The 115,343-nt window shown below is 53.5% G+C and carries 96 protein-coding genes and 2 CRISPR repeat arrays (2 of these 98 cut by a window edge); of the genes, 69 read left to right on the top strand and 27 right to left on the bottom strand.

Annotation, left to right across the window (positions count from 1 at the left end):
- A protein-coding gene (locus NST37_RS21440) for an ABC transporter ATP-binding protein (protein WP_003390026.1) crosses the window boundary here: on the top strand, positions 1–1,329 show its 3' portion. It extends 399 nt beyond the left edge of the window; the window shows 1,329 of its 1,728 coding nt (coding positions 400–1,728); the start codon falls outside the window, past its left edge; it ends in the stop codon at positions 1,327–1,329.
- Positions 1,326–3,239 carry an ABC transporter ATP-binding protein gene (locus NST37_RS21435; RefSeq protein WP_203421431.1) on the top strand — a complete coding sequence of 638 codons (1,914 nt, stop codon included), beginning with the start codon at positions 1,326–1,328 and terminating at the stop codon, positions 3,237–3,239. Before NST37_RS21440 ends, NST37_RS21435 begins: the two co-directional genes overlap by 4 nt.
- A 114-nt stretch (positions 3,240–3,353) precedes the next feature.
- On the opposite strand, the gene NST37_RS21430 is transcribed toward NST37_RS21435, so the two are convergent.
- Positions 3,354–4,472: a deoxyribonuclease IV gene (locus NST37_RS21430; protein WP_003390023.1), complete on the bottom strand. Its 1,119-nt coding sequence runs from the start codon at positions 4,470–4,472 to the stop codon at positions 3,354–3,356.
- Between the two features lie 538 nt (positions 4,473–5,010).
- On the opposite strand from NST37_RS21430, the gene NST37_RS21425 reads away from it, so the two are divergent.
- The 3 genes from NST37_RS21425 to NST37_RS21415 all read left to right on the top strand — a co-directional run bounded on the left by NST37_RS21425 (position 5,011) and on the right by NST37_RS21415 (position 9,406).
- The gene (locus NST37_RS21425; protein ID WP_339185787.1) at positions 5,011–7,293 is read left to right on the top strand and encodes a DEAD/DEAH box helicase; all 2,283 of its coding nucleotides are present in this window, start codon (positions 5,011–5,013) and stop codon (positions 7,291–7,293) included.
- Positions 7,283–8,731 carry a ribonuclease H-like domain-containing protein gene (locus NST37_RS21420; protein WP_311068046.1) on the top strand — a complete coding sequence of 483 codons (1,449 nt, stop codon included), beginning with the start codon at positions 7,283–7,285 and terminating at the stop codon, positions 8,729–8,731. The genes NST37_RS21425 and NST37_RS21420 overlap by 11 nt, the downstream gene beginning before the upstream one ends.
- A gap of 69 nt (positions 8,732–8,800) precedes the next feature.
- Positions 8,801–9,406, top strand: a complete 606-nt coding sequence (locus NST37_RS21415) for a hypothetical protein (protein WP_031931677.1) — start codon at positions 8,801–8,803, stop codon at positions 9,404–9,406.
- A gap of 131 nt (positions 9,407–9,537) precedes the next feature.
- On the opposite strand, the gene NST37_RS21410 is transcribed toward NST37_RS21415, so the two are convergent.
- From NST37_RS21410 to NST37_RS21390, 5 genes are all read right to left on the bottom strand, one after another.
- Positions 9,538–9,996 carry a GNAT family N-acetyltransferase gene (locus tag NST37_RS21410; protein ID WP_024985461.1) on the bottom strand — a complete coding sequence of 153 codons (459 nt, stop codon included), beginning with the start codon at positions 9,994–9,996 and terminating at the stop codon, positions 9,538–9,540.
- Positions 9,997–10,085: 89 nt separating this feature from the next.
- Positions 10,086–10,577, bottom strand: coding sequence for a hypothetical protein (locus NST37_RS21405; protein WP_339185785.1), 492 nt, complete (start codon positions 10,575–10,577; stop codon positions 10,086–10,088).
- Between the two features lie 67 nt (positions 10,578–10,644).
- The gene (locus tag NST37_RS21400) at positions 10,645–11,238 is read right to left on the bottom strand and encodes a TetR/AcrR family transcriptional regulator (RefSeq protein ID WP_339185783.1); all 594 of its coding nucleotides are present in this window, start codon (positions 11,236–11,238) and stop codon (positions 10,645–10,647) included.
- A 262-nt stretch (positions 11,239–11,500) separates the two neighbouring features.
- A complete protein-coding gene (locus NST37_RS21395) occupies positions 11,501–12,022 on the bottom strand; it encodes an SRPBCC domain-containing protein (RefSeq protein ID WP_339185781.1) in 522 nt (173 codons plus the stop codon).
- The gene (locus tag NST37_RS21390) at positions 12,019–12,366 is read right to left on the bottom strand and encodes a metalloregulator ArsR/SmtB family transcription factor (protein WP_327956475.1); all 348 of its coding nucleotides are present in this window, start codon (positions 12,364–12,366) and stop codon (positions 12,019–12,021) included. The genes NST37_RS21395 and NST37_RS21390 overlap by 4 nt, the downstream gene beginning before the upstream one ends.
- Before the next feature lie 245 nt (positions 12,367–12,611).
- Here NST37_RS21390 and NST37_RS21385 point away from each other — a divergent pair, with 245 nt between their 5' ends.
- Genes NST37_RS21385 through NST37_RS21375 form a run of 3 tightly spaced genes read left to right on the top strand, consistent with a single transcriptional unit; the run spans position 12,612 to position 14,417 of the window.
- Complete coding sequence (locus NST37_RS21385) at positions 12,612–13,418, top strand: MerR family transcriptional regulator (protein ID WP_003390015.1); 807 nt, start codon at positions 12,612–12,614, stop codon at positions 13,416–13,418.
- A complete protein-coding gene (locus NST37_RS21380) occupies positions 13,390–14,103 on the top strand; it encodes a multidrug efflux SMR transporter (RefSeq protein WP_227278035.1) in 714 nt (237 codons plus the stop codon). The genes NST37_RS21385 and NST37_RS21380 overlap by 29 nt, the downstream gene beginning before the upstream one ends.
- A complete protein-coding gene (locus NST37_RS21375; protein ID WP_003390013.1) occupies positions 14,103–14,417 on the top strand; it encodes a multidrug efflux SMR transporter in 315 nt (104 codons plus the stop codon). The genes NST37_RS21380 and NST37_RS21375 overlap by 1 nt, the downstream gene beginning before the upstream one ends.
- Before the next feature lie 242 nt (positions 14,418–14,659).
- Here NST37_RS21375 and NST37_RS21370 read toward each other — a convergent pair whose 3' ends face one another.
- Positions 14,660–15,241 carry a GNAT family protein gene (locus tag NST37_RS21370; protein WP_003390011.1) on the bottom strand — a complete coding sequence of 194 codons (582 nt, stop codon included), beginning with the start codon at positions 15,239–15,241 and terminating at the stop codon, positions 14,660–14,662.
- 99 nt (positions 15,242–15,340) lie between these two features.
- Between NST37_RS21370 and NST37_RS21365 the strand changes: the two genes are divergently transcribed.
- The 4 genes from NST37_RS21365 to NST37_RS21350 all read left to right on the top strand — a co-directional run bounded on the left by NST37_RS21365 (position 15,341) and on the right by NST37_RS21350 (position 17,988).
- Positions 15,341–16,789 (top strand): PLP-dependent aminotransferase family protein, encoded by a 1,449-nt coding sequence (locus tag NST37_RS21365; protein ID WP_024985539.1) that lies wholly within the window; start codon positions 15,341–15,343, stop codon positions 16,787–16,789.
- Positions 16,790–16,880: 91 nt separating this feature from the next.
- Positions 16,881–17,456, top strand: a complete 576-nt coding sequence (locus NST37_RS21360) for a TetR/AcrR family transcriptional regulator (RefSeq protein ID WP_024985540.1) — start codon at positions 16,881–16,883, stop codon at positions 17,454–17,456.
- On the top strand, positions 17,453–17,590 hold the full coding sequence (locus NST37_RS21355) for a hypothetical protein (protein ID WP_155808075.1): 138 nt from the start codon (positions 17,453–17,455) through the stop codon (positions 17,588–17,590). The genes NST37_RS21360 and NST37_RS21355 overlap by 4 nt, the downstream gene beginning before the upstream one ends.
- Positions 17,587–17,988 carry a DUF5360 family protein gene (locus tag NST37_RS21350; RefSeq protein WP_024985541.1) on the top strand — a complete coding sequence of 134 codons (402 nt, stop codon included), beginning with the start codon at positions 17,587–17,589 and terminating at the stop codon, positions 17,986–17,988. Before NST37_RS21355 ends, NST37_RS21350 begins: the two co-directional genes overlap by 4 nt.
- Positions 17,989–18,011: 23 nt before the next feature.
- Here NST37_RS21350 and NST37_RS21345 read toward each other — a convergent pair whose 3' ends face one another.
- The gene (locus tag NST37_RS21345) at positions 18,012–18,302 is read right to left on the bottom strand and encodes a hypothetical protein (protein WP_024985542.1); all 291 of its coding nucleotides are present in this window, start codon (positions 18,300–18,302) and stop codon (positions 18,012–18,014) included.
- Between the two features lie 112 nt (positions 18,303–18,414).
- Between NST37_RS21345 and NST37_RS21340 the strand changes: the two genes are divergently transcribed.
- Positions 18,415–19,128: a hypothetical protein gene (locus NST37_RS21340; RefSeq protein WP_339185779.1), complete on the top strand. Its 714-nt coding sequence runs from the start codon at positions 18,415–18,417 to the stop codon at positions 19,126–19,128.
- A 103-nt stretch (positions 19,129–19,231) separates the two neighbouring features.
- Here the strand turns inward: NST37_RS21340 and NST37_RS21335 are convergent, their stop codons facing one another.
- The 7 genes from NST37_RS21335 to NST37_RS21305 form a co-directional block, all read right to left on the bottom strand.
- On the bottom strand, positions 19,232–20,344 hold the full coding sequence (locus tag NST37_RS21335) for an endospore germination permease (RefSeq protein WP_003390005.1): 1,113 nt from the start codon (positions 20,342–20,344) through the stop codon (positions 19,232–19,234).
- Positions 20,345–20,405: 61 nt separating this feature from the next.
- Positions 20,406–20,642 carry a hypothetical protein gene (locus NST37_RS21330; RefSeq protein WP_003390004.1) on the bottom strand — a complete coding sequence of 79 codons (237 nt, stop codon included), beginning with the start codon at positions 20,640–20,642 and terminating at the stop codon, positions 20,406–20,408.
- 6 nt (positions 20,643–20,648) lie between these two features.
- Positions 20,649–21,848: a Ger(x)C family spore germination protein gene (locus NST37_RS21325; RefSeq protein ID WP_003390003.1), complete on the bottom strand. Its 1,200-nt coding sequence runs from the start codon at positions 21,846–21,848 to the stop codon at positions 20,649–20,651.
- A 17-nt stretch (positions 21,849–21,865) separates the two neighbouring features.
- Positions 21,866–23,431 (bottom strand): spore germination protein, encoded by a 1,566-nt coding sequence (locus NST37_RS21320; RefSeq protein ID WP_339166601.1) that lies wholly within the window; start codon positions 23,429–23,431, stop codon positions 21,866–21,868.
- A gap of 102 nt (positions 23,432–23,533) precedes the next feature.
- Positions 23,534–24,820, bottom strand: coding sequence for a nickel-dependent lactate racemase (gene larA / locus NST37_RS21315; RefSeq protein ID WP_339185778.1), 1,287 nt, complete (start codon positions 24,818–24,820; stop codon positions 23,534–23,536).
- A 108-nt stretch (positions 24,821–24,928) separates the two neighbouring features.
- Positions 24,929–26,035: a 2-keto-3-deoxygluconate permease gene (locus tag NST37_RS21310; RefSeq protein WP_338463224.1), complete on the bottom strand. Its 1,107-nt coding sequence runs from the start codon at positions 26,033–26,035 to the stop codon at positions 24,929–24,931.
- 21 nt (positions 26,036–26,056) lie between these two features.
- Entirely contained in the window at positions 26,057–27,199 is a 1,143-nt protein-coding gene (locus NST37_RS21305) for a glycerate kinase (RefSeq protein WP_003389998.1), read from the bottom strand.
- A 175-nt stretch (positions 27,200–27,374) separates the two neighbouring features.
- Between NST37_RS21305 and NST37_RS21300 the strand changes: the two genes are divergently transcribed.
- The gene (locus tag NST37_RS21300; RefSeq protein WP_339186807.1) at positions 27,375–28,484 is read left to right on the top strand and encodes a sugar diacid recognition domain-containing protein; all 1,110 of its coding nucleotides are present in this window, start codon (positions 27,375–27,377) and stop codon (positions 28,482–28,484) included.
- 386 nt (positions 28,485–28,870) lie between these two features.
- Here the strand turns inward: NST37_RS21300 and NST37_RS21295 are convergent, their stop codons facing one another.
- Positions 28,871–30,484 carry a PLP-dependent aminotransferase family protein gene (locus NST37_RS21295; protein WP_003389996.1) on the bottom strand — a complete coding sequence of 538 codons (1,614 nt, stop codon included), beginning with the start codon at positions 30,482–30,484 and terminating at the stop codon, positions 28,871–28,873.
- A 221-nt stretch (positions 30,485–30,705) separates the two neighbouring features.
- Between NST37_RS21295 and NST37_RS21290 the strand changes: the two genes are divergently transcribed.
- The 8 genes from NST37_RS21290 (at position 30,706) to cas2 (ending at position 39,913) form a co-directional block, all read left to right on the top strand.
- Positions 30,706–31,662, top strand: a complete 957-nt coding sequence (locus NST37_RS21290; RefSeq protein WP_039071589.1) for a proline dehydrogenase family protein — start codon at positions 30,706–30,708, stop codon at positions 31,660–31,662.
- A 261-nt stretch (positions 31,663–31,923) separates the two neighbouring features.
- Positions 31,924–32,547, top strand: coding sequence for a type I-MYXAN CRISPR-associated protein Cas6/Cmx6 (gene cas6, locus NST37_RS21285; RefSeq protein WP_003389994.1), 624 nt, complete (start codon positions 31,924–31,926; stop codon positions 32,545–32,547).
- Complete coding sequence (gene cas3 / locus NST37_RS21280) at positions 32,534–34,840, top strand: CRISPR-associated helicase Cas3' (protein WP_251247040.1); 2,307 nt, start codon at positions 32,534–32,536, stop codon at positions 34,838–34,840. Before cas6 ends, cas3 begins: the two co-directional genes overlap by 14 nt.
- Positions 34,813–36,345, top strand: a complete 1,533-nt coding sequence (gene cas8a1 / locus NST37_RS21275; RefSeq protein WP_031931660.1) for a type I-MYXAN CRISPR-associated Cas8a1/Cmx1 — start codon at positions 34,813–34,815, stop codon at positions 36,343–36,345. The genes cas3 and cas8a1 overlap by 28 nt, the downstream gene beginning before the upstream one ends.
- Before the next feature lie 3 nt (positions 36,346–36,348).
- On the top strand, positions 36,349–37,236 hold the full coding sequence (gene cas7i / locus NST37_RS21270) for a type I-B CRISPR-associated protein Cas7/Cst2/DevR (protein ID WP_003389991.1): 888 nt from the start codon (positions 36,349–36,351) through the stop codon (positions 37,234–37,236).
- Positions 37,233–37,883 (top strand): CRISPR-associated protein Cas5, encoded by a 651-nt coding sequence (gene cas5 / locus NST37_RS21265; protein WP_003389989.1) that lies wholly within the window; start codon positions 37,233–37,235, stop codon positions 37,881–37,883. The genes cas7i and cas5 overlap by 4 nt, the downstream gene beginning before the upstream one ends.
- 84 nt (positions 37,884–37,967) lie before the next feature.
- Positions 37,968–39,614, top strand: a complete 1,647-nt coding sequence (gene cas1, locus NST37_RS21260; protein WP_003389987.1) for a type I-MYXAN CRISPR-associated endonuclease Cas1 — start codon at positions 37,968–37,970, stop codon at positions 39,612–39,614.
- Entirely contained in the window at positions 39,569–39,913 is a 345-nt protein-coding gene (cas2, locus tag NST37_RS21255) for a CRISPR-associated endonuclease Cas2 (protein ID WP_319800726.1), read from the top strand. Before cas1 ends, cas2 begins: the two co-directional genes overlap by 46 nt.
- A gap of 258 nt (positions 39,914–40,171) precedes the next feature.
- Positions 40,172–41,373: a CRISPR direct-repeat array (repeat unit 36 nt; unit sequence CTGAAAGTAGCTGTGATGCTGAAAAGCGTTTAGCAC).
- Between the two features lie 173 nt (positions 41,374–41,546).
- Here cas2 and NST37_RS21250 read toward each other — a convergent pair.
- On the bottom strand, positions 41,547–42,761 hold the full coding sequence (locus NST37_RS21250) for an IS256 family transposase (RefSeq protein ID WP_251247396.1): 1,215 nt from the start codon (positions 42,759–42,761) through the stop codon (positions 41,547–41,549).
- Positions 42,762–43,531: 770 nt separating this feature from the next.
- On the opposite strand from NST37_RS21250, the gene NST37_RS21245 reads away from it, so the two are divergent.
- Positions 43,532–44,044: a hypothetical protein gene (locus tag NST37_RS21245; protein WP_339185775.1), complete on the top strand. Its 513-nt coding sequence runs from the start codon at positions 43,532–43,534 to the stop codon at positions 44,042–44,044.
- An 840-nt stretch (positions 44,045–44,884) separates the two neighbouring features.
- Positions 44,885–45,288: a CRISPR direct-repeat array (repeat unit 36 nt; unit sequence CTGAAAGTAGCTGTGATGCTGAAAAGCGTTTAGCAC).
- Positions 45,289–45,405: 117 nt separating this feature from the next.
- Here NST37_RS21245 and NST37_RS21240 read toward each other — a convergent pair.
- A complete protein-coding gene (locus NST37_RS21240) occupies positions 45,406–46,131 on the bottom strand; it encodes an MOSC domain-containing protein (protein ID WP_031931653.1) in 726 nt (241 codons plus the stop codon).
- A gap of 213 nt (positions 46,132–46,344) precedes the next feature.
- Here NST37_RS21240 and NST37_RS21235 point away from each other — a divergent pair, with 213 nt between their 5' ends.
- From NST37_RS21235 to NST37_RS21195, 9 genes are all read left to right on the top strand, one after another.
- On the top strand, positions 46,345–48,717 hold the full coding sequence (locus NST37_RS21235; RefSeq protein ID WP_172920664.1) for a hypothetical protein: 2,373 nt from the start codon (positions 46,345–46,347) through the stop codon (positions 48,715–48,717).
- Positions 48,714–49,640, top strand: coding sequence for an ABC transporter ATP-binding protein (locus NST37_RS21230; protein ID WP_003391796.1), 927 nt, complete (start codon positions 48,714–48,716; stop codon positions 49,638–49,640). The genes NST37_RS21235 and NST37_RS21230 overlap by 4 nt, the downstream gene beginning before the upstream one ends.
- A complete protein-coding gene (locus NST37_RS21225) occupies positions 49,637–50,527 on the top strand; it encodes an ABC transporter permease (protein WP_003391795.1) in 891 nt (296 codons plus the stop codon). Before NST37_RS21230 ends, NST37_RS21225 begins: the two co-directional genes overlap by 4 nt.
- A complete protein-coding gene (locus NST37_RS21220; protein WP_172920665.1) occupies positions 50,527–52,329 on the top strand; it encodes a hypothetical protein in 1,803 nt (600 codons plus the stop codon). Before NST37_RS21225 ends, NST37_RS21220 begins: the two co-directional genes overlap by 1 nt.
- A 14-nt stretch (positions 52,330–52,343) precedes the next feature.
- Positions 52,344–53,330: a MoxR family ATPase gene (locus NST37_RS21215; RefSeq protein ID WP_039071527.1), complete on the top strand. Its 987-nt coding sequence runs from the start codon at positions 52,344–52,346 to the stop codon at positions 53,328–53,330.
- Positions 53,327–54,208, top strand: coding sequence for a DUF58 domain-containing protein (locus tag NST37_RS21210; protein ID WP_039071526.1), 882 nt, complete (start codon positions 53,327–53,329; stop codon positions 54,206–54,208). Before NST37_RS21215 ends, NST37_RS21210 begins: the two co-directional genes overlap by 4 nt.
- A gap of 15 nt (positions 54,209–54,223) precedes the next feature.
- Entirely contained in the window at positions 54,224–56,140 is a 1,917-nt protein-coding gene (locus NST37_RS21205; RefSeq protein ID WP_172920666.1) for a BatA and WFA domain-containing protein, read from the top strand.
- Positions 56,130–59,222, top strand: coding sequence for a VWA domain-containing protein (locus tag NST37_RS21200; RefSeq protein WP_172920667.1), 3,093 nt, complete (start codon positions 56,130–56,132; stop codon positions 59,220–59,222). Before NST37_RS21205 ends, NST37_RS21200 begins: the two co-directional genes overlap by 11 nt.
- 81 nt (positions 59,223–59,303) lie before the next feature.
- On the top strand, positions 59,304–60,065 hold the full coding sequence (locus NST37_RS21195; protein WP_172920668.1) for a class I SAM-dependent methyltransferase: 762 nt from the start codon (positions 59,304–59,306) through the stop codon (positions 60,063–60,065).
- Between the two features lie 159 nt (positions 60,066–60,224).
- Here the strand turns inward: NST37_RS21195 and NST37_RS21190 are convergent, their stop codons facing one another.
- A complete protein-coding gene (locus NST37_RS21190) occupies positions 60,225–61,082 on the bottom strand; it encodes a DegV family protein (RefSeq protein ID WP_003391784.1) in 858 nt (285 codons plus the stop codon).
- Positions 61,083–61,408: 326 nt separating this feature from the next.
- Between NST37_RS21190 and NST37_RS21185 the strand changes: the two genes are divergently transcribed.
- From NST37_RS21185 to NST37_RS21160, 6 genes are all read left to right on the top strand, one after another.
- Entirely contained in the window at positions 61,409–62,272 is an 864-nt protein-coding gene (locus NST37_RS21185) for a patatin family protein (protein WP_003391782.1), read from the top strand.
- Positions 62,273–62,466: 194 nt separating this feature from the next.
- Complete coding sequence (locus tag NST37_RS21180; RefSeq protein ID WP_003391780.1) at positions 62,467–62,871, top strand: hypothetical protein; 405 nt, start codon at positions 62,467–62,469, stop codon at positions 62,869–62,871.
- 110 nt (positions 62,872–62,981) lie between these two features.
- Positions 62,982–63,731: a SurA N-terminal domain-containing protein gene (locus NST37_RS21175; RefSeq protein WP_081924232.1), complete on the top strand. Its 750-nt coding sequence runs from the start codon at positions 62,982–62,984 to the stop codon at positions 63,729–63,731.
- 166 nt (positions 63,732–63,897) lie between these two features.
- Positions 63,898–65,355 (top strand): MDR family MFS transporter, encoded by a 1,458-nt coding sequence (locus tag NST37_RS21170; protein WP_003391777.1) that lies wholly within the window; start codon positions 63,898–63,900, stop codon positions 65,353–65,355.
- A gap of 142 nt (positions 65,356–65,497) precedes the next feature.
- Positions 65,498–65,848, top strand: a complete 351-nt coding sequence (locus NST37_RS21165; protein ID WP_003391775.1) for a DUF2512 family protein — start codon at positions 65,498–65,500, stop codon at positions 65,846–65,848.
- Positions 65,849–65,967: 119 nt separating this feature from the next.
- Complete coding sequence (locus NST37_RS21160) at positions 65,968–66,909, top strand: multidrug resistance efflux transporter family protein (RefSeq protein WP_003391774.1); 942 nt, start codon at positions 65,968–65,970, stop codon at positions 66,907–66,909.
- Here NST37_RS21160 and NST37_RS21155 read toward each other — a convergent pair.
- The gene (locus NST37_RS21155; RefSeq protein ID WP_081924230.1) at positions 66,904–67,773 is read right to left on the bottom strand and encodes an SDR family oxidoreductase; all 870 of its coding nucleotides are present in this window, start codon (positions 67,771–67,773) and stop codon (positions 66,904–66,906) included. The two genes, NST37_RS21160 and NST37_RS21155, sit on opposite strands and share 6 nt — an antisense overlap.
- A gap of 340 nt (positions 67,774–68,113) precedes the next feature.
- Here NST37_RS21155 and coxB point away from each other — a divergent pair, with 340 nt between their 5' ends.
- From coxB to NST37_RS21105, 10 genes are all read left to right on the top strand, one after another.
- Positions 68,114–69,145 carry a cytochrome c oxidase subunit II gene (gene coxB / locus NST37_RS21150; RefSeq protein ID WP_172920669.1) on the top strand — a complete coding sequence of 344 codons (1,032 nt, stop codon included), beginning with the start codon at positions 68,114–68,116 and terminating at the stop codon, positions 69,143–69,145.
- Positions 69,146–69,198: 53 nt separating this feature from the next.
- Positions 69,199–71,043: a cytochrome c oxidase subunit I gene (gene ctaD, locus NST37_RS21145; protein ID WP_003391768.1), complete on the top strand. Its 1,845-nt coding sequence runs from the start codon at positions 69,199–69,201 to the stop codon at positions 71,041–71,043.
- Entirely contained in the window at positions 71,043–71,669 is a 627-nt protein-coding gene (locus NST37_RS21140) for a cytochrome c oxidase subunit 3 (protein WP_003391767.1), read from the top strand. The genes ctaD and NST37_RS21140 overlap by 1 nt, the downstream gene beginning before the upstream one ends.
- Positions 71,670–71,673: 4 nt before the next feature.
- Entirely contained in the window at positions 71,674–71,988 is a 315-nt protein-coding gene (locus NST37_RS21135; RefSeq protein ID WP_003391766.1) for a cytochrome C oxidase subunit IV family protein, read from the top strand.
- A 260-nt stretch (positions 71,989–72,248) separates the two neighbouring features.
- Positions 72,249–72,788 carry a sigma-70 family RNA polymerase sigma factor gene (locus NST37_RS21130; RefSeq protein ID WP_122958205.1) on the top strand — a complete coding sequence of 180 codons (540 nt, stop codon included), beginning with the start codon at positions 72,249–72,251 and terminating at the stop codon, positions 72,786–72,788.
- A gap of 13 nt (positions 72,789–72,801) precedes the next feature.
- Positions 72,802–74,469, top strand: coding sequence for a DUF4179 domain-containing protein (locus NST37_RS21125; RefSeq protein WP_339185769.1), 1,668 nt, complete (start codon positions 72,802–72,804; stop codon positions 74,467–74,469).
- A gap of 262 nt (positions 74,470–74,731) precedes the next feature.
- A complete protein-coding gene (locus tag NST37_RS21120; RefSeq protein ID WP_051567352.1) occupies positions 74,732–75,631 on the top strand; it encodes a cytochrome c oxidase assembly protein in 900 nt (299 codons plus the stop codon).
- A 41-nt stretch (positions 75,632–75,672) separates the two neighbouring features.
- The gene (locus tag NST37_RS21115; protein WP_003391757.1) at positions 75,673–76,131 is read left to right on the top strand and encodes a DUF420 domain-containing protein; all 459 of its coding nucleotides are present in this window, start codon (positions 75,673–75,675) and stop codon (positions 76,129–76,131) included.
- A gap of 145 nt (positions 76,132–76,276) precedes the next feature.
- Positions 76,277–77,218 (top strand): heme o synthase, encoded by a 942-nt coding sequence (gene cyoE / locus NST37_RS21110; protein ID WP_172920671.1) that lies wholly within the window; start codon positions 76,277–76,279, stop codon positions 77,216–77,218.
- 177 nt (positions 77,219–77,395) lie between these two features.
- Positions 77,396–78,316 carry a heme A synthase gene (locus NST37_RS21105; protein WP_003391752.1) on the top strand — a complete coding sequence of 307 codons (921 nt, stop codon included), beginning with the start codon at positions 77,396–77,398 and terminating at the stop codon, positions 78,314–78,316.
- 99 nt (positions 78,317–78,415) lie between these two features.
- Here NST37_RS21105 and NST37_RS21100 read toward each other — a convergent pair whose 3' ends face one another.
- The gene (locus NST37_RS21100) at positions 78,416–79,294 is read right to left on the bottom strand and encodes a hypothetical protein (RefSeq protein ID WP_122958203.1); all 879 of its coding nucleotides are present in this window, start codon (positions 79,292–79,294) and stop codon (positions 78,416–78,418) included.
- 164 nt (positions 79,295–79,458) lie between these two features.
- On the opposite strand from NST37_RS21100, the gene NST37_RS21095 reads away from it, so the two are divergent.
- The 12 genes from NST37_RS21095 to NST37_RS21040 all read left to right on the top strand — a co-directional run bounded on the left by NST37_RS21095 (position 79,459) and on the right by NST37_RS21040 (position 100,406).
- Positions 79,459–80,706, top strand: a complete 1,248-nt coding sequence (locus NST37_RS21095; RefSeq protein WP_327956867.1) for an exonuclease SbcCD subunit D — start codon at positions 79,459–79,461, stop codon at positions 80,704–80,706.
- Positions 80,703–84,362, top strand: coding sequence for an AAA family ATPase (locus NST37_RS21090; protein ID WP_339185765.1), 3,660 nt, complete (start codon positions 80,703–80,705; stop codon positions 84,360–84,362). The genes NST37_RS21095 and NST37_RS21090 overlap by 4 nt, the downstream gene beginning before the upstream one ends.
- A gap of 25 nt (positions 84,363–84,387) precedes the next feature.
- Complete coding sequence (gene addB / locus NST37_RS21085; protein WP_339185763.1) at positions 84,388–87,909, top strand: helicase-exonuclease AddAB subunit AddB; 3,522 nt, start codon at positions 84,388–84,390, stop codon at positions 87,907–87,909.
- On the top strand, positions 87,872–91,798 hold the full coding sequence (addA, locus tag NST37_RS21080) for a helicase-exonuclease AddAB subunit AddA (RefSeq protein ID WP_339185761.1): 3,927 nt from the start codon (positions 87,872–87,874) through the stop codon (positions 91,796–91,798). Before addB ends, addA begins: the two co-directional genes overlap by 38 nt.
- Positions 91,799–91,902: 104 nt before the next feature.
- The gene (locus NST37_RS21075) at positions 91,903–93,375 is read left to right on the top strand and encodes a PepSY domain-containing protein (protein WP_035990349.1); all 1,473 of its coding nucleotides are present in this window, start codon (positions 91,903–91,905) and stop codon (positions 93,373–93,375) included.
- Positions 93,376–93,474: 99 nt separating this feature from the next.
- Positions 93,475–94,011, top strand: coding sequence for a sigma-70 family RNA polymerase sigma factor (locus tag NST37_RS21070; RefSeq protein WP_003391727.1), 537 nt, complete (start codon positions 93,475–93,477; stop codon positions 94,009–94,011).
- Complete coding sequence (locus tag NST37_RS21065; RefSeq protein WP_339185759.1) at positions 93,995–95,662, top strand: YcdB/YcdC domain-containing protein; 1,668 nt, start codon at positions 93,995–93,997, stop codon at positions 95,660–95,662. Before NST37_RS21070 ends, NST37_RS21065 begins: the two co-directional genes overlap by 17 nt.
- 125 nt (positions 95,663–95,787) lie before the next feature.
- On the top strand, positions 95,788–96,303 hold the full coding sequence (locus NST37_RS21060) for a DUF402 domain-containing protein (protein WP_003391721.1): 516 nt from the start codon (positions 95,788–95,790) through the stop codon (positions 96,301–96,303).
- A gap of 208 nt (positions 96,304–96,511) precedes the next feature.
- Positions 96,512–97,702: an HlyD family efflux transporter periplasmic adaptor subunit gene (locus NST37_RS21055; RefSeq protein ID WP_122958198.1), complete on the top strand. Its 1,191-nt coding sequence runs from the start codon at positions 96,512–96,514 to the stop codon at positions 97,700–97,702.
- Complete coding sequence (locus tag NST37_RS21050; protein WP_003391717.1) at positions 97,699–98,550, top strand: ABC transporter ATP-binding protein; 852 nt, start codon at positions 97,699–97,701, stop codon at positions 98,548–98,550. The genes NST37_RS21055 and NST37_RS21050 overlap by 4 nt, the downstream gene beginning before the upstream one ends.
- Positions 98,547–99,686 carry an ABC transporter permease gene (locus NST37_RS21045; RefSeq protein WP_024983580.1) on the top strand — a complete coding sequence of 380 codons (1,140 nt, stop codon included), beginning with the start codon at positions 98,547–98,549 and terminating at the stop codon, positions 99,684–99,686. Before NST37_RS21050 ends, NST37_RS21045 begins: the two co-directional genes overlap by 4 nt.
- A gap of 42 nt (positions 99,687–99,728) precedes the next feature.
- Positions 99,729–100,406 carry a TetR/AcrR family transcriptional regulator gene (locus NST37_RS21040; protein ID WP_003391715.1) on the top strand — a complete coding sequence of 226 codons (678 nt, stop codon included), beginning with the start codon at positions 99,729–99,731 and terminating at the stop codon, positions 100,404–100,406.
- 11 nt (positions 100,407–100,417) lie between these two features.
- Here NST37_RS21040 and NST37_RS21035 read toward each other — a convergent pair whose 3' ends face one another.
- From NST37_RS21035 to NST37_RS21025, 3 genes are read right to left on the bottom strand one after another with little or no spacing between them, the layout of a single operon-like run.
- Positions 100,418–101,860: a sigma-54 dependent transcriptional regulator gene (locus NST37_RS21035; RefSeq protein ID WP_339185757.1), complete on the bottom strand. Its 1,443-nt coding sequence runs from the start codon at positions 101,858–101,860 to the stop codon at positions 100,418–100,420.
- Positions 101,853–103,142, bottom strand: a complete 1,290-nt coding sequence (locus NST37_RS21030) for an ATP-binding protein (RefSeq protein ID WP_003391713.1) — start codon at positions 103,140–103,142, stop codon at positions 101,853–101,855. The genes NST37_RS21035 and NST37_RS21030 overlap by 8 nt, the downstream gene beginning before the upstream one ends.
- 8 nt (positions 103,143–103,150) lie before the next feature.
- The gene (locus NST37_RS21025; RefSeq protein ID WP_339166574.1) at positions 103,151–104,299 is read right to left on the bottom strand and encodes an iron-containing alcohol dehydrogenase; all 1,149 of its coding nucleotides are present in this window, start codon (positions 104,297–104,299) and stop codon (positions 103,151–103,153) included.
- 233 nt (positions 104,300–104,532) lie between these two features.
- Here NST37_RS21025 and adhP point away from each other — a divergent pair, with 233 nt between their 5' ends.
- From adhP to NST37_RS21010, 3 genes are read left to right on the top strand one after another with little or no spacing between them, the layout of a single operon-like run.
- Positions 104,533–105,546, top strand: coding sequence for an alcohol dehydrogenase AdhP (gene adhP / locus NST37_RS21020; RefSeq protein ID WP_003391711.1), 1,014 nt, complete (start codon positions 104,533–104,535; stop codon positions 105,544–105,546).
- Between the two features lie 29 nt (positions 105,547–105,575).
- On the top strand, positions 105,576–107,096 hold the full coding sequence (adh, locus tag NST37_RS21015) for an aldehyde dehydrogenase (protein WP_003391710.1): 1,521 nt from the start codon (positions 105,576–105,578) through the stop codon (positions 107,094–107,096).
- A gap of 35 nt (positions 107,097–107,131) precedes the next feature.
- A complete protein-coding gene (locus tag NST37_RS21010; protein WP_122958197.1) occupies positions 107,132–107,485 on the top strand; it encodes a DUF779 domain-containing protein in 354 nt (117 codons plus the stop codon).
- 311 nt (positions 107,486–107,796) lie between these two features.
- On the opposite strand, the gene NST37_RS21005 is transcribed toward NST37_RS21010, so the two are convergent.
- On the bottom strand, positions 107,797–108,174 hold the full coding sequence (locus NST37_RS21005; protein ID WP_172920678.1) for a VOC family protein: 378 nt from the start codon (positions 108,172–108,174) through the stop codon (positions 107,797–107,799).
- Positions 108,146–108,298 (bottom strand): hypothetical protein, encoded by a 153-nt coding sequence (locus NST37_RS21000; protein WP_155807957.1) that lies wholly within the window; start codon positions 108,296–108,298, stop codon positions 108,146–108,148. Before NST37_RS21000 ends, NST37_RS21005 begins: the two co-directional genes overlap by 29 nt.
- A gap of 152 nt (positions 108,299–108,450) precedes the next feature.
- Here NST37_RS21000 and purU point away from each other — a divergent pair, with 152 nt between their 5' ends.
- The gene (gene purU / locus NST37_RS20995) at positions 108,451–109,350 is read left to right on the top strand and encodes a formyltetrahydrofolate deformylase (RefSeq protein WP_003391707.1); all 900 of its coding nucleotides are present in this window, start codon (positions 108,451–108,453) and stop codon (positions 109,348–109,350) included.
- A gap of 343 nt (positions 109,351–109,693) precedes the next feature.
- On the opposite strand, the gene NST37_RS20990 is transcribed toward purU, so the two are convergent.
- Positions 109,694–110,317, bottom strand: a complete 624-nt coding sequence (locus tag NST37_RS20990) for a LysE family translocator (RefSeq protein ID WP_031931630.1) — start codon at positions 110,315–110,317, stop codon at positions 109,694–109,696.
- Between the two features lie 382 nt (positions 110,318–110,699).
- Between NST37_RS20990 and NST37_RS20985 the strand changes: the two genes are divergently transcribed.
- The 5 genes from NST37_RS20985 to NST37_RS20965 form a co-directional block, all read left to right on the top strand.
- Complete coding sequence (locus NST37_RS20985) at positions 110,700–113,093, top strand: hypothetical protein (RefSeq protein ID WP_339185753.1); 2,394 nt, start codon at positions 110,700–110,702, stop codon at positions 113,091–113,093.
- A 12-nt stretch (positions 113,094–113,105) separates the two neighbouring features.
- Complete coding sequence (locus NST37_RS20980) at positions 113,106–113,726, top strand: pentapeptide repeat-containing protein (RefSeq protein WP_122957766.1); 621 nt, start codon at positions 113,106–113,108, stop codon at positions 113,724–113,726.
- Between the two features lie 372 nt (positions 113,727–114,098).
- Positions 114,099–114,749, top strand: coding sequence for a polymorphic toxin type 47 domain-containing protein (locus NST37_RS20975; protein ID WP_161785192.1), 651 nt, complete (start codon positions 114,099–114,101; stop codon positions 114,747–114,749).
- Positions 114,750–114,753: 4 nt separating this feature from the next.
- Positions 114,754–115,185 carry a hypothetical protein gene (locus tag NST37_RS20970; RefSeq protein ID WP_024985374.1) on the top strand — a complete coding sequence of 144 codons (432 nt, stop codon included), beginning with the start codon at positions 114,754–114,756 and terminating at the stop codon, positions 115,183–115,185.
- A gap of 139 nt (positions 115,186–115,324) precedes the next feature.
- On the top strand, positions 115,325–115,343 hold the 5' portion of the coding sequence (locus NST37_RS20965) for a hypothetical protein (protein WP_339185751.1). Its footprint extends 755 nt past the window's final position; 19 of the gene's 774 nt are visible here — the first part of the coding sequence; it begins with the start codon at positions 115,325–115,327; the stop codon falls past the right edge of the window.

Below are 115,343 nucleotides of genomic sequence, written 5' to 3'. Positions count from 1 at the left end.
ATGGTTATGGCTCCGATGATGTGTATCGGTGGAATTATCATGGCTGTCTCCAAAGACGCCAAGCTGTCGCTCGTCATCATCGCCGTGATTCCGGTTTTGGCTTTGGCGATTTACCTGATCGGATCAAAAGGAATCCCGTATTTCAAAGCGATGCAGACGAAGATTGACAAACTGAATCTCGTCCTGCGCGAATATTTGACCGGCATTCGCGTCGTCCGCGCTTTCAACCGGACAGACCACGAGCGGGAGAGGTTCGATGCGGCCAACGAGGATCTGACCGCTACCTCGATCAAGGCAGCCCAGATCATGGCAGCCATCATGCCTGTCATGATGCTGCTGATGAATGTCACTTCGATCGCGATCATCTGGTTCGGGGGCTTGCGCATCAGCGAGGGGCATATCCAAGTCGGGGATTTGATGGCGTTTTTGCAGTATGCCATGCAAATCCTGTTCTCGCTCATGATGGCTTCGATGATGTTCAACATGCTGCCGCGTGCTTCCGCTTCGGCGGCCCGCATCCGGGAGGTGCTGCAAACAGAGCCGGTCATTGTGGACCGGGATAGCGCGACAGCGGCGGCTCATGGACCGGCCAGCGTCGTGTTCGATCAGGTGTCGTTTCGTTACCCCGGCGCGGAAAAGTCGGCGCTTTCCGGGATTTCCTTTGAGGCTCTGCCCGGCCAGGTGACAGCGATCATCGGCGGAACCGGATCGGGGAAGACGACACTCGTCAGCCTGATCCCTCGTTTCTACGACGTGGAGAGCGGCAGCGTCCGCATCGGCGGAGTCGATGTCCGGGAGCTGTCCCAGGAGGCGCTCCGGTCCAGAATCGGGTTCGTTCCCCAAAAAGCGCTGCTGTTCAGCGGGACGATCGCGGACAATATCCGCTACGGAAAAGAAGACGCGACCGACGAGGAGCTCTGCCATGCGGCTGAAATCGCCCAGGCTTCCGAGTTTATCGCGGGGATGAAGGACGGCTTCGATTCGGTCATCGCGCAGGGCGGCATGAACGTGTCGGGCGGACAGAAGCAGCGGCTATCCATCGCCAGGGCGCTCATCCGCAAGCCGGACGTATACGTATTTGATGACAGCTTCTCCGCGCTCGACTACAAAACAGATGCCCGACTCCGGGCGGCCTTGAAAGATGAAACGCAGGCTGCGACGGTGATTATCGTTGCGCAGCGGGTCAGCACTGTCATGGATGCCGACCAGATCATCGTGCTGGAGGAAGGCGGTGTAGCAGGCATCGGCACCCATGCAGAGCTGATGGAAACATGCGGTGTCTACCGGGAGATCGTCACATCTCAGCAGACGGAGGAGGAGATCGCATGAGCGAGCAAAAACGCGGCATGTCTCCGGGTGCTCCCGGGGCTGGCCCGGGACCGGGCGGCCACAAAGGCCCGATGGGATTCGGAGGACCCGGCATGCTGTCTATGCCGGGGCAGAAAGCAAAGAATTTTAAAGGGACGCTGCGGCGGCTGCTCGGTTATTTGAAGCCGTACCGCATGAAGCTGACAGCTGTACTTTTGACTGCAGCACTCAGCACCGTTTTTGGCATCGTCAGTCCAAAGCTGCTCGGCGATGCGACGACAAAGCTTTTTGAAGGCTTCATGGCAAAGGTAAACGGCGTCCCTGGCGCTGCGATTGATTTTGCCTACGTCTGGCATATCATTATGGTCTTGATCGGGCTGTATATCGCTTCCTCGGCATTTGCCTATATCCAGCAGTACCTGATGGCAGGCGTGGCCCAGAAGACGGTCTATACGCTTCGCAAGCAAGTAGATGAAAAGCTGGCCCGCCTGCCGCTCAAATACTTCGATGCCCGGTCTCACGGGGAAGTGATGAGCCGCGTCGTAAATGACGTGGATACGATCAGCGGCACGCTGCAGCAGAGCTTGACGCAGATGATCACCTCGATCATTACGCTGATCGGCGTGATTGTGATGATGCTGACCATCAGCCCGCTGATGACGCTCATCCTGATCTTGACGCTGCCCCTCAGCTTCGTCGTGATCAGGGCGATCGCCTCCCGTTCGCGGCCCCACTTCAAAGGGCAGCAGCAGGCGCTCGGGGAATTGAACAGCCATGTGGAGGAAATGTATACCGGACATAAAATCGTAAAGGCGTTTGGCCGGGAGCAAAGCGCTGTCGAGAAGTTTGACACGATCAATGAGCGGCTGCATGAGTCCGCCTGGAAGGCCCAGTTTATCTCCGGCATCATGATGCCGCTGATGATGCTCGTCTCCAATATCGGCTTTGTGCTCGTCTGCGTAGTCGGCGGCGTGCTCGTCACCCGGGGCAGCATCAGGATCGGGGACGTGCAGGCGTTCATTCAATACGCCCAGCAATTCTCCCAGCCGATCACCCAGACGGCGAACATCGCCAACGTCATCCAGTCGACTCTTGCCGCCGCCGAACGGGTCTTCGAAATTCTCGACGAGCCGGAAGAGTCCGCAGAACCTGTTTCTACGGCCGGGACCTTTGCACCTCAAGGCTATGTGCGATTTGAGCATGTCTCCTTTGGCTACAAGGAAGAGGAGCCGCTCATCCGGGATATGAATATCGACGTGAAGCCGGGCATGACGGTCGCGATCGTCGGACCGACCGGGGCGGGCAAGACTACGCTCGTCAACCTGCTCATGCGGTTTTATGAAATCGGCGAAGGCAGGATTACGATTGACGGCAGGGACATCCGGGAGCTGCCGCGGGGCGAACTGCGCAGCTTGTTCGGCATGGTGCTGCAGGATACGTGGCTGTTCAACGGCTCGATCCGCGAAAACATCGCGTACGGCCGCGCCGGGGCGACAGATGAGGAGGTGCTGCAAGCGGCCCAGGCGGCCCACGCCGACCATTTTGTCAGAACGCTTCCGGACGGATACGACACGATTCTGAACGAAGAGGCGTCGAATATCTCGCAAGGCCAGAAGCAGCTTTTGACGATAGCCCGGGCATTCCTGGCCGATCCCGCGATCCTGATTCTCGACGAAGCGACGAGCAGCGTCGACACGAGAACCGAGCTGCTCATCCAGAAAGCGATGAGCGGGCTGATGGAAGGGCGAACGAGCTTTGTCATTGCCCACCGGCTTTCGACGATCCGCGACGCGGACCTGATTCTCGTCATGAACAACGGCAGCGTCATCGAGCAGGGCAACCACGAGGAGCTGCTGCGGGCCGGCGGATTCTACGCCGAATTGTACAACAGTCAGTTTGCCGGAAGCGGTATGGCGCAGCAGGCGGGGTAGGGAACATGTAAAGCAGGGAATACGAGGAAAAAGGAACACGGAAAAATAAAAAGGAAAAGCAAAAAAGAAAAGGGTTCCCTCGACGAAAGGGGACCCTTTTTTCACTTTCAGTTTCTACATAATGTGTTTGCTTGCAAACCAGGCGATCAGCCGGTGGTTGATCTGCTCTTCGCTCAGGTCGGTGAAGAGTCTGGCTTCCGCAACCATATCGTACAAACGCTCCATCGGTTCGCGGCCATCCGCTTTTTTCGCTTTGGCGTCCTCCTTGAGCAGCTTCCACGTATTGTGGACGAAATCGTGGTCGACATCCGCTTGTTTCCGCAAGAAGTAATCCAGACGCTCCACATGATCGAGGAATTCGTCGCCGAACCTGCCTTCCACATCGCCCCGCAAAAGGGCAATCTCCGCTTCGTACATGGGACGTTCCTTGCCTTTTTCCTTTCCGATCCACGGCGTTTCCAACACAAGCGGCAAATGGCGGATCTTCTCGTGATCGACGATGTATTTCATCGCATCAAAGCCGATCATTCCCGCACCTACCGGGGCGTGGCGGTCTTTGCGGGCTCCCCGGAAGTTCTTGCTGTCGTTGAGGTGGACAACCGCCAGACGGTCCAGACCGATGATCCGGTCGAACTCGTCGAGGACACCGTCGAAATCGTTGACGATATCATAGCCGGCATCGTGAATATGGCATGTATCCATGCATACGCTCAGCCTGTAGTTGTCGTCTACCTTGTCGATGATCGCCGCGATTTCCTCAAAGCTGCGGCCGATCTCTGTTCCTTTGCCCGCCATCGTCTCCAGCGCGATTTTCACGTCCGTGTCTTTGACGCCGCTTAATACTTCATTCAGCCCTTCCGCGATGCGCTCAATCCCGTATTCGGCATCCTTGTCGGTGTAAGCGCCCGGGTGAAGCACGATATTTTGTACGCCGAGATAGCTCGTTCGCCGTATTTCTTCCTGCAAAAAGCGGACAGCTAGCTCAAACGTGTCTTCCTTGTACGAACCCAGGTTAATAATGTACGGCGCATGGACGACGATCTCTTCAATGCCGTTTTTGTCCATCACAGCCCTGCCTTCGTCGATAAATTGCTCCTCAATCGGTTTGCGCCGCGTATTTTGCGGGGCTCCTGTATAGATCATGAACGTGCTCGAGCCGTAGGTGGCTGCTTCTTCTGCCGCATTCAGCAGCCCTTTCCCGGAGAATGATACGTGAGATCCTATTTTCATCATCGATTGAATACCTCCTATATGGTGGAAACTGCCGAACCCGGCTCAGGGCCGGTGGTAGTGCTAGTTGCTCGTGCTAGTCTGCGTAACTCTGCTTAATTCTGCCACAATTCCGTGTAATTCTGAGTAAACTCTGATTAACTCTGAGTAAGTCTGATTAACTCTGAGTAACGAGTAACTCTGAGTACCTACCTTGTAACACTACGTAACTTTTTATTATTGCCAAAAGAATCCGCGTCCATGCATTCGATCGCGTCTGTATAAATCCCGTATCATGCTCTGAGCAGGAAAACGCGAGTAAGAACCGGTTTTCAGCGCGAACATGAGAGACGAACGTGTCGCAAAACTGCAAGGGAAAAATCTCGTTGACGAAAGAGATTCATCTCCAGATTACCGATTTTAAAAAGGGTTGTCCACTTAAATGCTCGCGGATGTACAGCAGTTTAACGATCCGGACTGCGGCTTTTATTTTGATTCCAGGACTTCATGCATTTACAACCCGAACATTCATTCGTAAAATAAGTGAAAGAAGGTGAACGAGATGAAAATCAAAATGGATCTGGCGAAGATACTGGAAAACTTGAAACAGGATGAGCGTTTTCGCGCAAACATAGAGCACTGGAAGGTCATACCACCCCGAGAAGCCGCTACCGTTCCTTTTCCTGATGATCTGGACCCGAGAATTCGGGGGGCTCTGGCGGGAAGAGGGATTCCTTCCTTGTACACCCATCAGGAGACGTCTTTTCGTCATGCCCGCGAAGGCAAGCACATCGTAGCTGTGACTCCTACCGCTTCGGGCAAAAGCATGTGCTATCACTTGCCTGTCTTGCAAACACTGACAGAAAACCCGGAGGCACGAGCCCTTTACCTGTTCCCCACGAAGGCGCTGGCCCAGGATCAAAAAAGCGAGCTGCACGAGCTGATCGACGAGATGGGGCTGTCGATCAAGTCGGATACGTATGACGGCGATACCCCGGCGCAGATCAGACAGACGATCCGCAAAGCCGGCAATATCGTAATCACCAATCCCGACATGCTTCATTCTGCCATTTTGCCTCACCACACCAAATGGGTCTCCTTTTTTGAACATCTGAAATACATCGTCATCGACGAGCTGCATACATACCGGGGCGTTTTTGGAAGCCATGTGGCCAACGTAATCCGCCGCCTGAAACGGATTTGCGCCTTTTACGGGAGCAGCCCGCAGTTTATTTGCACGTCTGCCACGATCGCAAACCCTCGCGAGCTGGCAGAGCAGCTAACAGAGGAAAACGTCGTGCTGGTGGACAACAACGGCGCTCCGGCCGGAAAAAAGCACTTCATCTTTTACAATCCCCCTGTCGTAAACAAGCAGTTGAACATCAGGCGCAGCTCGACGCTGGAGGCCAGGGACATCACCGAGCTGTTTCTCACCAATGGCATTCAGACGATCTTGTTTGCCCGCAGCCGGGTCCGCGTCGAAATCCTGCTCAAATACCTGCAGGAGCTGATCAAGCGAAAGCTGGGCGAAAAGACGATTCAGGGCTATCGCGGCGGCTATTTGCCGAGCCAGCGAAGGGCGATTGAGAAGGGGCTTCGCCAGGGAGACATCATCGGTGTAGTCAGTACCAATGCGCTGGAGCTAGGGGTAGATATCGGCCAGCTCCAGGTATGCGTCATCACCGGATATCCCGGCTCGGTTGCGAGCACATGGCAGCAGGCCGGACGGGCAGGCCGCCGTCAGGGGGAATCGGTCGTCGTGCTGGTCGGCAGCTCTACGCCGCTCGACCAGTACGTGATCCAGCACCCGGAGTACTTTTTCGAGCGGAGTCCGGAGTCCGCGCGGATCAATCCGGACAACCTGATTATCCTCGTCGACCATATCAAATGCGCGGCGTACGAGCTTCCCTTTTCCAAAGGGGACCGTTTTGGACGAGCCGAGATTATGGAGATTCTGGAGTTTTTGACCGAGGAGCAGATCCTGCACCATGCCAAAGGAAAGTGGTTCTGGATGAACGATTCTTTCCCGGCCCACAACATCAGTCTGCGCTCGGCTTCCCAAGAAAACGTCGTGATCATTGACATTTCCGAGCGGGGCAACGAAAGGGTAATCGGGGAAATGGACCGCTTCAGCTCGATGACCCTCCTGCATGACGAAGCCATTTACCTGCATCAAGGGACGCAGTACCAGGTGGAAAAGCTGGACTACGAGGAGAAGAAGGCCTATGTCAGGGAAGTCCAGGTCGACTACTACACCGATGCCAACCTGGCTGTCCAACTGAGGGTGCTGGAGGAAGACCAGACGCGGCGGGCGGCCGAGACGGAATTTGCCTACGGAGAAGTCACTGTGAATGCGATGGCGACGATTTTCAAAAAGATCAAATTCGAGACGCATGAAAACATCGGCTCCGGTCCGATTCACCTGCCCGAGGAGGAGCTGCATACGAATGCCGCTTGGCTCAGCTTTTCCGAGCAGGTGTTGGATGTAGTGGGGAAAAGCGAGGTAGAGCGCGGCCTGGTCGGACTCGCGCACGTCCTGCAGCACGTCGCTCCGCTGTTCGTCATGTGCGACCGCATGGACCTCCACGTCATCCCGCAACGCAAGGCCATCCATTCCGGGGCGCCAACGATTTTTCTGTACGACCGTTACCCTGGCGGCATCGGCTTGAGCGAGCAGGTGTACAAAGAGATGGATACGATTCTCGCGAGGGCCGAGGAGCTGATCCTCTCTTGTCCGTGCGAATCAGGCTGCCCGTCCTGTGTGGGCGCGGCGGAGGACGGTGGAAAGGAATTGGCGCGCACGCTCTTGCGGGTGGCGCAGGGAGGAAGTCTGCATGTCTCTTAAAAGCAAGCTGAATCGATTCAAGGACCATTTGACCAAGGAAGCGCCTCAGCAGCAAGGGAGCCGGTTGAAAGATACCGGAAGAGCCGGGGGTATGTTGGAACCGGCGTCTTCCGGTCCGTTCGAGCCAGCACCTTCCGCGGGGCATGAACCGACGCCCTTCAGTGCACCTCAACCAGCCCGCGGTACTGCACAACCTGACTCGGCGCCTGTCAATTCTCAAGCTAATATGGAAGAAATTCCGTTCATGGACAAATGGATGGAGCTGGGAGCCAAGCCGTACTTTTGGGAAGACGAGCATGTCATGGTACGGGAGGTGCGCTACCCGATCAGCCAGAGGCATGGCCATTATGCATTTGCCGGTTTGTACGAGACGATTGCGGCATGGGAGAGGGCCGGGTTTGAACACCCCCTGTCAGCATCCGGGAGATCAGTGGAGGACCTGCTGTTTTTCGATACGGAGACGACGGGGCTGCACGGCGGGACGGGAAACACGGTCTTTCTGCTCGGGCACAGCCGAATGGACGGCGAGAGCGTCATCGTCAGGCAGCATTTTTTGGCCGCTCCTTATTCGGAAGCAGCGCTCTACCGCTCTTTTTTGGAGGATTCGCAGACGGCTACCCACCTTGTGACGTACAACGGGAAGTCATTTGACTGGCCGCAGGTAAAGACCCGGCACACGCTATTGCGTGATCTTGTTCCCCGGCTTCCGGCATTTGGCCATTACGATTTGCTGCACGGAGCGCGGCGGTTGTGGCGGGAGGATCTGGAGTCTTGCCGGCTTTCCCTGATCGAGCGGGAAAAACTGGGCGTGGTGAGGGAAGACGATGTCCCGGGGTATCTGGCTCCTATCCGGTATTTTGACTATTTGACCGACAAAAACCCGGACACGGTGGCAGGGGTTTTGCGGCACAATGAAATCGACGTCCTTTCCCTGATCACGCTCTACATTCATCTGTCAGCACTCTTGCTGTCACACGAGCAGCAGGCCGACATCTCTGAGGAAGAGCGATTCAAGGTAGGGCGATGGTATGAAGCGCTGGGCGATACCGAGCGGGCCATGCAGGCGTACCGGCTCGTTGCCGACAGCGTTCATCCGCTTCGCGACAAGGCTCGTATCGCGATGGGGAGCTGTTACAAGAGGCAAAAGGACTGGCGCCGGGCTTTGCTGGTATGGGAGGGTCTCGGCAATTCCGGGGTCACTCTCCCGGAAGATGTGTTGATCGAGATGGCCAAGCTGTACGAGCATCAGGTAAAGGACTTGGAGAAGGCGCTTCTCTTCGCGGAAGCCGGGTATGACCGGTGGAAGCAGAAAGCGGCGCTGCTGCGCCGCAGGTCCAAAGCAGAGGAGGCAGCGTACCGCAAGCGGATCGAGCGGCTGGAACAGAAGCTGCGAACGCAGGCGGGCCCGGATCTGGATTACGGCGGCGGCCTGGTATAGTTTTCATTTTGGTACAAAAGCATAGCTGCTATTGTATAATGAACACAGAAGACTGGGGGAGTGTTTCGGATGTCTGATTTGGAAAACGTTTTGGACAGGATGTTTGCTGAATTTCAGAAGCTGACGAACCGCTTGGACCGGATGGAAACGAGAATGACGGAATTCCAGAGCAGCGTAGACCGGATGGAAACGAGAATGACGGAATTTCAGAGCACCGTAGACCGGATGGAAACGAAAATGACGGAATTTCAGAGCAGCGTAGATCGGATGGAGTCGAAAATGACGGAATTCCAGAGCACCGTAGACCGGATGGAAACGAAAATGACGGAATTCCAGAGCACCGTAGACCGGATGGAGTCGAAAATGACGGAATTCCAGAGCACGGTAGATCGGATGGAGTCGAAAATAGTGGGGCTCGATACCAGGCTGACAGCGTTTCAAGGCAATGTAGAACCCAAGCTGCAAGATTTTGAAAGCTCTCTGGACCGCGTCGAATCGAGGCTGGACGAACTGCAAAAATCCGTAAACCGGATCGAACACTCCCAGCAGGATGAGGTACTGGGCATGCTCAAGCTTGTTAAAACGAAGACCGAAACACATGAGTCCAAAATCGACGTCCTCAACAAGCGTTTGCTCGAAGCGGAGGCGAAGCTGGAGAGAGTCGCTAATTTATAAATACGCCTTAGGTGGACGATACAAGTTAGCAGGCGAAAATTCGACTCGCTCGCTACTCGCAATTACAAAAAAGGCAGCGGCAAATTCGGGTTCGAAAATACAATCCGAAACAGCTGCTGCCTGTTTTTTATTCACGGTAGCGCTTGTGTATCCGGCGGTTCTCCGCTCAGCAGTTTTTTGAACAGCACCTCGTCATCGACTGCATAGCCGCAGCGCTTATATGTCCGAATCGCAGCGGCGTTTTGTCTGCCGGTCAATACCTTCACTTCCGTGACTCCGCGCTGTATCAGGTGTGATTCCAAGCAAGCAATCAAGGAAGCAGCCGATCCTTTTCCCCGAGCGGACTTCTCCACATACAATTCCGTTATTTCTCCCAGGAGCTCCTCGTAACAGAATGATTGGAAGTGTTGTGCGCAGCCGAATCCGACGATTTTGCCATCGCATTCCGCTACGGCGATCAACTCGCTGCTCGTGCGCATGCTCTCGACGATTTCCGGTACAGGCCTCCTGTCGCCACCGTTGAACAGCTGGTTTAACCTGGCCAGCTCCTGTGCGTCGCTTTCTACTGCCAGTCTCGTTCTTATCTCCAAATCGAATCGCCTCCAAGCGCAATTTTCTGATCGGGTGGGATAGTCTTGCTCCTTTTCGATATGCGAAAAAGAAGAGGGAAATGGAAAGTCTAGTGAGCAGTATGGTTTAAATTGCAAATCAATTGGTTCAACACTTTGATCGCCGTCTTGTATTCTTCTTCCGTGATCCCCTGAAACACCTGTTTATCGAATTCAAAAAGAATCGCATCAAGTCTTGGAAATGCTTCGTTGCCTTCGCCTGTCAGTTCAAGCTCGGTAATGCCGAGCTCCGGCTTCTCTGTACGAATCATCCAGCCTCTTTGCACCAGGGAGTCAATGACTTCGTCCAATGTTTTCAAATCGACAAAGTCGTGAATCAGTTCGTGCAAGTCCTCCCTTGTTTTGACGCGTCCGTGGTATGTGTTGTTGAGGGCCTGCCAATGGGTGCGTGTTAAGCCCATAGGCGCGAACATGTCGTTGACGTTTTGCGTGATCAACTTATCAACCCGTTTCAAATACCAGCCGATCGGCTTTTCGGAATCGTGCGAGAAGTGCTTCCTTCTTTCCACTTTCCTCTGGAGCGGATTGTTTTCCATCATCATAACCTCCTCACTGACGTTGCGAAAGCAAATGATAGTTAGTACTAACTAACAACAACTGTTTTAAAAACTATGGCGTCAAAGCTCTGACAAATAACTGAACACTCGATTCGATAAATTCGTCGATGGAAGTGCTTGTTATCAACTGGCCGCTGGTCAGGCTGCTTACAAATGCGCCGAAGTTCATCCACATGAAGGTCATGGCCTGGACCTCCGGGTCGGTTGTGATCATCAAGCCTCTTTTCTGCATGGCTGCGAAATAGTCCGTCAACAATTCTTTTAGCTGCTGTGGATGTTTGTTCGCCTTTTCCCGAAACCCGGGCAAATAATCGCCGTCTTTTAGCGCGATCATAACGATTTTTCGATTGCGATTCATGATCTGATGGTACGTTTTGCTGACGAGGAACAAGTCCGCTTGCAAGTCCCACACCAGTTCTTCGTTAAAAATCCGTTTCATCTCCACGGTATAGTAAAAGCGGTCGACTGCGGTTTCGAGAACCTTTTGCTTGCTGCCAAAGTGGCGAAACAGCGTCATCTCGCTTAAACCGGCCGCGGCCGAGATTTCTTTTGTGGCAACGCCTTTGTAGCCTTTCTCGGCCATCAAATCGATGGCTGCCAACAAAATTTTGTCTCCGGTACTTAGATGCGGATTGCCCGAGCTCATATTTTCCCCCCTCTATCAATGTTAGCGAATACTAACGTGTTGCATGTTCATCATAAACCATTTTTCAAGAAGAGAAAAGAATCAAAAGAAATTCTGCTTCTGATCACACAGGTGTTTATAACAATACGAGTACGAACCGATGCCGTAGCGCTTTGCTTTGCACAAACAGGCACCCGTAAAAAGGCCGCCCTCCGCTGGCCGGAAAGGCGAGGGGAGGACGACAGGGGGGGAAGCTTTAAACCATGGTTTGGCTATGCAGTACTTACTTTTGCTTCTCCTTCATTTCCCGATGCAGCGAGCCTACGTTTTCCGCAAGCTTGTCGAGCGACTGGTTCATGCCGATTACGGCGTATTCGGCCATTTGACCCGGCGTCCAACCGGATTCGGTAATCGTCAGTTCGGTTTGCTCGCCCAGAGCTTTAAATTCGATCACAAATTCAATTTCCTTCGGGTAGTCCGGGACGCCTGCCTGAGCGGGATCGATGATGTTTCCGTCCTTGTCGGCCATGCTCTGCGTGAATTCGATACGCTCCATCGGCACAATTTTCTTGTAGAAGCCGGCGGAGTACAATTCATGTCCGCCGTGGTCTTCCGGAGCCCGCATGCAAAATACGTATTTCCCGCCTTCACGGAAGTCGATATCGCAGCGTGGCGAAGTGTACTCTGTCGGCCCCCACCAGAGCATAACCAGCTTGGGGTCCGTCCAAGCCTTCCAGACCAGTTCGACCGGGAAGTCGAAGACACGGGTAATGACGAGGTTTTGCCCATTTGTACGCTGATTCATTTGGAATCCTCCTTTTTGTGTTTCGCGCTCTTTTCCATCTCGGCTCTCAAAACAGCATCCAATGCATCAAGGCGTTTGCTCCATCGATCTTTCATGCTCTCGGTCCATTTCTCCAATTCCATCATCGCCTCGGTGTTAATCCGATAAATTCGCTGCTGCGCCTTCTTTTCCACATGTACCAAATTCGCCTCGCGCAGAACCTTCAAATGCTGGGAAACAGCCTGCGGACTGATTTGGAATTGGTCGTGGATCGCCGATGCGGGAACCCCGTCATTGTCAGCGAGCATCTCCAAAATACTGCGCCGCGTCGGATCAGCGAGAGCGGAAAACAGATCGTTCGGCATACATTCCTCCCTCCCAGGTCGTAATCGTGAATACGGTCGGTTGAACCTGATGTTGTAACTGAATAATAAATTCATTTCTTTATAAAGTAAATACTTAAATAACAAAAACAGGAGGATACTTTTTTCAGGGACGGTTGGAGTCTCTTGGATGAGAATGTGCTTTTGAAAAAAATTTGACCCTAACGCATACGTCAGGGTTTATTGTAAATAGCAGGAAGCGGAATTCTTTCGTGGAGGTATCTGCGATGTACAGTGTCGGTGAGCTGCGCAAGAGGACAAATATCTCGGTGAGAACCTTGCATTATTACGATGAATTGGGCTTGCTGAAACCGTCCAGGGTAACCGAGACGGGGTACCGGTATTACTCAAAAGAGGATGTATTGAAACTGCAGCAAATCACGGCTCTCAAAAAGCTCGGATTTCCGTTGTCGCGCATCAAGGACATTCTCAATGCCGAGGATGCGCTCCCGGCCGAAATACGCTGGAAAAAGGCGATCCGGGGACAAATCGGTACGATCAGGGAAGAAATGGAGCGATTGCGGCGCTTGGAGCGATTGCTGTTTCACACCCTGTATTCGATCGAAATCACGGGCGATTTTCGCACCGACGACATTTTTTCGTTTATTCAGGCGATGCAGCCTGAGAAAGAGCCGAGCAACGACGAATCTCGCGAGCAATTTTTCAATGAGCATTTTACGCCGGAGGAAATCGAGGTTATTGACGGATTGCCGACATTCGATACAGACGATCCGAAGGCCGACGAATGGGTCAAGCTGCTGAGGGACATCCGGGACCATATGCACGAGCCTCCGCAATCACCTGTCGCACAGCGCCTGGCAAAGCGGGTTATGGATTGCGCGGAAGCATTTTTCGGAGGCAATACGGAGGTGATGGAAAAGTATTGGGAACTGATCAGGCCTTCGCCTGGCGATGCTCCCGTCGTTTACGGCCTGGATTACAAGCTGATGGCCTATATCGATCAAATCGTTGAGTGGTACGAGAAAGAGAGAGGAAAGGAGAGGGATGAGCAGGATGACCGTCGGCGATCATGAGTACGGGAAACAACAATGGAGATATTGGCGATGGCATTTTGCTGTTTTTGCGGCCGCTCACTTCGGAATGGCCTACATGTTTGGGCTTGCCCCTGCTTCCGGGCCTTCGGGCAATCCCTATATCGAACAGATCGTGAACTGGATCATGTACCGGGAGCCTGATTTGTACCGGGAAGCCCTCGGCAATCAAATCAGCTCCGTCTGGACGACGATCATGACCATCCACACGCTGTGGGCTTTGTGGTTTGCTTTCTTTCCGAAAAAGCGGGCAGTCAATCCTATGCCTGCCCCATCGGCAGGTTTCCAAGCCGCAAATAAAGAGGCATCGAACCAAAGAGCCGCGGAAAAAACGCTATCGCATGGCAGGGCATGGGTATACGTCCTCATGGGAGGCATACTCGAAATCGTATGGGCTGTCAGCTTCAAGACCGGATCGATCGGTCTTCATACGCTGATCGCGATTTTTGCCAGCTTCGATCTGCTCATCCGGGCCGCCAAGGTATTGCCAGTCGGCACCGTTTATGCGGTTTTCGCCGGTATCGGCTCAGTAGGCACAATCCTGGCGGGAGCGCTCTATTTGAAAGAACCGCTTTCTGCGGTCAAGGTGATTTTCGTTCTGCTGCTTGTCGTGTTTATCATCGGTCTGAAAGCTTCTGAAACGCGCAGTGTAAAGGGGGACGGATAATGGCATGGGCTTATTTGATTTTGGCGGGGCTGCTTGAGATTATCGGCGTGATCGGGATCAAAAAAGTCGCCGAGCATAATAGCTGGAGCAATAATCTCCTTCTGTACGGCGGCTTCTTTGCCAGCTTCAGTCTGCTGACGCACGCGATGCAAGAAATCCCGTTATCCGTGGCTTATACCGTTTGGACGGGTATCGGGACACTCGGGTCTGCGGCCATCGGTATGGTGTTTTTCCGCGAACCGCGAAGCCGACTGCGGCTGTTTTGCATGGCGGGAATTATCGTGACTGTTCTTGGACTGAAACTGGCAGATTGAAACTGCTCACGCTTGTAGAGAGGGGCCATGGGCAACTGGCGGTCCATCGGTCGGCAGGACTCGGCGGCAGTTGCCACCTACAGGCCCCACCTTGAAAAATAAAAGGATAACCCCGTACAAGAGAAACGGGTTTATCCTTTAAAAGTAACATATCTGTACAACAGAGCCCCAATTAGCTGAATTGCCACATAAAAGAGCGCTGGATTGCCCGCCATATAATCGTTTCGACAGCTTGAAAAAACTTACGCCTGGGGAGTGGGAGCCCCGTATTTCTCCCGGTATTCGCGGGCCAGCATGCTCATCATGACGGAATCGTGGTACTGGTGATGGTAATAGAGAGCCTCGCGCTGGACGCCTTCCTGTTTAAACCCGATCTTCTCATAGGCGCGGATGGCTCGTTCGTTGTAGGAAAACACGTTGAGCTCGATCCGGTGAAGATTGAGGATGCCAAAGCCGTATCCGAGCAGCAGGCGCATTGCCTCGCTTCCAAAGCCTTTGCTCTGATGCTGCAGTTCGTTGATGGCGATGCGAATATTGCAATTCCGATTGACCGGATCGATCGATTGGAGCGCAATGTCGCCGATCACTTCGTCATTGTCCCGCAGGGCGATGAGCAGCAGCAGGTTGGAAGAATCCTGGGACTTGGCGTCGAGGTAGCGGTGAATCTGTTCGCGGGTAAAGCTGCGCTGTGTACCGGTCAGTCGGCGGGTTTCCGGATGAAAGAGCGTACCAAAGTACAGATCGGTATCTGCCAGCTCGACAGGGCGAAGGTAGACGCGTTCGCCTTCGAGGAACCGGACAGGCTTGTTTGCGGATGTATGCATGATTCGATGCCTCCTTTTGATACCTTACAATAGCGAAAATGTGTATACTTGGAAATGGACAGTTTCGCAAAAAGTAAAAGGACAGATGGAGGTTCACCGATGCTTTTCGCACCGCAGTTGGACGATTCCAGCCGGATTCCCCATTACGTACAAATTTACGAGCAGATAAAGCGGCAGATTATCGCAGGGGCGTTGTCCGAGCATGTCAAGCTGCCTTCTGTCCGCAAGCTGGCTGATCTGCTGGGACTCAGCACGACCCCGGTGGAAACGGCGTACCAGCAGCTAGTCGCGGAAGGCTTTATCGCCAGCAAGCCAAAAAGCGGCTACTACGTTCAGCCACTGGCCGATCAGCAGGTGGAGAGAGCAGAGGAGAGGGAAACAAAATTGACCGTCCCTCGCTTGCAGCATCGGGATGCATCCTCGTACCCCTATGACTTTCACCTCTCGAAAAACGATTTTTCCCACTTCCCCTTTGCCCTGTGGCGGCGGCTGTTCAACAGAGTGCTGCGGCATGAACACCTGGACCTGCTTTTTTACGGAGACCCCCAGGGGGAGTATGGACTGCGAACCGAGCTGGCCCGTTATCTGCGCCAGTTGAGAGGCGTCTCGTGTTCACCTGAGCAGATCGTGATCGGGGCTGACCAGCACGGGCTGCTGACCTTGCTCGCTCTGCTCCTGAAAGCTCGCGTGGCCCGCGTCGGAGTCGAGAATCCGGGTTATCCGTTGATCGCATCGACCTTCCGCCAAAACGGCTATGAGGTGATCCCCGTCTCGCTGGAGGAGGATGGCCTGAATGTAAACGAGCTGGCAGAGAGCGGCGTCGAGCTGGTCGCGGTTTCGCCGTCCCACCAGTATCCGCGGGGAATGATCATGCCGATCGCCAAACGGCTGCGCTTGCTGGAATGGGCCAAGAAGACGGACGCCTACATTATCGAGGACGATTATGACGGCGAGTTCAGGTATCACGGAAGGCCGGTTCCCTCCCTTCAGGGCCTGGTGCAGGGAGCCAATGTGATCTATATGGGCGGCTTCTCGCAGGTGCTGGCCCCGGCCATTTGTACCTATTACATGGTCCTGCCGGAGTCTTTGCTTGAGTCCTACGACCTTTTGCTGAGAGAGCTGCTGCTGGAGCAGTCCTCATCTCCTCTGCACCAGAAAACGCTGGAGCTGTTTATGCGGGAGGGACATTTCGAAAAGCATGTGCGCCGGATGCGCAATGTCTATCGGAAAAAGCACGACACGCTGGTTCAGGCGGTCCGGAAGCACATGGGGGAGCGGACTGTAGTGATCGGAGAGGACGCCGGATTTCATGTACTGCTGAAAGTCCAGCACCAAGTGGAGGAGAGGGAGCTTTCCCGGATGGCGAAGAAGGCCGGAATCAATATCGCCTCAGCAGCCTATACGTGGATGACGCCTCGTACGGAAACGACCGAAAAAGAATTTATCGTAGGCTTTGCCGGCATTGAATTGGAGAAAATCGAGCCGGGTATCCGCAAACTGGCCGATGTTTGGTGGGGGCAGTGTTCCAAGTTTGCTTCCAAATCTTGACGCAGAGCTTGATTTGGGAGTAAACTGCTCCTTGATAGGAAAATATGAAAAACAAAATCGTTTCCTAAATTTCCGAGAGGGGGCAGGAATCGTGCAGGAGAGAATCATTCAGCTGGCCATTCGGGAAATCCACACCAAAGGGCTCAAGTTTACGATGGCGGAGCTTGCACGGCAAGCGGGGATGAGCACGAAAACGCTGTACGGGTACTTTTCCTCCAAAGAAGAACTGATCTCCGTGATCATTGAGCGCGGAGTCAAAGAGCTGCAGCAGAAGGAAGCCGAGATTATCGGGCGTACGGACATCGATCTGACGGAAAAACTGAAGCTTTTGCTGGCACTTGTCCCCAGCGGCTTTGGCAGCACCCATATCCGTCTGTGGTACGAGCTCAAGCGGTACTACCCCGAGCAGTGGGCGCTTGTTGAGGATTGTCTTCAAAACGAGTGGGAGCATGTGCGGAATATTCTTGAGCGGGGAATGGCCGAGGGAACATTCCAGCGGGTGAGCATTCCCGTCTTTATTCATATGTATATCGGATCGCTTGAGCATCTGGTGGATCGCCAGGTCGTAGAGGAGACAAACATGACGATGGCAGATGCCCTGGACGCGATGATTGAGATATTGCTGCACGGGATTGCGGGCGGCGGGAAAAAGGAGGGGCAGCGATGAGGTGGGTGGACTTGTCTGGCGCCATTTGTTTGGAAGTTGCGGGTATCTCCGGGCAAATCGCAGGTACCACCGGGCAAATCGCAGGCACAGCGGAGGGCCTCGCGGATGTCTCCGGGGAGGTATGCGTGAAATGAAAGCGCTAAGACCTTTTTTCTGGTTGACCGACGTCGGCTTTCTCGTTTACTGGAGCATTGTCTTCCTCGAATGGCTCCCTCCCGAGTACCTCTATCCAGATTACGCCAATCCGCTGATGGTGGCCTGGAATCTGTCGTTTTTTCCCCTGGATCTTTTCATTTCCATTACGGGACTGACGAGTCTGTATTTTTATCATGCAAACCGAAACTGGCGTCCCATGGCGCAAGTTTCGCTCGTCCTGACCTTTTGCTCCGGCCTGCAAGCCATCGCCTTTTGGGGGTTCAAAGGGGACTTCGATCCCGCCTGGTGGCTCCCCAATCTGTATTTGCTCTTGTATCCCTTGTTTTTTTACCGTCTGTTTGCGGGGAAACAGCTAGACTCCGCGGCCTCCCAGTAATGCGTTTCCGGGAGATATGGCCGCTATATCTCATCCTGTTTCATATGCTTTTTGATAAACCGGAAGAAACCCACGGCACACATCACGATAATCGCCGCCCAGGTGAACAAAAAGGCGATGCCGAGGCCGATATTGGCTCCGACCATGTCGTTGGAACGCTCATAGAGCAAGGTGAAAACAAGCGGGCAGGCAAGCGCGATATAAAGGATAAAAAAGGAAAGAGACTTTGTCGTCGTTTTCTTCTGAATGGTAAGATAAACAAAGATATGGGAAACAAGCAAGAGGATAAACGTGACAACCGTCAACAGCAGCATGCGGCAGAGCCTCCTCGAGTCTTTCTTTATCTGGGTTGTGCCCTCGAGTACTACCATAGCCAAAAACAAGCGTTCAAGCAAGCGCAAAGGAGAGTGGAGGGGGAGTGAAACGATGAAGCACGGCAGCGATACCCTGCTGATCGTCAGTTTGCTCGGGTACGGAACAACGCTGCTCCTGTTGGCCTTGATCTGGTTCCGTACACCAAAAGAGAGGGAGCCGCTTCTGTTTGTAAAACTGATGGGCTATACCTTGCTTGCGATGTTCCGTTTTTCGTTCAACCAGCTTTCGATGCCGCTCGGACTGATCGCCGCCATTCTTCTGGTGAAGCGAACGAATGGAAACAAGAAGGCGAAGCTTGCGGCCGTCTGGCTGGGGGGAATCATGTTTCTGGCAGGCTTTTTGCCAGTGGCAGACTGGATCGAAAACACGCTGTACCCGCGTACAGAGATGTCTACCTATTTGCATGAGGATTTGACGGGGAAAGGTTTTGCTATGAATGTTGCCAGTTCGGACATGCGACGCTTTTACAGCAAAACCGAAAAAGACGAGAGCGGGCGGAAGCTGTATGCCGCTCTGCGGGAATCCCGCTACATCGAGGGCTTGCCTCTGCGGGAGCGGATGGATGAGGAATACGAGCTAAAATTGTTTCAGGATACAGATAACAGGGACAACCGCTTCAAACAACTGGAGTTTCGGGTCGCCTCTGACGGATCGTATCTGAAGCTTCGATTTGAGGACAGCCAGTATGTTTTTCGGGCGTCACGGGAGTTTCAGCAGTTGTTTCAACAGATGGTGGCGGAAGAGCGTGAAAGCAGCGATGAATAGGGTCGGGAATCAGTACAGAAGCTTTGGGCTTAGGACTGTACTGAGTGGATGGAACATGCATGGACGGAACATCATGGACTCCCAACGAATCGTGCGTTGGTCCTTAGTCCTTCTGCTCCATGGAAAGAGGCGCTTCGGATTTTCCCCGGATCAAGGCCACCAGCAGCAACAATAAAGGGAGCAGCAACAGAAACGTATACGCATAAGAAAACCAAATTTTTGGTACGAACTCAAGGAGTTTGGTAATGTTCGGGTAAGCCAAAACGGATAGTGCGACCATTAAGACGCCCAAAGGCACCGTTAATGGCTTATAGGTCCTCAACTCAAGACTCTGAGCCAGTCCCAACGCCGAAACATAAAAGGTAATCGTCGTTTTGATAAATATGGACAAAAACCAAACGCCAGCCAAAAGCACTTCCACACGCTCCAAAAAGTTGCCTATACTGATTTTCTTGGCCAGCACAAAGGACGGATAAATATTTCTCGCTGTAAAATCCGAGCCAAGAACGAGTATGCATAAAGCCGTTATGATGATCAAAATGACACCACCCGCGGCAGCGCCCAGCAAGAGTGAATGCAGAACTTTTTTCGGGCGATTGACAAACGGGAGCAACATCAGAAAACAGACGAATTCTTGCAGACTTGAAAATTGTATCCCCGCTCCAAGCAGCGGCTTTATTCCGCCTTCCGTAACAGGCTCCAATTGGTTGATCTCGATTTCCGGCAGCAGTGTGAAGGTCAGAAAAAGCAGAGACACAAATATCCAGGGAAAAAATATTTCCGTGGTCCTGGCGATGACCTCAAGCCCGTATCGCGTTGCGATCACAACCACCATACTGAAGGAAATCAGTATAACTTCTACGGGGGTTTCAGGCATCACGTTTGACACGATGAAGTTTCCCAGATCACGAACCATCAGTGCCGAAAGAAAAATGAAAAATGAGAAAAACAACAAGGAGATCAATTTTCCCGGCCATTTTCCCAAAATTTTCTCGCTGTATTGGGCCAAGGTCATGCCTGGAAACAGATTTCCCAAAGCAACATACATAACAATCAACACCAAATCGATAACAATACCGATAATGGCTGCGATCCAGGCGTTTTGTTTCGCTTCCAGCGCCAATGGAGACGGTCCCAGCAAAAAGGAGGTGCCCATCGTAAAGGCAATCACAAGAACCGTCAATTGACGTATGTTGATTTTTCCTTGTTCCAGCATGGTACTCACCTCTCATTTCTGCCATTGTCTTTGCTGGAATGAACAATTGGAGAAAAGGCTGTTACTCTTTAAATAGAGACAGGATCCCGTCACTGACCGGTTTGTAAATAAAGGTAATCATTTCGCTAAGACTCGGAACCGGCACATGCAGCACTTGGAGGACACCGAGCGTGATCCCGGCCGTTAACAAGAGGGAAAATGCCCATGCTTCCTTGACGAACCTGTTTTTGACTAAAGCCGGCACCTCCATGCAGGCAATGATCATTCCCACCGCAATGATGGCTGCAGCTTTCAACATGTTGATCTACTCCTCTTTCGTTTCCAAGTACGAATTGCTGATCGTGCCAAGGCCCCGGATGTTGAAATCTACACGCATGTCAACATCCAAGCCGACAAATTCCTCATCCCAATTCTGTTTTGCCTTCTTCCAAAATCCCGGCTCCGCCCGGTGAACAGCTTCCCCAAACCCGAAAATATCCGCTTTGTACTTATGCTGAGCTTTTGAAATGGCTTGCTGCATAAATCCCTTTATTTTTTCCGCCGCTTTCGCTTCAAGGCCCCGAATCGTTTTGTCCTTGGCCAAATCCATATTGCATTGTACTTCACTGATATTTGCTTCCACGCGGACTTCGATGGCTACTTCCGGTTTTTTTCGCACGACTTTTCCCTTCATCTCGCTGTTGGTGCGGATGATTTCCAGCGCTATATTTCCGCCATTGGGACAAGCAACATATTCTGCTGTGCTTTTTACCTCATTTTGAATGTAATTGTATCCCTTGGATTCTTCCTCATTGAGCCAGCCTACGAGCTTGTCTTTTTTAAACACAGCCAATCCTTCGTACCTCAAGAGAGCGCGCGAGTCTATTCGCTGCATATTTTCTTTGGTCCCGGCAATATCCTTCGCTCCGTCAAGTGTAATGCCAGTCAGGACCGGATGCTTCCCTTCGCTGGTCATGTCCGATATCAACTTGTCGAGGGTCGCTTTTCCTGTTGCTGCCCAGGCAGTATTTGACGACTGCAAAGAATGGAACATTTTATTGGCAGGAATTTTTTCAAGCAAAGTCAGGGTTTTCAAAATTTCTTCGGCGGTTGCATCCTTTGAAACAACGAGAAAAAAATCGGTTCTGAATTCGTGGTCTCTTGAAAGAAAGTCCAACACTTTTGCAATTCCTTCTTCGGCTACCTCTTTGCCCAGCACAATTACTTGCATATGGGACAAGTAAATTTTGCGGGGCGATTTTGTCGTTGTTCTTCGCAATGCTTCAAAAATACTCGTCCCTTGTGTAGAGTAGGTAATTACGGGAGCGGTGTCCGTACCGGCTCTTTGTGCTGCCACCGCGCCGGGATTCACAATTTGGATGGATACCAGATAGTCGTTGTCTTTCTTGTCAACCCCCATGGCAACAGCGATTGCCAGCTCGTTTAATTCCCTTCTGTTCCAACATCCGGTCAAAACAACGAGAAGCAGCAGGAATAGGCATGCCATGGTAATAGGTTTACGCAACCGAATCGCTCCCTCTCTTAAGAATTTTGCTTGGATTCTGGATGTGGATGCTCGTTGTTTTCGCGAATGGTATCGTTTTGACTGATCGCTCTCGGACGTGAAAACAATGCCCATAGCGGCAAGCGGAAAAGCGTATCCTTCTGTTCAGCCAGATGAAAAGGAGCAAATGGACTCATGTACGGAGCTCCAAAGGAGCGCAGGCTGCACAGATGGAGAACGATGACAATGACGCCCAGGATGATGCCATACAGACCAAAGGATGCCGCCAAGGCCATAAGGCCGAAGCGCAACATCCGAATCGAAATTCCCACGCTGAATGCCGGGATGACGAAATTCGCAATGGCTGTAATGGCGACGACAATGACCATTGCCGGAGAGACGATGCCCGCTTCTACCGCGGCTTGACCAATGACCAATGTTCCGACGATCGATATGGACTGACCGATCGCCCGCGGCATTCTGACGCCTGCTTCGCGGAGGATTTCAAAGGTAATTTCCATAAGCAGCGCTTCCACAAAAGCGGGAAAAGGTACACCCTCGCGCTGCGATGCCAAGCTTATGAGCAGGCGGGGTGGGATTATTTCCTGGTGAAAGGTGGTGATAGCAATATACATGGAAGGTACAAGCAGGGATATAAACAGCGATATATAGCGGATCTGGCGGATTAGAGTGGCAAAATCCCAACGTTGATAGTAGTCTTCACTCGCTTGAAGAAATTGTGCAAACAGAGCGGGGACCATGAGGACGAAAGGGGTTCCATCGACTAAGATCACGACCCTGCCCTCCAACAAACCCGCCGCCGCCGCATCGGGCCGCTCAGTATTATGTACAGTGGGAAAAGGAGTGAACGTTTTGTCCTGGATGAGCTCTTCAATGTACCCGCTTTCCAGTATTCCGTCAATGTCGATTCGCTTGAGCCTGTCTCGCACTTCCTGCACGATCTTCTCGTTGGCAATCCCCTTGATGTACATGATGGCTACATCGGTTCTCGTCACTCGGCCGATTTGAATCGTTTCCAGCCAGAGATGAGGGTCTTTGATCCTTCTGCGGATTAAAGCGGTATTGGTCCGAAGTGTTTCGGTAAAAGACTCTCTGGGGCCGCGTACAACTGTCTGTGCGGCGGGCTCTGAAACTCCTCTGTCTTTCCATCCTCTGGAGCTTGCCGCGATCCCGCAGGGAGAACCATCGACCAGGATGACAGCATCTCCCGATAGCAGGAATGCAAACAAGTCATCAAAATCAGAGACTTCGTTGGTGTCGGAGACGGTAAGTGCAAAATCCCGCAAAACACGAGACACATGCGAACGGTCGGATATCTTGAGATCAATCTCCGTTTCTTTGATCGCAAGCATCAAAGATTCCAGAATAAAATCAGTGATCACTTTTTTATCGGCGAGCCCTTCCGTGTAAAGAATGGCCATTTTTATTTCTGATCGGCCAATTCTGACTTCTCGTATGATAATGTCAGTGCTGCCCCCGCTTATTTCCCTGATCCGCTTTAGATTCGCATCAAGGCAAGCCTGCAGCGGCTCTTTGCGAAGAGAACCGCATTGTTCCACGTCCAGCCGCCTCCGTTCTCCCATCAGTCTTGTAGGTAAGCCAAAATACAGCAAACAAAAAAAGGAATAGGGAAATTTCCCCTATCCTTACTATTTCCACTTTTTATTTGTCTAAACAGTCAAAAATCAAAAAACGGTTTGCAGATGATCGTCTTCCTCCACATACGGAATCGTCAACGGCCCGAGCGGGAGCACAGCCACCGTCATACCTTCTCCATACTTCTCCTTCAACTCCTCCAAGGTCTTCTCGATGTCATGGGTCGGGGTGAACATGGCCATCCTCACATCTTCATCGGAGAGCGTGGAGTAGACGTGCACATCGGCCCAGACCTGGATCACCGCCTGCTTTTGCACCTGCCACTGATCGAATATTTTAAACGAAGGATCATTGATCATGTCCAGGATTTCCTGCGGTGTCTTGCGCATTTTCAGGATGTCGGCGTAGTTGCCGTGATTGGGCAGGCCGTCGGAGCATTCCGAGGCACAGATGATCGTGCCGCCCTTCTTGACGATCTTGTGCGCCGCGCTCATCCCTTTTACCGCTTGATACAGGTTTTGATCGAGCGGGTAGCCCGAGTTGGAGGTAATGACGACATCAAACCGGTGGCCGCAGCGGATCATGGCGTGCTCCTTGGCGAAAGCGCAGCCCCGGTCATGCGCTTCGTAGAGCTCGCCAGCAAAGACGGCGGTGATTTCCTTCTCGCGGTTCAGGGTGACGTTGAGCATGAAGTCGGGCTTGCACATGCTGTTGATCTCCCGCGTCATGTCCTGCACCGGATTGTTTACCATGTTGCCCCAGGTGGACAGCGGATCGCCGATCATTCTGGCATTGTGAAACGTGAGGATGGTCTCGATTCCGGCAATGCCCGGCATAATCCCTTTGGGCCCGCCGGAAAAACCGGCGAAGAAATGGGGCTCGATAAAGCCGGTGACGATTTTAAAGTCGGCCTCGACGTACTCCTTGTTCAGGTAGACGTCGCAGCCAAAGCGGCTTTCGCCCACCTTGACGAGTTCATCCTTCTCATGGCAATGGTGGTTGATGACTCGTACATGTTCGACTACCCAGTCGCCCAGCATCTGGACGAATTCGTCTCTCGTCTGGTCCCGGTGGGTGCCCGTGCCGTTGATCACGACGAAATTTTCCAGCGGCACATGGGACAGCTCCTTCAACAGCCAGGGGACGAGCTTGTGATTGGGGGTAGGGCGGGTGATGTCGCTGATTACGATCGCCACTTTGTCTGTGCTTTTAACCAACTCGCGGAGAGGGGCGCTTCCGATCGGATTGCGGAGCGCTTCCAGTACCGCTGCTTCCTCGTCCGCCAGTCCGGGAAGATTTTTTGGCTCCAGGATGAGGGAGTGATCAGGCACTTCTACTTCCAGTCCGTGCTTGCCGTACAACAATGTCGTTTTCATGTTTCTCTCCTTTTCAACACGTATTTGTCATGATTGTCTTGATCCGAAAGGTGAAACTCCCCTGACGTCTGTCAGGGGCAGCACACGCATACATGGATGTACTAGATGTTACGTGTGGATGGTATTTGATATCTCGTGGGTTTCCAGCTTTCCGTTGATACCTCGCTTCTTTTGCCACGTATCGACCAGGATCACGCCGATAGGACAGAGGATCGCCGTAGTCAGTGTGGAGATGGAGATTTGGGCGGTCGCGATTTCCACCAGATTTTGATAGGCCTGTGCATCTGCGGCGGACATCATGCCGGAACCGGCGGCTACGGCTGCGGCTGCCGCGATGGCTGCCGGCGTTCCGACGGCGTTGCCTGCAGTCGATGCTTCCGCTACGGGGGCAATATGGCTTTTTTCGCGGAACAGCTTGAAGACCAGCATGCCTGTAGAACCGGTCAAAATGGTCGTCATGAAGCCGAGCGCCAAGCCGCCGAGCAGCACCTCGATTTTCAGGAAGGTGGCAAAGTCCATCCCGGCACCGAGGGAAAAGGCAAAGAACGGAACGGGCAGCAGCTCGCCCGGCTTCAGGAAGTCGCGCATTTCGGGATCGAGGTTGCCCAGCAGCATGCCGATGCCGATCGGCAGCAGTACAGCGATAAACGCGATGAAGGGGAAGTTCGCACCCATCATGCCCAGCGCCATCAAGGTGAAGAAAGGACCGTCATTCAGCGAAAGGACCGCAACGGCGCCGACGTCAGAGCGATTCCCGTACTGGGACGTAAGGGCGGCATACATCCCGCCGTTTCCGTTGGTCATCGCGGCGATAATCGTCATCGCCGACAGGCCGAGGAAGCCGTTCATCATGTCGCCGGACAGCTTTCCCCACAGAAAGCCGATGATCACGCCGGTAAAATACTTGGAGGCAGTCAGCAGCACGCCTTTTTTCAGCGCCGTTCCGCCGACCTGCAGATTCATCTGGCTGCCGCAGCAGAACAGGAACAGGGCGATCAGAATGATGGAGCTGTTTTTAAAGAGGGCCTCGGAAAATCCGCCGATGCGCAAAAACTCGTAATGGCCGTCTTTGGTCGCAGCAACCCCAAGGGATTTCAAAAAGTCCATGACAACGGGTATGTGCATTTGGTCAATGGTGTTCAGCAAGGCGCCGAGCAGCAGCGGAACAACCATTAATCCGCCGGGTACCTTTTCGATGGTCCGTTTGATTTTCATTCAACAATCCCCCTTGTACGCTTAGTTGTGGTTTTGCCTGGCCAGATACGTCCGGAATACTTGCTCTGCCGTCTGTGTGAGCAGCTCCGGTGCCCGCTCCATCGCTTCCTGCAGGGACATCGGCGCGTTTAGTATGCTATGAATGCTATGAATGCCGTACTGATAAAGGGTATCGATACCGCGTCCGATCGAGCCTGCCAAAACGAAAACGGGTATGCCGCGTTTCTGGGCCACCTGCGCTACACCCATCGGAGTTTTTCCTGATGCTGTCTGAAAGTCAATTTGTCCTTCCCCGGTGAGGACGAGATCGGCATCCTGCAAATGCTTGTCAAGCTGCGTATACTCGATCACGATGTCGATACCGCGTCTCATGGACGAAGGAAAGAAGGCTTGAAATGCACCGCCGATTCCGCCTGCAGCGCCTGCCCCTGCCCGTTGATGCAGCCGGATGCCGGTTTTGGACTTCACCAGATCCGCCCACGCGCGGAGGGATTGATCGAGTCTTTCCGCCATCTCGGCAGTGGCCCCTTTTTGCGGACCGAACACGTGGGAGGCCCCGTCCGGACCGATCAGCGGATTTTGGACGTCGGAGGCGATCAAAAACTCCGCTTCGCGTATGCGAGGGTCAAAACCGCTGTCATCGATCACCTCGATCCGTTCGAGCTCGCCACCGCCAAATCCGACCTGATGTCCCTCAGCGTCGAGCAGCTTCATGCCGAGGGCTTGCAGCATGCCGATGCCCCCGTCATTGGTAGCGCTTCCACCAATCCCGAGAATAAATCGTCGGCAGCCGTCATCCAGGGCTTGTCTGATCAATTCGCCCGTGCCGTATGTCGTGGTGACTAGCGGGTTTCTTTTCTCCGCCGGGACCAGGTACAGGCCGGACGCGCTCGCCATCTCGATCACGCAGGTGACATTGTCTCCCAAAATTCCGTAGGCGGCATCCACCGGTGTGTTCAAGGGGCCTGTGACAGTGACCTGTACCTTGCGTCCCCGGGTCGCTGCGACCAGACTTTCCATCGTGCCTTCTCCGCCGTCTGCGACCGGTACCAGAACGGTACGGGCTTCGGGGCGAACCTTTTTGATGCCTGTTTCAATGGCGAGGGCAGCGTCAAATGCAGACAAGCTTCCTTTGAATGAATCGGGTGCAATCACAACCTTCACGCTGACGTTCCACTCCTTTGTAAAGCGCTTTCATAACTTGCTTTTCATTATAGAGAAGGGGGATTCGCGAAATCATCGGTTACCATCCATAAAAATCCCGTGCAAATTATCGCATAATTTTGTTTATTATAAATAAGCGCTGGCTTAATCGATGTGTGAAGGATAAGATTTGAGTATGCTGACCTATGAGATTGCCAAACAGATCGTACGCGAAACGATGAACCGCCTCAACCGCAACATCAACATCATGGACCATACCGGAACGATTATCGCTTCGGGAGACGCTTCGCGTGTGGGTGAAATCCACGAGGGAGCTGCCGATGTCATCCGGACAGGCAAGCCGCTGATGATCACCCGCAGCAATGAGCGCCAGTACAAAGGCGCGCGCCCGGGGATCAATCTGCCGATCGTCTTTCAGGACAAGCTGATCGGTGTCATCGGCATCACGGGGGAGCCAGATGAGATCCGCGAGTTTGGGGAGCTTGTCAAAATGATTACGGAGATGATGATCAACCAGTCCTTTCTGGCCTCCCAGCTCGAGTGGAAGCAACGGCTGAAGGAAATGATTTTTGAAGAGCTGATCCAGCGGGAGATTCAGGAAGAATCCGTCGAGCAGAGGCTGGCCCTGCTGAAAATGAAACTGGAGGAGCCTTTCCAGGTCTCTCTCATCGAGATGCGTGAAATTCCGATGCAAAATCAGGAGCTGATTCAAAAAGTCGAGCAACTGATCGGCGAAACGAAATGGCTGGTCGGATTCCGCAGCGTAAACCGGTTGTTCATCCTCACTTCCGGTCTGGAGGAAGGCACAGTCATAAAAAAGCTGGAAGCCATTCAACTGTTTTTGCAGCAAAAGGAGATCCCGTTCAAGATCGGTTTGGGCTCGCAGGTGACAGAGACGGGGAAAATCGGCATGTCGCTTGAAGAGGCAAAGCTGGCATTGCTCTTGGGAAGCCAGGAGCAGGGCATCACCTCTTATTTGGATATCGAGACGAAGGCGCTGATCAAGCGGATGGACAGCCAGGCCAAACAAAAATTTCTCGATCGCGTATTTGCCGGTCTCCCGCCGAAGGGGATCGAAACGCTGGAGGCGTTTTTTGCCAGCAACCTGAACATCGGCGAAGCAGCCAAACATTTGTATGTCCACCGCAATACACTGATCTACCGTTTGGCAAAAATCAAAGAGCGCACCGGCTACGATCCGCAGGTTTTTCATGACGCCGTCTCGCTGCAGCTGGCAGTGTGGATGCAGCAAAATCAGGCGGGAGGAGAAGGGGAAGGGCGGTAGACGGGAAGGATCTGCCGCCTTTTTTATAGTTTCAGTTGTTTCCACCTTTCACCATTGTGTAAAAAAGTGGTGAATTTGGATGCGGGAAAAAGCAGCGGGTTTGCTTTCTGTGCCGAGATGATCAAAAAGGAGTACGGTGACGAGCGCAATATTTCTCCGGCTGCCGGAGATTGTCTTTCAAGAGAGCTGGGAGGATGACCTCGGCGGCATCCGCGTCGTGGTCGAACATGTCGGGGCAGAGAAGTGGGGATAGAAAGTAAAGGGAGGGGCTGCTCGATTCAGGGCGGCCTTTTGTGATTTGTAAGGTAGTATCCCAAGGGCCCCTCTATTCCTTGTTACGTTCAAAATTCATACCTTGAATAGGCTGATTCTAGCCCAAACCCACCTCAACCCAATACCCGCTTCATCCTCCGAATCCCTTCCGCAATGTCCTCCTCCGGCAAATTCCCGTACCCGATAATCACCTTGTCCAGATGTCGCCCTTTTTGGATCGCATGCTCCTCGACCGGATAAACCCGGACGCCTGCTTGCAAAAGAGCCGACAAACTCGCCTCAGTGAACGCTTTGCCAGGGAAAGAAGCGACAATATGCAGTCCGGTCGAAGCCCCCCAAATGTCCACCTGTCCGGGAAAATGAGCCTGGAGCGCGTCGCATAGCGCTCTCCGGCGGCGCTTGTACAGCTTTTTTACCCGGCTGATGTACTTCTCCAGATGGCCTTCCTCCACAAACCTCCCCAATGCCAATTGCTCCAGTGAAGGCGTGTGCAGATCTGTAAACCATTTTGCCGCCTGATACCGTTCCACCAAAGAAGGGGGCAGCACGAGATACCCCATGCGCAGTCCCGGAGAGAGAATTTTGCTAAAGGAGCCGATGTAGATGACCCGTTCTCCGGCCAGCCCCTGAAGCGAATGGACAGGCGGACTGTCGTACCTGAACTCGCTGTCGTAGTCGTCTTCGACAATATAGCAATCGCGCTCGCCCGCATACCTGATCAGCTGGATTCTCCGCTGGATCGGCAGTGTGCCGCCCAAAGGAAACTGGTGGGAGGGCGTGACCAGCACAAAGCGCGGCTGCGCATCGGCAGGGAGAAGATTCGTCATCATCCCGTGCTGGTCGACCGGCACTGGGAGCAGCGCGGCCCCGGTCTGGGCAAAGATCGTCTGGATATCGCGGGTAATCGGGTCCTCGATAACGGCGCTAGCGCCTTTGGAAAGCAGCACCTTGGCGATCAGCACGAACGCCTGGGTCGCCCCGGACGTGATCACGATCTGCTCGGGACGGCATTGCACACCGCGCGTGCGGAACAAATAGCGGCTGAGGATCGCGCGCAGCTCCGCCTGCCCCTCGGGACGTCCATAGCCAAAGGCGTCGAGCGGAGCTTCCCGGCATACCTGCTGCATGATTTTTCCCCAAAGCGCCCGGGGAAAGCGATCGAGGCAAGGGACACCGGAGCGGAAGTCGATCGTATTTGGGGAAGGGTGGCAGATTGCTTTATCGCTCCCATACAGGGCAGTACAACCAGCCGCTGAATCGTTCACACCCGGAGAAGTTCGATCAATTGCAGAGTCGCTCACACCTGGAGAAGTTCGGCCAATTGCCGAGTCGCTCCCATCCAGTGAAATTCGAATCGTTGCCGATGGGAATGCCCGGTCATCATTTTCTAGTACTCTCTCTGGCGTCTCTGGTCCGCGCTGCCCCGTGACCCTGCCAGACAAAGGAAGGCCGGGCGGAAGAAGCGGCGTAAGCAGCGACAGATCAATACCGGGAGCCACATAATGGCCGGAGCCCGGCCGTCCCTCCAGATACCCTTCGGCCAGCAGTTGGTCGTATGCCTCCAGGACGACATTGCGGGAGACATAGAGCTCTTCCGCGAGCTTCCGCGTCGAGGGAAGCCGTTCCCCGGCACGCAGCTCTCCTTTCAGAATTTTGCCGCGAATGTCCGCGTACAACTGGCGGAACAATGGCATCGGCTGAGTGCGGTCAATGTTGATCCAGAGCATGGCAAGCCCTCTCCTTCGCAAAGTGGTACTGTCTATATCGATGAAAAGTGGACCTAATCCTAGCCAGATTAGCATGTTATCGTGTGGGAGAAAAGCGAAGAGAAGGAGGAACGGAAGATGGAGAAACAAAAGTTAGAGAATCAAAATCAACCGGGAAAAGGAGAAGTAACTGCTCGCCTGGGGCTCTCGTCCACATTGACGAGAAGGGCTCGCCGGAAATCTTGTCCGACGAACAAAAAGCCGCAGACGTTTTGCGGACAATCGCCCGCGATCCGGACATGAAAGACTTCGTCATGCGGACTCCTTGGCTGTACCGGATTCTCTATTCGGCGGCAAAACGGTATGTGGCTGGAGAACAGGGGAGCGAGGCAGTCAGGGCGGCGGTCCGACTGCGGGAGCTCGGCTACCGGCAGTCGCTGGAGTTCATCGGGGAAAACACGGCTGACGCGGAAGAATGCCGCCGGGCCACAGACGAATTTCTCGCGCTGATCAAAGAAAGCAGCCAGCAAGGCTTGTCCGCCGACATTTGCTTCGACCTCTCCCACATCGGACTTCTGGTCGATGAAAAGCTGGCATTGGAGAATGCCGAAGAACTGGCCCGATGTGCCAAAGAGCACGGCCAGTATGTGATGACCAGCATGGAGGAATCGGCCAAGACCTCGGCCATTTACCGCGTGTACGAGCAGCTCGCCAGCCGTATGCACAACATCGGTATCACGGTGCAGTCCCATTTGCACCGCACTATCGACGATCTTCCGCGTCTGCTCGCTCTGCCGGGAAAGATCAGGCTGGTCAAGGGCGCGTTTAAGGAAGCACCGGAAGTGGCTCTGCCCCGCTCCGCCGAGCTGCGGGAGCGCTATCTGTCGCTGGCAGAGCAAATCGTTCGTGCAGGTCACCCGCTGTCCATCGCTACCCACGACGATCAGATTGTAAAAGCGGTTTTGGAGCGGGGGTATCTGGGCGATGCCTACGTGGAGCTGGAAATGCTGTTCGGTGTACGGGAAGAGGCGGCTCGCGCACTGCTCGAAGGAGGAATCCCGATACGCCTGTATGTCACCTATGGCACCGAGTGGTATTTGTACTTGTGCCACCGCCTTGCCGAGCACCCGCCGAATTTGTACCGGGCATTGGCAGATATGCTGGAGCCGGGCAGGGCGGGGGTGGAGATGTACGGATAAAGAAGCAGGCCTCTTAGCCGGTTGGCTAGGAGGCTTTGTTTTGGTGGCGTCATGAGGCATCACTGCTTGGCTCGATCATTTTACATACCAAATAAAAGTTCTAAACGCCTCAGGTTTCTGTTCTTATTTACTTTAACAAAAGAGTAAGAAAAAGGTAATAATACAATTGACCTATTGTTTCCAGAAATGGTAACATTCTGTGTGACAGCAATTTAACCCATTTACAAAACAATTAAAACATTTTGGAGGTGAAATATCAGGATGATAACGCCTGCCGCGATCAGGGTCAAGCTGCCGATTATTTCAGGAAAAGAGATTGATACGGATCACTCCGAATCCTTGTACGGAGCGATTTCTGCTATTGCACCGGCAATTCATCAGCAAGACCAGATCGCGATATCCCCGATTTTTGGTGAAAGAGCGCTTGGCAAGCGATTGAGGCTTAGCCGCAAAAGTTATTTCTTTGTTCAATGTGACGCATCCCAAATCCCCATGGTACTCCCTCTGGCGGGAAAAGCCGTTCAGCTCCGCAACGATCATATACGCTTTGGCGTCCCGCAGTTAATGATGATTCGCCCGGCTGGAACACTGTTTTGCCGCTTATTTGTCATGAGAAATGCAATAGATGAAGAAAAAGCCGTCTCCAATCTCAGAAGCAAGCTGCTCGACCTACTGGGAGAGGAGTCAGCTCATCTGGACATAACCCCGCTGCGGAGAAGGATTGTCCGAATACACGGCAAGAAAATTACCGGTTTTGGCATCCGGATTGCAGGATTGACGGACGAACAATCCGTGATCGTACAATCGCAGCCTCTTTCTGGCCGGAGAAAATACGGATGCGGCCTATTTGTTCCGGCTGGAGGGAAAGACGATGCCAGGGATTGAACCCCCCTTTTTAGCCAAGAGTCTTACAAGCTCAGAACACGACCTATATGCTGCCACAGTAGCAGGGCATCTGGAGCAGGTCGTGGAGACAGCCGAGATCATTGTAGAAAAGACCGGCTGGGCAATACTGCAAGTGTGTCAGTTGGAAGAGGACAAGCTCGAACCAATCAAAAGAGTGGTTCGGGTCGCGGCTCTGCTTCATGACCTTGGAAAATTGTCAGGAGATTTCGTAAACCTAATAGAAGGTAAAGATGCAGGCCCTCAGGTAGTTCGGCACGAGTTGTTGTCTTGCTGGATGTTGGAAAATTATGAACCATTGCTTCGGGCTGTAGAGCAATACATCGGGGATACGATGTGGGGAATGCTTGCTGTCAAAGCTGCTATCCTTGGACATCACTTGAGATTCCCGGATGGCGAGCAGACGTATTACGGTTCGGGTGAATTGAAGCTGTATCTTCTGCACAGGAGGGCAGATGACGTCAGGAAGCTAATCGACCGTACCTTGGGAGAGCCAGTGGATTGGAGCCAGCCTCTCTCCAGTTTCCCCAGGAGCCGTTTATTTGCGGGTGATTACGAAGAAAAGGTCATTTGCGAATGGAAGGAGAATGCGGTCGGTTTGAGTGCTTCTGAACGGAAATTGTGCTCGATCATCAGGGGAATACTTATCGCCGCTGACGCCTTGGGATCAGTCAGATCATTGTCTAGAGGGGATTGGGTTGAGAGGAAGAGTGTAGACATCCGAAACATCTTTTCAGGAATCCCACTTCAAAATGAACTGGGCGACATGATTCAAAAGAAACTGGCAAAGGTCAATACGTATTCTCCAGAGATTACGCAGTTTCAGGAAACGGTAGAAGCGGCTGCAACCTACGAGATCACGGTCTGTGAAGCAGGATGCGGGAGCGGAAAAACGATTGCGGCCTACCGGTGGGCCAAAAAAGTAAACCGCCCGTTTCTCTGTTTCGCTTACCCGACTACCGCCACGGCCACCCAAGGCTATGCAGACTATCAGCAATATTTGCAATCTGCGGGCAAAAAGCTGCACCACTCCCGGGCCGACATTGATTTTGAATTGCTGCTCAATCAAAAGGATGGCCAAAAAGAAGGGGCATTTCGCGCGTTGGAACATTTATTGCAGCCGGTGACCATCTGTACGGTCGATACTGTTATTGGTTTGACGCAGCTCTATTACTCTTCTCTTTGTGTGCTTCCACATATTCTCCAGTCGGCAATCGTCTTCGATGAAATCCATAGCTACGACGAAAACCTCTTTGCTTCGTTCCTCCGCTTTCTAAAAGAGTTCGATCTGCCTATATTGCTCATGACAGCCTCATTGCAACAAGAACGGCGGGAGGCATTGCAAAGCCTCTTTCGCGAGCTTGAAAACGAAGGGAGGAGAGCTGCCTGGTGCAAGGGCCCCGAACTTCATCAAAGCATCCCTCGCTACCGGTTGCATGCAGGACCATCATTGCCGAAGGAAAAGCTGTGGGAAGCGCTGAACCGAAACGAAAATGTTCTCATCATCATGAATACGACAGACAGGGCGATGGACCTGTATGAAACCCTAAAGAAAGAAGCGGCAGACAAAACCCCCGGGGCCGAGCTGTTTTGCTATCATTCGCGTTTCAAGTACCGGGACCGTTTGGCCAGGCAGCAGGAGATCGTAGAAGCGTTTCGCGGGAGGAGAGGTATTTGCGCCATTACGACGCAGATCGCGGAAATGAGTTTTGATGTCTCCTGCGATGTACTTATGAGCGAGATCGCTCCGTTTTCTGCGGTGATACAGCGTTTAGGCAGATTAAATCGCACTGCAAAGCCTGGGGATTCTCCAGGTAGAGCCTATTTCTGGATGCCCGAGAGTATAAGTCCGTATGAGAAGCAACGTGATGATGTTTACTTGACAGAGAAAATCCTGCGGGAGAATGCGGAGAAACCTCTTTCGCAGGCAGATTTGTCAATCCTGCTGGCGACGATGAACACGAAAAAACGGGAAGTCAGGCAAATGCTTTCCGGGTGGGAAGAGCTTCCGGAAACGTTGACAGGCTCGTTGCGTGATGAGTCTTCGCTGGTCGATGTGATCGTCAAAAGCGATTTTGAAAAGACAGGCGGAAGAAAGCAAGCCAGCCGCTCCAAAATCATGGAGTATGTTCTTCCGGTAAATCGAGGGAAGCTCCCGCGGGGTGACTGGATGAAATGGCGTCATGTGTACATTGTGCCGGATGAAGTGATCGACTATGACGAGAAGCGGGGAGGGATGGTAAAGGGATGCAAGAGTGGAAAGAGTTCAGGTTGAATGATCCCGGGATGGGACCATATCATCGGGCAGGGCTTGCCGGATTGACCGCCAGTCTGGTCATGCTGGGAAAATGGAATGCACTTCCCGCGGCTTTGGATTCATTTGAATATGACGAACAGAAACTTTCAATGTCCGGTTTTCAGCCTACAGCAGAATCGCTGCATAGTCTGCTCCAGGCTGTGTACCGCTTGAATGATGATGGCCTGTTTGACTTTCCTGTTCTGGAAAGTTGGGGCCCTTTTCAGAAAGCGGAACTGCAGAAGTTGTATCTGGGCAGTTTTTTGCAGCATCCCAGTGCGCGGAAGGCAGAGGGGAAACAAAAAGAAAAGAATAGTCCGCTAGACGAGAAAAAACTGGAGTACAGCTATTTGCCATTAAGAGACTTTATCCATCGCGACCAGGCGACGTGTCAGAGAATTGCGGAGGCAGTTGCCAAACAAAAAAGCATGGATATAGCGGGCTGGGCACTTCCCGGCGGAATCGTCAAGCATAACGCCGTGCAAGAAACCGGTTTAAAGGAAAGTCCCGAAAAGTTTTTTCTTCTGCTGTTTGCGCCTCTGGGTTGTCTCTTTTTCCAAGGGCACGCCGGATTGTCCAATGGAGAGCGGGACAAGCGGACACAGACATTGGTAGCGGTGCCACGGCCTCGCCAGTTACGCTCGTTTGTTGACTTGCTCCTCAGATTTTATGAGCGGACAGGCAGCGAGAGAGCATCCGGGAAGGTTCCGCTTATTCGCGTCCAGGGAGTAAAAGAGGCAGCGCTGCAGGCGGCCATGCTGCTTCATTTGCAAAATACCCCAAAGCTCAGACGATTGTCTTGTGATTTTACGGTAGTACGGTTTGGTACCGTTAGCTGGTCAGCCCAGCAAAAAACACGGACAGCATTGTTTTCCAGCACATGCCTGTCTGAGGAAACCGTACAAAAATATCAAATTGCCCATGACAAGCTGCATCGAGCGGGAAAGGGCACACATTTCGTCTACTGCCCGTTTTTGGGCCAAATCGCCGACAATCTGGTGCTTGGAAACGATGAATGGTACCGGGGAATTTCTGCGTATATGACGGACGAACGGCGAAAAAGCATGATCTATTGGCAAAGGAGGCTGGGAGAATTGGTACAGGAAAAAATGATCTGGAAAGAACAGAGCAGAAGAGAATTTGTCGGCTTGATGCATTCTGCGATCCGCAACCGTTTTGGAAAGGTGAGTAACGAAGCCAAGCATGCGGGCGGTGACCTAAGTACGTTTTTTAAACGAGAATACGAGCGAATGCGCCAACTGTTTGTCAACTGCCGTACCCAGGAGAAGTTTCGGGAAAATTTGATGGATTTTGTTACAAGAACGAGACCGAGTGTCCCCGCGGATAGCACGAGGAGCGAAAACGAATTGCTGTTGCTTGCCTGCGAAGCGGATTGGCGGGAAGGAAAGGACCTAAGCTTGCTGGCATTGGCCTCGTATCGTGGCAAGGAAACCGAAAAATATTTGGACCAAGGGGAGGAATAAAGCATGACTAAACATCTGCATGCGACATTTGTCACTCATATCGGAATCGCGGCAAACAATCGGGGAGAGACGGAGGGCAACATCACAACCCTGCAAAAGATTATGTGGAAAAACGATTTGTACACAACGGTGTCAGCAGAGGCGATTCGTTTTGCGCTCCGATACTACTGGCAGCAGCAATACGAACGGACAGGCGATGAAGCATACCTCGTCAACCGGGTCTATGATGGACAAACCTATCAATGGAAAGATGAATCTTTTGCCGATGAAGGCGAGTTGTACATTGATGACGATGTGCTGGGCTATATGGATGCCAAGGCTCCGAAATCAGACAGCAGTGAGGATTCCAAAGGGAAGAAAAAAGGGGCTGCTAAAGTGCGCCGGGGGGCACTGGAAGTATCGCGCGCTGTTTCCCTGCTGCCCTTCCTGGGAGAAACCAGCTTTAATTCAAAAGGGGGCGTAAAGACGAATACCTCATTATATGGTACAGAAATGCACGCAACCAGCTACCAGTACAGCATTTCCCTGACACCCCAACAACTAAAAAGAAAAGAGCGGATCGCGCTGGTTGTCGAAGCGCTGGCCTCCTTGCATTACGTAGGGGGAAATCAGTCCCGGTTCTTGTTCGACTTCAGTCCGCAGCTTGCCGTTTTCCGGATTACACATGACCCTGCGCCGCGTATCCTGTTTGTCGCAGAGCCCGAGGGAGACTTGTACTCTGTCCAAACCTTGATCAAAAGAGTGGAATCAGGCGATATTGCTGCGGATGAACTGGTGATCGGAGGAGAAATGGCTGCAGGCGAAAGAGAGCAATTGCAGCAGTTCGGAGTGAAGGTCCACAAAGGAGTACTGGAAGCCGCAAACGTCGTAAAGGCGATGGATTGGACATGAGTCAAGCAGATACGTTATGGCTCAAGGTATCGGTTCCGATTGCTTCTTTTACGGTTCCGCAGGCGAGGGAGTTTCTGGAGAGCTATCCGTTTCCTCCACCTACCACTGTCTATGGCATGCTCCTCTCGTTTATCGGCGAAACGGATCCCAACGCATTTAAGGGAACGGGTCTGGCCATTTTGGTCGAGGGTCTGCCAGCTTCTTCGGTTGTCCTGCGCAAAATGAGACGGTTTAAAGATCGCAAAATGGCCAGCGATAAGAACAGCAAGCCGGATTTTCAAGAAGTTTTGACCGGACTGGTCTTTTATGCCGGGATTCAAAGCAGCGGGCAGGGAGAGCAGCGTTCATTGGCGCAGGAGCTGTCAAATGCGCTGCAAAATCCGGAAGCCATCCAGCGTTTCGGAGGGCTTTCCTGCGGCGAATCTCATAATCTGATCGACCAGATTCATATCGTACAGCACCCGCTCGCAGCTCAACAGAAAACGGATACAACTATTTGGGGACTGCTCCCGTCAGAGGAGGGAGACTGGAGCGTGGCGGTCTGGGCCGATCACGTCAATTTGTCAAACACGAGCTGGGCGCAAGCAGAGTTTGTCCCGATAGAAGAAACGGTCCCGGAGCAATACTTTTTTACGATCGGAGCATAAGTACGAGGGTGAGCGGTTTGAATAATTCCATCAGTGCCCATACTGGAAATTGGAGTAAAATTTTGAATCAGGAGGGTGTTGAGGATGTCGGCAGCAGCGGATCAACCGCTCACCCGCATCATGGCCTTGCATGCGCTGGAGTATTGTGAGCGACTGTTTTTTCTGGAAGAGGTAGAGGAAATCCGATTCGCGGATCAGGCAGTATACGACGGCAGAAGACTTCATGAGGAAATGCCTGAGTACATAGAATTGACCAATTTTACACTGGAGAGTCCCACTTTAGGCATACGAGGGAAAGTGGATTGCATCAGGTCTGTAGATGGCAATTGGATCCCGTACGAATACAAAAAAGGACACGCCAAAAAGTCAAGTTCCAGGGGTATTTATGAGGCTTGGCCGTCCGATGAAATTCAAGTTGCGGCCTATGCGATGCTTCTGGAAGAACACTTCGGTCAACGCATTCCGGAAGGCAAGGTCTACTACGCTTCAGATCATCGGACAGTGAGTGTCCCTGTGGATGAGCAGATGCGCAGCAGAGTCAGACAAGCGATCAGCCGGGCAGAAGCATTGAGAGCCTCAACGGAGAGGCCTCATATTACAACAAATGAACGTCTGTGTGCCAGATGTTCTCTGGCGCCGGTCTGCCTCCCGGAAGAAGAACGCCTACTGGATTCACCGAAACGGGAAGTCATCCGTCTGTTCCCGGAAGACCGAGAAAAGTTGGATCTTCATGTGGCAAGTCACGGGGCATATATTCGTCGCTCCGGTTTGTCTCTCGTAGTGGAGCAAAGGGACGGGGAGAAAGAGGTATTTCCGAGCGAGCAGATAAACTCGTTGTCGATCCATGGACAAAGCGTTCAATTATCCACCCAGGCTCTGATGTTATGTGCGGAGAAAGGAATCGCTGTCCATTGGTTAACTGGCGGAGGGAATTATATCGGGAGCGTAACAAAGGCGGCTGGAGGTGTCCAAAGACGGCTTAGACAATATAAGGCATTAACGGATGATGCAGTAAAGCTGGCTTTGGCAAAAAAATTGGTTTTAGCGAAAATGGAGTCCCAGCTTCGTTATGTTTTGCGGTGTACCCGTGGAAAACCGCGTTCCAATACGGTAGTGACTGCTGTTGAAGCCATACGGCATGCAGTATCTCACAGCCAAAAAGTGAAAACGACAGAGGAACTCCTCGGATGGGAAGGCAGTGCGGCCAAAGCGTATTTCGCTTGTTTTGCGGAATTTACAGCAGATGAGCTGGAAGCTGGAATGGCTTTTTCCCATCGCAATCGCCGCCCTCCGAAAGACCCGGCGAATGCCCTCCTCTCTTTTTACTATGGCATGCTGTACAAGGATTGTGTGGAGGCCATCACCGTAGTGGGGCTTGACCCGACGATCGGTTTTTATCATCAGCCGAGATCACAGGCGTATCCACTTGCACTGGACCTAATGGAAATTTTCCGCGTTTCCTTGTGTGACATAACCGCGATGGGAACTATACACCGTAAGCAATGGGATGTGGAAGAGGACTTCACAAAAGCCGGAGATCAGGTATGGCTGAGCGAAGCAGGCAAGAAAAAGGCGATCGCCGCTTACGAAAGACGAAAGCAGGACACCTGGAAACACCCGGTGATTGGCTATTCGCTTTCGTATGATCGCGCCATCGAGCTGGAAGTTCGGCTGTTGGAAAAAGAATGGTCAGGCAGGCCCGGTTTGTTTGCGCAAAGCAGGTTGAGGTAACGAGAATGAGCGGAAAAATGAAATATTACCTTGTCTGTTACGATATTCGTGAGCCCAAGCGGTGGAAGAAGTGTTTTCGACTCATGAAGGGTTACGGAGAGAGAATCCAGTACTCGGTTTTTCAATGCTATTTATCTGAACGTGCCATGGCTCAGCTTCGTTGGGAGTTGGCCAAAATCCTGTCAAAGGAAGACAGCTTGTTGATTGCCCCGATTTATGCTCCTGACCAGAATAAAATCATACAGTGGAACATGAGCGCCGAATGGAGTCCGGATCGGGAGAGGTTCAAAACGTTGTAAGTCGTTTCAAGCACCAGGATCATTTTTAAGACTGAACCCGAAAAAAGGTTGATGAAGGCCGTTCATGACAGGGTTTGGGCCAATATCCTGTTTAAGCAGGTGCTTGAAAATCGGGAGGAATACTGGTAAATCAATAGGTATGGGGATTGTATTCCTGTGGAAGAAAGGGGCCTTTTGTAAAAAGTGAACTGCTTTGCCAGAGGTGCTTGAAATGAAGGGCGTCTTTCCCATGTGTATCAAGGGTTATTTGCGGAGGCTCTGAAAGTAGCTGTGATGCTGAAAAGCGTTTAGCACACCGTTTTCACGAAATACCTTGTCCCGTCCATGCACTGAAAGTAGCTGTGATGCTGAAAAGCGTTTAGCACATAATCAACCCGAACCGAATCGGCCCAAAGTTCCGCCCTGAAAGTAGCTGTGATGCTGAAAAGCGTTTAGCACAATTTATTTCCATCTTCGTCCGGCTCACTTCCGTTCTGAAAGTAGCTGTGATGCTGAAAAGCGTTTAGCACATACTTAGAATTGCTCTCTGGCTTCTTTCTTGGAACTGAAAGTAGCTGTGATGCTGAAAAGCGTTTAGCACTTTGGCTTGATTTGTTTCATGGGTTTCGTGCAATCCTGAAAGTAGCTGTGATGCTGAAAAGCGTTTAGCACCTTTATCGGAGTTTCCAAACAGGAAAAAGTAGCAGCTGAAAGTAGCTGTGATGCTGAAAAGCGTTTAGCACTTAAGCCATCACCGTGGAAGCCTACAGACCCAATCGACCCCTGAAAGTAGCTGTGATGCTGAAAAGCGTTTAGCACTTTCTATAGTATCAAGTAAAGGAAGAAACGCCGCGGCGCGGCTGAATGTAGCTGTGATGCTGAAAAGCGTTTAGCACACATTCATACCTTTCGGCGTAATGATTCACCACATCCTGAATGTAGCTGTGATGCTGAAAAGCGTTTAGCACCCTTATGTAAACGTGCATGGACACATACACAACCAAACTGAAAGTAGCTGTGATGCTGAAAAGCGTTTAGCACGTTGCAAGCAAGCGTAATCTGTTGATCTCTTTGGACAGTCCTGAAAGTAGCTGTGATGCTGAAAAGCGTTTAGCACCTCACAAAATTACAAGCAGGGTTAATACGAAACAAGTCACTGAAAGTAGCTGTGATGCTGAAAAGCGTTTAGCACAAGAGGAGCATTACGATAACCTTGGTACAGAGTGCTGGGCGACTGAAAGTAGCTGTGATGCTGAAAAGCATTTAGCACGGTTTATTGCAACCCCACGCCCGAAAACCATCATTAACTGAAAGTAGCTGTGATGCTGAAAAGTGTTTAGCACTCGGCCGTTTCTTGAATCTGCTAAGCGACGTTATTGAAGCTGAAAGTAGCTGTGATGCTGAAAAGTGTTTAGCACTTTAAATCGGTTACAAGCCGATCAAAAAAAGAAAACTGAAAGTAGCTGTGATGCTGAAAAGTGGGTCTGTCAAGATTTTTGTGTAAACTCAATCAACCGATATATGAACAGGTTTCATCCCCCTAATTGGGACATCTTTTTCGGAGCCAATAGAGTCAAGGGCGTGAGGCGAAGCGAACCCTTGACGCGTTGGTGGAGAAAAAGATAATCCCTTCGGGGATGAAGCCTTTCATTTGCTAACGGATGTACGGCTGTACCCGATCTTCAAAGAAAACGGATAGCTGTAAGAGAATCTGGCCCCAGTTCTGAACTCGTCCCGTCCACTTTCGTAGAACATCCATGGTTACGAGATATAACATCTTCAAAAGGGCATCATCTGTGGGAAACATGGCTTTTCCTTTTGTCACCTTTCGAAGCTGTCGATGATAACTCTCGATCACGTTAGTTGTATAAATCAGCTTTCGAATCTCTGGAGGATATTTAAAGAAAGTGGCAATCTCGTCCCAGTTATTCCGCCAGGAACGAACCATCAAGGGATATCTACTGCCCCAGGTTTGTTCAAACTGATCGAGTTCTTCCAACGCGGCTTGCTCCGTTGGAGCCTTATAGATAGGTTTTAGCTCGGACGTGATCTTTTTGAGATCCTTATAGGAAACATACTTGATGGAATTTCGGATTTGATGGATAACACATTTCTGAATCTCCGTCTTCGGATAACATGCAGAGATGGCTTCTGTAAAGCCACGAAGATTATCGACGCTTGTAATGAGAATATCCTGGACTCCACGATTTTTCAGTTCGTTGAGGACATGCAGCCAGAATTTTGCCGATTCATTCTCCCCAATCCAGATCCCAAGCACATCTTTATGACCGTCAAGGTCAATACCAATGACCATATAGGCGGCTTTATTGACGATAGCTCCGTCCTGTTTTACCTTAAAGTGAATGGCGTCAAGGAAAACAACAGCATAAACCGCTTGCAAGGGGCGATTTTGCCACTCTTTGATCATCGGTACAATCTTATTGGTTACATTCGATATGAGCGTTGGTGAGACTTCGATGCCATAGAGCTGCTGCAGATGGTCTTGGATATCGCGTGTGGATACGCCTTTGGCATAGAGGGCAAGAATTTGATCTTCGATCCCTGTCACGTTGGACTGATGTTTCTTTACAATGTTTGGCTCAAAATCACCCTCTCGATCTCGAGGGACTTGGATGTCGACATCCCCGTACTCAGAACGGACGGTTTTCTTGCTATACCCATTGCGGCTGTTGGTTGTCCGCTTGTTTTTCATGTCATGCTTGGCGTATCCAAGAGAGGACTCGATTTCAGCTTCCAGCATTTCTTGGATTGTGTCTGCGAATAGATCCTTTAACGCTGACTGTACGTCGTCCACTGACTTCATGTTTTTCTCTTTGATCCACTGCTTGATCTGCTCTTTTGACATCATAAAAATCTCCCAACCTTTCTACTCCTAATTGTAGTTTAGAGGTTGAGAGTTTACACAAAATATTTTACAGACTCTTAAGAAACACTACCAACTTGTTCTCTAGTAGTAGGTTTCCGTAATCCTAACCGCTTCGTCCTAGTCTGTCGTGACCAAGTCAATAGCACAAAAACTCAATACTCGCCATGTCTGGATGCCACTTCCCCCCGTCCGTAGTAGGAACAATGCAATCTATCCACTTCGTATAGTTCCCTATCCTAGATAAAGAAGGACAATGGCGTTCCCCTCACAGCAATGACTTTCGCAGTAGGTAAACAGGATATTTATCTAATCTTTGTCTTCGAAGACCAATTTCTTGTAGGAGCTTGACCACTTACTTCAAAGCTCATTGAAGCAAGTTCCCCGCGCTATTCTATTCTCCATGAGAACCGGTTTTACGTCCTCTGCCCCCTTCCTGTACGCCCGGATCTAGCGCTCCTCGGGCCCTTTGATGTAATCCGACTAATCCAATAATATTTCCTGTAATTTCTAAGCAATGATTCCTTACACGATTCGATCCCTCGGTAAGCTCAAGCATCAAAATCTGTTCGGACTGGGATTCGTACATCTGGGTACAACGTCCAAGTGTGGAAGTTGGCACTATACGGAACGTCCGTTTCTGACTGGTCCGGAGGCTACAAGGAGGGATTCATGGGGACGAGACGGACAGCAAGCAAAAAGCGTCAGCTCTCATTTCGCTTGTCAACTCTTATGTGAGCCTGGGGGATCTTATCTTGGCTGACTATTATTTGAAAAAGTATGAACAGAGCGAATATGCCGATTTTCGAAAGAAGCATTTGCGGGCGCTTCTGCATGCGAAAAAAGGAGAACTTGATCAGGCCATTACCCTTTACCATGAGTGTCTGCATGAAGCAAAGCCGGATGGGCGTATTTCCATTGTGAGCGATCTTTTGGAAGCGTATTTGGAGAGCGGCGAGGACGACTTGATTAGGGAATTGATCGTATGTGAGGATCAGTTTTTGCCTGCGGACATTCTCGTCCATCCGCATCGGATCAAGCAAGCAGCGCGATACTACAAACGAAAAGGAGTCTGCCAACTCTCCATTGGGCAAATGGAGAAGGGCTTTCATAGCCTTCTTGAAAGCATGGGTTATTATCGCAAACTAGGAGCCAGTGACAAGGCATTTGAATGTATGGGTCTTTTCTTAAAGTACCATCGGTTACATGAGAAGAGTATTTCCTTTGAACAGATGGAAACTATTAAAAAGTTGTGTCATAATAGTTAAATAAAGGAAGGGGGAGGTATAAGTTATGAAAAAACTGTTAGTAATGCTCGCTTTTACTTTCGTTTTCACCACAACCACAATGCCTTCATTACTTCCGGATCAGAAAGGCCCAGGAGTAATAGTCAATGGCGCGGAGCCTGACTGGTAGGAAACATTGTGAAACGAAGCTGTGACGCCTCTCTCGTTTGAGAAAAGGCGTCTTTTTCTTGAACATTGATTCCGAACTTTGAGCGTAAAGTGATATTTTAACGGGGAGGTGTTTTTAACTTCCTTTCTAATTGTGACTTATCGGGGAGCTGGTGAGGTATGGACATTAGTATCTTTAGAGTAAGCGATCTATTGGGGATTGCTGTTGGAATATTCTTTTTCATCCTCTTCAAATACATGTTTACTAAAAATAGAACTACTTTACGGTATAAAGTTTGGGAGTATGTTATTCTTGTGATTGTCATTTGGGTGTTAAAATCACTTTTTAATATTTTCCTCTAATAGGTTGAACAATAGTAAGAAACCCTCAAGAAGGAGTTTGCGTTCTAATCTAGGGGATTGGACACGCTCCACCCTCGTAGTGGTGAACATTGTAATTCGATTCAAGTACCAAGGTCATTCTTGAAACAGAACCTGAAAAAAGTATGATGAGGCCGTTACTGACAGGGTTTGGACGATTATCCTGTTTAGGTAGGTGCTTGAAAATTAGGAGGAATACTGGTAAATCAATAAGTATGGGTATTGCATTCCTATAAAAGAAAGGGCCTTTTGTAAAAAGTGAACCGCTTCGTCAGAGGTGCTTGAAATGAAGGGCGTCTTTCCCATATGTATCAAGGGTTTTTTGTGGAGGCTCTGAAAGTAGCTGTGATGCTGAAAAGCGTTTAGCACAAGTAACCGCCTAACACCGTGGTTACCGGGATGATTCTGAAAGTAGCTGTGATGCTGAAAAGCGTTTAGCACGTCTCGATGTACCCGAGAAATTCTTTGTAGTCGTCTCCGCTGAAAGTAGCTGTGATGCTGAAAAGCGTTTAGCACAAAGCATGATCAGCCATCAAATCGGTTTCTTCCCTCACTGAAAGTAGCTGTGATGCTGAAAAGCGTTTAGCACGCCAAAAGATACTTCGTATGGCTCCTCTTCAACGTACCTGAAAGTAGCTGTGATGCTGAAAAGCGTTTAGCACTACATCTGCTGTCTCCTCCAAACGGTAAAACTTAATCTCCTGAAAGTAGCTGTGATGCTGAAAAGCGTTTTAGTCCACTGTCCATAAAGCTAAGGCGTGGCCCTGCAGCCAACAGCGGCTAGAAAGCCACGCCATGTACATGCCAATATTAGTAATTCCGCCCCATACGCTCAGCAGACGCTCTCCAAAACATCACCCCAACAAACCCGCCACATCCCCAACCCGAACAACCCCGGTTTCAACCACAGCCGCATACACTCCAAAGCAAGCCTCCCGACTCGTCGCAAGCGTCTTCAACAAGCTAGGGTCAATCGAGTAATCCCCCGGATCAATATTGACCATCGAGCAGCGCTTGCACTTTTTGTACACTTCCACGACTACCTCGCCAATCTGAATCCGCCGCCCGATCCAGTCCTCCTCGGCAAATGGCACTCCATCTGCTTGCTCCAAGACGATATTAGGCCTGAAACGAAGGGGGTCCACCGGTTTTCCCCACATCTGCTCCAATGCCCGTACGGAAGCGTCTGTCACGATCAGTAGCTGCGCCTGATCGACGCCCATCAGCTCATCCTGCGGCGTAAAGGTGACGGGAACCAAAGGCCGTCCGCTGAGCTGCTCGATTTCCTTATGCAGTTCCTCATCTGTCCAAGGAACTACCCGCCCGTCCGGTGTTGTTATCCGAACATCGGGAAAAGACGTCTCATCCCCTTCACTGACGCAGGCAGCCTGATACTCAAGCAGCTTGGGGACATGCTTTGCCGTCAGGTGTCTGACCGGGCTTTTCTCGTCCAAAAATGCGCGGCTGCGGTCGCCGTACAGGCCGAACCGGGATACGGCAGCTTCCTGCAGGCTTTCCCCGCGAAACGACTTGACCGGATAGCGATGGATGGCACTGATTTTCCCTAGCGAATGTCCCATGTTGAAGTCTCCTTTTTGGTTTCTCGTCACTAACTGTATTCTATCTGTAGATCCAAATATACCTTAGACAAGTTGCGTGATCGTCCACATCTTTTTCAGTAAAAACGCTAATTTTTTGCATTTCTGAAACAACCTGTAGCTTTTCTTCCATATCATACGTCATAACTGTAGCACGTTATCAAATCAGACATGTCGTCGGTGGAGGTAGGAGAAATGAATCGAAAGAAGCCCAAGCAATGGCTCTTGGCCTTTTTGACGTGCCTGCTTTTGGTGGCAGGGGCGCCGGGCGGATGGACGCCAGCCGTGCAGGCGGAAGTGCCGGTGCAGCTCGGCGTGACGGCCGGGATTGGCGGCGATTACAAAGAAACCGGAATGGTTCCGATCCAGGTGACGGTTAGCAATAGCGGTTCGGACGTGGAAGGAAACCTGGTGGTCAATGTCAGCGACAGAGGAGGGGATTCCTTTTCTGTGGCGTACTACCAGCCAGTCTCCGTCGCCAAGGGGGCGACAAAACAGGTGACCTTGTCCGTACCAGGCAACCAAATCGGCCCCAATACATACGTAGCCTTTATGCAGGGCGACAATATTGTGGCCAAAACCTCCATCGGAGGAAGACGCTACAGCGGGGACGCGCTGTTCGTGGGCGTACTGGCTGCCAATCCGGATACAGCCAATTTCCTTGGAGCCATGCCCAGAGAGGCGTTTAACAACCAGGTTCGGGTCCTTCCGTTGAAAGCGGAGCAAATGCCCGTGGCAAGCACTGATTTGCAGATGATTGACATTTTGCTTCTAAATAACTTTGCCCTCGACAGCCTGAACAGCCAGCAGGTGCAGGCGATCCGCGAATGGACGACCGCAGGCGGCATGCTGATGCTGGCAGGCGGGGCTCATTACGGAAAAACGGCGGGCGAGCTGAAGGAGCTTTCACCTGTCGAGGTGACTGGCGTTACAAGCCTGACCTCCTTGCAAGCATTGACGGTGGAGAAGACCAATGCCCCTGCCCTGGACCGTCCGTTTACCGTAAGTACAGGTGCGCTAAAAAGCGGAACAGCTCTTTTCACCGAGGCGGGAGTGCCGCTTCTCGCCACCCGTGCTGTCGGCAACGGGAAGGTCATGTATATCGCCTATGACCTTGCCGAAGAGCCCGTGGCCAGTTGGAGCGGAAACAGCCGGTTCTGGGCTGACGCTTTGAAAAAGGGGTTCGGCTCCAATTTGAATCAGACACATCGCGACCCGATGGATTCCGTTTGGGCGCTGGACAATGCGGCTGACCGGATTCCCGCGCTGAAAATGCCCGACATGAAATGGCTCGCCCTCTTTTTCGGCATCTATGCGTTTGTGGCAGGGCCGATCCTGTTTTTCCTGCTCCGCCGCAAGCGGAAGCAAGGCCTGATGTGGGGGGTAGTACCCGCTCTTGCCGTAGTGACAGGTATCGGGATTTTCACGTTTGGAGCGCTGCAGCGGGGGACGACGCCGCTGTTGCATCAGGTCGGGTTTGTCGAAATGCTCAGAGATGGAAAAGCGAGCGCCAAGGCGGTCACAGCGATGTTCGTCCCGAGCAGCAGCGATTATGAGATCGTGGTGAAAGGAAACGGCAGAACGTGGCCGATCCTGCCATACCAATACGGCCAGGAGGAGCCGAAAGCATGGGTGTCGACCCAGCCGGACCAGGCCCAGGTGCAGTTCAAGGACGTGGAATTCTGGTCGATGCGCAAGGTCGGTACGGACCAGCACCTCTCCGATGTCGGGACATTCGAGTCTGATCTGGTCTTTACGAATGGTGCCCTGAAAGGGACGGTGACGAATAAATCGCCATACTCGCTGAGAAATGTCGTAGTGGCGGCGGATAACCAGACACAGAGCTTTCCGGAGCTGGCCCCTGGCCAATCGATACAGGTCGAGTTGAAATTCGACCCGTCTACGCAGACCGTGACGGGACGCGGCCGGAGCAGTGCTCGCTTGTTCCTGCCCTCGCCATACCAGGGCAATTACAATCCTGAGCCGAGCAGGGAAGAGATGATGGTGGATATTCTGGAGGACCGACCGAGATTTCAAAAGAATGCGCCGGTTATGCTGGTCGGCTGGATGGATGCTCCGGTCGTGGAAATGGACATGAAAGGAAGCCCGTTCAAGCCGTACAGCATTTCCCTGGTCACGGCACCGCTTTCTATCAAGCCTTCGCCGGACGGCTACGTCTATTACCCGACCAGCGCGTTTGATGCAGTGAAAACAGGCAGCTCCACAGAGGTGGATGATGTCGGCGACGGCTACATGATGCGAGCAGGCGACATTACGCTCGAATTTGAAACGAAAGCGCAAAACAAGAGCCTGCAGGTCGAAAAAGTCAACTTGTACACCTGGTCGGATGACAATACGCCCTTCGACAAACAGGTCTACAACTGGAAAACACAAACGTTTGATCCTTTAGACAAAGCGTTTGTGAAGAACGTGATGACCAAGGACAAGACGGCTGACTACCTCTCTGTGGAGGGAACGCTGCGCATCAAGTTCTCGCACAGCTTTGAAGATCACCGCCATCTCGGCACGCCGGTGATCAGCGTGGAAGGAAAGGTGATCAAACCGTGATCAAAATTGATAAACTGCGAAAACGATACGGAAAGATGGAAGCGTTGAAAGGACTGTCGCTGGAAATCGACAAGGGAACGGTTTTCGGCTTTGTCGGTCCGAACGGAGCAGGCAAATCGACCTCGATGTCCATTCTCGCTACGCTATTGGAGCCGACCAGCGGCAAAGCGTACGTGGGCGGCTATGAAGTGACCAGCCATCCTCGCCAGGTCCGCAAGCTGATCGGGTACATGCCTGACTTTTTCGGCGTGTACGACAATTTGACCGCAGAGGAATATCTCGACTTTTACGGCGCCAATTACGACATCCCTGTCCAGGAACGTCGGCAGATCATCCCTCAGCTGCTGGAGCTGGTCAATCTCAGCCACAAGCGGGATGCCTACGTCGACTCGCTGTCGCGGGGGATGAAACAGCGGCTCGGATTGGCCCGTTGCCTGGTGCACAATCCCGAGGTGCTGATTCTCGACGAGCCGGCCTCCGGTCTCGACCCGCGGGCGCGGATCGAGCTGCGCGAGATTTTGAAGGAGCTGCGCGATATGGGCAAAACGATTATTATCAGCTCGCACATTTTGCCCGAGCTTGCGGAGATGTGCGATGTGATCGGCGTGATCGAGGAAGGAAACCTGATCGCTTTTGGCAAAGTGGAAGAAATCTACGCCAGAATGCAGGAAAAGCGGGTTTTGCGCATCCGTCTCGTCGACCGGATGGAAGACGCACTGACCCACCTGAAGCAGCAGCCTCTCGTCTCGAACGTGACGAGAGAAGGAAACTGGGCCGTTGTCGGGTTTTCCGGCGATGACCAGCAGCAGGTCGAGCTGCTGCGCAGCCTCGCTCTGGCAGGCCTTCCGGTAGCCGCTTTCAATGAGGCGGAAGGGAATCTGGAAGAAATCTTTTTGGAAATCACCAAGGGGGTGGGCTCATGAACGTCTTGCGGCGATTTCGCAATCCCGTGCTGATGAACGAACTGAAATTGCGCATGCGGACCAAGCGCTCCCCGTGGATCATTACGCTGTATTTGCTGGTGCTGGGAACCGTGGCGCTGACCTTCGTCTTTTTGATGACCGGAGCGGGCAGCTACTACAACCCCAACGAGACCCGGGAGCTGTTCATGATGCTTTCGCTCATGCAGCTGGCGATGATTTGCTTTGTCGTCCCGGGCCTGACGGCGGGCGTCATTTCTGGAGAGAGGGAGCGGCAGACGCTCAGCATCCTGCTGACGACCAATGTCAGCGCGACCAAGCTCGTACTCGGCAAGTGGCTCGCTTCACTCAGCTTTATGAGCTTTCTCGTGTTTGCCACGATTCCGTTGTACGCCATCATCTTTTTGTACGGGGGAGTTTCTCCGGTCCAGCTGCTGCAGGTATTCGCCTTTTACGTGGTGACCATGCTCGGCCTTGGAAGCGTAGGGGTGCTGTTGTCCACGCTGATCAAGCGGACCGGTATTGCGACGGTGCTCAGCTACGCGCTCGTGTTTGGATACGGGGTAGGGACCAGCGTGCTGGCGGAAGTGATCCGGGAGTTTATCCGTTTCCAGCGCAATGCAAACAACATTACCGGGCCTTTTCCGGTCTGGCCCGATTTTTTTCACAGTCTAAACCCGCTGTTTGCCATGCTGAGCATTTTTGAAGAAGGGCCCTTTCGCGGTCTTCGCCGGATGGCCGGCAGCAAGTACGCAGCGCTGGCGCTTGATCCATACGCGATTTACTGCTTGTTCTTTGCCGTTGTCACGATCATTTGTCTGGTGCTGTCGATCTATCTGATTAAGCCGGTGAAGCCGCGCTGGCGCAGGAAAGCCGCTACTGGGGAGTGATGAGCGTGTTTGGTCCTGAAAACAAGGATAATCTGCTGACGCTGCTCGCGCCGATCAAAAAGCGCGTCTTATACCGGGAGAGCGCCCGCTGGCTCGTGGCGGGGGCTCTATGGGGGCTGGGAGGAAGCTTTGTGCTTCTCCTCCTGGCTCGTCTTTTTCCCATTCCCTTCTACAAGTGGCTGGTGCTCGCCGCTGCCTTGGCAGGGGTTGCGGCTGGTATGGTGCGCCTCTGGAGGGCGCGGCCGACGGAGCGGGATTGTGCCCGGCTGGCCGACAGTCGCGGGTTGGCAGAGCGGGTTGCTACGGCGCTGGAGTATCGGGAGAACAGCTCTCCATTTGCCGCGGCGCAGCGTGAGGATGCTGTCAACCGGCTGCGGCAGTCTTTGCCGCATATTCTGGAGAGCATCGAGGTCTGGCCGATCATCCGCAAGCAGGCGTATGCGGCTGGAGGAGCGTTGGCCGTTTGCTTGCTGCTTCTGCTCTGGCCCAACGCCCAGGACGAGCGGCTGGCTCAGATGGCGCAGCAAAAGCAGGCCCAGGCAGCCGCCGAGGAATCGCTGAAAAAGCTCCAGGAGGAAGCAAAAACCCAGGAAGGCTTGAGCGATGCCCAAAAGAAGCAGCTCGAAGAAATGATTGAACAGGCGAAAAAAGCGGTAGCAGAGGCCAAAAGCCCTGCGGAGCGGCTGAACGCGATGAAGGCGGCGGAAAAGCAGTTGGACAAGTGGAAGCAGTCCCAGGAACGGAAGATGGCCGGGCTGCAAAAGCTCCAGGAGACCATTGGCGGACAGCCGGGGCTGCAAAAGGTCGGAGCCGCGATGAACAGCGGGGACCGCCAAGCGATGGTTGATGCCCTGAAGGAATCGGCCAAAGCGGTTGAAGCGTTGAAGGCCGAAGAGCAGAAGGCTCTCGCTGAAGCGTTGAGCAAGGCGGCCGAGCAACTGGCAAAAGAAGGCCAGGCAGCAGGCGACGAGGAAGCGGCCAAGGCAGCCGAACAGCTTCAGGAAGCAGCCAAGCAGCTGGCCCAAGGAAATGTCCAGCAGGCGTTTGCTCCACTCGAGACCGGACTGGCGCAGGCTATGCAGCAGATGGCAGAGGCGCGCACGGCGGCACTCCTGGCCGCACAGTCGATGGCCGCGATGCAGCAGCCTCAGATGATGCTGGCTGGCGCTGGCAGCACGGCCAATGGCTCGGCTCAGGCTGGTGCAGGGGCGGCAGGAGGAGCAGCGGGCAGTCCGGGCGGAGCTGTCCCGGTCTCTGCATCGGCGGGAAACGCCCAGACAGGTACGGGGGCAGGCTCGCAAGCGGCAGCGGGCGGAACGGCAGCCGGAGGAGCTGGAAGCGACGGCTCGGGAAATGCAAACGGGCAAGGCTCGCAAAATGGCAATGGCTCAGGCAACGGCAATGGTGCCGGAAACGGGAATGGAAGCGGAAACGGCAATGGCAATGGCAATGGAAACGGATCTGGCAACGGAAATGGTTCAGGAAACGGCAGCGGCTCAGGCAGCGGTTCCGGCAAAGGAGCCGGTGCAGGTCTCGGCCAGGGAAGCCACGAGCTGGTGACTGTCCCGTCTGCCCGCATCGGGGGCGAGGGGCCGGTTAACACGGTTGGCGGACCGCTCGGGGAGGGCGCTTCCCAGTCCCGCCAGACCGGGGCGACGCAGGTATCGTCCGGGGGAGCGCTCCCGTACGAGGAAGTGTACGGACAGTACGCCGAGTTTGCCCGGGAGAGCCTGGAGAAAAGCTCCATTCCCAGCGATTATCAGGACGTGGTGAAAGAGTATTTCAGCAATATTGAACCGTAGGGGGAAGTGAGCATATGGCAGAGCAACAAGCATGGGAAGAATGCCTCCAGCGAGTGGAGAGAGTTCGCGAGGAAATCGGAAAGGTTCTGGTTGGCCAGCGCGAAGTCGTTGACCAGCTGCTGTGGGCGGTATTTGCAGGAGGGCATGCACTCTTGGAGGGCGTGCCGGGACTGGGGAAGACCCTGCTGGTCAAGACGCTTTCGCAAGCGTTTGAGCTGTCCTTTCAACGGATTCAGTTTACGCCCGACCTGATGCCGACGGACATTACCGGCACGAACATTTTGAGCGTAGATGAAACGGGACAGCAGTCGTTCCAGTTCCAAAGGGGCCCGATTTTTGCCCACGTCGTTCTGGCGGATGAAATCAACCGGGCGACGCCCAAGACGCAAAGCGCCCTGCTCGAGGCAATGCAGGAGCGAACCGTTTCCGCGGGGGGCGTGACTCGGGCGCTGCCCGATCCGTTTTTTGTTCTGGCTACGCAAAACCCGCTGGAGCAGGAAGGGACGTATCCGCTGCCGGAAGCCCAGATGGACCGCTTCCTTTTGAAAATAGAAGTTCCGTTTCCCACGGCGGACGAGCTGAAGGAGATCGTGCTCAGGACGACGGCGGGCCAGGGAGCTTCTGTCGAGAAAGTGGCATCGGCGCGGGAGATTGCCGATATTCAGCAAGCGGCCCGCGACATTCTCGTCGCAGATGCGGTACTCAGCTATGCGGTGAAGCTTTTGCTGGCGACCCATCCGGGCGAGCAGGCGATCCACTCCGTCAACCGTTATGTCCGTTCCGGTGCGGGGCCTCGCGGCGTGCAGGCGATGGTCGCCCTGGCGAAAGTGAGAGCGCTGCTTTCAGGCAGATTCAACCTTTCCTTTGAGGATATTGACGCAGTCGCCTTGCCTGCTTTGCGCCACCGTGTCTTCCTCAATTTTGAAGGGGAGGCAAACGGAATTCGCCCGGATAGCATCGTCCAGGAGATTCTGGCCGGATTGGAGAAGGAACGGGCATGAACAAACACCTTCTGGACCCGGCCTGGCTGAGCCGATTGGAGCGCATGCAGGTGCTCAGCAGACGGTTGGCAAGCGGCACCCAGGTCGGGAAACGCCGTTCCAGGCAGACCGGGAGCTCGCTTGAATTCGCCGATTACCGGGCCTACGCGCCTGGAGACGACCTGCGCCAGCTAGACTGGAATGCCTATGCGAGATCGGGCAAGCTGTTCGTCAAAAAGTTCCTGGACGAGCAGGAGCTGCACGTCACGCTTTACATTGACTGCAGCAAATCGATGGGCTACGGGGAGCCGCCAAAGCTGGAGCGTGCCGTGCAGCTAGCAGCGGCACTCGGGTACATCTCCCTGTGCCATCTCGATTACGTTTCGGTGTACGCCTTCGACCGGGAGATCATCGCCTCCTTGCGAAATTTGCAGGGAAAAAACAAGGCGGCACAGCTTTTTGACTTTCTCGCCTCGCTTTCGGTCCGTGGGACGGGCGATCTGGAGCAAGCGCTGCGCTCGCCCGGTGCTGTCCACGGCAAGACGGGCGTTTCCCTCGTTCTGTCCGACTTCTTGTTTGAATCCGGCTACGAGGACGCAATCGCCTATCTGCAGGCGACCCGGCAGGATGTCACACTGGTGCAGCTATTGTCCCGGGAAGAGCGCGAACCCGCGTACCAGGGGGAGCTGCGCCTGATCGACAGCGAGACGGGGACGGGCAAGGAAATTTCCGTGACCCATGCCTTGATGGATGAGTATCGGAAAACGGTCCGGGATTACCAGGCCGCACTCGCGCAATTTGCTTACCGCAGGGGGATTTCCGCCGTCGATGTAAAAACGGAGACGCCCCTGGAGGAAGTTGTCTTTCAAGTATTTCGGCAAGCAGGAATGATTCGCTAGGGAGGAGGAGCTTTGATGCAGTGGTTGGCTTTAGGCAATCTCGGTTTTTTGCTGATCGTGCCGGCGATCGCGGCTCTCTATCTCCTGAAGCGAAAGGTGGAAGATGTAGAGGTGCCCAGCACGCTGCTATGGCAGCGGACGCTGCAGAGCTGGGAGGCCGTTCGGCCATGGGAGAAGCTGCAGCGAAACCTGCTCTTGCTGCTTCAACTGCTGGCGGCCATCCTGCTGGTGCTTGCCTTGGTCCGCCCGGCTGTGCCGATGGCCGGAGCGATAGCCGAACACACGATTTTGGTTGTAGATACTTCGGGCAGCATGCTGGCCAGGGAAGGCGGGCAAACCCGCTTTCAAAGGGCCGTGGCAGAAGCGGAAAAGGCGGTGGAAAATCTGGGCAGCGGGCAGGCTGTGACGTTGATCGAGGCAGGCCGCGAGCCAAAGGTGTGGCTGTCCAAAAGCACGGAGAAAGAGAAGGTTTTGCAGGCGCTCTACTCGCTCGCTCCAAGGCCCGGAGAGACTGATCAGCGCGCAGCCCTTTCCTTGGCGGGAGCCATCGCCTCAACGGAAGAGGGAAGCGGCGTGATGTGGTTTGGCGACGGCGGGGGAGAAGATCTGCACGAGCCGGGGCAGAGCACCGCTGCAGCGGTTTCCATTCCGGGGCCGTTCCGTTTCCATGCTGCCGGCCGCTCCACGGAAAACGTGGCTGTCGGCGCTTTCGTCACACAGACCGGAAGCGAAGGCACGGAAGGCTTGCTGCGCATCGACAATCACGGGTCGCAACCGAAAAAAGGCAATATCTCGATCTTCGGGCTTGACCAAAATTTGCTCGACGTAGGCACGTTCTCCGTCGAGGCGGGAGCTTCCCAGACGGTTGCCTTTAAACGATTGCCCGCGATGCCTGCGTACCGGGCCGTAATTGCAGCGGAGGCGGACGGTCTGGCCGAAGACAACGAGGCTTGGAGCGTTCCGTATGGTTCGGGCAAAGGCCGGGCCGTACTGGTGAGTCCAGGGGGAAACCGTTTCCTCCATCAAGCCCTGCAAACGGTAGGAACCGTAGAGCTTGAGACTGAGACGGCACTGCCGGGCGGGAAAAGCGGCGCAGCCGATCTGTGGATTTTTGACGGTGTGGTTCCGGACAAGCTGCCGGAGGGAAACATCTTGCTGATCGCGCCCGATAAAAAAACGGACTGGCTTCCGTACCAGGGAGTGGCGGAGGTGACTGGTGATCTCGAATCCGTGCAGGCGGATGACCCGCTGATGAAGTACGTGGACTGGCGGGAAGTGCATGTATCCAAAAGCGCTGTCTGGGGTTCGATTCCCGGCTTGCGCACACTCGTGCGGGCGGGAGAGAACGAGTTGATTGCAGCAGGTACGCTGGAGGGCAAAAAAGTTGTCATCATCGGCTTTGACCTGCACGACTCCGATTTGCCGCTGCGGCCCGCCTTCCCGATCTTCATGCAAAATGCCGTCACCTGGCTCTCTTCGGTGCAAAGCGTCCCGATTGGTCCCGCGTTGCCGGGCGAAGCGCTTGCGGTCTCCTTGACGCCAGGCGCGGCCAAGCGGGTGCTGACGCTGCCTGACGGCACATCGCAAACGCTGGATGTACAGGGAACGACCTGGCTGTTCCAGGTTCCCGAGCAGACAGGGCTGTACCGGCTGACAGAGGAAACAGACAGCGGGCCGGCGTCTGTCGAACGCTATTTTGCCGTCCACATGAGCGAGGCGGAGTCTGATATCGCTCCGCGTGTTCTGCGTGTCTCTTCTGGCAAAGCGGCCGGCACGGACAACACGGAAGACAGCAAAGAGAGGGAAGCCGCTGGACGGAGCCTGGACGGCAACGGGCAGGCGACCGGGGCAAAAGAGCTTACGTATTGGATCGCTGCGCTGGCGCTTTTGATTGTGTTTGTGGAATGGAGGGTGTATCGCCGTGGGTATTGACGTACAGCAACCGTGGTTTCTGCTGCTCCTTCTCCCGGCGGTATACGCGGTGGTTCACTGGTGGCGCGGGCAACAGCAGATGCCAGTCAGCCGCAAAAGCGTTATCGCCGCGATCCGGACAGCGGTCTTTTGTCTGCTGATTCTGGCTTTGGCCGGCATCCAGCTGCTCTACCCGGTACGGGCCGAGACCGTTGTTTTCGTATGGGACAGCTCGGCTTCGATCAAGGACGATCAGCAGCCTAGCCGTTTTCTCAGGGAAGCGGTTGAAGGCAAGCGGGCAGAGGATCAGTACGGCATCGTCGCGACAGGGGCCAACGCGGCGGTAGATCAGCCGCTGACGACGAGCAGCCAGGTCCAGCCTGTCTTTGTGGAAGTAAACCGCCACGCCACCAATCTGGCGGAGGGAATCCGGCTTGCGCAAGCGATGATTCCTACCGGCGCCCGCGGCAAGATCGTGATCATCACCGACGGGATGGACACGCACGGAGATACGGCGCGTGAAGTCAAGCTGGCCAAAGAGCGGGGGATTGCGGTAGAAAGCGTCCTTTTCGAGCAGCCGCAGGGCGATGAGGTCGTGCTGTCTGCCGTTCAGGTGCCGGATCGGCTGTACGCGGGAGAGGAATACGCGATCAAGGTTGAGCTGGAAAGCACCGTTGCGACCAAAGCGGTGCTTCGCCTCTACGAAGGAAACCGCGAAGCCGGGACACAAGCCGTTCAGGTCGAAAAGGGGAGGAACCGCTTTCTCTTTTCCCAAAAGGCTATGAATGAGGGCTTTCACCGCTACCGGGTGGAAATCGATCCGGAGCGTGATACGGTGCAGGCCAACAATCAGGCATTTGCCTATACGCAAGTGACGGGGACGCCGTCTGTTTTGGTTCTGGAAGGACATCCCGGTGCCGCCAGCAACCTCGTCCAGGCTCTCCAGGCTGGCAATATCAAGGTTGAGACGAAGGACGTGGCGCTGCTGCCAAAAGAGCTGGAAGGCTACAAGCAGTACGCTTCCATCATCCTGGCCGACCTGGCCGCAACACAGGTCAGCGATGCCGATATGGAGCGGATCAGAACGGCTGTCCGCGATCTTGGCGTCGGGTTGATCATGACAGGAGGCTCCGACGGTTTCGGTATGGGCGGCTGGTTCCAGACTCCGATCGAAGAGGCGCTTCCCGTGCATATGGATTTGCGCAGCAAGGAAGAGCAGCCTACGCTGGGACTTATGCTGGTCATCGACAAATCGGGCAGTATGGCATCCGATGCGTATGGCGTCGACAAAATGGAGCTGGCGAAGGAAGCCGCGATCCGGGCCACGACCATGCTCAACCGCCAGGACGAGATCGGCGTGATCGCGTTTGACGGCAGCCCGTGGGAAGTGGTGGCCCCTCAAAACGTCACCGATCTGCCTGCGATCCAGGGGCAGATCGGGAGCATATACGCAGACGGAGGCACCGATATATTCCCGGCGCTGCAGATGGCCTACGACCGGATCAAGACAATGAAGACGAAGCGAAAGCACGTCATCCTGCTCACAGACGGACAATCCGGCCGCGAAGACAATTACCAAGGCATGCTGGAGCAGATGATCGGGGAAAACATCACGGTTTCGACCGTTGCGGTCGGGGATGATTCCGACACAGGGCTCTTGCAGGACATCGCCGATTGGGGAAAAGGACGCTACTACTTTGCGAGCGACGCGACCTCGATTCCGAAGATTTTCAGCAAGGAAACGGCCCTCGCCAGCCGGACGTTTATCGTCGAGAAGCCGCAATATCCCGAGCGCACGGGAGCAGGCGACTGGGGGACTCTCCGGCAGCCGCTTCCGCTGCTTCGCGCCTATGTGGCGACGACGCTCAAGAAGACGGCAGAGCCCGTCTTGATGAGCCAGGACGCCGACCCGATCCTCAGCCGTTGGCAGTACGGTTTGGGCCGAGCCGTCGCCTGGACGAGCGATCTGGAAGGCAAATGGGGACCGGATTGGGTCGCATGGCCGGGCAACAGCCGTCTCTGGACGGAGATCGTCGGCTGGACGCTGCCCCAGGTCGAGACCGGACGTTGGCAGGTCGAGACGCAGCTTGACGGGTCCAGAGGAAAAGTGACGGTATCCTTGCCAAAAGGCGAAAAGCTGCCGCAGGAGCTGGAGGCTGTCGTCGTCAACCGGGAGATGAAGCGGGAAGTGGTCCGGTTGAAACCTGTCGCTCCAGGGACACTGGAAGGAAGCTTTGACGCCGCTGAGCCGGGCAGCTACCTGATTCAAGTGACGGAGAAAGCGAATGGAAAGGTGACGGCCGGGCAGACAGCCGGGCTAAGCGTATCGTATTCGCCTGAGTTCGGATTGCAGCAGGACGGCGAAGGGCGGATGCAGGAGTGGCTTTTGGCTGGAGGCGGCACACGAATTGCCGATCCGGCAGAGGTGTTTACCGGAAAGCTTCCTGCCAAATGGGAAACACAGCCGATCGGCGACTGGCTGCTGATGCTTGCGGCTCTCCTGTGGCCTCTCGACGTTGCGGCCAGGCGCTTGCAGCTCCCTGAGCGTTGGTGGGCAAGGGTGACTGGATGGCTTCGGAAGCGAAGGACTGCAGAAGCTGTGGAAGAGACGGAAAGCGCCGCCGTGTTTGCTCGACTCGGGGAGAAACGGGGACAGCGCTTTAGAAGCAGCGAGAGCGGTCAAGACGGGCAAGGCAGCCAAACCAGCCAAACCAGCCAAACCAGCCAGAGCAGTCATAGCACTTCAACCAGCCAAACGAACTTGGGCAATCAGGCCGGAGGACAATTGGACAATGACTCCCATGCAGCCACTAGTTCCAACGGAGCCACTGGCTCCAACGCTGCCAATGTCTCCGCAGGCTTGAATGCCCGGGATCAAGGCACATCCGCCGGTTCGCTTTTTGACAGACTGGACAGGGCAAAGACCGAGCGCGGGAAAAAAGGGACTGGCACACCAGCGAGCGGGCTGGGGCCGTCTGCAGATTCCTCACGACCGTCCAGTGCTCCCCAGTCGGACCAGCCTCAAGCAGAGAGCAAGGGGACGGAGCAGACTGGAGAGACCTTCAACAGGCTGCTTGCCGCCAAAAAGAGAAAGCAAAAGTAATCACATTCATTAATTATGAAAGTGTGCGTTGGCGCTGAACTCCTGGATATAGAAGTTCTTTTGGGGAAAGAGGAGGAAAAAATGGACCGACAAAAATGGTTTGACTGGTTGCTCGAAGAAGCCAAAGTACCGTTTGAAGGCTGGGATTTTTCCTACGTCGGGAAAACAGGACGGTTGAAGGAAGCGCCACTTTCCTGGAATTACACCGGCCTCGTCATGCGCAAGCTGCCGGAGATCGGCAGCCTGCTCGATATGGGCACGGGGGGAGGCGAATTTCTCTCCATGCTAAAGCCGCTTCCCGCTCAAACATACGCTACGGAAGGCTACAAGCCCAATGTGGCGGTTGCCAAAGGCAGGCTGGAGCCTTTGGGCATTACGGTAGTCGAAGCGGATGGGGAGGACGCCCTGCCGTTTGCAGATGAATTTTTTGACCTGGTTATCAATCGGCACGAGTCTTTTGATGCGGCCGAGGTATTCCGTATCGCAAAAACAGGGGCTTCCTTTCTGACGCAGCAGGTCGGGGGTGAAAACGATCTGCTGCTCAACCGGCTCCTCGGGGCGCCCATTCCAGAGGAATACTTGCATTGGAATGCAGACTACGCAGTCAAGCAGCTAAAAGAGGCGGGCTTTGCCATCGAGGATTGCCGCGAGGAGATGGTGCCGACCCGGTTTTACGATGTAGGAGCGGTAGTCTACTATCTCCGTGCGGTTCCGTGGCAGATACCAGACTTTTCGCTGGAGAACTACGCGGACGGCTTGTGGGAGATGCACTGTCGGATGGAAAAAGACGGATATATCGACATCCCGAGCCATCGTTTTCTGGTCGCTGCAGTCCGCCAGTAATCACGCGAGAAGCAAAGCATAGGCAAAACATTGCAGGCACCTGCTCAAATCAGAGCGGTGCCTGTTTCTGTTTACCCTTTGATTTTCAATCAAGCCTGCTGCTGCCAGTCCCATTCCGGCTTTCATGCGTGCCTGCCGTCGTTTATCGATGACATTCGCTCAAGATGACTTGGGCTCGTTGGTCCATGTCAGAGCAATGGTCCCTTGCCCGCCGTGAACGCCCAGTACCGGACTGAGCGGATACACGAGCACCTCGATATCCTGATACTTGCTTTTGATCGTTTCCTTTAATTCCAGCGCTTTGTCCATGACATTGCCGTGCAAAATTTCCACTTGGGAAATTTTGTGGATTCCCCGGGCCAGGTCAAGCTGATCCATGATTCGCCGGAAGGCTTTTCCTTCGGTTCGAACTTTTTCGAACAATTCGACAACACCGTTCCTGATGCAAAAGATCGGCTTGATTTGAAGCAGCGTGCCAACGATCAACTGAGCGTTTGACAACCGCCCGCCTTTATGCAGCTGTGACAGCTTTCCGATCACGATGTAGTTTTCGTTTTTGCTCGCCTCTTCCCTCAGGGTGGCGGCAATCTCCCGATAGTCCATGCCTTGCTCCGCCAGCGAAATCCCTTTCAACAGCAAGGTGGTGATCGGATAAGAGACGATTTGGGAATCGACGAACTCGACGGGAAACTCGCTCATGGCAGCGGCTGATTTGCTTGTATTGTACGTGCCGCTCAATTGGCTGGAAAGGTGAATGGCGATCGCGCAATCATAGTCCTCCGCCAGTTGCTCATACAGCTCGACAAATTTGCCGATTGCCGGTTGCGATGTTTTCGGTACGGTTTTGGAGTGGTCGATTTTTTCATACAGCTCGCTGGAAGATAATTGAATCCCGTCCGCGTAGGCGCCGTCTTCAAAGATAACGTCCAAGGGAACGACGTGGATGTCGTATTTCTCCCGCAATTCATCGGGTACAACGGCCGTGCTGTCTGTAATCCAGGCAATTCGCTGTTTCAAAAAAGAAAGCCCCCTTTGCGTTCACTAGCCCTATCATACTAGAAACGCCAACGCAGGGGACGAAGAGATTATTCCAAAACGTTGACAAGTTCCTGGTAAATCAAGCCAACCGGGTTTTTCACCGATTCTCGTGATATAGAAGATTGTACACAACTGACCGACAGAGTGAGGGCCTCCAAAAAGGAAAAAGCCCACAAGCAAAATAACGAGCGAATGGGGCAGGGCCGGGCAAATTCAGGTGTAAATCGGTGAATTACCTTCCAGTTCCCACAGATACTATATCCGTACATGTTCATGCGAGGCTTGTTTCACAGGAGGGAGAAAACATGGACAGCTTCGGATTGGTTCTCCAGGGAGGAGGCATGCGCGGAATCTATACGTCGGGGGTTCTCGACTGCTTTCTGGAGCACGAGCTGATTGCTCCGTACATCATCGCTGTTTCCGCAGGGGCTTGCAATGCCCTTGCTTACGTGGCAAGGGAAAAGGGAGTGGGGAAATACATGTTTATCGAGCATCTGTGTGACATGCGGCATTTCTCTCTGCGCAATCTGTATCGGCATGGCTGCATGGTCGGCATGGACTTCATTTTTGAAGAGCTTCCCCGGCGGATTCTCACCTCTTCCTTTCAGGGACTTGCGCAAGCACCGGAGAAATTGGTTGTCGCCGCGACTGATTTTAAGACAGGCGAGAGCATCTACTTTTCCAAGGACGAGCACGATCAAGAGCTGTTTCTCCTTGCGGTTCGCGCTTCGTGCAGCATCCCGCTGCTATCGGGAACGGTCTGTGTTCAAGGGGCGAAAATGCTCGATGGCGGCTTGGCAGATCCGATACCGATCGGCAAGGCGATAGAGGATGGAAACGAGCGGAACATCATCGTGCGGACAGGTACGGAGGAATTCATCCGGCAGCCAGCCAATCTCGCGTGGGCCACAGACCGGCTATTTCCCCGCTACAAGCATCTGATGCGGGTCGTTTTCGATCACCATCGGCGCTACAACGATACGCTTGCCCGCATCCGGCAACTCCGTGAGGAACAACGGGCCTTTGTCATAGCGCCGAGCAGACCGATGAACATCCGGCGTGTGGAGAGGAACCGAAATCGTTTGATGGAGCTGTACACGCTCGGCTACGAGGATGCGAAGAGGTCGCTTCGCCCTCTCTATCAGTGGCTGGAGAAAGTCCGCCTATAGCGGGCTTTTTTTATTGCCATTTTGAAGTGTGCCAGGCCCGTTTGGACCAGGTCCGTTTGTACTGGATAACGTGTTCTTTCCATTCCGCTCCGTTGCACATTTTTTATAGAAATAATGAAAAATCTGGTCAGCGGTACAAGCAATGAAAGCGAGACGGCATATACAAGTAGTATGAGTCCGGAGGGGGTGGGACCTTGACGCCAGAGCATCAGAAGACGCAACAGGAGAATGTACTGCGGATTTCACAACGATTGGACAAATTCGAAGAACGGATCGACAAGCTGGAAGTTCAGATGACGGTAGCGACCAAGTGGCTGGAACGGATTGAGCATCGATTGGTAAAAATGGAAGAATCGCGCTCAGAACTTTTGCAAGCGATAACCAAATTGCAGACAGAGCTTGAGCTAAAACGGGGATCGAAAGAGAAGGAAATTATTTTGCAGATGTTGGACAATGACAAAAGCGATATGGAAAAACTCACACAGCTCATAGAAGGAGACAAGAAAAGAAAACAAGAGAGATTTTTACGAGTATGGGCCGTCCTGGGACCGGTAATCGCCTCCGTTCTCTCTTCTTTTTTCACCAAATACTTCATGTAATCCGTGCTGGTTCGCATTGTGGAAAGGTTGTGGAAAAAGGATTCCATCTTTCTTCCGTACTCTGTGTCTATTATAATGGCACAAGGGATGAGAGAAGAAAGAGAGGACCAATGATGAAGAAGTTCGATTTATCCATGCTAACCATAGCCATACTGGTTTTGGCTCTTGTGATTGTCGGCGTTGCATTGAAGCCGGCTGATGATCCTGTCATTGCAACTACGGGCAAATCTCAAATTACGCAGGGGCAGCTCTACGAGCATATGAAAGAAAGCTACGGAAAACAGACGCTTGGCATTTTGGTCAGCCGCAATCTGGTGGTGGAAGAAGCCAAGGAGCTCGGCGTGTCCGTCCAGGAAAGCGAAGTCGATCAGGAAATCAACAAGCTGAAAGAGCAGATCGGCTCCGAGGAAGTTTATCAAAAAACGCTGAAAAGACAGGGCTACACCGAAGCAAGCTTCCGCGGTACGCTGCGGACACTTCTTTTGAGGGACAAGGTATTCGCAAAAGCATATCCGGTAACGGACGAAGAAATCCAAGACTACTACAATAAATACAAGAGCAACTTCGGAGATCCCGCGCCTGCTTTGGAACAGTTGCGTCCTACGATCGTTGAAGAGTTGAATGCGTCCAAACGCAAAAAGTACATGGACGAATGGCTGGACGGCCTGGAGAAAAAGTTTGGGGTGCAATATCTCGATCCGTCGCTCTCCTTGAAGAAGGAAGAGCCGAAAGCGGAGGAACAGAAAACGGAAGCTTCCAAAAAAGAAGAACCGAAGACGGAAGCTCCGAAAACTGAAGCTCCGAAAACGGAAACGCAGAAAACAGAAACCCCAAAAACGGAAGCACCGAAAAGTAATTGATCCGTTTGGGGAAGGTAAACCTGTGCCGAGTGCAATCGGCGCAGGTTTTTTTATTGACTTTTTTTACTAGTGCCCGTACCATAAAGCAATTCAAGCAACAACAACGGCATACACAACACCCTTGATCGGAATGTTGTCTGGCTTATGTGGAGGGAAGGAAATACGGATGAAACCTGTAACAAATAAGCGTAATGTGACGATTGCGGTTATGATTGCGACCTTTTTGGCCGCTATTGAGGGAACGATCGTCAGTACGGCGATGCCGACGATCGTCAGCGACCTGGGCGGCTTTCACTTGATCAGTTGGGTCGTTTCGATCTATTTGCTCACCTCGGCGGTGACGACGCCCATATACGGCAAGCTTGCCGACTTGTTTGGGCGCAAGCCTGTGTTCAACATTGGGGCGATCCTGTTTTTGCTCGGATCAGCGCTGTCCGGCCTGTCTCAGACGATGGAGCAGTTGATCTGGTTCCGGGCCTTTCAGGGACTGGGAGCGGGTGCCATCATTACGATTACGTATACGATTGTCGGCGATATTTACCCGTTTGAGGAAAGAGGAAAGGTACAAGGGTGGATGAGCGGCATCTGGGGCATATCCGGTATCCTGGGGCCGTTGACCGGAGGCCTTCTGGTCGACTATGTTTCCTGGCACTGGATTTTCTACATGAATATCCCGTTTGGCATTGTCTCCATCGTTTTGATTTGGTTGTACCTGCATGAAAATATCGAGAAAGTCCGCAAGCACATCGACTATGCCGGAGCAGCAGTTTTTACGATCAGCGTTTCCGCGCTGCTGTATGCGTTGTTGAGCGGCGGGACTGAACATCCCTGGAGTTCGCCGCTGATCGTCGGTCTGCTGATCTTTTCGGCTTTGGGCCTCCTGCTGTTTATCTACTTGGAAAAAAGATCGCCGGAGCCGATGCTTCCCTTGCAGCTGTTTACGATTCGGAAAATGAGCATCGTGAACTTCGCCGGATTTCTTCTCGCTTCCGTGCTGGTGGCTGTCTCGTTTTATCTTCCGCTGTGGATTCAGGGCGTGTACGGATTGGGTGCGACCGGTTCCGGGCTGACTTTGATTCCGATGTCCGTTGGCTGGCCGATTGGTGCTGCGCTGAGCGGGCGTCTGCTGGCCAAGATCGGGATTCGGCCGACATCGCTCTTTGGCGTATGCGTCTTGATTGTCGCTACCGTCTGGCTGTCCATGATTGAACCGACGACACCTCATGTCATGCTGTACGGGATTACGTTCCTGTTTGGCCTAGGCTTTGGCTTCGCTTTTACTTCCTTTACCGGAGCGGTACTGAGTGTGTCCTGGAATTTGCGCGGTGTTGCCGTTTCTACGAACTCCTTTATCCGCACGTTGGGACAAACCCTCGGGATTGCGCTGTTTGGAACCTTGCTGAACTCTTATGTACAGAGCGCACCCGGAGCGGAAAACATCGACGTCAACAAGATCCTGAATCCGCATGAAGCAAGCCTGCTGCCGCAGGAGCTGTTGCAAACAGTGAGGGAGCTGGTAGCCGGCGGGCTGCACCAGATTTTCGTCATTTTGCTCGCATTGGCGGCAGTCAGCCTGATCGTAACCTTGGCTTACCCGCGAGAAAGAGAGCAGGAAGCCGCCTAGTTGAAGCGGTCCAGCCAATCATAGGGCGCGTGGGAGGGGCTCGATGACATCCCACGGCACAACAAACGGCTGTTTTTGCTTCGACTAAGCGATTCTGTATACGGGCATACTGTGAAAACCTGAAAAAGGAGGAAGCATGCCTGTGTACGGATTGCTTGTCAAGCTGATTACTGCTCCGCTCGTAGTCGTCCTGGCCGATGCGCTGTTCCCCGAGGTAGACTATGCAACCCTTTACCAGTCCATCGGCGTCGGCCTGGTGCTTGCCGTTGCCGGACATATGCTGGAGCTATTGCTGCTTCGGCGCGGGACGCTGTGGATGAGTACGGCAGCCGATATGATTTTGGCTTTTCTGGTCGTCTGGCTGAGCAGCGGCCTCTTGGTGGGAGCGAGAATCACGCTGATCGGTGCCGGTTTTACTGCGATTCTGTTTGGTGCAGTTGAATACATTCACCACGTCTCGCTGATCAAGAGCGGACGTGCAGAAAAGACATAGGGCATATCTTTCAAAAGGTGTGCTCTATTTTTTTCGGGATTTTGACAGCGAGACCGCAGAGTTATATGCTTACAATTGAGAATCTTCAGAGAGTGGAACTGGAAAGAGGGAGTCAACATTTGAAGGCGATTGTACTTGGAATTGTCGCTGCATTTTTCTTCGCTTTTACATTTGTATTAAACAGAGCGATGGAGCTGGACGGAGGAAGCTGGATCTGGAGCGCATCCCTGCGTTATCTATTTATGGTGCCGTTTCTGCTGCTGATCGTGGCCATCCGGGGCAACCTTGGGCCGCTGTGGCAGGAAATGCGGAAGCATCCGTGGCAGTGGCTGCTCTGGAGTTTTGTCGGGTTTGGCTTGTTTTATGCTCCGCTCAGCTTTGCCGCTGCATACGGTCCTGGCTGGCTGATCGCCGGTACCTGGCAAATCACGATCATCGCCGGGTCGCTGCTCGTACCCTTTTTCGGGCAGAGGATCCCGTACAAGGGGCTGGCCATGTCTGTCCTGATTTTGGCGGGAGTGGCGATCATGCAGCTGCACGAGGCGAAGATGCTGGGAGCGGCGGAGGTGCTGTACGGGATCGTGCCGGTCGTGATCGGAGCGTTTGCCTATCCGCTCGGGAACCGGAAAATGATGGCCTTGACCAGTGGGCGAATTGACGCGTATCAGCGCGTTCTCGGAATGACGCTTGCCAGCTTGCCGTTTTGGCTGGTCCTCGCAGGCTTTGGCGTGACGACGGCGGGAATGCCCAGCATGGGTCAATTGGCGCAGTCGCTGCTCGTCGCGATCACATCGGGAATTATCGCGACCGTGCTGTTCTTTCAGGCTACAGATCTGGTCAAGGGCAATCCGGTTCAGTTGGCCGCGGTAGAAGCTACCCAGTCTGCGGAGGTCGTCTTTGCCGTCCTTTTGGAAATCGCGATTCTCGCGGCCCCGCTGCCCTCGCTGTGGTCCGGTACGGGCATGCTCGTCGTCATGATCGGCATGGTCCTGCACAGCTATGTCTCTCATCTGCCAAAGCAGCCTTCCGCTCCGGTGAAATCGCCATCAGCCGCCTCATGAACGAGGCGGCCGCATCTGCTTATTCACCAGCGTCTCAAACCAGCGCCAGGGAAGCCACTGCTTGGCGAGGATGGAAAGCCTGACCCCGCTCCCGACAGGGTAGCGGAAGGAAGGCCGTGGAGCCAGAGCCGCGCGAACGATTACTTCTACCACTTCATCCGGGGCAGGGGCCCGCTCGGCTATTTTGGTTACCATAGTTGTCAGGGACTCCATTTGCCTGCTGTAGGGAGAAGCGGGGCGAGAGGGGGCATTTCCGAGTCCCTTTTCCCAGATGCTTGTCTTGTACGAGCCCGGCTCGACCAGGACGACATTGATGCCATGCGGGAGCATCTCCAGACGGAGCGACTCGCTGAAGCCTTCCACCGCATGCTTGGAAGCGGCATAGGCGGCCAAACCGGGAAAGCCGATTCGCCCGCTGATGCTGCTTATGTTGATGATCGTGCCGTATTGGCGTTCGCGCATATGGGGCAAAACGGCCTGTGTCACGCAAATCAATCCGAACACGTTGACTTCAAATTGCTCCCGCCATGCGGCAAGCCCGATTTCTTCGACAAAGCCGCCGCAGGCAAAGCCCGCGTTGTTCACGAGCAAATCAATGTTTTGATGACGCGCGAGCACGCCGGAGACTGCAGCTATGACTTCGTCAGGCCGGGTCACGTCCATTTGCACGACTTCCAGACAGTCGGTTACGCCATTTTGGGCAGCCAGCTTGTCAAGCTCTTCACGCTTTGAGATGTCCCGCATCGTGGCGATGACGAAGAAGCCCGCTTTGGCGAGAGCGACAGAGGTGTGCAGCCCAAAACCGCTGGAACTTCCTGTAAGGAAAGCGATTCGTTTGGATGTGTTGGTAGCCAAAACTATCACATTTCTCCCTTCTACTACCTGAATATCCGTCTGCTGGTAGTAAACTTTACGAAAATGTTCATAAATTTGTTAACAGAATTATAACAAATGGACTCCGATATTCAGATAAATTTATGTATACTGAAAGAGTTAATCGCAAAGGTAGTATTTTACTGCGGCCCTTACTCCTTCTTTAAATGTCTTTAAACCGATGTTGCTATTCCTTTTCGCTATTGGTTATCATAGTGGAGGAAAGTAGCAACTCCGACTATTTATTGGCAGCGGAGGAGTACGAAATATACGCTCCCGCCGTACATACGACAGGGCGTAATCAACATGAAAGAAAGAGGGGTTCATTGGTATGAAGAGTTGGCAACAATCATGGCGTCAGCTTTTCCTGTTTGGGTTGCTGGCGCTGACGCTCTCCGGTTGCGGCATGAGAGAGCTCTCTGCACTTCAGCCGCAGGGGCCGGTTGCAGCCATGCAATTCGACTTGATGAAGCTGTCGGCTTCCATCATGATCGGGGTCTTTATCGTCGTTATGCTGATCCTCACCTACGTACTTATTCGTTACCGCAAGCGTCCAGGACAGGAAGGCATTCCCAAACAAGTGGAAGGCAGCCATACCCTGGAGATCATTTGGACGGTCATTCCGTTCCTGCTGCTCATCGTAATGGCGGTACCAACTGTTACTACAGGATTTACTCTTGGTAAAGAATACAACAAAGATGAAGCGCTTCAAGTTCGTGTAACCGCTCACCAGTTCTGGTGGGAATTCGAGTATCCGGACCTTGGCGTATCTACAGCGCAAGACCTGGTATTGCCTGTCAATCAAAAAGTCCAGTTCACTTTGACATCTGCTGACGTTATGCACGCATTCTGGATCCCTGCACTCGGCGGAAAGATCGACACCAACCCGGGACTGGAAAACAAAATGTGGCTGCAAGCTGACAGAACCGGTGTCTTCTACGGAAAATGCGCAGAGCTCTGTGGAGCGTCTCACGCATTGATGGACTTCAAGGTTGACGTCCTGGAACAAGACGAATTTGCTGCCTGGGCAGAAAAAATGAAGGGCGTTCAATCTGCAGAACCTGCAGCGCCAGCTTCTGCAAACGCTGTCCAAGGACAACAAATCTTCGAAAAGAGCTGCTTGGGCTGTCACGCTGTCGCAGGCAAAGGCGGAAAACTGGGGCCGAACCTGACAAACTTCGCCGATCGCCAACGCGTAGCCGGTATCATGCCTAACGATGCTGAACACTTGGCCAAATGGCTGAGAGATCCGCAAAAAGAAAAGCCGGGCAACAACATGCCAAATCTGAACCTGAGCGAAGAGCAAATCAATTCGCTGGTTGAGTACATGTCTACGCTCAAAGTACAGGAAATAAAAAGATAAAGTTAATGAATGGAATCGTCATGAGGCAGTGACGCTAAAAAGGAGGTAAAACCGTGTCTGCACATGCTTCTCATGCACCCAAGCGGTCGGGAATCGCTGATTGGCTCACTACCGTGGACCATAAGAAAATCGGCATTCTGTACCTGATCGCCGGTGGGATCTTCTTCTTGGCCGGCGGTCTTGAAGCCCTGCTTATTCGCTTGCAATTAATGTATCCAGAGCTCCAAGTGGTCGGTGCGAAGACGTTTAACGAACTGATCACCATGCACGGAACTACGATGATCTTCCTGGCAGCGATGCCGGTGATCTTTGCACTGATGAACGCGATCGTACCTCTTCAGATCGGTGCGAGGGACGTTGCGTTCCCGTTTGTGAACGCACTCGGTTTCTGGCTCTTCTTCTTCGGGGGCGTCCTTATCAATACAAGCTGGTTCCTCGGCGGCGCGCCGGATGCCGGTTGGACGTCCTACGCAACTCTTGCTTTGAATCAATATAGTGGATTCGGGATCGACTTCTACGTACTCGGTCTGCAGATCGCAGGTCTGGGTACCCTGATCGGTGGTATCAACTTCCTGGTAACCATCATCAACATGCGTGCACCGGGCATGACCTTCATGCGCATGCCGCTGTTCACCTGGGCGTCCTTCGTGACATCCGGATTGATCCTGTTTGCTTTCCCGGCGATTACCGTCGGCCTTGTACTTCTGATGTTCGACCGTCTGTTCGGGGCAGCGTTCTTCAACCCTGATGCAGGTGGTAACGTTGTTATCTGGCAGCATCTGTTCTGGATCTTCGGTCACCCCGAAGTGTACATTCTGATTCTTCCTGCCTTCGGTATCATTTCCGAGGTAGTAAGTACCTTCTCCAGAAAGCGCCTGTTTGGTTACAGCTCCATGGTATTTGCGACAGCACTGATTGGTTTCCTTGGCTTCATGGTGTGGGCGCACCACATGTTTACGACTGGTATGGGTCCGATCGCCAACACCTTGTTCGGTCTGGCAACGATGCTGATTGCCGTTCCGACCGGTATCAAGATCTTCAACTGGCTCTTGACGATGTGGGGCGGGCAAATTCGCTTCCCTACCGCAAACCTGTTTGCTGTTGGTTTTATCCCGACCTTTACAATTGGTGGTATGACAGGGGTTATGCTCGCGGTTCCGCCTGCTGACTACCAATACCATGACAGCTACTTCGTAGTTGCTCACTTCCACTACGTAATCGTTGGTGGTCTCGTATTCGGTCTGTTCGCCGGTCTTTACTACTGGTGGCCAAAAATGTTCGGCAAAATGCTGAATGAAACGCTCGGGAAATGGAACTTCTGGACCTTCTTTATCGGGTTCCACCTGACCTTCTTCCCGCAGCACTTCCTCGGACTGATGGGTATGCCGCGTCGCGTATTTACGTACCTGGCTGGCCAAGGTCTGGAACTGGGCAACTTTATCAGTACCATCGGTGTTTTCGGAATGACGATCGGTACGATTCTCTTCCTTGTCAATGCATACGTTTCTGCGAAGAGCTCCAAGCGCGCGCCTGCGGATCCGTGGGATGGCCGTACGCTGGAATGGTCGATTCCTTCTCCGCCGCCGGAGTACAACTTTGCGCAAACTCCGCTTGTTCGCGGTCTGGATGCCCTGTGGGTAGAAAAAATGGCTGGCAACAAAGGCATGACTTACGCAGAACCGCTTGGTTCGATTCATATGCCGAATGGCTCCTTCCTGCCGTTCATCATGTCTCTGGGCCTGTTCATCGCAGGTTACGGTTTCATGTACCACAATTACGTTGTAGTCGGAATTGGTATGGTAATTACGTTCGGATGCATGCTGATGCGTTCTTTGAAAGACGACCCTGGCTACCATATCGAACCAGATGAAATCGAAGAAAAGGGGGTTAAGGCGTAATGGCGACCCATCACGTAAATGCGGTTCTGCCTGATGAACCGGAAAAAGCCACCCTTGAAGGCAAGAACAAGATTCTCGGCTTCTGGCTCTTCCTTGGTGGAGAGACCGTCCTGTTCGGTTCGCTGTTTGCGACGTTTATCGCGCTGCGCGACCAGACAAATGGCGGGCCAACCTCCCAGCAGCTGTTCGATATGCCGCTTGTGGCGTTGGCTACCTTGCTCCTTTTGACCAGTTCGCTTACCAGCGTGTTTGCGGTTCTGGCCTTGCACAAGAAAGACCTGAAAAAAATGCAAGCCTGGATGACTGTCACGGTTATCCTTGGCCTCGGCTTCCTGGCTTTGGAGATTTACGAGTTTATGCACTACGTCCACATGGGACATAAAATGACTTCCGGCGCATTTGGATCGGCCTTCTATACGCTGGTCGGATTCCACGGAGCTCACGTGGCATTCGGGATTCTCTGGATCTTGACCGTTCAACTGCAGACCGTGAAAAAAGGTCTGACAGTGGTAACGGCTCCGAAGTTTTACGTAGCCAGCCTGTACTGGCACTTCATTGACGTCGTGTGGGTATTCATCTTTACCGTGGTATATCTCATGGGTATGATCGGTGGAAAGGTGGGATAAGACGATGGGAGCACATGTACATGATGAACCGCGTAAGCCCAAGGTAAAGCACGATGGTGCGAAAAAGCATGTCATTGCGTTTATTGCATCTCTCGTCTTGACCGCACTGGCATTTGCCGCTGTAGCTTTTGAAGCGATTCCGGTCGGATTTACGGTTCCGTTTATCGTCGGTCTCGCATTTGTCCAGGCGCTGTTCCAGTTGTTCTTCTGGATGCACATGGACCAAAAGGGACACGAGTTTGCACGAATTTCGATTTTCGCCGGATTGACCTTTATCCTGATCGCGATTATCGTGTTCGTATTCTGGGTTTGGTGGTAAAAAGAGAAGAGGCAGACGAAATTTCGTCTGCTTCTTTTTTTGATTCTGTGGAGAAAAAGAGTCTTCTTGAAAACGGCTCTGTTATACTCCGTCAATAGCTTGTTCATGTCAAAAGGTGACATGAATTTTTTTTGTATCATGAACAAATTTCCCTACTTTAAAATTTTTTATGAGAGGGGGCAGCTCCCTTTTTCGTCTATAGTAGTGTACAACCAAAAAGGTACGGCTGCGCAGCAACCTTTTTGCGAGGAGGTAAAAACATGCAGGACGATCGGGAGATCATTGCGGAGGTACTTCAAGGAAACAAAGAAGCTTATGCTCTGATCGTCAACAGGTATAAGGGAAAAGTCGCTTCGATTCTGCGAAAAGCGATGGGGCATTCCCATGAAGTCGAGGACATCGTGCAGGAAGTGTTTATCAAGGCGTACTACAGTCTGCCCGACTATCGACCGGGACACTCCTTTTCGGCCTGGCTCTATCGAATCGCCATGAACCGGGGCATTGACGAATTGCGAAAGCGAAAACGAATGCCTGGTGTAGCCGAGGTGAGCAGTGAACTGAAGGACGAATCTCCGATCCCGGAGGAAGTTTTTTTGGAAAAAGAGCAACGGGTCGCTTTGCGGCAGCAAATCATGGCGCTGAATAAAGACTACGGGACGCTGCTGGATATGCACTATCTCCAATTTTTGAGCTACAGGGAGATCAGCAGCAGATTGTCGCTGTCTGTCGATACGGTGAGGATGCGCCTTTCCCACGCGAGAAGAAAGCTTCGAGACCGCCTGAGCAAAAGCGAAAAATAAGGAGGGAATCCACTTGAAATGCCTGACGCAAGAACTCATGGTCGACTACATGGAAGACAAACTATCTCCGGAACACAGAAGAAAGCTGGAGCAGCATTTCGAGCATTGCAAGCACTGCCAACGACAGTTGGAGCAATGGGTCGACGAGCTGGAGGAAGCGGGCAAGGCCCTCGTGGAAGAACCCCTTTCCGAGGATTTGGACCGCAGGATCATTAGCGCCCTTCCCGCGCATCCAGTGAAAATGCTGCACCGGGCTGCCGATACGAGGCAGTTGCCTATTTGGAAAAAGAGGAGTCTGGATATTATGAAAAAGACAACGATAGCCGCAGCGACATTGGCAGTAGTCATTTCCGGCGGCATGATGTATTCACCGACGTTTTCTACTTATGTGAACGGCGTATTTGCCAGCAGTCCGACGAACAAAGCGGAGCCTGTGGGCGTTGCGGGCAACGGCCTGCTTACCAGGCTGGGTGACGATGGCATTGAGGAAGCCGCCAAGAAAGGATTTCTCCAAACACCGAATGCAAGTGTTGCCGACCAAGGGTTTACCCTGACAGTCCATGAGGTAGTAGCAGATCCCTTTCGCATATGCATTCTGACTTCCATTAAGGATAAAAGCAATAAAAAGGAATCGCACTGGGATGCTTATCAGGAAGGACAAATCACGATCAAGGATAAACAAGGGAATGTTTTGCATTCTTCGACAGAAAAAGGAGCTTTGAAATGGGGGCTTACGGGAAAAGGCACGGGTAAAGGCATGAACGAAGATGGCCCTTACATGGAGCTGGTACACGATCTCAGCAGCCTGAACGGCGGCAAAGGGCTTCCGGATGAGCTGATTGTAGCATTCGACATCAAAAAAATCGGCGAGACAAACGGAAACTGGCAGCTGGAGGTTCCGGTGGACCTCAAAAAAGCGAAAGCGGCGACCAAAACGTATGCTGTAAACAAGAGCTATACCACTCCGCAAGGGTTGAAGCTGGACGTCAAGCAGATTACGTTTGCGCCAACCGGTGTCGAGCTGGTCGTTGACCGGAACACAAAAGAGATGGAATACAGCTTTGAGCTTGTGGATGAACACGGTTCTGTTCTGGGAGCTTGGGCCCCTGGCTTTATTTACGGAAAAGACGGGGAAAGGAAAAATCTGATGAGCGATCCGAGACGGAGCAAGTGGCGTCCTTCTGAGGAAATCGGGGAAAGCGTAAGGGATTTCCACTACTTCCAACCGATCGACGAAACGAAGAACATGATTCTCAGGCTTGGCCCTGTCTATAAACAGGAGCCGGCAGCGTTCCAGGCAAAGCTCGACCTTGCGAAGCTTGAGAAAGCCCCGGTTACGGTAGAGGAACAAGGCAATCGCTACACATTTCAGCATGAAAAGAACCAAGCCGACGAACCTGATCATTACATCGTCAGAGTCGAGGCTACGATTGGGAACGGAACGGCACCGATGAACCCCTTGTCCACATTCGGAGTCATTACGGATGAAAGCGGCAAGAAATACGATGGCGCATTCCTCAACGATGAAAGAAAGTATGAAAACGGACAGCTTCATATTAACGGTGGACTTCTCCTAAAGGGCGTCAAAAAACTGCCGAAGGAACTGATCATCTCCTACGACAAAAAGTATACGGAGCATCACGATGCAAAATGGGAGGTCCCGATCCAGACCGGAAAGTAAGAGAGGCGGCCAGGCATAGTCACGACAGGCACGGGCAAATGTTTGACAGAAAGCGATGAGTCAGCCAAAATTTGATTGCAGATCCCCTTTATGCAGACAGGAAATTGCATCTTCCTTCCTGTTGGCATGGAGGGGATTTTTCCATATTCGTTTGTCAACATATTGTTCATTTTTAGGAGAGGAAGTCGGGCTGAATTAACGGTATAATGAAGATTGTATAGAGGGCACCCTTTCTAATATGAAAGGAGGATTGAAAAATCCGATGCATGATCATCACCAACATGGAACTCCCGTTGATGGCGGGATTGGTTCGTTTTCTGATATGTGGAGCCCGACTGTCATTTTGATTACCATTTTGCTGACGATCCTTTACTTTGCACTAACAGGGCCGCTGCGTCACCGTTTTGCGGATTCAAAACCGGCAACGGCAAAACAGAAGGTGCTGTTTGTTTTGGCCATGCTGTTTTTTTATGCGGGTGCAGGCAGTCCGATCAACTACGTGGGACACCATTACCTGTTCAGCATGCACATGCTTCAAATGTCCCTCCTGTTCTTTGTATTGCCTCCGCTTTTGATGGTAGGAATTCCGGGATGGCTGTGGACGGCGATTTTCAGCAACAAGAGAATGTACGCCTTGCTGCGAATCTTCACAAAACCGATCGTGGCGGCTGTCGTTTTCAACGCTTTGCTGTCTTTCTACCACGTTCCGTTCATTCTTGATACCGCTTCTCTGAATCACGATGCGATGAATGCTTTCCACGCTTTCCTGTTCTGTACGGCTTTCTGTATGTGGTGGCCGATCGTAAATCCGCTGCCAGGCCAACCGGAGCAGCTCGCGGGCCTGAAAAAAATGGCGTATTTGTTTGCCAACGGGATTTTGATCACACCGGCATGTGCGTTGATTATCTTTGCCGGAGAGCCGATTTATCAGCATTACATGAATGCGCCACAGTTGTTCGAAGGGTATACCGCCTTTGTTGACCAACGGACCGGAGGCATCATCATGAAGCTGGTTCAGGAAATGGTCTACGGCTCTGTTTTGGCCTACATTTTTTATAAATGGCGCAAGGACGAAAAGCAGGACGACTTGCCGATGGATCAGCAGCCTGCAGCCCAAAATATCGGTGTGCTGAAGCCTGCGACCGATCAGGGCAGAGCATAAGGTATTGATAGAAAGAGAAAGTTGCGATACGAGGTGTAGATATGCACATTTTACTGCCTACGATAAGTACGTCCTTCATTGCCATTAGCGGGATTCTCGTAGCTTTTGGCTGGTATTTCATTCGCAGCCGCCAGACAGAAAAACACATCAAGACGATGAAGTGGGCGGCCATCTGTGCGACGATCTTCTTTATTACGTATGTATCCCGTACCGCTCTGCTGGGGAATACTTTGTTCGGCGGTCCGGACAACATTCGTATTTTCTATCAGATTTTCCTCATCTTCCATATCATCCTGGCAACGATAGGGGGAGTGATGGGACTGGTCACGCTTTATTACGGATTTAAAAGAAAGTACGACAAGCATAAGAAAATCGGTCCGTGGACGTCTGTCATCTGGTTTGCCTCTGCCATCACAGGCGTGACTGTTTACACTCTTCTCTACCTGATCTACCCAGGCGGCGAGACGACGGGAGTCCTGGATGTCATTTTCGGCTGGTAATCGAAGAGCTGATCATACAATGATTTTACGGTACGAAAAGTCTTGCAATGATGATGAGGGAATAGATTGCGTGATAAACTGCCACTTCCTTGTGAAGTGGTGGTCTGGCGTGTAAGGGATTTTTAGCAGACAGGAGGTACAAAACGTGGACCAGCAAGTGACGATGCAGGAGTCGATCGACACCGATCCTGCGGCGCAGTCCCAACCGGCAAGAAGGGCCACATTGCAAGATTATGTGCAGCTGACAAAGCCGGGCATTACGATGTCCAACCTGATGACCGCATTTGCGGGTCTGTGGCTGGCATCGTATGGATACCCGAACTGGGTTCTGGCTATTTGGACGATGATCGGAACCGCCCTGGTGATCATGTCTGGTGCAACACTGAACAACTATTACGACCGCGATCTGGATAAAAAAATGAAGCGCACCCAAGACCGGGCGATCGCTTCCGGCCGCATCTCCCCGCTGAAGGCATTGTTGATCGGAATTGGTTTGCTGCTTGTTGGACTTGTTGTTCTGGCCTATTTCGTCAATCCATTGGCAGCCGTATGGGGATTAATCGGCCATATCTTTTATGTGCTGATTTATACGCCGCTCAAGCGGGTAACCACGCTGAATACAGTTATCGGCGGCATTTCCGGCGCTGTTCCGCCAGTGATCGGCTGGGTAGCTGTCACCAACAATATGGACCCGGCTGCATGGCTTCTGTTTTTGATCTTGTTCTTGTGGCAGCCGCCGCATTTCCTCGCTTTGGCGATGCTCAAAACGGAGGAATATCGGGCAGGGGGCATTCCGATGCTGCCCGTCGTAAAGGGGTTTGCCGAGACGAAACGTCAGATGTTTATCTGGGGTGCCGTACTCATTCCCGCTTCGCTGCTGCTCTTTTTCTACAGCAGTGTCGGGTATCTGTATCTGGGTGTCATGGCTGTCATGGGCATCATTTATTTGGTGCTGTTGTTCAAGGGCTTCCAGCTTAAAGAGGAAGATGAACTGCCCTGGGCGAGAAAGCTGTTTGGCTATTCCATCCTGTACCTCACTGTTTTCTGCGCTGCAATTGTTGTGAGCACGATGCTGGACAACTTTTGACACGTAACGATCACAAAATGGAACGGAACATCCCTTGCACGGCAGGGGATGTTTTATTATCGTGATAGTGAGGATACGCAACATGAGCATTTTGTACGATAAAATATGGAGGTTGTTCAAAAAGCTGAAATACCCCTCTTTTTGAACAGTTCTCTCTCGAAGTCAGGTGTAACAATTATGGACAAATGGCTGAAATGGTTTGCCATTGCATCCACCATTATTACCTTCATGGTCATGATCGGTGGATCACTGGTGACCAAGACTGATTCGGGTTTGGGCTGTGGCAATGACTGGCCACTCTGTAACGGAAGATGGGTACCCGAATACACGTTGGAATCAATGATCGAGTATATGCACCGCTTCGTCACCGGAATGACCGGTATCATCGTCGGGATTTTTTCCATCCTGGCATGGCGGAGATACCCGCGGAATCGGGAAGTTCGCGGACTTGTGATGTTCAGCATGTTTTTCTTGATCCTGGAGTCTTTCCTGGGAGCATCCGCGGTTATTTGGCCGCAGTCCTCTGCCGTAATGGCCTTGCACTTTGGGTTTTCACTTCTGGCCTTTAGCGGGGTTTTGCTGTTGAGCATCTTCGTTCTGCAGCGGAACAAGGTGGAAAAGCTGGTCCGGGGAACGGTTTCCAAGGGGTTTCGATGGGCCATATGGATTGTGACCATTTACGCATATGGTGTCGTTTATTTGGGCGCGTATGTGCGTCACACCGGCTCCAATCTGGGCTGCAGCGATTGGCCGCTTTGCCAGGGCAAGCTCATACCGGAGCTGTCGGGACAAACAGGGATTCATTTTATGCACCGTGTAGCCGCGATTGTGTTGGCGATTCTACTGGCCGCCGTGCTGGTTTATGTTTTGCGCCACTTCAAAGAGACGCGGCGTGACTTGTACGGTGCGGGCATCTTGTCATTTGTGCTCGTGGTCATTCAGGTGCTGAGCGGCGGCTGGGTTGTCTTGTCCCGCCTGACGCTGTACTCGACGATTTTTCACTCTGCCGTCATTACATGTCTCTTCGGAACGATGTGCTATATGTGCCTGCAATCGTTGAAGGCACCGGAGAAGGGGACAAAAAGACAGCAACAATAGCAAGCAAGCAGAAAGCCGCCTTTCCCGGGATCGCCGGAGAGGCGGCTTTTTTATGGAGCAGCAAAGATGCCGGGCTTTGAGCGGGCTGAAATCCGCTGGTCAGTTCTTTGCGGCAGCAGCAGATGTAAAGCGGCCGTTTTCAAACGGAAAGACGTGAACTTCTGTCTGCACAGAGGAAGAAGAAAGGGGCTTTCCGCTATCAGGGTCCAGCTCACGCATCGTTTTCCAGTAGTAAAGCAGAGGAACAGGGCCCGTCTGGACAATTTGATATTGGCCGATCGTCTGGAATGACTGGCCTCCGGGTACGGAGCCCGTTTCCAGCATTGTCCCTTCCCAAGCCTCCACAAACTTTCCGTTCTCGATATACCACAGATGGGCGTAGTAGACGCTTATGCCGGTGCCCCCGGATTTGTTAAGCGTTTCAAACAGCCGTTTTCCCCCTACCTTGCCTTCTTCACCTGAAGGGATGGTTGACCAATTGGGATTGTCAAAATGATTGTAGTCCCAACGCTCCAGGTCCAAATGCGGGACATTCCACGGCTGCTCGGTCAAGAGCGCATAGGTGCCGTTGGGGCGGCGGTCGAGTACATAGAAGTGGCCCAGCCGCACACTGTCATTTATTTTTGCCACAAGCTCGAGCTCCGGGTCGTCATCCAGTTGAATCCAGCGATAGCTGAAGTCTTCCAGTCGATCGTCCGCTATTTTCCTCTTCGCTTCGGCATTGATCCATGCCTGTACCTGCCGGATTTCACCCTTTGCAGAAGAGGCAGCCTTTACTGATGGAGTTTTAGGTGAAGCTTTGGCCGGAGCTTCGACAGGAGCTGCTTTGGCCGGAACTACCGCAGAAGCTGTATCAGCCAAAGCAGCTGTACCGGCTTGATTGTTGCCGGGCGGAGATGACGCAGCATCGGCAGAGACAGAAACCGAAAACGCCAGCAAGAGGGCAGGGACAGCGACGAACAGGTTGGCAGGTTTCACGCGTTTGGTTAACCCCTCTCATGTTTTCTACAGGTGAGGACGAGTTTGAGAGAGAAAAAGTTACATGGAAGTGGCGATTATTGTTAACTGTTCAATGGCTCGGCAAACACCGGGTTTTCTGTGATACAATGAACGCAAACACATGATCGGGAGAAGGTGCAAGCATGCGTATTTTACATACGGCGGATTGGCATTTCGGTCGTCAGTTGGAGGGGCGTGACAGACGGGGAGAACAATCTGATTTTGTGGACGAGCTCTGCCGGATTGCGGAGGAAAAAGACGTTCAGCTCGTGTTGATTGCCGGGGACGTCTATGACTCAGTCAACCCCCCTGCCTGGGCGGAGGAGCTGTTTTATACGGCGCTGGAGCGCTTGTCCGCTGGAGGGCGGCGGGCTGTCGTCGTCATTGCGGGTAACCACGATCAGCCGGAGCGGGTTCGGGCGGCGGCGCCGATTGCGTCGAAACAGGGCATCGTTCTGTTGGGACTGCCCAAAGAAACGCCGATCTTGTCGGGGAGCGACGCCCCCAGAGATAAGGTGCGGGTACTGGACGGAGGGCCGTCGTGGATGGAGCTGGCCGTTCCCGGCGTGGAACACCACGCGGTCATTCTGGCCCTGCCGTATCCATCGGAAGCCCGCCTCAAGGAGCTGTTAAGCGATACGTTTACCCAGGAGCAGATGCAGCTCGCATTTTCTGAGCGGATCAAGACGCTGCTTGACGAGCTGTCGGTACATTTCCGTGAGGATACGGTCAATCTGGTGACGAGCCACCTGTTTGTCATGGGCGGCAGGGAAAGCGATTCCGAGCGGCCTATTCAGATCGGCGGAGCCTTGACCGTCTCCCCGTCGGCTTTCCCGGAAAAAGCGGATTACGTGGCGCTCGGCCACCTGCACCGTCTGCAAAAGCTGGGAGAGAAGCCGCTCATTCGCTACAGCGGGTCGCCGCTCGGGTACTCCTTTTCGGAGGCAGGACAGAGCAAGGCTGTCGTGATCGTGGATGTCGTTCCCGGAGAGGAAGTGCAAGAGGAGATCGTCTACCTGAAAAGCGGCAGGCCGCTGGCGCGCTGGAAGGCTACAGAAGGGATTGCGCAGGTGGAAAAATGGCTGGAGGAAGGCAGGGACGCCGGCGCATGGATCGACTTGGAGCTGCACGTATCGGACGTGATCGACCCGGCTGAATTTCAGCGGCTGCGCAAAATGAGCGATGATTTTCTCAAAGTACAGCGGGTTGTGGTGCGCGAGGAAACGGCGGACTCGGCGAGCGAGCAGCGAGCGGAGCTGAGCGAGCTGCTGCCTGACCAGCTGTTTCGCCGCTTCTATGAACGAAAGCGCGGGGCAGAGCCGGACGAGAAGCTGGTCGCCTTGTTTCAGCGTCTGCTGAACCAAATCGGTGAAGAGGAGGGAACGAGATGAAGCCGATACGACTGAAGCTTGCCGGCTTGCATAGCTATCGGGAGATGCAGGAGATCGATTTTGAAAAACTGTGCGAAGCCGGTCTCTTTGGAATCTTTGGCCCGACCGGGAGCGGGAAATCGACGATTTTGGACGCGATCACGCTCGCGCTTTACGGACAGGTCGTCAGGCTCGGCGGCGGCAGCCATCCCAAGGATGTGCTCAACCAGTTGGAGCAGCGGGTATTTGTCTCGTTCACCTTTGAGCTGGGATCGGGTGCTGAGCGGAAGCGGTATACGATCGAACGGGAATTTGGCCTGAATAAAAACGGAAACTGGAGACAGCCGGAGGTCCGCCTGATCCAGTGCGGAACAGACGAAGAGACGCCGGATGTCGTGCTGGAATCGAAGGCGACTATGGCAACGGCGGCTGTCGAGTCTTTGATTGGGCTTACGCTGCAGGATTTTACCCGGGCTGTCGTGCTGCCGCAGGGACAGTTTTCCCGCTTTTTGACGCTCAAGGGGAGCGACCGCAATGAGATGCTGCAGCGGATGTTTCATCTACATATCTACGGTGAAAAACTGAGTGAGCGCGTTCGGGCGGGACTGGAAGCGACTCGGGAGCGGCTTCATAAAATCGAGCTGGAGAAGGCGGCGCTCGGGGATGCTGGACCGGAGGCGCTGGAGCAAGCCCGGAAAACGTGGGAGGAAGCTGCTCGGCAGGAGCGCGTCTATGCAGAGCAGCGGGATGGCCTCGCGGGAATGATCAAGGAGCTGGAGCAGGTATACGGGTGGCAGGAGGAGCTGGAGCGTGTCCGCGAGCGCCTCGCAGAGCAGCTGGCCCGGACGGAGGAAGCCGCTGAATGGGAGCGGCTCGCAAAGCAGCTAGATGCAAGTGTCAGGCTATGGCCGCAGGTCCAGCAGTTTGAACGTCTGGACACTGAGTGGAAGGAGACGGCTGTTCAACTGGAGGACGCGCGCAAGAAGCAGGAAGTCGTCCAGCAAGCGCATCTGCAGGCGGAGGAGTCGTATGTGAAATGCGCTTCCGAGCTGCAGCGGGAGGAGCCGCTTATGATCGAGCGGAAAAGCAGGCTGATCCAGGCTGCGGAGTGGGAAGAAGAGCTGTCCGCTCTGCGCTCGGAATGGACCGTGCTTGAACAGGAATGGCAAAAGGTGTCGCAGGAGCTGACTGTGCTAAAACAACAGCTGGCCCGTGACAAAGAGTCCTTGAACCGCCTGGAGAGCGAGCGGGCCGAACTGGAAAAATCGCTGGAAGCGGCCCAGGTAAAGCCGGAATGGCGCGATTTCATCGTCGCCCTGCGGGATGCCAAGCTGATCTGGGAACGGGAAGAACAGAAGCGCAAGGAGCTGGCTACCGAGCTGGAGGGTGTTGAATCGGAGCGGAGGTCTGCCGCCTCGGAGCTGGAGATGGCACAAAAGGAATGGGAGAAAAGCGCCTCGCAGTTGGCGGAAGCCAGGACGAAGCTTGCCCAGCTTGAGGCAACTCCGCCTTCGTCCGAAGCCGAGTGGACCGAGAAACTCGACGCCCTGTCCCAGATCAAGCAATGGGGCAGGCAATGGCGCGAGCAGGAGCAGGCACTCGCCAACTGGGAGGAGAAGCGGCAGACAGCCCAGCGCGAACAGGAACAGGCCGCAACCCGTCTGCACGCATGCGAAGCGAAAGTCAAAATGGAAGAGGAAGCCCAGGCGAGACGGCGGAGCGAACTCGAACGTCTCCGTGCTGAATGGGAGCAGTGGCGGGAAGCGAATATGGCCAGAATGCTGCGTGATCGTCTGAACCCCGGGGAAGCGTGCCCGGTATGCGGTTCGTCCCATCATCCTTGCCTGGAAGAGCCGGAGGAGAAAAAGCCTGAGTCGGACAATCAGCAGGCTGCAGGAGAAAGCATCCGTCAGCAGATGCGGGAGACGGAGGAAGCTGTTCGTCACGCGGAGCAGCAGATCCGGACAGCGTTCGAGGCCTTGCAGACGGCAAAGGGAGAGTGGAAGCTGTGGGAGCAGCGGATGATCTCCCTCGGCGAAGAGCGTGCAGTATTGATGGAAAGAATTGACGCGATCCGTCGCGAGTGCGCTGCCCTTGGAGAAAAATGGGCGGTGGGCGACATCACCAAACTGCTGCAGATGTACAAGCAGGAAGAGGCGGCTCTGAAGAGCGAAGCGGAAGCGCGAGAGGCGTACAGAGCGGAACGGGAACGCCTGCAAAAATGGGCGGATGGGCTGCGCGACCGGGAAGCGGAGAAAAAGCGCATGTATGAGCGAAGCGCCGTTCTCGGCGAACAGCTTTTGAAAAAAGAAGCAGCCGCAAAAGCCCGTCTGGAAGCCGCGGCCGTTCAAGCGGAGGAAGCCAAACGGCGCTTGGAGGACAGACTGGGCGACGTCAAGGTTGAGGAAATAGAAAAGCATTGGGAAGCGATCGGAAAGCGCGACCGGGAAACGTCGGTTCTGCAGCAAGCGAGGGCGGAAAAGGAGTCGCTGTACCAGTCGCTTTTGGCAGGCTATCAGGAAGCGGTCTCGCGCCATGCCGCCCTGCACTCGCAGCAGGCGCTGCTTGGTGAGCGGCTGGAGGAAAAAAAGCGGCTGTGGGAGCAAAAGCACGGGATGTGGCTGGAGCGGACGGGCGGACAGCCCGCGCGGAAGCTGCTGACAACCGTGGAGCAGACTCTGCAGCAGCTTCGCACCTCTTTGGACGAAGCGGAAAACAAGCGCAAAGAAACACGAGAGGCCCGGGAAGAGGTGCAAAATGCCGTAGTCAAGCTGTCAGAAGGCTATGCGGTACTGTCCCGGCAGCGAACGGAAGCGGCAGAACAAATGCACCGCTCGCTGGCGGAGAGCGGCCTCGGCACTCCGGAACGGGCAGGAGAGCTGTACCGTGAGCGGGATCGGCTTGTGTCTTTGCAGGAGCAGCTTTCCGCGTACCAGACGGAGCTAGCCCGTTTGCAGTACGATGAGGAGCGGCTGCTGAAGGCATTGGACGGAAGGCATGTCACCAAAGAGGAATGGGAAGCGGCCAAGCAGGCCTGGGACGAAGCGGAAGCGGGGCATCAGGCGGCCAAGGAGCAGGTGGCAGTCACCCGGCAAACGTTTGCCCAGGTAGAGCAGAACCATGAAAAATGGCTTTCAATCGAAAAACGGCTCGCAGAGGAGATGGACGAGCAAAGCCGTTTGGAGGAGCTGAAAAAGCTGCTGGAAGGAAAGGCGTTCGTGCAGTTCATCGCCGAGGAAAAGCTCGCCTCGATCGCCAGAGACGCTTCCTACCACCTGATGCGGATGACCAAAAACCGCTATGCGCTGGAAATCGGCGACGAAGGCGAATTTGTCTTAAGAGACGAGGGCGCGGGAGGAATGCGCAGGCCGATCAGCACGCTGTCAGGGGGAGAGACCTTCCTGACGTCCCTGTCGCTGGCTTTGGCCTTGTCCATGGAGATTCAGATGCGGGGCGGCAGATTGGAGTTCTTTTTCCTCGATGAAGGCTTCGGTACGCTTGATCCGGAGCTTTTGGAGGTGGTCATGGACGCATTGGAGAGATTGCGCATGGACGACTTTACAATTGGCGTGATCAGCCATGTTCCGGAGATTCGTGTACGCATGCCGCGAAGACTGATCATCACGCCGGCGGAGCCTATGGGCGAAGGCAGCACGATCAGGATGGAGACAGAATAATCAACAACGACGAGGAGGAGTGCTCATGGCAGTACAATTTGTCCTGGGCCGTGCCGGAACAGGCAAGACGCAAACCATCCTGAACCAAATGGAAGCGCGGCTGAAGCAGTCCGCGCTCGGTTCGCCGATGATTTTGCTCGTTCCTGAGCAGGCCAGCTTTCAAGCGGAGTACGCACTCGCTTCCATCCCGGGACTGCACGGTGTGATCGGCACACAGGTCCTCAGCTTCGGGCGGCTGGCGCATCGGCTGCTGCAGGAGCTTGGCGATTTGACGCTCGTGCCTGTCGATGACCTGGGCAAGCAAATGGTCCTGCGCCTGCTGCTGGAGCGCTACAAGGAAGAGCTGCAGGTATTCAGGCGGGCAGCGCTGCAGCCCGGTTTTACGTCCCAGTTGGGCCGTCTGATCAGCGAGTGCAAGTCATACGGCGTCAGCTTTACCCATACGGAAAACGTCGATTGGGGAAGCGGGACGCTCAATCAAAAAATACATGATCTGAGACTGGTCATGAATGCGTACGAGGCTCATCTCGCCCAAGGGTACTGGGATGCGGACGATATTTTGAACCGCGTTGCTGTCATGATCAAAGATTCCGCTTACATCGCCCAGACCGAGATTTTTATCGACGGTTTCAGCGGATTTACGAACCAGGAGCTGCGGGTGATCGAGCAACTGATGGTCTGCGCCAAAAAGGTCACGATTGCGCTTTGCCTCGACCCGTCCGAACGGGATGCCTCCCCTGATGAGCTCGGATTGTTTCATCCGACTCTGCGCACCTACCAAACATTGGAGAAGATGGCCAAAGAAGCGGGTGTAGCGGTCGAAAGCCCGATTCTGTTGACCGGGCCGGGGAGATTTGCCGACAGTCCGTGGCTTCGCCAGCTGGAGGATCGTTACTTTGCGTGGGGAGACCCGGGTACTCCTCCACCTCCCGCAAGAGCGGATGAAGTAAGTCTGCTGTCGGCCGCCAATCGCCGGGCCGAGGTGGAAGCGGTCGCTCTGCAGATTCTCGAGCTTGCGCGCACGGAGGGGTATCGCTGGCGCGACATGGCGATACTGCTGCGCGAGATCGGCACCTATGCGGACGAGCTTGCGACCGTGTTTACCGATTACGGGATCCCGTTCTTCCTGGATCAGAAGCGCACGGTCATGCACCATCCGCTGATGGAATTGGTCCGTTCCGCTCTGGAGGTGGTCACGGCCAGATGGCGGTATGAAGCGGTATTCCGCTGCCTGAAGACAGATTTGGTCACACCGGAGGGACGCGTTTCCGACAGCGGGGAGCAGGTTCCACTGAACGTGATTCGGCGAGAAGTCGACTTGCTGGAAAACTATGTGCTGGCACATGGCGTATACGGCTCTTATTGGTCGGATGAGAAGCCGTGGCGGTTTGGCGGAGAGTCTGCGGAGGATCAGGCGGCAGATGAATTGCGAAGACAGTACGCAGCGCCCTTGCGCCGGTTTGAAGAAGAGCTGAAGCAGGCGGAAAAGAAAGATGTCCGCGCGATGGCGACAGCTCTCTACCGCTTTTTGGTCAGTCTCGACGTACCAGGCATACTGGAAAAGTGGCAAAGAACGGCAGAGCAGTCGGGAGAGCTGGACGATGCCCAGATGCACGGACAGGTCTGGAACGGGCTGATGAGCCTCTTTGACCAGGTCGTCGAAGTGATGGGCGAGGAGCAGATGGACATCGACACGTTTGCCAGCGTCCTGGAGAGCGGACTGGAAAGCATTGAGCTTGGCCTGGTGCCGCCTGCGCTGGATCAGGTATTGGTCGGGTCGATGGAGCGTTCCCGCCAGCCGGATGTACGGGCTCTCTTTCTGCTTGGGGTCAACGAAGGAGTCATTCCCCTCAAGCCGAAGGAAGACGGCGTGCTGGACGAGGCGGAGCGGGAAAGGCTCGCGGAAATGGGAATGGAGCTCGCGCCGACAGCCAAGCAGCGGCTGATGGCCGAACCGTTTCTGCTCTATCAGGCGATGACCCGTCCGGCGGAGCGGCTGTATTTGAGCTGTGCGCTGGCAGATGAAGAGGGGAAAGCGCTTTTGCCTTCTTCGGTGTTTGCCCGCATCCGGGAAGTTATCCCGGATGTGCCTTACCGGTTTTTCCACAATGAGCCGAGCGGGAATGCCGAGGCGGACTCCTTTTTGCTGGGCTCGCCGCGACGCGTATTCAGCCATTTGCTTACGCTCGTGCGGGAAATGAAGGAGAGCGGCAGCCTGCCCGTTTTCTGGTGGGAGGTATACGACTGGTTTCTGCGGCACTCTCCCGACGCGAGCAGAGAGAAGTGGCTTCTGTCCGGCTTGCGCTACACAAACCGGCCGATGCCGCTGGACAGGAAGACGAGCCAAGCCCTTTACGGGGACCGTCTCAAGATGAGCGTCTCCCGGCTGGAACGCTTCCAGACCTGTCCATTTTCTCATTACTCCTCGCACGGCCTGCGCTTGCGAGAGCGGCAGCTATACAAGCTGGAGCGTTTTGACGTGGGCGAGCTATTCCACGCCTCGCTCAAGCGCGCAGTCGAAAAGATGAACGAGGAACATCTGGAATGGAGCCGTTTGACCGAAGCGAACAGCATGCAGTTGGCCGGTGAAGTAGTTGACGAGCTGGTGCCGTCGACCCGCAGCAGCATCCTCACCCGGACGGCCCGGTACCGATACCTGTCGGGCAAGCTGAAACGGGCGGTCGGAAGAGCCATCTACGTCCTGGGCGAGCATGTGAAGCGGAGCCGCTTTGCCCCTGTAGGTCTGGAGGTGGCGTTTGGCCCTGGCGGAGATCTGCCTGGACTCGAACTGCGGCTGGCCAACGGCTCCTCTGTCCAGTTGATCGGGCGAATCGACCGTGTCGACCAATCTCTCGACAGCGAGATCCCGTATTTGCGCGTGATTGACTACAAATCCAGTCCGAAGCAGCTCCTGCTGTCTGATGTGTTCAACGGTCTGAATCTGCAGCTTCTGGTCTACCTCGATGTGGTCGTGACGAATGCAGAGGAATGGCTCGGCCAAAAGGCAGAGATGGCTGGTGTCTTTTACTACCAGGTAGCGGACCCGTTTGTCACGGCAAAGCGGCTTTTGACCAGTGATGAAGCGGCCAAGGAGCGGGCAAAGCGATTGCGGATGAAAGGCTTGATGCTGGCCGACCCGGAATTGGCCCGCATGATGGACGCACAGGTGGAGCAGGGGGCTTCCGAACTGGTTCCGTTTGAATTGAAAAAGGACGGCACCTTGTCGGCTCGTTCCTCTGTGGCAACGGCGGAGCAGTTTCAAGCGCTCCAACAGTTCGTCCGCACCACGGTAAAAGAGCTGAGCACGCGGATGACAGACGGCGACATTGAGATTTCCCCCTATGTGAGCGGAACGTTGACTGCTTGCGATCGATGCTCGTACAAGCCTGTCTGCCAATACGACCCGGATGGAGACGCAAATCAGCTGCGCCAGCTTCCCAAGTGGAACAACAAGGAAATATGGGATATGCTCCAGAGCGGGCAATTAACAGATGCGGAGGTGGATAGCGATGGAGCAGCAATCGAGTCAGCCGCAGGCAAAGCCTGAGCAGTGGACCGACGAGCAGTGGCAGGCGATAACGAGCCGTGGAAGCAATTTGCTGGTGGCGGCAGCAGCTGGCTCCGGGAAAACCTCAGTGCTCGTAGAGCGGATCATTCGCCGGATCATGGACGAAAGCGATCCCGTCGGGGTGGATGAATTACTGGTCGTTACCTTTACCAATGCGGCCGCCGCGGAGATGAGGCACCGGATCAGCGAAGCGTTGCGAAAGGCGCTCAAGGAAAAGCCGCAGTCCGCTCATTTGCGAAAACAATTGGCCCTGCTGCAGCGGGCCTCCATCACCACGATTCACTCCTTTTGTCTGGGGCTTTTGCGCCAGTATTACTACCTCGTGGAGCTTGATCCCGACTTCCGCATTGCCGACCAGATGGAAGGCGAGCTGCTCCGCCAGGACATTCTGGAGGAAATGCTGGAGGAGTGGTACGAGCGAGACCCGGATTTTCAACGTTTGGCCGATCTGATGCTGGACGGACAGGATGACCAGATCCTTGTCGGGCTGCTGTTGCGCCTGTACGAGTTTTCACGCAGCAATCCGGATCCGAAGGGATGGCTGGAGGAAGCTGCCGAGATGTTTGCGACAGCGTCCGCAAAGTCGATGGACGGCCTCAAGTGGACGAAAAGCATCCTGCAGTCGCTAAGATGGGAATTGCAAGGTCTGGAAGGAAAGCTGAGACGAGCCGTTCTCCTGGCTGCTTCACCGGGAGGGCCTGCTGCTTACGTTCCGCTGTTGGAAGCGGAGGCGGCTGGCCTGGAGCGGGCAGTAGCGGCGTGCCGTCAGGGATGGGCAGAGACGGAGCAGGCAGTCCGAGGCATTTCCTTTGTACGTTTGCCGTCTGTCAAGGATGTCGACCCGGATCTCAAGGAACAGGTGCAGGGGCTTCGCAATGAGGTGAAGAAAGCGCTTGGCGAGCTGGTCGAGCAAAACTTCTCCATGCCGGCGGAGCAGTACCTGGCGGACCTTGAAAGGCTGGCTCCGTCGATGCAGACGCTGGCCCGATTGGTCACGGAGTTTGACGCGGCTTTTGCGCAGGAAAAACGGGCGCGGGCGCTGGTTGACTTCGGTGATTTGGAGCATCTGGCTCTCCGGCTTTTGACGAGAGCCGATGCTGAGGCGGAGGAGTCAGACAGCAGCGGTGGTGGCGGGAAGCAGCCTTCAGCGCTTGCCCTCCAGTTGCGCGATCAGTATGCAGAGGTCCTCGTCGACGAGTATCAGGACATCAACCTTGTTCAGGAAACGATTTTGCGCATGGTATCGCGTGAACCGGATTCGCACGAAATAGCAAACCGCTTCATGGTAGGAGATGTCAAACAGAGCATTTACCGGTTCCGGCTGGCTGAGCCCAATTTGTTTTTGGAGAAATACTTGAGCTATGAGACCGGCTCTGAGAGCGACCGGCTGGAGCAGCACGAAGCGGGTGGAACAGACTTGCAGGATGCATCGGGAAACAGCCGGGGGACGGGACAGCGGATCGATCTGGCGGCCAACTTCCGCAGCCGCCGCGAAGTCGTAGACGCGGTCAACTTCCTGTTCAGGCAGATCATGTCGCCGGGCGTCGGGGAAATCGACTACGACCGTTCGGCTGAGCTGATCTGCCGCGCCTCCTATCCGGAGGTGGAGCCTGACCGTCTGCAAGTGGAGCTGCATCTGATTGACCGGACTTCACAGGAAGAGGCGGAGGATCAGGCGAATCCCCCCGCAGAGGGCGGAGAAGCTTCCGCAGACGGAGGAGCCGCTCCGGGACTGGGAGAAGCTTTGGAAGAAGCGAGCGCGGCCCAAATGGAGGCCCGACTGATCGCAGAGCGCATCCGCCGCTGGATGGAGCCGGGGAGTGGCGAGGCGCCGCTTCTCGTTTTCGATAAAAAGGCAGGAGGGCTGCGACCGCTCGCTTACCGCGACATTGTCATCCTGCTTCGGGCCACCTCGGCGTGGGGAGAGCCGATGATGGAGGAGCTGCGTGCAGCCGGAATCCCCGTCTATGCGGAGCAAAACCAGGGCTATTTCAGCACGACAGAAGTAGAGGTCATGCTCTCGCTTTTGCGGGTGATCGACAACCCGTTTCAGGACATCCCGCTTGCGTCTGTGCTGCGCTCACCGATTGTCGGCATTGCCGAGCCGCAACTGTCGCAGATTCGCATCAGCTATCCGTCGATCCCCTTTTATCAGGCTGTTCATCGGTATATCGAGGAGCAGCAGGGAGAGGCGGATTGGGAGAAGCGTTTGCGCCGCTTTTTCAGCAAGCTGGACAAATGGCGCACGCAGGCCAGAAGAGATTCTCTGGCCGAGCTGATCGCAACGATCTACCGCGAGACGGGCTATCTCGACTATGTGGCGGCGCTATCGGGCGGCCAGCAGCGTCAGGCCAATCTTCGCGTCCTGTACGACCGCGCCCGTCAGTACGAGGCAGGCTCGTATCGGGGATTGTTCCGCTTTCTCCGTTTCGTCGACCGGCTCCGGGAGGCGGGCAACGATATGGGGGAGGCACGCACGATCGGCGAAAACGAGGATGTCGTCCGCATCATGACCATTCACAAAAGCAAAGGGCTGGAGTTTCCGGTCGTCTTTGTCGCAGGAATGGGCAAGCAGTTCAACACGATGGATATGAAAAGCCACTTCTTGCTGCACAAGGACCTTGGCTTTGGTCCGATGGCGGTAGAGCCTGAGCTGCAGGTGCGATACCCGAGCCTGGCTGCACTGGGCATCCGCCAGCAGCTGCGCCGCGAGATGCTGGCGGAAGAAATGCGAGTAATGTACGTCGCTCTCACCCGGGCAAGGGAAAAGCTCGTCCTGCTCGGAACCGCCAAGGATTTGTGCAAGAGCATCGTCTCATGGGGACGCCAGGGGGACGGCGAGCGGCTGCATGACGAAGACCTTTTGCAAGCAAAAGGCTATCTGGATTGGGTCGGCAGAGCGCTTCTGCGCCATCCGCTCGCAAGTCCCCTCCGGTCTTATCCCCGCGAGTGCGGAGGCGGCGACGAAGTGATGGTGCGAACGGTTCCGGACGAGTCCATATGGTCGTTTTTCTTCCACCGCGCGGACGATCTGAGGGCTGAGGCAGACCGGAATTCCGGCCAGCACTCTGACTGGGAGCGAATCACCAGGCGCGAGACCGTACCGGATAGGCCTGTTGATCCTGAAAGCGCGCGGCTGATTGAGCGCAAATTGGGCTGGAGCTATCCACATCAGGCAGCTTCCCAGGTGATGACCAAATGGACCGTCAGCGAACTGAAGCGGCGGGAACAGGCTGTTTCCAGAGGCTATCCGCTTCACGTCCCGACGATTGTGGAAAAGCCGCGGTTTTTGATGGAGGAGGGCGCTCACACGCTCACGGCAGCCGAGCGGGGAACGATCACCCATCTGATCCTGCAAAACATCGATCTCAAACGATCACTGGACGAGGACGATGTCCGCGACCAGATTGCCTCGCTGTTGTCCCGCCGCTTTTTGACGGAGGAGCAGGTTCAGGCTATCGACTTCATGCAGATCGTTCGTTTCTTCGCCTCGCCGCTGGGAGATCGGATGAAGCGGGCACGGGTGGTCCACCGTGAATTGCCGTTTACCCTGGCGAGGCCAGCTTCTCTCGTGGAGCCTGAAATGAGCGGTGCAAGCGAGGAGCAAATCATCGTGCAGGGCGTTATCGATTGTTTGCTGGAGGAAGATGACGGCGGGCTCGTATTGCTTGACTTCAAGACAGACAGAGTAGCGATGGAGAAGTCCGAAGCTGTGAAACAGAATATGATTGAGCGGTACGGCGAGCAAATACGCCTCTACCGGCAGGCAATCGAGCAGATTGTCGGCAGGAGCGTGAAGGAGAGCTATTTGTACCTTCTCGCTGGCGGCTACGCCCTCTCGTTTGATGACGAGGTCCGGTTCCTTTAAGGGAACCGGAATTTTTTTTGAGCAAAATTGAAACAAATTCCAGATTCACCCGAATATTGGAGTGAAAGCAAGTATGATGGAGAATGGAAGAGGAGGAAATCATTGTGAAAACAAAAAGCTACGCGTTCGTTGCCCTGTTGGCCAGTCTTGCAGTTGCCGCCCCGCTGCAGGTATCGGCAAATCAGCCATTGCCTGCGGCTGGTAAAACCGTCCAGGTACAGGTAGTGCCGGCGCTCATGGAGCAGGCGGACAAAGCGCTGGAGCAAGCGAAAAAAATGCTCCCTTATCTTGATCAATACCCCTATAAAGTAGTCGAGCCGGGAGAGGGTGGCCAGGTGGTGGTCGTCTTGCAGCAATCCAAGGAAACGCCATTTCCCCGAATTTCCTTGTACGTGGACGGAAGTACGGGAGAGTGGAAGGGATTTCACCGGATGAACGGAGGGACGACTCCTCCTTCCACATATTCGCTGGACAAAGCCATTGAAAAGGCGACAGCTTTTATGAAGAAGTGGTACGGAGAAGGCATGGGCGACTATCAGTACAATCCGAGCTTGACTGCCTCTGCGGACTCGATCGTTTTTTCCCGGGGTGTGAATGGAATCCCCTTGCAAAATGACAGTGTCATGATCGATGTGGACAGCAGCGGTGAAATTGTCGGCAAGACCGTTATGGCTTCTCTGGCGCTTTCCCGGGACAAATATGTATTTCCGAAGCCCGAGGGAGTGATAACGAAGGACCAGGCCGAAAAGGAGCTGGCACAATACCTGCGTTTGCAGTACGAAACGAAGGAGGGCAGTGCAGCTCTCCGCTACACCTTCGCTTTCTCTGGTGAGCTGGATGCCAAGACAGGGAAGGACACAGGAGAGAACAGCTATCACAAGATCATTCAGGTCCAGCCCAAGGGCGAGGCTCCTGTCGCAAAAAATGCTGCAGAAGCCGCCGCTTTCCTGGCAAAGCGGGGCATTCAGACAGAGGGAGCCGTCGCAAGCGAGGACATAATGGAAAAATTCAATCGAAAGACCATCGAATGGACGAAAGACGAGGAACGGATCGCTACTGTCGTCATCGATACCAAGACCAACAGCCTTCTTTCCTACGAAAATACGGCACATGTCATTGCCGGAGGAAGCAAAGAGAAAAAGATCACAGCGGAGCAAGCCCTGCAAACGGCAATCAAGGAGATCGAAACGTATCTGCCCGCGAGCGAAAAGGAAGTCATGCTGCTGGAAAGCCCGCGCTACATGAAACACGGCAACACCTATCGCGCAGAATTTGCCCTGTTGCACGAGGGAATTCCGGTACGGGAATGGCGATACGAAGTGAACGTCGATGCGGAAACAGGAAAAGTCATCAAAACATCGCTCAGTGTCCGAAAGCAAGTGAATTTCCCGAAGGCTGATCAAGCGATTGATCCGGCGGAAGCGGCAGCTCATTACGTGAAGGAATTTCCGTTGACGCTTGTATATACGCTCGGAGAAACGGATCAGCAAGCAAGGCTTGTGTACAAGGCAGCAGACGTCGTCCGCGGGCAAAGAGTTGACGCGGTTACGGGCAAAGTGCTCTCCTGGAAAGAGTAATTTTGAGGAAGCGCAAGGCTTCTTTTAAATGGCTGGCAAATATACAACCTGGAATGGCTGGCAAACATCCGACCACGCAGAGGAGAAGGAGGGGAAGCGGTGACGGACGATCTCGAGCAGCGCATTCGAACGATCTACAAGACCTATTACGAGGATGTTTATACGTTCCTGTATTACTTTACCGGGCGCCGGGAGGATGCAGAGGATATGACCCAGGAGGTGTTTACGCGCCTCTTGAAAGCTCTGCCTCGCTATGACGGACGCGTCTCGATGAGAACCTGGCTGTTTTCCATCGCAAGGCATGCCGCCATAGACCAATACCGGAAGCAAAAGTGGCTCCGTCTGTTTTCCGCCACCCTGCTGGATGACATGAGGTCCCAGGACGGGCTTCCGGAAGAATCGCTTGCGGCAAAGGAAGAGATGCGGATGGTAAAAGAAGCGCTGCAAAAGCTGAAGCCGCACTACAGGGTAATCGTGATCGTCAGAGGCATCAAAGAGTATTCGATCAAAGAAACAGCCGAGCTTTTGCACATCTCGGAGGCAAAGGTCAGGGTCGACTATCACCGGGCGCTGAAAATGCTGCAAAAATATATGGGCGGAGAAGAAGGAGGGGTGATCAGTGAGTTTGCCAGATGAAGAACAGATCGAAAAATCTCTTCGCAGGTACCGGGCGACGGTGCCGGCTCCGCGGGAAGAGTGGGTCCGATATGGGGAGGAAATGCTGGCCCGGCAGGCGAGGAAGATGAAACGGACAGAGAGGATCACCAGAGTAATGACCTACTCGCTTGGCACTTCTGCCGCCATTTTGATCGGCGTGTGGGTACAGGGAGCAGTTACAGAAAAAGCGAATCTTCCCTCCACAGCAGATCACGGACAAAGGGAGGAAAGCGCCTACGCAGCTTCGGCACCCGTACAAGTCCCGGGCATTTTCCGCTCCCCGGTTGTCCCCCCGTATTCAACAAACGGAGAGCTTTCTTCTGATAGGGAGAAAAGCTTGGTTTTGCCGCAGACGGCAAATGGGCAGGGAACAGGACAGAAGCTCGGTATAGAGGAAGCAGGGGAAACAGAAGAAGCCGGAGAAGCCCGGGCGCAGCGCGAAAGAACCGTCCACAGTGAAGAACAGTCCGCAGAACGATCGGCAGCAGTTACGGGAGACGGTTTGTCGGCAGCGGACCAGAAGTCGGTCAGCACGAGCGGGCTTCAGAGGCAAGCGGAGAGATATTTGCAGGAAAAGCTGGGGCAAGAGAGCAGGCAATACCGTTTCAACCCTGCCCGCTCCCGGTTGGCAGAGGGGATCGTCGCTTTCAGTCGCGTCGTAGAGGGAATTCCCGCAGAGGAAAGCAGTTTGGTTGTGAAAATAGACAAAGGGTCGGAAGTAGTCGGGATGGAAATCTATCCGAGCGAGCAACATTCATTTTCTTCCGGCTCCGCTCAGAAGCCAATGATCGATCAGGCAGAGGCCGCACAAAAGCTGGCGACTACGCTGCGACTCGTCTATGCCAAAGGCGAAAAGCCTGTCTTGCGGTATCAGCCGCTGCAAATCAGCTATGTGGACGCCCTTAGCGGAAAAGTAGCGGCACATGGAAGCCAGGCAGCGGAAACCATCCGCGTACAGCCTGAGGCGAAACCGCTCCGGGCATTAGACGTCGATGCGGCTTCCGGGCTGCTGCGAGATGAGTTCGGAGTAAAGATAAAGAATGGAAGTAAGCCTGTCAGAATGATCAATGGTTCAACCTTCGAATACCTTTGGGAGTGGGACGGAGGAAAATCCGCGAGAATCCGCATGGACAAAAAGGGAAATGTTCTTTCGTTCACGACCAGAAACGCTGCTGCGAAGGCAGGGAATCAAGAAATCGGAGTGGAGGAAGCCCGGCGGATCGCGATAGAAAGGCTGGCCCGTTATCTGCCTGCCGGCGTGGAAGAGATAGAAATGATCAGTCAGGTGCAGGACGGACAACAAACGCTGTACCGGTTCTCCTGGGTGCATCAGGGGATTCCGGTGATCAATCACAGCTTTGACGTATATGTAGACAGAACCAGTGGAACAATCGCGGGCATGGCTGGTCCGTTCGGAGAAGCACTCCCCCAGTTGCCAAACGCAAAGGATGTTATTTCGCTGGAGGAGGCCATGAAGGTGTTCGCGGAGAAGGTGAAGCCAGAGCTGGCTTATCGCACAAATGACCAGGGGAAAACAGACACAGGTATGCAACTGGTTTATCCATACCCCATGCGGAACGAGAAGCCGCTTGCCATTGATGCGAAAACAGGGACACTCATTCAACCATAAAAGAGAGAGCATTTGCAGCCGGTCAGGATATGGCCGGTTTTTTTTGTATGCCGGCTTGCTTTTTTACAGGAACAGGGAAAACATGTTACAGTGAACGTGGAAACTAGGGAAAAGGAGAATGCAGGATGAAACGAAAAAGAGCCGATCGGCCCAACTGGCGGCGGGTAAAAAAGCTGGGCTACCTGGAGAAACGGGTGGAATCTGCGGAGTTCACGGGCTATGCTGTCCGCTTGACACTGGATCAGGTGCATGAGCCGGCATTTATGACGGTGGGCGGAAAGCGTATGTGTGTAGGCGACAAGGGGTATTGCTACCTGCAGTATTTCCCGGACGGCTGCGGCTACGCTGTGACCAAAATGCTGGATGCCCAGGGAAGAACGATCCAATGGTATATCGATATTTGCAAGCGGCACGGAAAGGATGAGCAAGGATATTTGTATTACGACGACCTGTATCTCGATATCGTGGTGCTGCCGAACGGCGAAGTGTATTTGCTGGATGAGGACGAACTGGAGGATGCCTTGAAGAAAGGGGCCATCGATGAGGAGGAGCATCAGTTTGCCTGCAGGACTGCGGCTGCCCTGCTGGAAAAATACAGCGCCGGACAAAGAGAATGGTTTGACTATCCAAATCCTTGGTAATAGGTCTTTACAGAAGAGAGGAGATGCTCCTATAATGCGAGTATAAACAAGTAAGTAATCACTCGCTTTTGGTTTGCAAGGAATTTCATGCATCTTTTTCACCACAAACGGACGTACCGAGCAGGCAGCCATTGTCTTTGGTGGACAGGATGTTTTTTTATTCGCCTAAAGATGAGTGAGTACTCACTATTAAAAATGAGGTGATCCGATGTTTCGCACAATGCCGTTTTCTTTGCTCGCTGTATCGCTTCTCTTTTTATCCGGCTGCTCGCTGTTTCAACCGGATGAACGGCCGCTTTCCGGAACGATTGAAGCGGAGGAGGTGCCGATCGTAGCAGAAGCGGCCGGGCTTGTTCAAAGCGTCAAGGTCGGGGAAGGAGACGTTGTTCACAGTGGCTCGGTGCTGGCGGAGATTGACAAGCGAAATTATGAGGCGGCAGTAAACGAAGCCGAGGCGGCCAAAGCGCAGGCGCAGGCCAAATTGGATGAAGCCAAAGCGGGAAGCCGCAATCCGTCCATCCAAAAAGGAATTGCCCTCGTTCAGCAAGCGGATGCCACAATTGTTCTTCAGGAAGCGCGCGCCAAGCAGGCCCAGGCGGCTCTGGCCCAAAGCAAGGATCAGGTTGCCCAGGTCGAAATGCAGTGGGAAGGTGCCAAAAGAACGCTGGCCTTTCAGGAAAATCGCTTGAAGGAAGCAGTTGCCTTGTTTCAGCGGGGGGCGATTGCCAAAAAGGAGTATGAAGCCGCCCAGGAAGCGGTCAACCAGGCCCAGACCCAGGCAAATCAACTGGCGGCACAGTTGGAGGCAGCGCGTTCCCGGTATGATTCCGTTCAGCAGGACATTGCGGCAGCCCTCGCGCAAAAAGGGACGGCAGAGGCACAGAGAAAGGGAGCTGTCGCTGATCTGGAGCTTTTGAAGGAGGGAAGCACGAGCCATTCAATCCGGGCATTGCTGGCCGCGGTACAGCAGGCGGACGCCCGTCTTGACCAGGCGAAATGGCAGATGGAAAAGACCGTAATCAAAGCGCCTGCTGACGGCATTCTGCTCAGATCCTCCGTAGTGGAAGGGGAGGTAGCCAAGCAAGGGGCGACGCTTTTTACCATGATGAAAACCGATCATCTGAAGCTGAAGGTATACATCCCGGAAGCGGAATTAGCCCGGGTGAAGATCGGGGAAAAGGTGGAAATACGAGTGGATGCGTACCCGGACGAAGTGTTTGCGGGCCAGATTCAGACTATCGCCGACAAAGCGGAATTCACGCCGAAAAACGTACAAACCCCGGATGAGCGGACCAAGCTGGTGTTTGCTGTCACGATTCGGATCACCGAGGGCCTGGATAAGCTGAGGCCCGGCATGCCTGCCGATGTCCGCTTTCTCGCAGAGGGGGAAGCGCGATGAAAAGGAGAGAGGCCGACAAGCAAATGCACGACAATCAGCCAAATGACGTCGCGATCAGCTGCGAGCGGCTGACCAAGCGATTCCAGGAGCGCATCGCGGTCAACAGCTTGACGCTTTCCGTGCCCAAAGGCTCCATTTACGGCTTTCTCGGCCCGAACGGCTCCGGGAAATCGACGACGATACGGATGCTCTGCGGACTTTTGACGCCGACCTCGGGGCGTGGCACTGTTCTCGGCTACGATGTGATGACGCAAAGCGAAGCGATCAAACAACGAATTGGCTACATGTCGCAAAAGTTTAGTCTGTATGAAGATTTGAGCGTAGATGAAAATCTTGACTTTTACGCCGGTGTGTACCAGCTCGGCAAAGCGGAACGCATCCAGCGGAAGAGGGAGCTGATTGAAATGGCCGGTCTGACCGGGCGGGAAAAACAGCTGGCCGGCTCTCTTTCCGGAGGCTGGAAACAACGGCTGGCGCTCTCCTGCGCCCTTTTGCACCGTCCTGAATTGTTGATCCTCGACGAACCGACCGCAGGGGTCGACCCTGTTTCCCGCCGCATTTTTTGGGAGGTCATTCACGACCTGGCGAGACAGGGAATGACCATCCTGGTGACGACCCACTATATGGATGAGGCGCAGACTTGCGACTGGATCGGATTCATTTTTTTCGGCAACTTGCTCGTTCAGGGATCGCCGTCCGAGCTCATTGAGCACCACGGGGCAGACAATCTGGAGGACGTGTTTATCAAGCTGGTAAAAGAGGAAGAAGCGCGGCAGGCGGCTGGGCAAAAGGGCGGCGGCGGGGGAACAGGAGACGTCCTCGTGCCGGTAAAGGGGGAGGGGAGATGAGCCGCTTTTCACCTGCACGCTACTGGTCCGTAGTGAAAAAGGAGATCATTCAAGTAAAGCGGGACCGCCCCAGTCTCGCCATTGCGCTGGCGATGCCGCTGATGATGCTGTTTTTGTTCGGGTATGCGGTCAACACGGACGTCAGTGACATCAAGACGGCAGTCTGGGATCAGAGCCCTTCCGCCTACAGCCGTGAGCTTGTCAGCCAGTTGGAAAACACCCGCGTCTTTCAGGTGACGGCGCACGCGGGAAGCTACCGCGAGATCGAAGCCATGCTGGACGACGGGAGTGCCAGTGTAGCGCTCGTCATCCCGCCGGATTACGCCCGAAAGCGCGATCGGGGGGAAATGGCAGAGGTGCAAATGCTGATCGACGGCTCCGACCCGAATATCGCCCGGACGGCTTCTTCGAATGCCCAACTGATCGTCCAGAACAACGCGATCACGATACAGGAGGAGCGCATGCAAAAGCAGGGCCTCGGCCCGATGGAGCCAGCCGTTGAGCTGGACACCCGCGTCCTGTTCAATCCCAACATGGAGAGCATCGTCTTCAACATCCCCGGCCTGATCGGCCTTATCATGCAGAACGTAACGATGATCCTGACCGCGTTTTCCCTGGTGAGGGAAAAAGAGCGGGGAACGATGGAGCAATTGATCGTCACGCCGATCCGTCCGTTGGAGCTTTTGCTCGGCAAGATTACGCCTTACGTCTTCATCGGATTTTTCTCGTTTTGCCTGGTGCTGTTGCTCGGTACCGCCTGGTTTGGCGTCCCGGTAAAAGGCAGCGCTGCACTCCTGGTTTCTCTGTCAGTGCTGTTTCTCGTCACGACGCTGACGCTCGGCATCTTCATCTCCACCGTGGCCCGCACTCAGCTTCAGGCCATGCAGATCGCCTTTGCCTTCATTCTGCCCAGCGTCCTGCTGTCCGGCTTCATGTTTCCGCGCGAGACGATGCCAGTCGTGATACAATGGTTAGGCGGGATTGTCCCGCTGACGTATTTTCTGGAAATTCTGCGGGGGATCTTTCTCAAGGGCGTCGGTTTGGAAGCCCTGTGGAAGGATATGATCGGAATGGTTGTCTTTTTCCTGCTGATGATCAGTGTAGCCATTCTTCGTTTCCGCAAAAAAATAGAGTAGATGCACGAGTGCAATGATAGAGAAGGATGGAGGAGCGAGGCCGTGGATTCTGGTAAATCGTTTGAAGAGAGTCTGTTGCAGTTCGTCGAGGAGCTGAAGGACGAGAGCGAAATGACGGAAAAGCAGCGCAGCATCATGCAGGCGTCGATCAAGCTGTTTGCGACCAAAGGCTTTCATGCAAGCTCGACAGCGGAGATCGCCAAGGAGGCGGGCGTGGCGGAAGGGACCATTTTCCGCCACTACAAATCCAAGAAGGACATTTTGCTGGCTGTCGTGGCGCCTGTCCTCGTCAAAATTGCCACCCCGTTTATCCTCCGTGATGTGCGGGAGATTTTCAACAGACAAAAAGAGCTTTCGTTCGGCGAAATTCTTCAGGAGCTGTACCAAAACCGCTTGAGCCTGGTGGCGGCCAACGAGAAGCATGTCCGCATTTTGCTGCAGGAGGCGTTTTTCCACGACGAGATTCGCGAGACGCTTTTGTCTACGGTCTTTCAGGAAATCAAGCGGCTTGCCGCCCAGTTGATCAAGGATCGGACGGAGGCAGGCGAGCTGCGGCCGCTCCCGTCTGATGCCGTGTTCCGGGCGATCCTCTCCTCCCTGATTGGTTTGGTGCTGTTCAAGCATGTGACCGATCCGGACGAGTTTGCCAAGCGCACGGACGAGGAACAGGTCGCAGCCACGGTGGATATTCTGTTGTACGGTATCGCCAACCGTCCATGACAGTATGTTCCTTACTCTTTTTCATTGAGGATGTAGCGGAGCGTACGCTTGGAAATGCCCAGCTTTTCGCTGAGCAGCTGCCTGTTTCCGTCCGTCTCTTTAAGGCCTTTCAGGATGATGTGACGGCCGATCTCTGTCTCCAGCCTGCGAATTCGTTCCATTAGCTGCTCAAAATGAATCTCGTCTACCGACCCAATCCGGTCGACGACGCTCTCGACAAAGCGGATCGCTTCCTGCTCCACAAAACGGTGGACAGCAAGCGGTCCGTTTGTATTTGCGAGGGAACGAGGCGAGCTTTCGACGATATTTGCGGGCAGGTGTTCCGGCAGCAAAACCGGGCAATCGTGTATGGCAGCGGTTTGGTTCATTACGTTGAGCAGCTGCCGCACATTTCCCGGCCAGTGATAGGCTGTAAGCAGGGCCATCGCTTCCGCATCGACCCGGCGTGTGCCGCCAAATTTCTTTTCCAGATAGTCCTGGACGATGAACGGTATATCATCGGGCCGCTCCCGCAGCGGCGGGATGGACAGCTTTACCCCCTCCAGCCGGTACAGCAAATCGGCGCGATACCCGTTCTTTTCCACTTCCTGCTCCAGACTTCGGTTCGTCGCCGAGATGAACCGGATGTTGCTCTTCAACGTCTGCTCCCCGCCGATGCGCATGAACTCGCCCGTCTCGATGACGCGCAGCAGCTTGACCTGAATGGACAGGGGAGCCTCTCCGATCTCATCGAGGAACAGGGTGCCATTATGGGCCAGCTCAAAAAAGCCTTTCCGCGCCTTTACGGCTCCTGTAAAGGCCCCTTTTTCATGGCCGAACAATTCGCTCTCCAGCAGCGTTTCCGGGATCGCGCCGCAGTTTATGCCGACGAAGGGGAAGGATGACCGCGTGCTTGTACCGTGGAGAAAGCGGGCCATCAGCTCCTTGCCGGTGCCGGTCTCGCCCTCGATCAGGATATTGATTGCCTTTTTGGCCAGCTTCTCGGCGAGGGACAATACTTTCACCATGGGGCTTGCCGGTGCGTAAACCATGCCGTAGTGGCGGGCTGTCTGGGCCAGCCGATCATAGCGCTCGGTGCTTTTCTCCAGGACGGAAAGTATGGCCGTCTCCAGGCTGTCCAGGTCGTCAAAAGGCTTTTCCAGGTAGTCTCTGGCACCGAGCTGCATGGCGGTGACAGCGGATTTGATCGTGCTGTAGCCGGTCATGACCATGGCTTCGCACGCGGGAAACCGGTTCTTGATGGCCGTCAGCAGCTCCAGTCCATTGGCATCGGGCAGCTTCAAATCAATCAGCGCCAACTGATACCCGGCGGAAGCGTTGTCTGCGAGCAAAAGCTCCACTTCTTTTCCAGAATGGGCGACGGTCACATGGCAGTTTTTCGCCTTGAGAAAATACGTAAAGAAGGAAGTCACTTCCACTTCGTCATCGATGATGAGTACGTTTTTCCTATTCACCGTCATTCTCCTCATGAGCTGTAGTTGGCAGCAGCAAGGTGAAGCAGCTGAACTTGCCCGCCTCGCTTTGGGCCATCAGCTTGCCGTCGTGGGACTCGGCAATGCCCAGACTGACCGACAGGCCGAGTCCCGTTCCCTTGGCTTGCTCCTTGGTCGTAAAAAAGGGATGAAAGATTTGCGGAAGATGCTCTTTTTCAATGCCGACGCCGTTGTCGTGAACGGATAAGCCGACAAATGGGCCTTCTGGCAAAAAGGTTTGGAAGGTTTCGATGGTGATCGTCGGTGACGGCACACCTTGAAGGGCGTCGCGGGCATTGAGCAAGAGATTGATGATGATCTGTTCGATCTGGTGCCGGCTGCCCCGGAAAAGCAGCGGCTTGTCCGACCGTTTTTTGGCGATGGTCACCCCGGAGACGGTAAGCTGGTAGCCGATCAAGCCGAGAACATCCTCGACCAGATCGTTCATGTTCAGCCGCTCGAAGGGATATTCCTCCTGCCTGGAGAAGGTCAGCAGATTTTGGATGATCTTCTTGGAACGGACACCGCATTGATATATATCGTTCATCATTTGCGAATACGGCTCTGTCTTGATTTCCCTCATCAGGAGCTGGATGTTGCCGAGAATCGCCGTCAACGGGCTGTTCAACTCGTGAGCCACGCCCGCTGCCATCTCGCCGATTGCTGCCATTTTCGCCGATTGAACAAGCTGTGCTTCGATTTTCACTTTCTCGCTCACATCTTTGAACAAAATCATGTTTTCCACGGAAACGCCGACGTGCTCGGCGATTTGCTGGAACAGGACAAGGTGCTCGGAATCATTTTCGACAGGTGTATCGTGCAGCAGCGTGAGAAAGCCGAATACGCGCTGCAGCCTGCTTTGCAGCGCAACCGATGTCACATGGCAGTCCGGATGCTCCGTTTGAAGCAGGGCGTTCAACTGTTCGGTGCTGACAGGTGTTTTTTGCTGAAGCGGACGCGTAACTGTACGGCAGTGCCAGTCATCCTGCTCGCGCTGTGCGATGTGGGAAAACATCGTCGCTCGCTCGACCAGGGTAAGGATGAACTGATCGAACGGGATCAGCCGGGAAAGCTGCTCGGCCAAATAGAGACTGACTTCCGTCCAGTCGGCGTCTACCTGGATTTTGGTCAGGCGATTCATAACCTCCAGCTGTCGGTTTTTCTTTTTCATCTCATCGACGACGAGGTTGAGCTCCTTATAGTACGTTTTGCGCGACGATTCCACGCCGGTCAGCTTTTCGAGGATTTCCCTTTTGTGATGCATACGTCCTCCTACATGGCTTTTTGGAACAGGGCCTTGACGTCTTCTGCGCTCATGTCGCGGGGATTGGTGGCCATGCATACGTCCTGAACGGCGTTGCGGCTCAATAGCTCGATATGCTCGGGCTGCAGGCCCAATTCGGACAAAGTGACAGGGATCTGCAGGTCGCCGGTGAGATTGGTAACGGCTTTCATCATCAGCCGCGAAGCATCGTGGAGGCTGAGTCCGGCGACGTTTTCACCCATCGCTTCCGCCATCTTGCGGTATTTTTCCGGAGCGGCAATGTAATTGTATTCCAGCACGTAGGGAAGCAGAATCGCGTTCACCTCGCCGTGTGGAGTATCCAGCAGGCCTCCGAGCTGATGCGACATGGCGTGAACGGCCCCTAAAATGGCGTTGGAAAAGGCGATGCCGGCTTGCAGACTGGCCATCGCCATCGCTTGCTTGGCTTCGAGATTGTATTGGCTGGCAACAGAAGGCCGCAGGTTTTGGGAGATGATCCGCATCGCGGAAAGAGAGAGCACTTCGGTTAGCGGCGTGGCGGCCAGCGAAATGTAAGATTCGATAGCGTGGGTCAGGGCATCGATGCCGGTGTTGGCAGTCAGCCGGCCGTCCTTTGTCATCAGCGTCTGTGGATCGATGATCGCGATGTCGGGAATCAGCGACTTGGAGATGATCGCCATTTTCACCTTGCGGGCAGAGTCGACGATGATTGAAAATTGCGAAACCTCAGAGCCGGAACCGGCTGTGGTCGGAAGCATCACCATGGGCGGCAGAGGCCGTTCGATTTTGTCCACGCCTTCGTATTGAAGAATGCTTCCGTCGTTTGTGCCGAGCAGGGCAATTGCTTTGGCTGCATCCATCGCGCTTCCTCCGCCGACGCCGACGATGGCATTGCATTCGTGGGCACGGTATTCCGCGGCACCGGCGTGAATCTCGTAATCTTTCGGATTGGGGGTCACATGGGTCCAGAGGTGGTAATCCAGGTTGCTCTCTTTTATATACTTGATGGCTTGCTCTGCCCATCCGGCATCAAGGACTCCCGGGTCGCTGACGAGAAAGACCTTTCTGGCTCCCAAGCGGCTCAAGCTTTCCCCGATCTGGCTGATCGACTGGTTGCCAAAAATGATTTCCGGAGTGGCGAACTTGGATATTTGCATCTGAACACCCCTTTATTTCCAAATTAGCTGTTCTCGTTTTCATTGTAATATGGCTTGAAATTGCTTCCAAGGACAAATCGTCGGCTGATGGGCCGTTATTTTGTCCCGGGTGCCAAAATTTTGGCTCAACCAGGCATATTTTGACTGAAAATTGGTATTATTTAGAACTGGCATGTTGGTTGCATGAAGAATACTCCAGAGTGACCCACTCAATTTTCAAGGAGGGATTCTTCATGAAAGCAGCAGTCGTCAATCAGTTTCACGAGAAATTGGAAGTGAAGGAAGTGCCTGTTCCAGAAATTGGTCCAGGGGAGGTGCTGGTAAGGATCAAAGCATGCGGCGTCTGCCATACGGATCTGCACGCAGCTCACGGGGACTGGCCCGTCAAGCCGAAGCTTCCGGTCATTCCCGGTCACGAAGGCGTCGGGGTCGTCGAAAAAGTGGGAGAGGGAGTCGCCTCCTTGAAGGTGGGAGACCGTGTGGGCATCCCCTGGCTGTACTCTGCCTGCGGCGAGTGCGACTACTGCCTGACCGGCTGGGAAACGCTGTGCCAGAAACAGCAGAACGGCGGATACTCGGTGGACGGCGGCTATGCGGAGTACTGCAAGGCTCCGGCAGCCTATGTAGCCAAAATCCCGGACGGAATCAGCGATGTGGATGCAGCTCCGATCCTTTGCGCCGGCGTCACGACATACAAGGCGCTCAAGGTAGCAAATGTAAAGCCGGGCGAGTGGGTGGCGATTTACGGCATTGGAGGACTGGGACATTTGGCGCTCCAGTATGCCAAAGCGATGGGCTACAACGTGGCGGCGGTGGACATCCACGATGAGAAGCTGGAGCTGGCCAAAGAACTGGGAGCCGATGTCACGGTGAACGGGGCCAAGGTCGATCCGGTTCAGGCGATTTCCGAAGAGATCGGCGGCGCGCATGCAGCGATCAGTGTTGCCGTTACCAAAAAGGCTTTTGAACAGGCGTACCGTTCCGTTCGGCGCGGGGGCTCAGTCGTCGTCGTCGGTCTGCCCAATGACGAGTTGCCGATCCCGATCTTTGACACCGTATTGAACGGCGTTTCGGTAAAAGGGTCGATTGTCGGCACGCGCAAGGATATGCAGGAGGCGCTTGAATTCGCCGCCCGCGGAAAAGTGAAGGCCATTATCGAGACACAGCCGCTCGACAAGATCAACGAAGTGTTTGACCGGATGGTAAAAGGACAGATCAACGGACGCGTCGTTCTGACGATGGAGTAAGCGGGTAATTTATGGGAGGGATTTTGAGGATGATCTACACACAGCCGGGACAACCCGCCAGCAAAGTAACGTTTCGCACGCGCTATGAAAACTATATTGGCGGCGAGTGGGTAGCTCCTGTACAGGAGGAGTATTTTGAAAACGTTTCCCCGGTCAATGGAAAGGTGTTCTGCGAGGTAGCCCGGTCCCGGGCGGAAGACATTGAAAAGGCCCTGGACGCTGCCCATGCTGCAAAGACAGCGTGGGGCAGTACGTCTGTCGCAGAGCGAGCCCTTATTTTAAACCGGATCGCAGACCGGATGGAGGCAAATCTGGAGATGCTGGCCGTGGCGGAGACGTGGGACAACGGCAAGCCGATTCGCGAGACGCTCAATGCCGACCTGCCGCTTGCCATCGACCATTTCCGCTATTTTGCTGGTGTCGTTCGGGCCCAGGAGGGAACCATCAGCCAAATCGACAATGACACGGTCGCCTACCATTTCCATGAACCGCTGGGCGTGGTGGGGCAGATCATCCCCTGGAATTTCCCGCTCTTGATGGCGACGTGGAAGCTGGCTCCGGCGCTGGCGGCAGGCAACTGCGTCGTCCTGAAGCCGGCAGAGCAGACACCCGCCAGCATCATGGTGCTGATGGAGCTCATCGGGGACCTGCTGCCGCCCGGCGTGGTCAACGTGGTCAACGGCTTCGGCATCGAGGCAGGGAAGCCGCTCGCCACCAACAAGAGAATCGCCAAGATCGCCTTTACCGGGGAAACCACGACAGGACGTCTGATCATGCAGTACGCTTCCGAGAACATCATTCCCGTGACGCTGGAGCTGGGCGGCAAGTCTCCGAATATCTTTTTCAAAGATGTCTTTGACCAGCAGGATGCTTTTGCCGACAAAGCCCTGGAAGGCTTCACGATGTTCGCCCTCAATCAGGGCGAAGTGTGCACCTGCCCGTCCCGCGCCTTGGTACAGCAAAGCTTTTACGGGGAGTTCATCGAGAGAGCCGTCGAGCGGACCAAACAAATCAAACAAGGCAACCCGCTGGATACGGAGACGATGATCGGGGCCCAAGCGTCCAGCGATCAGCTAGAGAAAATTCTTTCCTACATCGATATCGGCAAGCAGGAAGGGGCAGAGGTGCTCACCGGGGGCGAGCGAAATGTGCTGCCGGGCGATCTGGCGGACGGATACTATGTGAAGCCGACGATCTTCGCCGGGAACAACAGCATGCGCATTTTCCAGGAGGAAATCTTTGGACCAGTCGTGTCGGTCACTTCCTTTGCGGATTTTGACGAAGCGCTGGCGATCGCCAACGACACGCTCTACGGCCTCGGCGCAGGCGTCTGGACGCGTGACATCAACACGGCTTACCGGCTCGGACGCGGAATCCAGGCGGGCCGTGTCTGGACCAACTGCTATCACGCCTACCCGGCCCACGCGGCCTTTGGCGGATACAAACAGTCAGGCATCGGCCGTGAAACGCACAAGATGATGCTCGGCCACTATCAGCAAACGAAAAACCTGCTGGTCAGCTACAGCCCGAATGCACTCGGATTTTTCTAATTGGTGAGAGAAGTCATCATACGGAGGGCAAAGTGATGGTCCAAAAGGTAGTAGCGACTCCGGAAGCGCTGGTCTGGATCGACAAGCTCCGAGAGCAGCATGGCCCGCTCATGTTTCACCAGTCAGGCGGCTGCTGCGATGGCAGCGCTCCGATGTGCTATCCCCAAGGGGAGTTCCGGGTGGGCGATCAAGACGTGCTCCTCGGGGAAATCGGCGGCTGCCCGTTCTACATCGGAGCAGCGCAGTACGAATACTGGAAGCACACGCAGCTTATCATCGACGTCGTAGTCGGCAGGGGCAGCGGCTTTTCTCTGGAAGCTCCTCACGGCGTCAGGTTCCTCACTCGTTCGCGCTGTTTTACGGAGGAGGAAGGGCAGGGGGGAGTATAGCGGGGCGAAGGACAGGAGAAAGATCAGAGGATCTGATGTTTAAAAGAAATCTGGGTAATCTCACCATACTATGCGTGACTTATCAGATGGAAATCAATCTGAGGCAGGATTCAGGATTGAAAAGAACTTAGGTGGATAAAGGCTCCGGGACCAAGAAAGTCCTGGGGCTCTTTCATTTCTCCTTTGTAAAATTCAATCATTTGCCGGTCATAGAGGCGGACTCTTCCTTCATGAAGCAGCCGAAAACGAGTGAGCGTTCATCTTGAGAAGGTAGTTGAAAAACACACTGGTTAAGCACTTTGTTTTTTCAGCTATCGGCAAACCCCTAAAGGATTTCCGTCCGGGTCGTAAAAAGTAAAAAATCGGGTAGCCCCTTCACCGCCAATCGAATTGACTTTCACTCCCTGCTCAATCAAAAGCTGGTGAGTTTTTTCAATGTCATCCGAAATAAAGTTGTAGTATTTGCCTGCGCCGAAGTTATTTTCGGGAAACTCCATCGGCTGGTGTTGTACCGTTTTTACAAGGCATACGACCGTTTTTGACTCATCTGAAATCTTCAAAACAGCCGCTTCCGCTTCCACATAAAGAAGTTTGAAGCCCAATTTTTCTTCGTACCACTTGGCAGATAATCCAGGGTTTTTGACCGGAATAAATACACCTTCAATCCCTTTTAACAGCGGTTGCGGCATTTTGCTTCTCCTCTTCGGTAAAATTTTTGTAAAAGATGTTCGCTTCAGCTATTTGGAATTCCTCTTTCAAACAAGCGGGAACGGGAGGTTTTTCAAATAGGTTTGTTACTTCTTCAAACAGCATCCTGAGCAGTTTTCTCCTTTTTCATCTCCTCCACTAAGGTTTGAGCAAAGCCTTCTTTTTACATGCCAATCAAAAAAGTTCGCTCGGAGCATCAATGTCGGACATGATATAATGTCAAAAACATTTTCAAGCAAAGTTGGAGGAGTAGAACCATGCATCTTTTGTCAGAGAGAGAATGGCTGGCGTACCGGCAAAAGAACAAGGATCGGGCCCGCATGCTGATTTCCTGCCCCGATCGCGCCGGGATCGTCGCCGCTGTATCCCATTTCCTGTTCGAGCAGGGAGCCAATATCGTTCAGTCCGACCAGTACACGACCGACCCGGAAACAGGCCGCTTTTTCATGCGCATCGAATTCGACGTCGTCAATCTGGCCGAGCGCTATGAAGCGATCAAGGAGTCGTTCCGCCCGGTCGCGGAAAGCTTTTCGATGGAATGGTCGCTGGTCGAGGCCAACCGACGCAAAAAAATGGCCATCTTCGTTTCCAAGGAAGACCACTGTTTGCTCGAATTGCTCTGGCTGTGGAAGTCGGGTGCCCTGCATGCCGACATCGAGGTCGTCATCAGCAACCATCCAGACATGAAAGAGACGGTGGAGTCCTTTGGCATTCCATATCGGCACATTCCCGTCCTCAAGGATCGCAAGGCCGAGGCGGAGGAAGCCCAGTTGGCCGCTGTGCCGGACAATGTCGACCTTCTGGTGCTGGCTCGCTACATGCAGATTTTGTCCCCGCGCTTCTTGCAGGAGTACCCGATGCAAATCATCAACATTCACCATTCGTTCCTGCCTGCATTCGTCGGAGCCAAGCCTTATGAACAGGCGTACCGCCGCGGCGTTAAGCTGATCGGAGCGACAGCCCACTACGTGACGGAGGAGCTGGACGCAGGCCCGATCATTGAGCAGGATGTGCAGAGAGTGACGCATCAGGAGGATGTGGAAACGCTCAAGCAGTTGGGGCGTCAGGTAGAGCGGACCGTGCTGGCGCGTGCCGTCGGCTGGCATCTGGAGGACCGTGTACTGGTGTATGGCAACAAGACGATTGTTTTCCCGTAACGGCCTCAAAGGATAAGGCGAGAAAGCGCTCCATCCGTGAGCTTATATTTTCGCAGATACAGAGAAGCTCCCATTCCAGGAAGGAAGGGAGCTTGCTATTTCGCCCTTCCTGACAGGAAGGGCGTTTACATTTGTTGGAAAAGATTGGCTTGCGGTCGAACCATCTGCATTTCTTTTACGGCAAAAGACTGGGGCGGGATCAGGAAACAAGAAACAAGCAACCAGCAACCAGCAACCAGCAACCAGCAACCAGCTTTCCCTTGGACGGCTGTATGCTGGAAAGCCTGCCGTTTCACTTCGTTTCTGACATGACAGTTACCGAATGTCAACTTGCCCCAGCGGTTTACGGCTGTTTCTCCAAGGCAAGCTTGACGCCGAATCCGAGCAGAGCCACGCCTGTCATCCCCTGAATCACGCGCTGTGTCGACGGTTTTTTCATCCAGGCCCGAATCCAGTTGATGAAATGGATATAAAAGAAGAACCAGATGACTGTCAGGACCGTATAGGTAAGTCCCATGGCGAGAAATTGCCAAAAGGCGCCGGTACCCGGCTTGACAAATTGGGGCAGGAACGTCAGAAAAAAGACGGCGACCTTCGGATTCAGCACATTGGTGAGAAAGCCTTGAAAAAAGTGCGATTTGTGCTTGTAGACATTTTCGCTTGTCTCATCCCCGTCAGTCGCTTTTCTTCGCAGCGACCACAGGGAGGTAATCCCCAAATAGATCAGATAGATGGCCCCGACGTATTTGAAGATGGAAAACAGAAACGCTGACTTGACCAGGATGGAGGAAAGCCCGAGAGTAACTGCGAGCGTATGGATCATCAGCCCCCCGGCACTTCCCAGAACGGTTTTCATGCCCCCCTGTTTTCCTGCCGCCAGTGTATTTTGCGTAATCAGTCCTGTGTCTGGTCCGGGAAGGATGATCAGCAGAATGGACATCAGAATAAATAAAGAATAATTCTCCATACGAACCTCCCGCTGTGTGACTTTGGCGTTTATCATAACACGGAGGAGGAGTCGGATTCTATATTTTCCGACTTGTGAAAAATCTTTTTATCAGGATCGTCTTCACAGGAGCGCCTCCTGTCTTGAAAGTGGTATCAAAGAAGTGGCCAGCACTTCAGGCGTTCCAAATTATCTTCCATTAATCACAAAGAGAAAATGATTAATTGATTGTTAACTCCGGCCTTTTTCCTGTTTCGCAGGCATAAGAGCCCTCCTCTTGCTCCGTTGTACCCACTGGATTTTCATACTTTTGCTGCATGTGGCCTTTTCATCCAAATACTACCATATGGAAAAGAAACGATTGCAGAAAAAGGAATGTCCGGAGAAATAAGGAGGAGCACTGGTGATTCGGAAGCACTATTTGTTATTGATTCTGGCAATGATTCTTTGTCTGCCGCTGGCCACGTATGCGGCAGACAAGCCAAAGCCAAACATGCTGCGCGCAGATGAGCGAAATGATGCGATTTCGGGCGGAACCAGAAGAGAGGGCGCACCTCCCGACGAGCTGATGAGATTCAGGATCATGTACGCGACATATGCGGAAAGTATGTGGGACGGGCGGATACCGGGCCATTTGCACGGGGATGGGGATGACCTAGGCAGAGGCGGAGACGACCGGGGCAAAGGTGGAGACAACCTGGGCAAAGGCGGGGACGACCGAGGCAAAGGTGGAGACGACCTAGGCAAAGGTGGAGATGACCGAGGCAAAGGCGGAGACCCGGAGCACGGTACTCCAGCCCATGAAAACACCCGCGCTCCTTTTGATCCTACAGCCAGCGATCTTGACCCAAAAAGCGGCGACCCCGTTGGGAAAGGTGACGAACTGAAAGCAAAAGAGGGCAAGCCAGGCTTTTGGGATTGGCTGATCGGCGGAGCCTCCGAAGCGCTCGACAAAGGTTTGGAGCTTTGGGAGTCCACCGTGGACAGCGTAAAGGAAACAGTAAAGGACGCTATTGACACCGTCGCAGATACTGTGAAAGACGTCGCGACTACCGTCGTAGACGCGGTCGTCGATGCAGGAAAATGGGTCGAGGACCACTGGGAGGTCGTGTTGGTCACGACAGCAGGTGTCGCCCTCACCGTGGGCGGCGTGTTCTTTCCACCGCTGCTGCCGTTTGGCGTCTCGATCCTGGTCGGCGAAGGGATTTCCGGTGTGATCGGGTACGCCTTTGGCATGCGCGGCGATGAACTGCTGCGGGAAATGGCGCTTGGCGGCGTACTGTCGGCAGCGGGCTTTGGTGCTGGCGCTTTAATCGGCAAAGCGGCTACGGCAGTCGCTCGCCTCAAACCGGTGGCAAATGCCCTTGGCAAAGCATCCGCTTTGACGAGCCGGGCTACCAGCGCTGTCCGGACCGCCGTTGGCAAAGGAGCGCAAGCGGCAGGGGCGGCAGCCAGATGGGTGCGGCAAACCTCGGTTGGCCGTGCCGCAGCCCGCTTGGGAACACAAGCAGCAAATGCGGTACGGTCGGCAACGAGCGCGGCAGGCAAGGCGGGGAATGCTCTTCGCAGCGCTCTGGCAAGCACAGCGAAGCAAGCAGGCGGCGCTCTGAGAGCTGTTGCAGCACGCATCGGGCAAACGCGCCTGGCCCAGAGCGCAGCGTCTGTAGCGAAGAATGTAAGAAGTGCTGTCAGCAGCGCAGGAAATGCTGTGAAAAACAGCAGTGTGTACCGGGCAGTGGCCAGCCTCGGACGAAATACGGGGAAAGGCATCGGGAAGCTGGCAAGCAACGTGGGAAGCGGCTTGCGTACCGTGGCGAAGACGACGGGCAGCAAAATGCAGTCCATCGTCCAGACCGTGAAAAACACGGCACCTGTCCGGGCTGTCGCAGGGTTCACGAGAAAAGCGGGCACACAAATCAGCCAGGGCTTTCGGCAAATCGGCAGTGCGATCTCCCGCAGCTTGGCAACGACAGTCCTGCGGAGCAAAACGGCGGGGGCTGGCGAAGGCTTTGCGGTCAGCGTGATGGATGACCGGGCGCGCGGGAAAAAGGTGGATTACCGCAAGGCGGTAATTGCTGCGGCCATCGGGGCGCTGCTGGTGACCGGCGGATCGATTGGACTAAACAAAGCGTATTCTACCGGGCAGGAAACGGCGCAGGCTGTGGTGAAGAGTGGTGCTGAGCAGGCCGAGGATAGTCTGAAGGCTGTGCTGCGAGGTGAGGGAACGGGTGACCCTTACGATCTTCTGAGACAACATGGCGTACCGACGACTTTGACGGATGAAGAGATTGCGGCGGCAAGAGCTGTGGATTTGCGGATGGAGCTTAAAGGGACAGATAATGGTGGTAGTAAGGTAAGCCTTTATGATGAAGCTGGAAATTATACCGGAGGAAGAACTCAGAAGGAACTTGACGATTTAGCAGGCGATCCTTCTCATGGTGGTAAAATTAGGGATCAAGGTTTGAAAGAAAGAGAGATAGGACTCGAGTTGGAGCAACAAGGCAAATTAGGGAAGATTATACGTGATCCACAAGGTAATGGTGGGGCAGAATTTATTGATATAACAAATAATGTAAAATGGGATGTTAAAAGTTTCGTATCTTATCCGAATGGTCATACATCACCTAAGAAAGGGGCATTTACAGTAAGTAACGGAATGAAGGCTATTAATAAAGAACTGGATAAAAATTATAATGTAATTGTGGATACACGTGACATGATTCCCGAACATGTTGCGCAATTAAAAGGGGCAGTAGAGGAAGCTGGAATATCAGATAGGATTATTTGGTATCCATAAGGGAGGTTAGGTATGACAACTGATAAAAGAGAAATTCTCGTTCAATTAGAATCGCACCGTCTTTGGATTGAAACTATTGGAGAACAAGGTGAAAAACTGGGTTTGGATGAGATAGATTTGCGAAATATGGATTTAACCCAGTACCCACTAGACCAAGCATATATTACAGCTTGTATCTTTGATGGCATGGATTTAAATCATAAAGATCTCTCATCATCTTTACTATGTTCATCAACTTTTATATCAGCAAATTTAGAAGGAGCAGATTTCTGTAAATCTAATGTTTCGTATGTGAATTTCACAAATGCCAATATTAAAGCTGCTAGACTTGCTGATAGTGAATGTATTGAAACGCTGTTTGTTAAAGCTGATTTATCAGACGCTAATTTAATAGCTGGTCTTTTTGATGAGACGGATTTTCGTAGCGCAATTTTAAGTAATGCTGATATAAGATTAGCTACGTTTGAAAGAGTATTATTAAAAGGAGCTAAATTAACTGGAATTCGGGGAATAGAAGAGGCGTTTATAAAAAGCATCAATATTGGGACGCCAGAACAACCAGTAATTCTAGTAGGTGAAGAAGCCAGGAAATGGCTACAAGATAATAGTTTGAATAATGAGAGTAGAATTTAAGGAATACACTCAGATACGCAAGCCCTTAACATCACTAAGGGTAGATCATACAATACGACTAACAAACCATAAAGACTTCCAAACACTTAATAAACTTTCAAAGGCTTATTCCAACTTACACCATGAGGGGGAAAGCCTCTTTTTTATATTGTCCATTGTTTTTTATCCATGCAGACAGTGAAAAAGACGGCACCTGTCCGGGCTGTCGCAGGGTTCACGAGAAAAGCAGGGACGCAAATCAGCCAGGGCTTCCGGCAAATCGGCAGTGCGATCTCCCGCAGTTTGGCAACGACGGTCCTGCGGAGCAAAACGGCGGGAGCAGGCGAAGGCTTTGCGGTCAGCGTGATGGGTGACCGGGCGCGTGGGGAAAAGGTGGATTACCGCAAAGCGGTGATTGCGGCAGCTATCGGGGCACTGCTGGTGACCGGAGGATCGATTGGACTAAACAAAGCGTATTCTACCGGGCAGGAAACGGCGCAGGCTGTGGTGAAGAGTGGTGCTGAGCAGGCCGAGGATAGTCTGAAGGCTGTGCTGCGAGGTGAGGGAACGGGCGACCCTTACGATCTTCTGAGACAACATGGCGTACCGACGACTTTGACGGATGAAGAGATTGCGGCGGCAAGAGCTGTGGATTTGCGGATGGAGCTTAAAGGGACGGGGGAAGATTTAACTGGTAATAACTGGAAGTTTGATCCAGAAAAAGATGTAGATTTACGTGGGTCTGGCAAAACTTATAAAGATGGACTTGATGAAGCATTTAAGCGTACAGGTCTTTCTAGAGATCAATTTACAGTAACAAAGTGGGGGAAAGATATAAACGGAAAAAGTGTGCCTGTAGAGTGGTCAGGACCTGGAGGTGCAAGTGTAACCATGGATATACCAGAATGGAATAATGTTAAACCTAATGGAGCTTTGGGGGAAGGCCCTCATCAACCTCACATAGGTTATCAAACACCCGGAAAAGGCGCTAATAGAATTAGGGGACATATCTTTATAGATGATGTTCCAGCAACAAGGAGATGAGTTTATGAATGTTAAACCAAATACTCAGGAATTAGCTGAAGTTGGTAAAAATTTAGGTATAGAAGTAGTTATATTGGATGAGAAAGATTCTAAACAATACATTAACAGAGTAATAGACATTTTTACTCCTTTTAAAATTACGGGACACTTATCGATTGGGAAAGAAACTCTGACTATTCCGTTGGAGGGAAACGAGTTTTCATACTCAAAATACTTAAAGAGTGAACCTGCTTACATTTTCTTTGATCAAGAAAGTCGTGATAGGAATACAGTTGTTGTAGTAAAGGATGCCAAATTGGTTGGAGAATTAATGGAAAACTCATATGGTATGGAGTACTTTGTATCGAATGAAAAATCGGATTTCCTAATTGCTGTAAATTGGTATGTTATAGAGGTTGCTGGATCGGCAATAGAATCCCTAAATAAATTAAACTGAACTGGTGAATTCATACTTTCTATATCTAGACGGGGAAGAAAATGCAGATTAATTTTCAAAGGCGCATTCCAACTTGAACAATGAGAAGGAATGAGCCTCTTTTTATACCGAAATGCACCATTTTTTGACGATGAAAAATATGACGACACCTGTCCGGG

The organism is Brevibacillus sp. FSL K6-6036 (assembly GCF_037964015.1).
GTDB lineage: Bacteria > Bacillota > Bacilli > Brevibacillales > Brevibacillaceae > Brevibacillus > Brevibacillus borstelensis.
The sequence above is the reverse complement of the archived record's forward strand: the minus strand, read 5'-3'. Positions and strand labels throughout refer to the sequence as shown.

Excerpts from the sequence above, each read along its gene's own strand:
- NST37_RS21195 (WP_172920668.1), top strand. The coding sequence starts at position 59,304 with ATGGACCGACAAAAATGGTTTGACTGGTTGCTCGAAGAAGCCAAAGTA.
- NST37_RS21030 (WP_003391713.1), bottom strand. The coding sequence starts at position 103,142 with ATGCATCACAAAAGGGAAATCCTCGAAAAGCTGACCGGCGTGGAATCG.
- NST37_RS21115 (WP_003391757.1), top strand. The coding sequence starts at position 75,673 with ATGCACATTTTACTGCCTACGATAAGTACGTCCTTCATTGCCATTAGC.
- NST37_RS21435 (WP_203421431.1), top strand. The coding sequence starts at position 1,326 with ATGAGCGAGCAAAAACGCGGCATGTCTCCGGGTGCTCCCGGGGCTGGC.
- NST37_RS21310 (WP_338463224.1), bottom strand. The coding sequence starts at position 26,035 with ATGAAAATCAAACGGACCATCGAAAAGGTACCCGGCGGATTAATGGTT.
- NST37_RS21405 (WP_339185785.1), bottom strand. The coding sequence starts at position 10,577 with ATGATGATGGAAAACAATCCGCTCCAGAGGAAAGTGGAAAGAAGGAAG.
- NST37_RS21345 (WP_024985542.1), bottom strand. The coding sequence starts at position 18,302 with ATGCTGCTGTTGACGGTTGTCACGTTTATCCTCTTGCTTGTTTCCCAT.
- NST37_RS21055 (WP_122958198.1), top strand. The coding sequence starts at position 96,512 with ATGTTTCGCACAATGCCGTTTTCTTTGCTCGCTGTATCGCTTCTCTTT.
- NST37_RS21330 (WP_003390004.1), bottom strand. The coding sequence starts at position 20,642 with ATGTTGAAAGCTGCAGCCATCATTGCGGTGGGAATGATCATTGCCTGC.
- NST37_RS21300 (WP_339186807.1), top strand. The coding sequence starts at position 27,375 with ATGCTGACCTATGAGATTGCCAAACAGATCGTACGCGAAACGATGAAC.
- cas8a1 (WP_031931660.1), top strand. The coding sequence starts at position 34,813 with ATGCAAGAGTGGAAAGAGTTCAGGTTGAATGATCCCGGGATGGGACCA.
- NST37_RS21095 (WP_327956867.1), top strand. The coding sequence starts at position 79,459 with ATGCGTATTTTACATACGGCGGATTGGCATTTCGGTCGTCAGTTGGAG.
- NST37_RS20980 (WP_122957766.1), top strand. The coding sequence starts at position 113,106 with ATGACAACTGATAAAAGAGAAATTCTCGTTCAATTAGAATCGCACCGT.
- NST37_RS21425 (WP_339185787.1), top strand. The coding sequence starts at position 5,011 with ATGAAAATCAAAATGGATCTGGCGAAGATACTGGAAAACTTGAAACAG.
- NST37_RS21430 (WP_003390023.1), bottom strand. The coding sequence starts at position 4,472 with ATGATGAAAATAGGATCTCACGTATCATTCTCCGGGAAAGGGCTGCTG.
- NST37_RS21130 (WP_122958205.1), top strand. The coding sequence starts at position 72,249 with ATGCAGGACGATCGGGAGATCATTGCGGAGGTACTTCAAGGAAACAAA.
- adhP (WP_003391711.1), top strand. The coding sequence starts at position 104,533 with ATGAAAGCAGCAGTCGTCAATCAGTTTCACGAGAAATTGGAAGTGAAG.
- NST37_RS21375 (WP_003390013.1), top strand. The coding sequence starts at position 14,103 with ATGGCATGGGCTTATTTGATTTTGGCGGGGCTGCTTGAGATTATCGGC.
- NST37_RS21220 (WP_172920665.1), top strand. The coding sequence starts at position 50,527 with ATGAGCGTGTTTGGTCCTGAAAACAAGGATAATCTGCTGACGCTGCTC.
- NST37_RS20990 (WP_031931630.1), bottom strand. The coding sequence starts at position 110,317 with ATGGAGAATTATTCTTTATTTATTCTGATGTCCATTCTGCTGATCATC.
- NST37_RS21000 (WP_155807957.1), bottom strand. The coding sequence starts at position 108,298 with ATGCTGTTTGAAGAAGTAACAAACCTATTTGAAAAACCTCCCGTTCCC.
- cas7i (WP_003389991.1), top strand. The coding sequence starts at position 36,349 with ATGACTAAACATCTGCATGCGACATTTGTCACTCATATCGGAATCGCG.
- NST37_RS21005 (WP_172920678.1), bottom strand. The coding sequence starts at position 108,174 with ATGCCGCAACCGCTGTTAAAAGGGATTGAAGGTGTATTTATTCCGGTC.
- NST37_RS21250 (WP_251247396.1), bottom strand. The coding sequence starts at position 42,761 with ATGATGTCAAAAGAGCAGATCAAGCAGTGGATCAAAGAGAAAAACATG.
- NST37_RS21170 (WP_003391777.1), top strand. The coding sequence starts at position 63,898 with ATGAAACCTGTAACAAATAAGCGTAATGTGACGATTGCGGTTATGATT.
- NST37_RS21050 (WP_003391717.1), top strand. The coding sequence starts at position 97,699 with ATGAAAAGGAGAGAGGCCGACAAGCAAATGCACGACAATCAGCCAAAT.
- coxB (WP_172920669.1), top strand. The coding sequence starts at position 68,114 with ATGAAGAGTTGGCAACAATCATGGCGTCAGCTTTTCCTGTTTGGGTTG.
- NST37_RS20970 (WP_024985374.1), top strand. The coding sequence starts at position 114,754 with ATGAATGTTAAACCAAATACTCAGGAATTAGCTGAAGTTGGTAAAAAT.
- NST37_RS21355 (WP_155808075.1), top strand. The coding sequence starts at position 17,453 with ATGAGGTGGGTGGACTTGTCTGGCGCCATTTGTTTGGAAGTTGCGGGT.
- NST37_RS21175 (WP_081924232.1), top strand. The coding sequence starts at position 62,982 with ATGATGAAGAAGTTCGATTTATCCATGCTAACCATAGCCATACTGGTT.
- NST37_RS21045 (WP_024983580.1), top strand. The coding sequence starts at position 98,547 with ATGAGCCGCTTTTCACCTGCACGCTACTGGTCCGTAGTGAAAAAGGAG.
- NST37_RS21210 (WP_039071526.1), top strand. The coding sequence starts at position 53,327 with ATGAACAAACACCTTCTGGACCCGGCCTGGCTGAGCCGATTGGAGCGC.
- NST37_RS21335 (WP_003390005.1), bottom strand. The coding sequence starts at position 20,344 with ATGCTGGAACAAGGAAAAATCAACATACGTCAATTGACGGTTCTTGTG.
- NST37_RS21395 (WP_339185781.1), bottom strand. The coding sequence starts at position 12,022 with ATGAATCAGCGTACAAATGGGCAAAACCTCGTCATTACCCGTGTCTTC.
- NST37_RS21365 (WP_024985539.1), top strand. The coding sequence starts at position 15,341 with ATGCTTTTCGCACCGCAGTTGGACGATTCCAGCCGGATTCCCCATTAC.
- NST37_RS21010 (WP_122958197.1), top strand. The coding sequence starts at position 107,132 with ATGGTCCAAAAGGTAGTAGCGACTCCGGAAGCGCTGGTCTGGATCGAC.
- NST37_RS21225 (WP_003391795.1), top strand. The coding sequence starts at position 49,637 with ATGAACGTCTTGCGGCGATTTCGCAATCCCGTGCTGATGAACGAACTG.
- larA (WP_339185778.1), bottom strand. The coding sequence starts at position 24,820 with ATGAAAACGACATTGTTGTACGGCAAGCACGGACTGGAAGTAGAAGTG.
- NST37_RS21385 (WP_003390015.1), top strand. The coding sequence starts at position 12,612 with ATGTACAGTGTCGGTGAGCTGCGCAAGAGGACAAATATCTCGGTGAGA.
- NST37_RS21215 (WP_039071527.1), top strand. The coding sequence starts at position 52,344 with ATGGCAGAGCAACAAGCATGGGAAGAATGCCTCCAGCGAGTGGAGAGA.
- NST37_RS21380 (WP_227278035.1), top strand. The coding sequence starts at position 13,390 with ATGAGCAGGATGACCGTCGGCGATCATGAGTACGGGAAACAACAATGG.
- NST37_RS21295 (WP_003389996.1), bottom strand. The coding sequence starts at position 30,484 with ATGCTCTGGATCAACATTGACCGCACTCAGCCGATGCCATTGTTCCGC.
- cas6 (WP_003389994.1), top strand. The coding sequence starts at position 31,924 with ATGATAACGCCTGCCGCGATCAGGGTCAAGCTGCCGATTATTTCAGGA.
- cas3 (WP_251247040.1), top strand. The coding sequence starts at position 32,534 with ATGCCAGGGATTGAACCCCCCTTTTTAGCCAAGAGTCTTACAAGCTCA.
- cas1 (WP_003389987.1), top strand. The coding sequence starts at position 37,968 with ATGTCGGCAGCAGCGGATCAACCGCTCACCCGCATCATGGCCTTGCAT.
- NST37_RS21060 (WP_003391721.1), top strand. The coding sequence starts at position 95,788 with ATGAAACGAAAAAGAGCCGATCGGCCCAACTGGCGGCGGGTAAAAAAG.
- NST37_RS21240 (WP_031931653.1), bottom strand. The coding sequence starts at position 46,131 with ATGGGACATTCGCTAGGGAAAATCAGTGCCATCCATCGCTATCCGGTC.
- purU (WP_003391707.1), top strand. The coding sequence starts at position 108,451 with ATGCATCTTTTGTCAGAGAGAGAATGGCTGGCGTACCGGCAAAAGAAC.
- NST37_RS21120 (WP_051567352.1), top strand. The coding sequence starts at position 74,732 with ATGCATGATCATCACCAACATGGAACTCCCGTTGATGGCGGGATTGGT.
- addA (WP_339185761.1), top strand. The coding sequence starts at position 87,872 with ATGGAGCAGCAATCGAGTCAGCCGCAGGCAAAGCCTGAGCAGTGGACC.
- NST37_RS21025 (WP_339166574.1), bottom strand. The coding sequence starts at position 104,299 with ATGCAAATATCCAAGTTCGCCACTCCGGAAATCATTTTTGGCAACCAG.
- NST37_RS21390 (WP_327956475.1), bottom strand. The coding sequence starts at position 12,366 with ATGCCGAACGATCTGTTTTCCGCTCTCGCTGATCCGACGCGGCGCAGT.
- NST37_RS21105 (WP_003391752.1), top strand. The coding sequence starts at position 77,396 with ATGGACAAATGGCTGAAATGGTTTGCCATTGCATCCACCATTATTACC.
- NST37_RS21135 (WP_003391766.1), top strand. The coding sequence starts at position 71,674 with ATGGGAGCACATGTACATGATGAACCGCGTAAGCCCAAGGTAAAGCAC.
- NST37_RS21370 (WP_003390011.1), bottom strand. The coding sequence starts at position 15,241 with ATGCATACATCCGCAAACAAGCCTGTCCGGTTCCTCGAAGGCGAACGC.
- NST37_RS21235 (WP_172920664.1), top strand. The coding sequence starts at position 46,345 with ATGAATCGAAAGAAGCCCAAGCAATGGCTCTTGGCCTTTTTGACGTGC.
- NST37_RS21415 (WP_031931677.1), top strand. The coding sequence starts at position 8,801 with ATGTCTGATTTGGAAAACGTTTTGGACAGGATGTTTGCTGAATTTCAG.
- NST37_RS21140 (WP_003391767.1), top strand. The coding sequence starts at position 71,043 with ATGGCGACCCATCACGTAAATGCGGTTCTGCCTGATGAACCGGAAAAA.
- addB (WP_339185763.1), top strand. The coding sequence starts at position 84,388 with ATGGCAGTACAATTTGTCCTGGGCCGTGCCGGAACAGGCAAGACGCAA.
- NST37_RS21090 (WP_339185765.1), top strand. The coding sequence starts at position 80,703 with ATGAAGCCGATACGACTGAAGCTTGCCGGCTTGCATAGCTATCGGGAG.
- NST37_RS21185 (WP_003391782.1), top strand. The coding sequence starts at position 61,409 with ATGGACAGCTTCGGATTGGTTCTCCAGGGAGGAGGCATGCGCGGAATC.
- NST37_RS21420 (WP_311068046.1), top strand. The coding sequence starts at position 7,283 with ATGTCTCTTAAAAGCAAGCTGAATCGATTCAAGGACCATTTGACCAAG.
- NST37_RS21205 (WP_172920666.1), top strand. The coding sequence starts at position 54,224 with ATGCAGTGGTTGGCTTTAGGCAATCTCGGTTTTTTGCTGATCGTGCCG.
- cas5 (WP_003389989.1), top strand. The coding sequence starts at position 37,233 with ATGAGTCAAGCAGATACGTTATGGCTCAAGGTATCGGTTCCGATTGCT.
- cas2 (WP_319800726.1), top strand. The coding sequence starts at position 39,569 with ATGGTCAGGCAGGCCCGGTTTGTTTGCGCAAAGCAGGTTGAGGTAACG.
- NST37_RS21350 (WP_024985541.1), top strand. The coding sequence starts at position 17,587 with ATGAAAGCGCTAAGACCTTTTTTCTGGTTGACCGACGTCGGCTTTCTC.
- NST37_RS21340 (WP_339185779.1), top strand. The coding sequence starts at position 18,415 with ATGAAGCACGGCAGCGATACCCTGCTGATCGTCAGTTTGCTCGGGTAC.
- adh (WP_003391710.1), top strand. The coding sequence starts at position 105,576 with ATGATCTACACACAGCCGGGACAACCCGCCAGCAAAGTAACGTTTCGC.
- NST37_RS21400 (WP_339185783.1), bottom strand. The coding sequence starts at position 11,238 with ATGAGCTCGGGCAATCCGCATCTAAGTACCGGAGACAAAATTTTGTTG.
- NST37_RS21320 (WP_339166601.1), bottom strand. The coding sequence starts at position 23,431 with ATGGGAGAACGGAGGCGGCTGGACGTGGAACAATGCGGTTCTCTTCGC.